Genomic DNA, 115,343 nt, shown 5'->3' with positions numbered 1-115,343 from the left:
TCACGGCTATCCCCTTTATAAATTGAAAACGCTCGCCATCTTTTTCCCGGTTCCAAGCTAACATAAGCGAAAGGAAAAAGGAGGAATGCGGCAGTATGATTCGTCAACTATTGATCATAAAATCAACGGTAAACGATTCAGCCCTCGCTGTTGCATCTATTCCTAAATGGCGTTAAATAAACGTAAAATGATTTACCCAAAGAAAAGAATGCGACACACTTAAGGCTAACTACTTAAATTTACGGTTAAAAATATGCCTGACTTTATTCGTCCCAAACTCACTCTGCCTGATAACCAGAGTAAACTTCTGCTCCATTCTTGCTGTGCGCCTTGCTCCGGCGAAGTCATGGAAGCACTAAATGCGTCAGGCATCGAGTACACCATCTTCTTTTATAATCCGAACATTCATCCCAAACGTGAATATTTGATCCGTAAAGATGAGAATATCCGCTTCGCAGAGCAGCATAATATTCCCTTTATTGACGCCGATTACGATAGCGATAACTGGTTCGAACGAGCCAAAGGGATGGAGAAGGAACCTGAGCGAGGAATTCGCTGCACCATGTGTTTCGATATGCGTTTTGAACGCACTGCGCTGTACGCCTATGAACACGGTTTTAACGTCATTTCTAGCTCGTTGGGCATTTCCCGCTGGAAAAATATGCAGCAAATAAATGACTGTGGTAAAGGCGCGGCGGATAAATATCCAGGGATTCGTTATTGGGATTATAACTGGCGAAAAATGGGCGGTTCATCGCGCATGATTGAAATCAGTAAGCGGGAAAAATTCTATCAGCAGGAATATTGTGGCTGCATTTATTCCCTACGTGATTCCAACCGACACCGCAAAACGCAGGGGCGAGATATTATTCGCATCGGCACCTTATATTACGGCGATGATAACGAAGAGTCCTAACCGATCACCGATCGTAAAGCATCGGGTTAAAGTAAGCATCCCCCAGCCAGACCGAGGGATGCTCATTATCAGAATATTTAATTTACTTGACGGTTGCCGAGTTTCACCCCCACCAAACGTCCATCCTCATCGTTATACAGAACAAAATTATTACCGCCTTTTAACTCAGCAATTAATTCAGCCTGAACCGATAAGGTGCTGGCTAATTCATGATCCTCTAAATGAGGACGATGCTGACGGCGCTCAACCCGCCAACGAACCTGGTTATATTTTGCCCATGCGATCAGTACCAAGGCGTTAAATAACGCAATCAGTAAATAAATCACAATGGTACTCAGCCCTTCCAACAGATAGATATGCACCGGAATTGGCCCCGCGTGCGGGGCATTATGGACAGTGGCAAACAATCCATTGACAAACAGATAGATAAAACCGCACCAGGCAAACGCGGTAATGATGATATCTATCAATCTCGGCAGCAAACGCTGCTCGGTTTGAATCAGAGGCGCACTCATTCTTTGATTCTCCCAATACCGCGATCCGGACTGTCCCAACGGGCACGCTTACGTTTCACTTTCAGCATCACTTTTGGGAAAGCTACCAGCGTAGTAAATAAACTCAACATCCAGTACACCATCGGATACCAAATGATCCAGAACAGCGACATGCCCAGTTTCGGCTCGTAACGGCGTTCGATCACCAGACTAACGGCGAACTGGAGCAAACAGGTCAACGCTAGCACCATGCCGGTAAACGCCGGCGGGAATATATTTTCTACATAAATACCCGGCGGCAATGGCACCACATAACCAACGAAGAACAACAGAATGCTGATGGCGTAGGTAAAGGCCCAGGTAATAGAAAGCGAATATTCGAGGAACAGTATCCACATTCGACGATTACGCCAGCGCCACAGCGTGAACATGTTCTTGAGGAAGACTTCTGCACCGCCCTGCGCCCAACGTAAACGTTGTTTCCACAATCCTCGCAAGGTTTCCGGCATCAGAATCCAGCACAGACCGCGCGGTTCAAAGAACACCGACCAATGCCGCACCTGTAGCTTCCAGCTGATATCGATATCTTCGGTAATCATGTCTGGACTCCAGTATCCCACATCGGCCAGCGCCCGGCGGCGGAAAGCCGCAACCACGCCGGAAACGGTGAAGACCTGCCCATACACCCGCTGAGTACGCTTAATCAGACCGATAATGGAAGAAAACTCCCCGACCTGAATACGTCCTATCAATGTGGAACGGGTTCGAATACGCGGGTTTCCCGTCACTGCCCCCACTCGTGGATTTTCGATCATCGGGGCGACCAGATACGGCACTGCATGTTTATCCAGCAACGCATCTCCATCGATACACACCAGATATTCACTCCGCGCGGCGGCGGTGCCCATTTGCAGAGCGATCGCTTTACCTTGGTTTTGAGCCAGATGTAGCACCCTCAGGCGGCTATCTTCCTTTTGCAGCTCATCCAATACTTCGGCAGTGTTATCGCTGGAGCCGTCGTTAATGGCGATCACTTCAATATTCTGATAGGTCTGCGCCAGCGCCGCGTGAATGGTTTCCCGTGCGTTCAATCCCTCGTTAAAGCATGGGATCAAAATGGAAACCAGCGGGTTACCTTTCAGTTCCGGCGGTTCAACATCTTCACCCCACGGCCAATGTCGCTCACGACGTAGCCAGAAGTAGACCCCACCGGTTATCCAGATTCCTGACATAAATAACGGGTAGAAAAACACGAAGTTGAGCAGAACATCCCCGGTGAACATCAGCACCATTCCCGCAGGGATACTCAGCACTAAACATAAGATAATAAAAGCAATTATTCTATCGGTCATTTCAGTGGGTACCAGGCTGATGAGATCGCAGGACGAATCGTCTCCAGCGAGGGTTCGCTGGTAATGAAGTTATCCGGGTAGTAACCAAAGTTCTGCGCGCCATTAAGCTGCAATTGGCGCATCCAATCAGCCAACACTGCGCCGCTGATTTCCTCCTGCCCCTCGGCTTTTTTCCAGTTTAAGGCTTGCAATTCGAAGACGGTTTTATCCAAAGCCCCCGGCCGTTTAGCCACGGTTTTCACCATATTCGCCAGCCATTCGTCAGATTTTGACATTGGCACGCCTTCCATCAACGGCATCGCCATCGGTGCCACCCAGTCATAATTCGCTAGGAACTCATCGAGGTTTTGGGCATACCAAGCTTCGCTTTTCGGATCGATAACCGGCATAGCGTAAATATTGCGGGCAGATTTAATCTGCGGCCCACGAATCGCTTTGGTGTGCGCCATTAACTGATTGGTAAAATCAGTTAAATACTGGCTCTTAAACCGAGTCCAGCGGTTGAAGGTTTCTGGATTCTGACGAATAACCTGAATGGAATCAGGGAAACCAGCCTTTTTGTAGGCCGCCATCGCATCCGGAGAAACATCCTCGAAATCGCTCATCAGAGCGTCATCGTGGAATAAAATGCCGGAGAACGGCGCATAACGCGCCAAATCTTCATACACTTCAATAATACGTTGACGGTTTACCGCATTAAACGGCGTCAGGCGACGATACGCTTTGGGATCGACATCAACCTTTCCGGTTTCGATATTTATCCGTTGAATACGCGGCAGTTTAGGGTCCATTTCGAAAGCCAGAACCGGCATCCAAGCATAAACCCGCACCCCAGCGCGAGAGGCCAGCTGCCATGAAACCCGGTTAAACAAATCAGCACGCATTGGTATCCAACGGTTAGGGAAATACACTTGACGAATATTGCCGTCGCCTTTTGGATCAGAGAATGCCTGTAGGAATACGGTATTTATCCGCAGGTCATAAATACGCTGAATCAGTTTATCCAGATTTTTCCCTTGCTGGACAGGATTAGGGTCGTACAGATAATCCAAATCAACGTGCGCCACGCGCATGATCTCTTTTTCCTGCACGCTATTGACGGACTGCGCAAAATCTTTGATTGAAGGATTATTACTGATCAAAATGCGCGGAATATTCATTAAATTATTCACGTTGCCAATACCTGGCTCCAACGTAAAGGCCAGTTGATAACCGTGGTTGGCGACAATTTCCAGCGCCGTGCCCCCTGCCGCACCATACGGCCAGACCCAAGCCCGTGGCGATTTTCCCGTAGCCTGTTTGACCCGCTCAGTAATCAGCGCCACGTCTTTTTCCATGCGTTGACGGTAAGCGGCTTCCGATTCATAGGTTTTGGTTTTACGGTCGAATATACGGCTCACCGCCGCCGGTTCGGTATTCCCTTGCGGGTTACCGTTGGCTCCATAGTGAGAAGCATAGGTATGCGCACCGACTTCGACTAAACCAGATCGTGACATTTCACGGATCTGTTCCCAAGTAGCGAAGCGCTTGCGGTCAGTCATTAATCCGCCAAAGTCCACCTTTTTATCCGCCGGCGTATCCAGCCAGGTGCCAACCGGCGCTAATAATGCTGGCCAGTTATAGGCGATCAGCAGCGGATAAACCCTTTCGTAAAAGCTGCTGTAACCGTCATCAAACGTCAGTAAAACTGCCCTTTTCGGCAAAGGTTTCCCGCCATTACGCGCGGTCAAAATCTGCTCAATGGAGACCGGAACATAGTTATTGTTCCGCAACCAAGCAAATTGATCGTTCAATGCGCTGCTACGCACACTGAGGTAACGCTGATCGGCAGCTAGGTCTTCCACATCGTGGTAAGCGATAACCACAAAATCATTAGTTTTCCAGGGTTTTTCACTTTGCGGCAACGTCCGCATCGCCGGTGGGGTAAACTCCGGTATTTCTGACTCTGCGTAAGAGGCAGGCACCAGCGTTACTATCCCAACCACGAGCAGCCGGATTAAGAATGAGAATATCGGCATGGAGAGGATTCCTTAAAAGCGATAGTTCAGGTCAAAAGATAGCTGGACGTCACGTTCCCGTTTCCCATCGTACGGGCGCTTATCCCAGGTTACAGAAACACCGGTATCCACTACGTCATTCCACTGAATGCGCTGACCATAACCCACGGAGGTTACGGCTCCGGTTCCGTAATTCTTTTCCCAAGACGTCCCAGCGCCGAGCTGAAGCTGTTGGCTCCAAACGGTTTTATAGCGACGGTATAAAATGTGGTCGAAAGTCAGCGACGGCACGGCAGAGAAGTCCCTTTTCGGGTTGTAATACAAGGTGTCTTCTTTGGTATTTTGGCTACTGGACAAATCCAGATTCAGATCGACGGACCAGTACGGCGCGGTGTACACCCGCTGGCGACCATTAAATGCGTATTCCCAGCGATGGTTACCATCAGAGAAATGTGACGGTGTCACACTTAGCTGTGCATCCTGACGATCGCTGCCATGCCAACGGACAAACAGGTTTGCGCTATCCGAATTAACATTATTTTTCAAAGCACGAAGCGGCGTGTTTTTTGCCAGCTTCTCCGCAGAACCTCCGATGCGCCAATGGTCATTGAAGTCATGCCAAGCGGATAAGCGTCCGCCGGCTTTATTGCCATAGCCATAATTATGGTTGGCGACCTCAGCTTCTATCCAGTTATTGCGAGCAGTAAATTCAGCCCCTAAACGTAGCACCCGGTTGATGCCACGGCCTTCTTCAAAATGGCTATTATCAAAAGAACCGCCGGTAAATACGCGCCAGTTTTCATCAATGGGCGGGCTATATAATAGCGCCTCAATGCCCTGATCATTTTTACCGCTAAGTGGGCTATCCGATGCCAAGGTGCGTCCGCCGGAAATACGCAGCTCCGACATATGACGAATTTGACGTTGACGAGCCAGCTCCTGAGTGGTGACGTTTTCCGGCACGCGGGCAACCAGATCGTCAATCAATAATTCAAACTGCCGCCATTCTTGCAACGCCAAAGCGGTTTCAGCCTGCGCCGCCTCAAGAGTGATACTGCTCGGCTCTAGGCCTTCAATCTGCTTCAGCTCTCTCTCTGCCCGGCGCGGCCAGCCACGCGTGGCATACACTTTGGCTAATGCAATTCGCAGATCCATATTGACCGGAGCGGTACTGGTCAGTTTGGTTAAACGACGTTCAGCCGCCGGTAATTCATCAGAATTAACTTCCGATTGAGCCAGTAAAAACTGCCCCTCCAACCATTCATCATTTGGTGTTCTGACCGGCAGGTTATACATAAACAGCTGATAAGGTGCCTGATTGCTCACCGCACTGGCAAAGGCCTGCGCTTTATCCAACTGCTCGCTCTCCAGCAATGCGTAATAGGTAGCATCAATATCTTCCAGTCCCATATTCTTCGCTACGGTTTTACCGTCTTTGAAGTACATGTCGCTGAGAATGGCCGCTGCTTTTTCCGGCTGACGGCGATCAATATAGGCACTTGCCGCCCAGCGCTGCGCGTAGCCTGGCAGGGTATAACCTTCACGCTGCATCGCTTCATAATCGTTAATCAGACGGGTCATTTGCGCGCGCGCCAGCATTGCCCCCAGTCGGTCAATACGCGCCTGCTGATAGTCCGCCTGGGTTTCGGGGTTGTTCTGCCACGCGATCAACAGCGCCAGATATTGTTCCAACGCTTGATCGGCCAGATCAAAACGCTCTTGTTCGCTGCGTGTCGGCAGGCTAGCCTGGCGTACTTTTTCCGCCAGTGCGTCTCTTTCAAGCTGCCGCATCTGCGCCGGAGTGAATAATTTGCTATTTTCCTGCGCAACTTTTAATGCGGGAGCCGCCACACGGTTCTTTTGCAGCATGGCAACATAGTTCTTTATCACTTCGGGGGAGACCGGCGTAAAATCCATTGCCTTGGTCGCCGCCTCCAGCGCAGCGTAGTTACGATTGGCCGCGCTGTGCAAATAGGAAAGCGCCAGATAGCTTTGGGCAGAAGGCGACTTATTCACCAGCTCGATGGCTTTTTGTAATGCCTCGTTATCACGACCGGCGTCAGCCTGTGTCATGATCATCGCACTGATCAATTCGGTGTTATTAGGCTCAGCTTTCAAACTGGCCTGCCAGAGTGCTAACGCCTGATCCCAACGTTTTTGATTACGATAGGCGCGCGCTACCGCAGCCAATCCTCTGGCGGGTATTTGCATGCTGGATTGATAACGTTGATAAACGGCAATAACGTCATTATCGTGCCCTGCCCAACCGGCAATTTGTAGCCAGTCAGCAACCTTCCCGCTATTAAGCATTCTTGCAGAAGACTCTTTTTGTAGGAAATCTAGAATAGGCGCAGTATTACCACCCCTTGCTTGAATAATTAATGAATCATAGTGTGTATCTGCGACAACTGGATTAACTGCTAGCCCTGAAACAAACAATGCCAATATAGACATTCTGGGTCTTTGAAATGGACGCAGCAGCGTTGATATCGCTTTACTCATTTTATAACCCTTCAGCGAACGTTTTGTTTAATCATAAAACAGTACTATCGAGCAACATCCTTATCCCAATAAAAAGTGAGACTCAATTGAGATGAAAAGATTGCAATATGTTAATTAGAGTATCTTAAAGAAAAGACTTCTATCGATTTCTTACAAAGATAATTTATTCAAAAAGCAAGGTCAATAGCCTGACTTAACCGATATTTTAAGCGCATTCACACCACTCCCCACCACTAAAAGCACAATAAGCAGCCAAATAGTCTAACCCAACCCAACACCCTGGGGTAAAGGGTCGCGCCAAACCGACGGAATAAATATTTGAAAACACAACAAAAAATCATTAAAATTCAACAAATTACATTGATTAGTTTTAAGAGGAAGAAGATCGCGTGTAGAAATGAGTAGTTTATTAACCTAGATATAATTACGAACGAAAATATCTGTAGAAAAAGAAAAGAAAATTCATTTAGCCCAATAGGTTTATTGTTTTTTTAAAGACAGCTTACCGAATATCGACTTATATCATCCACAGTCCACCCCTGTACTTGGCTAATTTACAGAATTTGTTAGCGTTCTGTTTTTTATATTAATAAACAGTATCATCCCTTTGATTGTCGCTAATGGGGATGGTATTCAATGAGGGGTCATACAATAGCCGTATAGCATTGGGTTTCGTTGAGTTAATAAAAACCGCCAGCTCACCAATCACCCACCGCGTCAGAATAAGAATTATCTTAAATTCAATTAAAGGCAGAGTGGGTTATGTAGAGCAAGCGGCAGATATCATTCCAACCTTATTCTTCTTCACTCCCAACCGGAATTATCTGTTTATATCCTCGCCCTCTTTGCATTAAATCATACACATTCAGCAAGCAAATAGTTTCTCAATACGATAGCGTGATTATGCTGCGCGTCTTTGCTGCCGTAGAGAAGAGTTAATGGTCGTTTCTTTGCTATTTCAAGCAACGGACGCCATACAGCAGCATTGCTATTTAATTGCATCGTGTAATCTTTTACAAAAGCCTGCCAGTCCCCTTGTTGATGAAACTGTTTTCGCAGTTCATTCGTTGGGGCGATATCTTTAAGCCAAATAACACCGTTCAGACGAACTTTAGCTATTCCACGTGGCCACAGACGATCTATCAGAAAAATATCTGGCTCATAAGGAGGATGAACATCGTAGACTCGTTTAAGAAAAATATTAAGATAAAGCATTTTCCTCTCCTGCCTGTGCCTAACCTGATGCCGTAAAGGCTGGCAGCCATCATCGCTAGCCAGCTTCATACCACATATTTTCATGCTGAAATCTTACTCAGATTTTCATGGCCATCAGAGTGGAATGGAAACCAGTTCTCGTGGCAATTTGCTCAAGAACTCAATGCCTGTCTCAGTGACCAATATCATATCCTCGATCATGATAGCGCCCACTCCGTGACCGTAGTAAGGCGTCTCCAAGCTCATAACCATACCGGGCTTGAAAACTTCCGTCGCCTGCGAGCTGACAAACGGCGCCTCTTCCAAACCGAGGAAAACTCCGTCACCATGACCTAAATGACCACGGTTATACTGCTTCAAACCTGATTTCCGGATGACATTCATCGTAGAATCAAATACATCTTTTAACGCGATGCCAGGCGCGACCATACTCAGCATGTGTTCATGCCCAAGACGAAGGCTGTCGTAAATGCGCTGAGCCAACGGCGTAGCTTGCCCAAGCACCATGGTCCGGGCGATATCAGCGCCATACCCGGCGACGTCCACGCCACAATCTAATTTAATCAGATCGCTATACTGCGCACCGGTGGTTTCTGCAATTAGCTTAGGGGCAAAATTCTCGCCGATACTGATCAGATGAAAGCGTGAAAGGTTGGTTTCCGGATGCTGCATAATGGCAGCTTTATAGGCTGCGGTTAACTCAGATGATGTGCAACCATGCCGAATTAGCTTACTGGATTCCGTCATGCCATATTCGGTGATCTCAGCGCTTTTGCGTAGATAGGCTATTTCCCACGGGCTTTTAATCACCCGCGTTTCATTGAAAATCGGCGTAGAATCCACCAGCTGCAACTCAGGCGCAACGCTATCCAATACAGTTTTGCCGCCGTGAGACATCGCATTTAATTCGATGGCAATTTTTTTATCCAAGACGCCAGCGTCACACAATGCCGCTTTTAACAAATTGAAGACGGCCTTTACCGGCGGGTCAATCGGGCGCTCCCGCCGTTTATTAGATTGTTCTGGGTTAAAGGGATCATCGACGTCTACCCATACTGGAAAAGTTTTTAGCTCTACATTAGGCATATCAAAAGTTACGCCTGCGGCTTCAAATTCATTCATGATAATCAGTGACGGCGTGTTGGGATCGCGAAATAATACCGCCACCGCCGCACCGGTATGGCGGAAGGTATACATAAAGAAACTGGCAAAACCGGTGAGGTAATAAAAGTTATCGCACTGGGTGACGACCAGAGCATCGATATTCTCACGCTCCATCACCGCTCTGACTTTCTCACTGACGCCTTGCAAATGTTTGATTTTTTCGTTGTCCACTGACTTTCCTTCCCGCCTATTAATCATCATTATGGTGCCCAGTGTATCCGCTCTTTAGATAGAAAATCTGCACTACCCGCGATCTTCTTCATCAAAATCCGCCCTCGTCGATATCCAATCCATGATAAAGAAAACTCTGGGCATAAAAGACTTTGCTTTTTAATCTGTCAGTTAATAATTTTCTTGTACATCATAGTATTATGACCTAGAAGCTATGACTTGAGGGGAATGAGATAACCTTCCATTTTCACTAACCGCCTACTATTTCGCCCTTTTGTTCTGACGGATGCGTCTGAAATTCTGCGCCTGGCGGATAATCCTTCCATCGCCGAAATGACTGCCCTATTCCGCATCCCTACGCTGTCGGACTGGCCGAATAATGGATTGCCTACCATTCGCTGACGTGGGAATAAATGAAAACCGTGGCTTTGCTATTATTGGCATTGAAAATGGCCGCCTATTAGGTGTTATCTCCTCTCATGGATATCCATCAGAATCAAGGCGAAATAGGGTATTAGATCGGTACGTAATATTGGGAACAAGGAATATGTAGCGAAACATGCAAGGCGCTGTGTCAATTTGCCTTCGAACGCTTAGGATTATCTGTTATATACAGCCGCCACTTCAGCCGTACTCCGGCCTCGGAAAAGGTCATGCAACAATGGGTTTCCACCATAGCCATAGTAAAGCTGCAATGAATAAGCTGAAGACAAGAGAAGGACACTTTGAGGTTTATCAATTGATTTCAGACCGGCTTATTTTTTAACGCAAACGCCCGAAGTGGGCAATACGCGTGCTCTGAATATTTTGACGGCCGAAACTCGTTCGCCAAGAAAACTTATCGTGGCTTAAGCTTAACTGCATTTAAATACTCTCAGCGCGATTCTTGCCGGAGCGCCGAGGCGGTATAACCAAAGGCGCTTTTAAAACGGTGGCTAAAATGACTGGCCGAGCTGAAACCGCAAGCTAAAGCTATTTCTGTCAGCGGCAAAGCGCCGTGACGCAGTAATGAAGCCGCCCTTTCCAATCTCACTTTCATGACATATTGATGAGGGGCTAATCCGGTGCTTTGCTTAAACATTCGGGCAAAATGAAACTCACTTAGTTCCGCCAGTCTGGCCAGATCCGCCAGCAATAATGGCTGAGACAATTGGCTCTCAATATATTCTTGAACCCGTTTTAAAACGCTGGGAGCCAAGCCGCCTTTCACCTGTGGTAACGCCCACTGCAATTGTGTGTAATGGCGCAGCATATGGGTCAACAATAAAGTACTGGCGCTGCTCAAGGTCAACTGATTGGCTCGATCCTGCCAATCACAGTTGAGCAAAAATTGCCTATATAACAACGTGATTTGCATATCATCTGCAAATACTCGCTCGTCAACCTGTAGCTGCGCCGGACTACGGTCCCAAATCTGCTCTGCCAAAGAGCGCAAATGATCGTCTGTGCAATATAAATGGACGAAAGACAGATTAGTACGCACATCCCAACTGGAATAACTGTCTTTCGGCATAATACAAAACCGATCCGGACCACCGCCGTTTTTCCAGCCACCGGCGGTTTTGTGATAACACTCATAGCCATCGGCCACGTATAAACTCAGAGTATGGTGATCCGGATTATCAAGGGTGACGCAATCCTGACTGTTGGTCCAGGCCGCCAGTTGAATGCCAGAGCCGAGCCGCACAGAATTTTGCAGCTGCGCCTTATGGCCCCTCAGGGTATCGAAAGCCTGATAATTCTCGGATTTCACTGCAACAACTCCTTATATGACAGAATTCACAGTTTACTGAGTTGCCGTGATGCAAACCAGATATTCACTACGTCGTTATTAAGAAATGCGCAAGATTATGCAAATGCTGGCAAAGGACTGAAAGCGCAGATTGGGTGAAAGAATCATAATCTATCTCATGATTTTCTGAATGAGATATTCAATGAATGCTTTATTGTACAGCGCCGTAGTTCTGATTTGGGGTACTACCTGGATTGCCATTACTATGCAACAGGGCAGCGTGCCTGTGACCCAATCGATTTTTTATCGCTTTGTCATCGCGACTCTGACCATGCTGATTATCCTATTGGTTAGCCGACGATTGAGACGTATCGCCTTACGGGATCACCTATTTTGTGTCATTCAGGGAATATGCGTTTTCGGCTTTAATTTTTATTGTTTTTATCAAGCGGCGGCTTATATTAGCAGCGGACTGGAGTCGGTTATTTTCTCTATGGCGGTGCTGTTCAACGCAGTTAATGGACTCATATTTTTCCGGCAACGTTTAAATCCTAACTTTATTCCAGCCAGTATATTAGGGCTGACAGGAATTGTAGCGCTTTTCTGGCACGATCTGATGGCGACGCAATTGCAGCCTGAATTACTCAAAGGAATTGGCCTGAGTCTGCTGGGTACCTACGGCTTCTCTTTAGGAAATATGATTAGCAGTCGTCATCAGCGACGCGGTTTGGACGTCCTGTCGACCAATACCTATGCGATGAGCTACGGGGCAATATTGATGGGGGTTCTGGCTTGGGCGCAGCACGGTAGTTTTACTCTGGAACTCTCCACTCGCTATCTAGGTGCCTTGTTTTATCTGGCTATTTTTGGATCCGCTATCGCTTTCGCACTTTACTTCAGCCTAGTTGGGCGTATTGGAGCCAACGCTGCCGCTTACAGTACTCTGTTATTTCCACTTGTAGCGCTCACTCTTTCCACCTTCTATGAAGGTTATCAATGGCATACCAATGCCGTATTTGGTCTGCTCCTGATTTTACTGGGAAATCTGGTGATGTTCTCCCGCCCCGGCTTTTGGCTGAGTCACTTACGCCTCAAGCGGTCTTGAAAAGGTAGGTTTCAGGGCTGATTACCTGAGTAAAAAGCCCCGTAACTCACGATTCTTCACGGATGCGAATACCGGCCGCATTTTCTCTGGCCGGTTCATCATCAATAAGAGCTACCTTCTTTCTTCATTTCACCTTCAGGCATTGGTTTTTTCATACCATCTTTCTTCATCATTTCTTGCTTATGCATATCGTCTTTTTTCATCATTTCCTTCTTATGCATATCATCCTTTTTCATCATTTCCTTCTTATGCATATCATCCTTTTTCATCATTTCCTTCTTATGCATATCGTCCTTTTTCATCATTTCCTGCTTCTGCATATCGTCCTTTTTCATCATCTCCTGCTTATGCATATCATCCTTTTTCATACTCATTTCTTTACTTGCCGTGTTGCTCATAGTGTCCTCGGCATGAGCAACTCCCATTCCCAGCGCAATACAGCTACAGAGCATTAGAATAATAGGCTTTTTCATCGCATATTCCTTTTTTGGTTTAGGTAGAGTATTAGAGGCTGGGGTGAGAGCAGACTAGCTACCACCAAACCAGTTATAGCCCTGATCTTCCCAAAAGCCTCCGGGGTAAGTATTAGTAACGAAAATGGACTGAATATATTTTGGGTTTTTGTAGCCTAATTTGGTGGGCATACGTAGCTTCATCGGAAACCCATATTCGGCAGGCAGGATTTTTCCATCATAAGTTAATGTCAGTTGAGTTTGCGGGTGTAATGCCGTAGGCATATCTATGCTGGTGTAATAATCATCTGCACACTTAAAACCAACGTATTTAGCCTTTAAATCAGCCCCGATCAGACGCAAAAAATGGGCAAAAGGAATGCCGCCCCATTTACCAATAGCACTCCAACCTTCAACGCAAATATGTCGGGTAACCTGTGTGACTTGCGCCATTGCATATAACTCAGGTAATGACCAAGAGTGTTTATTATCAACTAGACCACTTATTTCTAGCCTGTAACTTTCTCCATTGACCTGACGGATTTGATCCTGAGAGTAATAGGCGTTAAAAGGAAACGGGCGAGTAATCATAGATTCCGGATAGACCGGAGCCAGATTTTTAGGATTAAACAGCCAGCCTTGTACCCGATCGTTGAAACGAGAAATACGCATTAACTGTGAATCGATCAGCGCGTCGCTATTAAAATCACAGCCGGTCAGTAGCATCGCGCCGCCCAAGGTCAACCCTTGATTGAGAAAACGCCTACGGCTGGCTGAATCCACCCCTTTGGCCAGAATTCGTGTGACTTCTTTTACCACTTCATCGCTATCCACTGCGGGGTTAACTCTGATTTTTTGTTTCATATTTACCGCCCTTAGCGCCCACGAATCATGGCTAATAATGTTCGGGGAACCAATATCACCATGATAAGGTGAATCAGCGTGAAGAAAACGATGTAGGCCATAGCAAAGAAGTGAATATAACGGGCGGTAGGATAGCCACCGAGTAATTCCCGCAATAACGGAAACTGAACGGACTTCCATAATACTAAACCAGATAGAACCAGAATAATTAAAGCCAGCACGGTCACCAGATAAAGGAATCGCTGCACCATATTATAGTGACGCAAATCAGCATGACTGAGTTTACCGGTTAACGCTGCTCGCATATCTTGCCAAAGTGCAGGCAGGCTTAACGGCCAGAATTTACCTTTAAATCTTCCGGTTATCGTATTCATAAATAAATAAAACAAACCGTTAAGGAAAATAAGCCACATTGCCGCAAAATGCCATTGCAATGCACCAGCTAACCATCCTCCCAGCGTCATCCAATCCGGATAAGAGAAATTAAACAACGGAGAAGCGTTATAAATCCGCCAGCCGCTAGTGACCATGATAATAATAGCCAACGCATTAACCCAATGGGTTAGCCGCAGCCACCAAGGGTGAATAGTGGTATTTTTGCTCGTCGTTGCCGCTGTTACGTTGCCCATCAGCTTACAAGACCAGTTTGATTAGAATAAATTAACTATAGACCAGTCCCTTTCATTACCACTTCTGTGGATAAACCGTTTTATCAGTAGAAATGCATTATTTAGGCGAATTCAATCTATAGCATTTTTACAACAATACGCTAACGATAATTCACCCAACCTAAAAGTAATCATGTAAAACGGGGATTTAATTACAGGGAAATGGAGAAGCATTATGATTTTTAAATATAATTTGATGAGATAGAGATAATAGAGAACGGCAGAAGTGTACTGGTAAAGTAAAAAGCCCCACGCAGATCGGGTGGGGCGAGAAATAGGAATAATTATTACTTTTGCTTTGGTGCGCCAAACAAACCGTACAGGCAAAAACCAAAAATAAGCACAATTAAACCTAAGGTTATATAATCGGCCGCTGAGTGCATCTCGCCTCTCCTCTAACAATCGACATATTAACTGACTACGTTAAGCCCGATGGAGAACCCTACCTATCGGGATGTCAGAATAATACACCATAATAGACGCTGATTATGTTGATACAGGTTAAAAAATCAGTTTTATCCACCAAGAAGATATCTAATGCCATTGATCTAGCTTACATCATTTTTAATAAACCTACGGTTAAACCACGGAGATGAAACCGAGGGCAAGAATATGACGAATAAGTTGCGCGCTTTCAAAGCGCCTCAGTGAAGGTATTTCTGTATAGGAAAATACGGACGTAAAAAAGGGAAGCCGCGCTTCCCTATTGTACAGGCTGTCCGTTCAGTTAGCGTTTTTCCGGCTCAAACCAGGCTGCCAGTTGCAAAATGTCGTTCTCTTGCAAAGTACCGGCGTTATAACGTAGCTCTAGCCATGATTGCAACCAACCGTATTTGGCTTCGGCCAGATCCCGTTTGGAATTGAATAACTGCTGCTCCGCCAGCAGCACGTCTAAATTAATTCGTTCCCCCCCCAGCACACTGCGACGCGTTGCTATCAAAACTTTCTGCGCCGAATCCACCGTCATTTGCCAGGCTCGGATTTTCGCTGCTCCGCTATTGCTCAAATTGAACTGACGCTTTAACTCCGCCAATACCTGTCGGGTTTCCTGATCTAATTCAGCCTGAGATTGTTGGTATTGCGCGGTTGCCTGCCGGGTAGCGCTAGATACGCTGCCACCTGCATAAATAGGCACATTTAACTGCAGCCCGACGCTTTGCGTATCATATTTCTGATTGTAGTTATATTCCGATTCAGAGCGGGAATTTCGGGATGAGGCAACCAATTGCAACGTCGGTAAATGTCCACTCCGGCTACTTTCTATTTCATAGTGTTTGGCATCCAGATTATTCCGCTGCCCGGCCAAGCGTGCATTATGCCGCATGGCTAAATCTCGCCATTGGGCCAATGTCCGCCCATCGCTGATATTTTGCGGCAAAGTTTCCAGCGTAAGTGGCCGCAACTCCGCCAGATTCACCGAACGACCAATCATATTTTCCAACTCGGTTAACTGACTATCCAGCGCATCCTGCTGCTCGATCAGCTGCACCTGAGTCAGAGTCAAACGCGCGGCGGTTTCATCAATATCGGTTTGAGTGCCTTCCCCGGCAACCAGCAACCGCCGATTCAGCTGAATTTGCTCCTGATATGCGCGTAGCTGCGCCTCCAACAGAGATTTCTTTTCCTGCGCTAATAGCGCACTGCTATAAGCGCGATACAAACGCACAATCAATTCCTGACTTTTATCGCGAAAACGTTGATCGGCAAAGAGTTTACGCGCGATCCCCTGTCGATAGCGTGCATAGGCACCGTAATCAATCAGCGGCTGACGTAAAGATAACATTGAGACATAGCTATCATAATCGCGCTTCACTTTGCTGCTGCTTCGGTTATCCGTCTGGCTTACCGTGGAATAGTTATTGTTAGCGCCATAACTGTATTGCACCGTGGGTAATAGCCCTGACAGTCCCAACGCCTCTTCTTCCTGACCGGCGTCTCTTTCATAACCCGCGGCCTGATATTGCGGATCGTGGCGCACCGCCAGTTCCCACGCGTCCAGCAGCCCCAATGCGTTTCCCCTCCCCGGTAATACTAATAAGGTGAGGAAAATGATTCGTAACGTTAATGGCATCCTGCGCTCCCTACTCTTCCGTTAATGCCATATGCAGGCGATCCATCAGCGGTTTAAACAAATAGTTAATCAACGAACGTTCACCGGTGCGAACAAAACCTTGAACCGGCATTCCGGGCTTGATCTGTAAACCATCCAGTTTTTGCCGCCCCGCGTCACTGACCTCCACCCGCAGACTGTAATAAGGTTCCTGAGTGCGTTCATCCAATACTCTGTCGGCAGATAATAGCTTCACCGAACCTTCTACTTTTGGTGTAGTGCTCTGATTAAATGCGGTAAATTGCAGCTCCACCGGCAGCCCTGGGTGAATTTTATCCACCATCTCCACCGGTACTCGCGCATCGACAAATAGCGGTTGGTTATCTGGCACGATCTCCATTAGCGATTGACCGGCAGCAATAACGCCACCTTCGGTGAAGACTTTCATCTCCACTACGGTGCCGGCCACCGGCGAACGCATCTGGACATTCGCTAAATCAAAATCAGCCTTTTCCAACTGGCTGGCCACTTCCGTTAATGTAGATTGCACCTCCGCTAACTGAGTATTTACTTCTTTTTGATACTCTTGCTGGCGCTGCTTAATTCTCAAACCCTGTTCCTGTATTTCACGCTCTCCACGGGCGATTTCGCCGCCGATCTGCGCAATTTCTCCATTAAGTTGTGAATAAAGCTGTTTGGTTTCCAGCATTTTATTTCGCGGCACATAGTTTTCATCCGCCAGAGATTTCAAACCGTCCAACTGCTGGGATAATGCCTGCCTCTGGCTGTTTTTATTACTCCTCACCTGCTTCTGTGCACCCATCGCAGCCTGTAATCCGGCAATATTGGCGTTCAGCGCATCCGTTTCCATTTGCAACGCCTGCTGCCGACTGTTCAGCAATTGCTGCTGCAAAGCCAGAATTTCCACCATACCTTTTTGCTGACTGTTCTGCTGTAAACGTGGCGTCATAACTAACTGTGACTCGCCTTTTTGCTCGGCTAAAAGACGCGCTTCATTGGCTAATAACTGATGATATTGAGACATCAGCCCATCGCTGGCAGAACGCGCCCGCACAGCATTTAGCGTGATTAAGACCTCTCCTGCCTCAACCCGATCGCCATCGTGAACCATAATACGATCGACGATACCGCCTTCAGGATGCTGAATGGCCTTACGATTGCCGGAAACGACCACGGTGCCCGTCACCGGAACGCCTTTATCCAATGGTGCTAAAAGCGCCCATAGCATAAAGCCGCCAAATCCGGCCAATACCAGCCCCCATCCCCAGTACAACGCCCGATTCTCGCTGTGTTGTACTTCCTGTAAAAATGCCTGTTCCGTTTTTTTATTGTCTTCGGACATATGCCTGATTTCTCTTTTATTGTCACTCAACCCGGAATTCCCGCCGTTTGCGGCTCGCGTTTCAATGCAGGTTGATTTGCCGCGTTCAGCTGCTGCAATTCCGCCATCACTTCCCCTGCGGGACCGAACCGCTGCTGCTGCCCTTGATTCAGAATCAACAGCTTATGAGCCCGCGCCGTTAACGCCGGTCGGTGAGTGATCAAAATCAGCGTACAACCGCGCTTTTGTAGCGCATCCAGCGCCATTAGCAGAGCGCGATCCCCTTCCATATCCAAGCTGGCATTGGGTTCGTCCAGCACCAGCAGACAAGGATCGCCGTAAACCGCACGAGCCAGCGCAATACGCTGACGCTGCCCACCCGACAGACCCGCGCCACCTTCCCCAAGTACCGTGTCATAGCCCTGCGGCAGAGAAAGTATCAGTTCGTGAACGCCAGCCAGCTTAGCGGCAGCAACCACTTTTTCTGCATCTGGCTCGCCGAATCGGGCGATGTTCTCCGCCAAAGTGCCACTGAACAGTTGAATGTCTTGGGGAAGATAGCCGATATAAGCGCCAGAAATTTCTTTATCCAACTGATTCATATCTGCCGAATCCAGTCTGACCGTGCCTTGCGTCGGCGACTGTACCGCCACCAACAGGCGAGCTAACGTAGATTTTCCTGAGCCAGAAGCACCAAGAATTCCCAGTGTTTCTCCAGCCTGTAAAGAGAAATGGATATTATGCAAACGCGGCGCTTGATTATGATCCGGGCGGAAGCTGATATGCTCGACGCTTAAATTACCGGTCGGTGCGGGCAGCGCCATTGCGTCTTCACGATGCGGGTGATTATCGAGCAACGAATGCAGCCTGTGCCATGCCTGACGAGCAGCAACCCATTGTTTCCATACGCCAATCAGTTGATCAATTGGACTCAGCACTCGCCCCACCAAAATGGAACCGGCGATCATCATTCCGGCAGTTATATCGCCTTTCACCGCCAACAGAGCACCCAGCCCCAACATCAGCGATTGCAAGATGATGCGGGAACTTTTCGACAAAGCATTGACGCCAGCTGAACGTTCACTGGCAAGATTCTGCTGGCGAATAAATCCATAGTGCTGGGACAACCAACGATTGCGCATATTTCCCAACATTCCCATAGCTTCAATCACTTCCGCATTGCGTAAATGGGTATTAGCCTGGTGAGTTGCTTGCATCGAAAGTTTATTCGCTTCTGCCAGAGGGCGGCGAGTTACGCGTTGGTTGAGCCAAGTGAGGAAAATCAGAAAGACAGCGCCGCCTAAAGCCAACATGCCGAGCCACGGATGCAGCAAAAATACGACCGCCAGAAACAGAGGGAACCAAGGTGCATCAAAAAAAGCAAACAGGGCATTACCGGTAACAAACTGGCGTAATTGAGTAAGATCCGTCAGTGCCTGCCCAGCTTTAGAATCTCCATCCCGCAAATTACGTTCAAAAGCGGCGTTAAATACCTGTTTATTCAACCGCAAATCTAATCGGGTACCGAGCCGAATTACCACCAAACTCCGTATCCACTCTAGCGCGCCCATAAAAAAACATAAGCCAACCATCAGGATAGTTAACATCAACAATGTCATTTCATTGCCGGAGGCCAGAACCCGGTCATAAACCTGCAACATATACAGAGAGGGCGCCAACATCAGTATATTAATAATAGCGCTGAAAATACCGACGCCGTAAAAACTCCGGCGACATGCGCCCAGCGCCTCTCGTAGCCGGTCATAATTGCGAATTGGATGAGAAACCATATCCTTCCCTTAATGGCTTTCTGGCGGGCGATAATTATTTTCTGACTTCACTCTTAGGTCAAAGTGAAGCCATCAGATTATCCGTAACGAAAATTAATCCTGTATGCGGCGTAATATCATTACACCCGCATCATCCGGTAGAGTCATTTCATAACCATCTTGGGTTCGCTCAAAAAATGCCACGGCCCCACCGGTTTTATCCGTCAGGGTGATACCGTCCGGCGTTGGTCGCCAACCCTGTGGCGCACTGCCCAGCAATTGCTCTAAGCAGGCAACGTCACCGCTGGCATGCCAGGTGAGATTGGGTTTTATTGCTGTGGACTGCAATTCAATACTGCAGGCTTTTTCTGCTGATTTATTTAACTGTACTTGCCATTGACCGCTTAAATCGCTGGCTTTAGGTAATACCTGGCTGCTTGCCATAATCTCTCCAGAACTGATTGAGGTTAATAACACCAAAGTGGCACCCAAAAATGTTTGATAAGGTTGAAGTAATAACCGCTTCACCATAACTGCTCCTGTATTAATAGCACCTAGGAATATCAGTACACTGCACCATTCCCGATGTTAATCGACTTAGAAAGTAAAATCCGTATCCAAGTCAAGCTTACCAATAACGGATGCTGCAAAATAATCCGCCATAACGCCATTATTAACATTCGCTATGTGGAAATGGGTTATATCGCTAGCTGAACCCTACTCCAGCATGGCATCATCCGTCGTTGATAAACAATTAAACTCGTCCGCAATATTTAACCGAGCCCCATTGGGCAATGTCATACCTGAAAAATCTAACTCACTGACGACAGTAAATAATTTATTTTATAATCATATAGATAAAAAGTCGTAGTGTTTGTGTCTTTGTCGACATAAAGACCTTTGTGCTGCTTAGAAGAATTAACTATTTCCCACTATATAATCCACTTGTGTGATTATTGACATTCCGACTATCTATACAATCGGGACTGCATTTATTAAAGGTACAAATTTCGTGGACAACTCCGCAAGACACTTCACTCATTTCATTCTTTATGTTTTTCATAATTAAATCCCCTACAATTGAGAAAAAATCATGTTAACTCGCGCGCTATAACCCGATAAATTAATGAGTAAACATAAAATAGCCTTTCTATTTTTTATCGCCGACGTCTAATTTAGTCAATCAGACGCCGACTATATTCTATTATCAACTATCAAACGAGAAAATCAGCCGCCTTCATCGGTTGGCCAATAATTTTCAACGTGAAATCAGCCGAAAGCCCGCCGCCGGAATGATTCAACGCAAACTCGTTCATTCCCGTTGTTTCATCAAAATTCAGTATCGCTTCTCCTGCTTTACCGCTGAACTCATTCACCAACCGTGCGCTATTTTCAGCAATATTCAAACCTCTCAGGTCAATTTTTTCTATGCCGCTGACAAAATCATAAATAGTATCCGGGTTCTCTGGCGTTGAATCCTGGATATTGCCATAAAAGAAGGTATCGCGACCTGCCCCACCGAACAGATGATCTCCCCCACCAGCACCATAAATAACATCATTACCGGCGTTGCCTTTTAAGAGGTTACTGACATGATTACCAATCAAAATATCATTCCCTGAACCACCAATCGCGTTTTCGATTACCGCGCCAGCCGCAATTGACACATTTTTTTCCAAACCGCCGACATCGGAAAATGACTGTTCATTCAGGTTAATACGCTGATTGTTAGCATAAGCAGAGAAGTCAAACGTATCATTACCATCCGCGTCCCAAACTGCGAACACCTTCTTATCACTGTTATGGTTCAAGCTCAGAGAGTCTCGATTCGTATTTGAGTTAAAGCCATAGACAGTATCTTCAGTTCGCGTATTCATATTCGCGCCATAAAGGCGCTGAACTGCCGCGATATCGTCTATTTGAGGGCCAACTGGATAGAAACCTTTAAAATCTGCGCCAGTATTCCACTCACTCCAGTAGCTCATTGTGCTGTATTGCTTACTGTCTTCCGCATAAGCTGTATTACGATAACTTGGCGTACCTTTGAGAGAATCATAGCGCCCCGGGTGGCTTAACCCAAGCGCATGACCTATTTCATGGCTTAAGGTCTGATGACCTGATTGATACAGATCCGGGCGTTGATTCCCCTGATGATTACTATTAATCCATACTCCTACCTGACTCGATGGTGCCCAAGGGAAATATGCATATCCGGTTGTGAAGCTAGGGTTAGAGCTTTGTCCGGAGTAAATTTCATAATTACCAAAACGAATATTCGCGTCACCAACCGTGCTGGCTTCATTAAACGTCACATTGGCTACATCAGCCCAACTTTGCATTGCCTGTTTTGCCGCGGTTATCTGCGCTGAGTTAAATTTCGTCAACCCAGAGTCACCCGCAGGGGTTTTAGCGCCATACCTAGGGTTCAAAAATAAATAATTTACCTCTGCCGATTGATCAATTTGTTTCATGCCATTCCAACTGTGACCTGTTCGCGTAATGGCATCGACAGCTTCTTCCGAAGTAAAGGACACTTTATTATACTTTAACGATGTGCCTATTCGATCAGTTGCCCCCGCCATTACACCCTGCGCAGAGAAACTTTCCAACTGATTTTCATTGTGTTGTCCCTGTCCTGTTAATTTATTTTTACTTTGCTTCATCACGTATGTTCCGGATAGTTTGGTTAGATAAAACCAATGCTTTTTTGTCATTACCATCAATTCAAAAGCATTACCGTTCGCAGATACTTCGCACTGCTCGGCAGCAAGCACCTTTAACACAAACTGTTTTAGCGATCTGGATATCCATTAATGAATAATTAAAATCACTATGCCTCTGCCGTGAAACCACCCTACGTGATAAATCTTTTAATCATAAAGCTCAGTAAGGAAAATGTTTTCTTTATAACAAATAAAAATATTCCAAAAAATCATTAGTAAATAACTTGTAGATTTATCTTATTCTCATAAAACAACACAGATAAACTCAGCCATTAATTTTTTATTCATAGCCAACGCCTAATTTTATCAATCAGACATTGGCTATATTTCACTTTTTCTATCAGACGATAAAGTCAGTCGCCTGCATTGGCTGACCCACAATTTTTACCAGGAAATCTGGAATGGCTTCCGCACCACCAATATTCACGGCCAAATCGCTGATATTAGTGTCAGGATCGTAAGTTAATAATGCTTCACCCGCATAACCGGAGAAGTGATCGACAAAATGAATGCCACCTGTTTCTGCATGGAATACCGACAGATCGATTTTATCGATGCCGCCTTCAAAATCCATAATCCAGTCAGGGTTGGCCGGAGTCGAATTCGTGGCGCGACCGTAAACAAAGATATCGCTGCCGCTGCCGCCCCACAGTTTATCTGCCCCTTCGCCGCCAAACAGAACGTCATTACCCGCTCCGCCGCGCAACTCATTATTTGCTTCATTACCAATGATGACGTCATTACCGGAACCGCCAATCGCATTTTCGATAGTGACACCCGCCGCAATGGAAACGTTAGCTTTTAGACCGCCTACGTCAGAGAATGAAGTCGCTTCCAGATTAATGCGTTGATCAACGCTATAGCCTGAGAAATCAAAGGTATCGTTGCCGCCCGCATCCCAAACGGAGAACACTTTCTGATCGCTGCTATCAGCCAAAGTGAAGGAATCACGATCAGTATTGGAGTTAAAACCGTAAGTATTATCTTCAGTACGAGTGCTCATATTGGCCCCGTACAAACGTTGAATTGCTGCAATATCGTCCACCAATGGCGTTAATCCGTAGTGCCCTTGATGATCCGCTCCAGATTGGGTTTCATCCCAATAACTCATAATACTGAACTGACGAGTATCTTCGCCGTAAACCGCATCAGCCTTAAAGGTGTTGCCTCGACCCGCGTTATAATCCGCTGGATGGCTCAGCCCCAGAGCATGGCCTAATTCATGTGCCAATGTTAAGCGACCATATTCCATCGTGCCTGGCTCGCGAATATTATCCACGTTGTAATTATACCAGGTACCCGCGTTTGCAATTTTACCATCACTGTAATAACTGGTGCTGGTATATGCCTGGCCGCCCGCTTCCTGGCCAGTAGAGGTTAACGAATAGTTACCCAATGTAATATTGGCTTTTTCCGTTGGGCCGACTTCAGTGAAATGAACATTAGCAACATCAGACCAAGATTGGAGTGCAAGTTTAGTTTGAATTACCTGTTCCGGATTAAATTTAATAAATCCGTGAATTCCAGTAGGAATTTGGGAGTTGTGGTCTAAAAATGAATATTTTAGATCGGCATCCTGCCCTAGATTCATTTTACCATTCCAACTTAATCCACCGCGATTTAACTGCAATACGGCTTTATCCAAATCATAACTTGCTTTACCACTAGCAGTGGTAACGCCATCGCCACGAACGGAATCTAATAATAAATTGATTACATCACCATAACCTTCCATATGATTATTTGAGGTAAGTTGAGCGTCAGATATCTTCTTGATTGTTTTCAACGTTAAGTTCCTTGTAATTAAATACATTCACCACCACGGCGACTATCTACATTCATTAACGGATAAGATTTATCCGTGTAAAAAATGCAAATCCATGTCATCTCCTTTGTCGTGGCATTACATAAAAACATACTTCAGATACACAATGATTTTCCGACTAATTAATACATAAAGATAATTTATCGAATCATCAAGATGCGTTTTGATTATATGTTCTACATTATTAAAAACAAGGAATAATAATCAGTGTGAATTTAAAAAAGATAAATCCTAATTACAAACATTAAATTTACGCGTTATTTTCCCAGAAAAATCCTATTAGCTTATTCCGGAGCTTCTGATTTAAGTCATTAACAACGTCTAATAAAAATCATTAGACGTTGTTTTTATTTCAAGAATCTAAGCTATCAAACAATAAAATCTGTCGCCTGAGCCGGTTGCCCAACAATCTTCACTAGGAAATCTGCGAATGACTGGTCGCCAGCAATATTTAATGCTAAATCGCTTACGTTGCTTCCAGCGTCATAAGTCAGCATGGCTTCACCTGCTTTACCGCTGAAGCTATCGACAAAATGCAAGCCACCACTTTTACCCAGATTAAAGGCTGAAAGATCGATCTTATCGATGCCACTTTCGAAATCCATGATCCAGTCGGCCGCTTCCGGCCTAGAGTCGCTCACTTCCGCAAAGACGAAAATGTCTTTACCCGCGCCACCCCATAGCACGTCCGCCCCGCCGCCACCGAATAACACATCGTCACCATCGCCACCCATCAAGGTATTGCGCGCATCATTACCAACAATGACATCATTACCAGAGCCGCCAATGGCATTTTCGATGGTTACACCTGCGGCAATAGATACGTTGCCTTTCAGTCCGCCCACGTCAGAGAAAGATTTTTCGTTCAAATTAATACGCTGATTATTGCTATAGCCGGAGAAGTCGAAAGTATCGTTACCGTCGGCATCCCATACAGAGAATATCAGCGCCTTGCTGCTATCGGTCGCGGTGTAATAATCACGATCGGTATTAGAGTTGAAACCGTAAATAGTATCGCCGGTGCGAGTGGTCATATTTGCACCGTACAAGTGTTGGATCGCGGAAATATCATCCAACAGAGGCGCAGCGGCGTAATGACCTTTGTTATCGCCACCGGTATTTTTCTCGCCCCAATAACTCATAATACTGAACTGACGAGTGTCTTCCGCGTAGGTGACATCCTTATAAGACGGATAACCTTGGCCCGCATTATAATTACCCGGATGGCTAAGCCCCAGCGCATGTCCTATCTCATGAGTTAAAGTCTGGCGGCCGTATTCCATGGTATCTGGGCTACGAATATTATCGACATTGTAGTTATACCAGGTTGAACCGGACGGACTACCGCTACCCGGTAAATATGCATAAGCCTGGGAATCTGCCGGAGAACCGTCGCGGGAAAGCGTATAATTACCAAAGGTAATATTGGCTTTCTGGCTGGAAGCGATTTCTGTGAAAGCAATATTGGCGGCATCCGCCCACGACTGTAATGACAACTTAGCCGTTTCGATTTGCGCAGGATTGAATTTAACAAACCCCTTATCGCCACTCGGAATTCTGCTAACACTGTCTAAAAATGAATAGGTCAGCTTTGCTGGCTGATCAAAAACATTTTTGCCATTCCAGGTTTGCCCTGTACGAGTAATCTGTAACCCCGCGTCTTCAGTGGAGTAAGACGGTTTGCCGTTTATTGTCAGGCCATCACCACGCGCGTGATACTGTAATAACTCATTTACCGCATTATAGCCATTACGCGCTACAGCAGCATCAAACTGATCGACAGTTTTATTACTACTTGCTTTCATAGATAATGTTCCAAGTAATTTGGCTTAAGTGCCATTTAACCGAATGTAGCCAATGAATTAATCTAATTATAAATTAAAGACAGAGGCATCCAGCTGCCGCGACCATGCAGCAGTATTACTGAAAAAAATAAAGAAGGATGATGAATAACTGCCTAAGTAGTTATACAAAATTAATTATAGCCGGTTATTATAAAACGCAAGAATATTGGAATTTATTTTTATTTTTTTAGGAAGATAATTTTAAACACCAATTAAAACATATAGTTATAGCGTGATAATTATTGAATTATTTTTATTTAAATAGATGTATATACAATCATTTCATGAATAAATATTATCATTGTTAATTAATATTTGTGGCATGCGCCCCATTCATTATCGACCTAGGATTAAAATTAAACCATTATAGTTACGACCCAGACTCACCTGTCATGCGATACAGTTATAATAAATAAAAAATAGACATATAAATAAAATACACCGTAATAGAAATGGATAACAGAACCAAAGCCACATGAATAACAAATCCATATTCAATCAATTAAATTGAAATTTTTAGGTCTCCCTCCATCGATAAATCTTATTATTTTAGAGGAGAAAAAAAGACTGATATCATGACATTTTAAATGGATATATTTCTGGAAAACGGCGGGTCAGATTTCACTGAAAACATGCAAAAACAGTCCTCAAGTCAGTTTTGCACGCAGCAGAGAAATAAATAAAACACTTAATATTCAATAATATGTAAAACACAAACCCACAAAGTCCATTATCGATATCGAAATGATAATTGTTTGCATCAAAAAATTTATAATGCTATATATATCCCGCCTTGGACGGAATAATAATCGTTTTTCTTTTAACGTTAGCCAAATGACAAATAGGAACACCTTGAGTATGGATATTAATCCCTCAGGTATGTCTGGGCTTATTATTCGCTGAAATTCTACTCTTCAATAGGGACACTATAGAGATGGCTTCAACGCGGAAATTCAATGATAACTATATCCAGCATCTTAATGGCGAGAACTGGTCTCGTGCGAATACCCATTTAGTAGGGAAAATACTGCGTGAACTCAGCCATGAGAAATTGATTACGCCAACCCGTCTGGAAACACAGGCTAACGGCCTTTGTCGCTATAGTTTTTGTCCCGGCAGCTTTAGTTCTAATCACAAGAAATCTAATCACAATAAAATAGAATATCACTTCAGTGCCTACCCTTATCAGTTAGATCATCTGGATATTGAAACAGATACGTTAATCAAAACCGTAAAGGGTAAACAGCAACCGCTGGATGCGATACAACTTATTATTGAATTAAATAGCCTGCTTTGTATTTCCGAAAAGATGCTGCCAGTATATTTAGATGAGATCTCCAGCACTCTTTATGGTCATGCATTTAAATATCACCAGAATAATCTTAGTTCGACGCAGTTAACTCAGGCAGACTACCAAAGCGTAGAAACAGCGATGAGCGAAGGGCATCCGGTTTTTATTGCTAATAATGGTCGCATTGGATTTGATATTGCAGATTATGCTCATTTTGCGCCGGAAAGTGCTCATTCGATCAAGCTTATCTGGATTGCGGTACACAAAAATAAAACCGTTTTTGCCAGTTTAACCGGCCTCAGTTATCAGCAGTTAATGCAGGAGGAACTGGGGAATTACCAGACAGAAGATTTCCTCCGTCAGTTAACTTCTCGCGGCCTGAACGCTAACAACTATTTCTTTATGCCATTACATCCGTGGCAATGGTACGAAAGAATTGCCACTAGTTTTGCCGCCGATATAGCCCGAAATGACATTGTCTATCTGGGGCAAGGGCAAGATAGCTACCTAGCTCAACAGTCAATTCGCACATTTTTTAATATCTCTAATCCGCAAAAGAATTACGTTAAAACGGCGCTGTCGATTTTGAATATGGGCTTTATGCGCGGGCTTTCCCCGCACAGTATGGCCACTACGCCGCTAGTAAATGAATGGCTGGCTACGCTGGTTTCCCAAGACCCATTCTTTCAACAGAAAAAATTCACCATCCTGCGGGAACGCGCGGCAATGGGCTATTTCAATGATTATTTTGAAACCGCGCTGATTAAAGACAATCCGCATAAGAAAATGCTTTCAGCGCTATGGCGAGAAAGCCCAATCCCCTTGCTAGCCAACCATCAGCGTTTAATGACCATGGCTTCTCTGTTGCACCGGGATAATACCGGTCACTCAGTCGTAGCCGCATTAGTTCATTCTTCTGGTTTAGCCACAGACAAATGGATTGCACAATACCTTGATGCCTATCTTTCTCCGTTATTGCACGCCTTCTTCACCTACGATCTGGTTTTCATGCCTCACGGGGAAAATTTGATGTTAGTACTGGAAAATAACGTTCCAGTACATGTGTTAATGAAAGATATCGGAGAAGAAATCGCTATTCTTAACGGCGATATAACACTGCCCGAGGAGATTAACGATCTGCATGTCACTATCGAGGACGATATGAAGATTAATTATATTTTCCTGGATATTTTCGATTGTTTCTTCCGTTATCTCGCGCCAATTCTACAAAAAGATCTGGGACTGCCCGAACACCAATTCTGGAAATTGGTCGCGGACTGCATTTATGCCTATCAGACCCAGCATCCGGCACTGACCGATAAATATAACCAGTTCGATCTGTTTAAAGCCGACTTTGTTCGCACCTGTCTGAATCGCCTGCAAATGGCCAATAACCAGCAAATGATCGATCTCGACGATCGGGAGAAGAATCTCAAATTTGCCGGCACCTTAGCAAACCCGATTCATGTCTTTAAAACGGCGGGTTAATTCATTACGGCAGCGGCGCGGGTCGCTGCCCCCCCCAGTGGCACAACCTTATATTTGGTGAAAATAATAATGAAAAGAAGGGACGGCAAGAACCAGATTCGCCTGCAATCTTCGCACACAGTTAAACCAGTGGCATGGGTTCTTGCCGCTCATTTATCGCTGTTGGGTAGCGCGTATGCCGCCAGCGATAATTATAATGGCAACGAGAATACATCGCCGAAAAACAGCGCTGAAGAAACGACCATGACCGTGATTGCCTCACCGCTAAACGACGCTGGCGTAACGGAAGACAGCGGCAGTTATAATACCTCTTCAATGTCTACGGCCACCGGCCTGAATATTTCTGCTCGCGAAACGCCACAGTCGGTCAGTATTCTGACTAAACAGCGTATGCGCGATCAAAACCTGACCAGCGTAGAAAGCGCAGTCAATAATATTACCGGCCTGAACGTGCGTCAGTTTGATAGCGATCGCTTCGGTTTTACCTCACGCGGTATGAGCGTGAATAATATTATGCGCGACGGCGTCGCCACTTTTTACGATACCCGATTTAATTACGGCGATAACACGCTGGATACCGATATGTTCGATCGGATTGAAGTAGTACGTGGCGCGGCGGGTTTAATGACCGGGCCGGGAAACCCATCGGCTGTGATTAATCTGGTACGTAAACGCCCAACTCAGGATTTTCGCGGCAGCGTTTCTGCCGGCGTTGGCTCATGGGATAAATGGCGTACTACGCTGGATCTTTCTGGTTCGTTGAATAGCGATGGCAGCGTCCGCGGGCGTTTTGTTACGGCGTATCAGGATACCCATTCTTTCGTTGATCGATACAGTCAAAGCAGCAATCCGTTTTACGGTATTTTGGACGTGGATCTGACGCCAGACACCCTACTGACCTTGGGTGCCGATACTCAACGCAATATGACCCAAGGAGGCATGTTTGGCGGGTTGCCGCTGTTTTACAGCGACGGTGGCCGAACTCATTATGGTCGTTCGGCCAGCACCGCGCCGGACTGGACCTCTTCCGAAACGCGAACCCAGTCGCTGTTTACCCGCCTACAACACCAGTTCGACAACGACTGGAACATCAAGGGCACCTTTACTTTTGATAATGACAAACTGCTGCAAAATGTGATGTGGGCCGATGGTTATCCGGATCGTACAACCAATATCGGCATGCGCCCAGGAAGTATGTCGCTGATTGACGGAACTCGCCGTCAGCAAAACTATGATATTCAGGTCAACGGTCACTACAGTCTGTTTGGGCGCCAGCATCAGCTTGGCTTTGGCTGGAACCACCAGCGCCAGAATTTTGATAACGACTATTACAATCCGGCCAATTGCAGCACCCGCAGTACTTGCCCCGGTCTGGGGGATTTTACTCAGCCGGGCTGGCAGTATCCTAAACCGATTTGGAGCAATACGCGCGCCTACGGTTCTAAAGGACGCAATGATCAAACCGCGCAATATGTGGTGACTCAGCTTTCTCTGACCGATCCGTTAACATTGATTCTCGGCGGCCGTTTGACCACCTGGGAAACCCGAGGCGATAACTTCGGCACGCCGCAAAATGCCAAATATAAAAATCAGTTCGTACCATACAGCGGCCTGATTTACGACATCAACAGCGATTTGTCGGTTTATACCAGCTACACCGAAATATTTAATCCGGAAAATCGCCGTAATCGCGATAACCAATTATTGGATCCGATCAGCGGGCAAAACTATGAAGTGGGACTGAAAGGCGTCGCCTTCGATAACAGCATCGATTACGCGTTAGCGGTGTTTGAAATTCGCCAGGACAACATGCCTGTAGTGGATACCACTGCGCCGCGCCTGCCGGATAACAGCAGCCCTTACTATGCCGTGGACGGGACTAAAACCCGTGGTTTTGAAGCGGAGATCAGCGGAAAAGTCACTGAAAATTGGAACCTGTTCGCCGGTTACACCCAATATCATGTGCAACTGCCAAACGGGCAAACTTTCACTCCCGTCACTCCGCAAAAAGTCCTAAAAGTGTTCACCACTTATACCCTGCCAGGGTCGATGAAAGACTTGACTATCGGCGGCGGTGTTAACTGGCAAGGCAAGACCTACAGCGATGTAACCAGCCCGACCGGCGTGCAGCGCGTGGGTCAGGAGAGTTTTGCGGTTTACAGCCTGATGAGCCGCTATCAGTTCACTCAGCAGCTGTCGCTGACGGTGAATCTGGATAATCTATTCAATCAGCATTATTACTCGCAAATTGGTCAGTACAGCCAATACCTGATGGGCAAGCCGCGTAATGTGAATGCCACCGTGCGTTACACCTTCTGATTATTGTTAATACTGGCAACGCCACGGAGCGAGATTTTTTGGCTCCGTGGCTGCTTGTAATAACGCTAAGGAAAAACTTCGACCCAAATGTTATTGATAAATAGCCCCCGAAGTCCCTACGGATTCGCCCGTCATCGCACGGGGAGAAGAGTTGCTGTATTAACCGGCTTGTTTGCGCTGGCTTTTTTGCTTTCCGGCTGCGATAACACTTCTGCGCCAGACGGCGTAACAGCAGCCCGTGAAAAAGGCTTCCCACGGCAGGTCGCGACCGCTCTCGGTACTGCGGTGATCGAGCGTCCACCGGTACGCATTGTGACCCTGGGAGCCGGTTCGGAGGATATTGTGCTGGCGTTGGGGCAGGTTCCGATTGGCATTGAATCCCATCGCTGGGGCGGCGATGAGCAAGGTTATCTGCCCTGGTTTCGTCAGGCGCTGGAACAGCAAGGACAAACTCTACCGGCAATTCTGCACATGTATCCCGAACTGGATATCGAACAGTTAATCAACCTGAAGCCCGATGTGATTATTGCCGCTCAGTCAGGTATTAGCCAAAGTCTATACGATCAGCTGTCGCGCTTCGCGCCGGTGGTTGCTTATCCCGGCTTGCCCTGGCTAACGTCGACTCGCCAGCAGATTGAATTGATTGGCCAAACTTTGGGTAAAGAAGCGCAGGCTCAGGTTTTGCTACAGCAATTAGAAAGCACTTTGGTCGATGCAGGTAAAACGGTGCCGGGCATAACGAAACTGCACTTCGCTTACATTAAAGCTTCAGCTAATAATGCCAATCTATCGGTATATATCGCGGGCGATCCTCGCGTGGATACGCTCTCTGCAACCGGCCTGCAATTGGCTCCCTCCATTAAAAACCTAACCGCGTCCCAAGGCAGTTTCGCCGCAAATCTTGGGCTGGAAAATGCGGATCGACTCAATGATGTGGATATTCTGGTCACCTGGTACAACAGCGAGCAGGAGCGTCAGCGAGTAGAACAGCAGCCATTATTTAATGCCATTGCGGCGGTGCGCCACGGCGGCTACATCCCGATGACCGATCAGGCAATCGTGATGGCCATGTCCTACGGCACGCCTTTAAGCGTCGACTGGGGATTGCAACGCTTTATGCCGCTGGTCGCGGAGAAAGCGCGCCATTTGGCTGCCGTTTCGGAGACTCCGCCATGACTCATCAAATTCATCGACGGCAGCGAGCATGCCGTATTGGGGGCTGGATCGGACTCTTGCTGCTCACCTTGCTCTGCATTTTTGCCAGCCTGACGTTAGGGGCCAAACCCTTACCGCTAAGCGCAGTCTGGCACTATTTCAGCGCCGATGACCGTAACTATAACGATTTGGTGATAGATGCCAGATTGCCCCGAACCTTCATTGGCCTGATGGCCGGTGCAGCGCTGGCGTTGTCCGGATCCGTTACACAAGGACTACTACGTAATCCACTCGGCGATCCCGGTTTATTGGGCGTCAACGCGGGCGCATCAGCTATCATCGTCAGTTTCGCCTTTTTTCCTACGCTAGCCGCTATTCCTCGCTTTTGGCCTGCATTAATCGGCGCTGCGCTGGCAACCCTACTGTTTTATCTGTTAGGCGGCGGCAAACGTAATAGCAATCCAACCCGCCTGGTACTGATTGGCGCGGCGATCAATGCCTGCCTGTTCGCCTATGTGCAAGGCGTGGTGCTACTCCATCCCGCCGTGTTAGAGAACTATCGCTTCTGGGTGCTTGGCTCACTGTCCGGCATGTCGATGACGGCCGCGCTGTCGGTGTTGCCCTACTTTATCGGCGGATTAGCCCTCGTTCTCGCTATTGCACCGTCTCTTAACATCATGGTTTTCGGTGAGAATATCGCCACCGCGCTGGGTGCCAATACGGCCCAAATCCGGCTATTGGCCTTAATGGGCGCGACCATCTTGGCCGCCGCAGCAACGGCACTGGCAGGCCCAATCGCCTTTATCGGCCTGGCCGCACCTCATTTGGTTCGTGCCATGATAGGCAGTGATTTCCGCTGGCTGCAGCCCTACAGCCTATTGGTCGGGCCAATTCTACTGTTAACTGCGGATATCATAGCCAGAGTGATTATTGCTCCAGGCGAAGTGATGGTCGGCGTGATTACCGCCGCCGTGGGTGGCCCACTGCTTTATGCGGTCGCCAATCGCAAAAAAGGATTTACCGATGCCTCCCACTAATTCCTGCAAAACGCTAACGTTGGGATCTTGGGTATTTTTGGCTCCGGCCCCCACTACGCAGCGTTATCTGCTACTGATGTTACCTACTCTATTATTATGCCTGCTTGTCGCCATGGTATTGAGCCCTAACGGATTTGAATGGGGGAAAACGCTCAATATCCTCGCTGGGCAAGGCAGTCAATTTGAACATTTTATCTTGCTGCAATTGCGGCTTCCCCGCGCTTTAGTCGCATTAGGTGCAGGAGCCGCACTGGCAATTTCTGGCGCTATTTTCCAGACCACTACCCGTAACGCATTAGGCAGCCCGGATATTATTGGCATTACAGCCGGCGCCTCCGCTGGCGTGGTGGCAACCCTGTTGCTATGGCCGGGCGTCATTCCTGTCCCCGTAGGTGCCTTCCTCGGTGCCTGTTGCGCAGTCGCATTGGTCTACGCTGGCAGTATTAACAACCTATCCCATTCGGGAAAAATTGTTATTTCAGGTATTGCCGTCGGTGCGCTTTCCATGGCTTTCGTCAACTTCGCTATTTCACAAGTACGGCTGGAACAGGCAAACCAGATGGCCGCATTGCTCAGCGGCAGCCTTGCGGAGAAAAACTGGCGCGACGTATGCATTATCAGCCTAGCGTTAAGCGTAGTAACGCCGGGATTGGTGTATCTCAGTCGTCAGCTCAACTTTCTGAGTCTGGGGAGCGGGGTTGCCCAATCATTGGGCGTCAACATAGGTCTGACACATCTGTTGAGTTTGTTACTGGCCATAGTTTTGGCAACCGCAGCGGTATTGGTGGTTGGCCCGGTGGCATTCATCGCTTTATCTGCGCCGCAAATTACCCGCCATCTGCTCCGCGCCAAAGGAATCGCGCTGCTGAACACTGCGTTGATGGGTGCGCTACTGCTATTGGCGTCAGATATTATCACTCTGCTTCTGCCCACGCCTTCCCGGCTTCCGGTCGGCGTAATCACCGCAGCCGTTGGCGGTATCTATTTGATGTATTTGCTGTACGCTGAAGTCAGGAGAATAAAATGACGTCCCCACACGAGTTAGACTTCCCTTCTACGTCGTTATCTTCGGAGTCATTGTCCACAACGCAGTCCCACACCGATGAGCCACGCTTAACGACTCAATTATTGTCCTTAAGCTACGGCCAGCGGACGATCGTCGATAAACTCAGCGTTAACATTAAGAACGGGGCTTTTAGCGTAATTATTGGGCCAAATGGTTGTGGGAAATCGACGCTATTGCGCGCTTTAAGTCGCGGTTTATCGCCGCAAAGTGGCTGTATCAAACTGGATCGGCAAAATATTCAGCATTTCAAAGCTAAAGCCTTAGCCCGACAGCTATCGCTACTTTCCCAAGGTGCTGGCGTCTGCGAATCCCTGACGGTCTTCGATTTGGTTTCACGGGGCCGCTATGCCCACCAATCCTTTTTCCGTCAATGGTCTGCCGCAGACGATAATATCGTTCGTGCAGCTATCAAGGCAGTCAACCTGGAGCCATTAGCGCAACAGATGGTCAGTGAATTATCCGGTGGGCAGCGCCAGCGTGCGTGGTTTGCCATGACTTTGGCGCAGCATACTCCAATAGTGTTACTGGATGAGCCAACTACCTATCTGGATATCGCCCATCAGATCGAAATGCTGGATTTATGCCAGCAATTGCATCAGCAGGGCAAAACGCTGGTGCTGGTCTTGCACGACATTAATCAGGCGCTACGCTATGCCACTCACCTTATCATGCTAAAAGAAGGGAAAATTTTTGCCGAAGGATTGCCTGAAGCCATAGTGACTGAAGAAAGTATTGAGACCGTATTCGGCCTAAGTTGCCGAATTATTACCGATCCTGAATCAGGAAAACCCTTAGTTATTCCTCGCTATCGCCCACGCTAGTCCTGCCCTCAGCAAAGAGTTAACGCCCCGGGAAATTGCCTCCGGGGCACTGTCATATTGATGTCCCTGATAACTAAACGGCAGGTATGCCAAAGGTAACTAATGGGTTGATCAAATCATCGGCAAATTTCAGACTCTGTGCCGGATCGGCTAAATCCAGCATTTGGCGATTATTGGCTAACTGTAACCGATTGAGGCAACAACGCTTAATTTGGGGGGTAAACAGTTCATAGCGTACAAATTGCCCAGCCAGCTCAGGATGCTGCCGTTGATACTCCCAAATACAGTTCGCCACCGCTGACCAAAAACGCCCTTCCGAATAATTCCCCTGCTGATCGAGGATCGCCGCCAGATAGCGAAATACGCCGTCAAACACATCGGAAAGAATTGTCAGGGTTTTCATATCCTCCGGCATATCCACTTTGACCCGCTGCGCCTTTTCCGGTAAATCCGCGGCCGGATTCATCACCAAAATTTCCTCTGCCAGATCTTTCATAAAGATATGCTGAGGCGCGGCGTTTTCCAGCACCAGAATGATATTTTCTCCATGGGGCATAAACATCAGGTCGTAGGCATACAAACAGTGCAATAACGGTGATAAATAACATTGTAAATAACGAGCTATCCATTGCTCTGTAGACAATCCGGAAGCAATGATTAGCTCAGGTAAAAACGCCTTGCCCTGCTGATCCAGATGCAGCAATGCCGCCATGGTCATCACCTGCTGACCCGGCTGAATCAATTGCAGCGGATTTTCTCGCCATAACGCTGCGGCCATTTTTTTGTACGGCGTATCCCCGCTTACCGCCTGTTCGTAATAACTGTTGCGGAAACCCACGTTGGCGACTTCACGTAAAATTTTAAAACCGTAACTGCGCAGCGTCTCATCCTTTTCCACCAGCTCAAACAGCCATTCATTAATGCCGGGCGTGGTAGCCATATAATAAGGCGACAATCCGCGCATAAAACCCATGTTCAGGATAGATAGCGCCATTTTTACGTAATATCGTAGCGGTTCGCTTCGATTGAAAAAAGTCCGAATCGATTGCTGAGCCTGATAGACATCTTTCCCCGTCCCTAAGAACACCAGCATTTGGTTGGCAATATCCGCAGCAAATACCAAAGACACTTTGCTCAGCCACTGCCACGGGTGCACCGGCATCAGCAGATAATCCTGCGGATTGAGATTTTTGGCGATCAGCCGTTGCTCAAATTCCGCCAGCGCTTCCTCGCCCAACTCTTGCAGCATCAGTTGCCGATAATCTAGCTGTTCGATACAAGCAAAATGCGCTTTGCTTTTATGCGCGGCCAGCCAGACCAAATGAACGTCCGAAGCCGCCTCCGGACTGAACTGCCGGAAATCCTGCCCATTAAAACCAATACGTCCATTATTGGCGACAAAGGAAGGATGACCTTCCATCATTTCCTGTTCTAATAACTGGAAGCTGGCATTTACCAGTTCAGGCGCGCTAATACCCACCCGACTGTGCTTATACGCACTGCTGTATAAGGTACTGGTAATCTCCTCCAGATAAGTCGGTAATACCGCATCGCTAATACCGAGTTCATCTTTGAATTCAATGATAAATAGCAGCGAATCCAAATCGACCCGTCGCCCATCAACGGTTTTCTGCAAAGACGAAGGATCCAGTAGCCAGTGATCCAGCGACAACCGACGGGCGCGGAAAACGTAACGAATCCGGTTATCTGGCGTAGCCAGTTGGTAAGGGAGGGACTCCTCGCAGTCCTGTCGACTCATCAATGTCTGAGGCGTTAATAAGCGCTCGTGGGAAAACTCGGAAATAGCTTTACACAAGTGCAAACGATTCACTTTTTGCCACAGTGAAGGCTGCAAATGCGCCACGGCTAACCCAAGGAGCTGAACGGCAGCGACGGACTGGGTTATCATCATTGACGCTCCAGTTGACGCGCAGACTGAAGCGCAAGTTGATGTTGTTCTCTGGTGCAAAAAGCCAGCCATGCCGTCTTGTGAGGCATTTCTAACCGTTGCTGATAAACAAAACCGGCAAGCTTATTCAGGCGATGAATTTTCTCATTTCGCACATCCGGTTCCACCACAATACGCGCCACCATTGGATCACTGAAAATAAACGCCATAATGCTTTGAAATACACGCCAAGTGAAACCTGCCACTTTATTTACCGGCGGAGCGACCAAAATATGCATTCCAACATCGTTCGGCAGCGCCGGATAATATTCAGCAATCACATCGTCTTTAGCGAGATAACGTTCCAGCAAAAAGGCGGGCTGTTGCTGTTTCATCCCAACGAATACACTGTCCGGCTGCCGGTCGAGTAATTCCTGATAAAACGCCAGTACCTGTGACTCGCGATAATGTTGCATTCCCCAGTAATGGGCATATTCGCGACTGACCCAATTGGTCAACCAGCTAATATCCTGCATCAGATCTAAAGGTCGCAGTGTGAATCCGCCGCTTTCCACTGGCGTCAGTGGGTTAATTTTCGCTGTCGCCTGCATCATTGTGTGCCCCCCTGTTCTGGAACGCTGAAACGCTGGAAAGCAATGCTTTCTTCAATAGGATAATGTTCAACCCCGGTTATTTCGCGAATTAAACAAGAATTACGGTAGCAGGCCATTCCCAAATCTGGCGTCACAAAACCGTGGGTATGCAGTTCAACGTTTTGCACAAAAATACTGTTGTGGCGATCAATACTGTAATTGCGCTGAACGTCGTAGCGGCCTTTATTATCCCAACGGATTAACGGGCGAATGCCTTCGATAAACGACGGCGGCAAATATTGATACCCGGTCGCCAATACCACCCCTTCGGACACCAAAGTGAACGGCTGATTCTGCTCATGCTGTAATAGAGACAGACTCAGTCCTTTGCCATTAGAATTTTCCTCCACCTGCTGTAATTCGCTGTTGGTATACAAATTCACATTTAGGACACCGTCCAAACGCTTGGTGTATAGCAGATCGAAAATGTCGTTGATCAGCGCGCTATTAATGCCTTTGTACAATTGTTTGTGAGTCAGATTTAGCTCATCGCGCTTTTCTGCCGGGAGGTTATAAAAGTAATCGACGTATTCCGGTGATGTCATTTCCAACGTTAGTTTGGTGTATTCCAGTGGGAAGAAACGGGGGGAACGCGTGAGCCAGTTGAGTTGATAGCCAAAGCGATCTATATCACTGAGTAGATCGTAAAAAATCTCCGCCGCACTCTGTCCGCTGCCTAACAAGGTAATAGAGGCCTTATTTTGCAAGGCCGCTTTGTTATCCAGATAATTCCCAGAAGTCACCATTTCCGCGGTGAAAGGTCGGCAGCATTCCGGAATACACGGCGATGGTCCAGTCCCTAACACCAATTTTTTACACTGATATTCGTGATAATCACCGGTGCACGAGTCCAGACAACGCAGCTTATAAAGCGCGTTTTCCTCATCATACTCCAGGGTTTCAACCCGAGTATTAAAGCGAAGGTTAGACAATTGCGCGGCGGCCCATTGGCAATATTGGTTATATTCCTTACGCATCAGAAAGAAATTTTCCCTAATATAGAAGGAATAAATTCTGCCCTGCTGTTTGATGTAATTTAAAAAGCTCAACGGGTGCGTTGGCGATGCTAAAGTCACCAAGTCCGACATAAAGGGCGTTTGCAGAGTAGCGCTTTCCAGCATCATCCCTGGATGCCAGTCAAAACCCGGATTTTGATCGATGAATAAACTATGAACATCCTTCAGCGGTTGGGTTAAACATGCTAATCCAAGATTAAAAGGACCAATGCCGATAGCAATAAAATCGTAAGGTCGCATAGACATAATCATTCCTTGTTTAGCGCGGCGACGTGATTCTTATCCGCATAGTTCTGCCCGTGGGTCATGATGGCATTGATAATTTCATTTAAATGCTCAATCCCAGTAGTCGGGTTCAGAAAGGTAAATTTTAAATACTGACGTCCATTGACTTTGGTTCCTGCAATGACCGAATTTCCCTCTCGGAATAATGCCTTACGAATATAAGCATTGGTGAGATCGGTTTCCCCATCACTACGGGAATCCGGCGGTATAAAGCGGAATACCAGCGTGCTCAACGTCGGTCGATGCAACAGTTCAAAATACGGGTTCGGCAGCATTAGTTGATAAGCGACCTGCGCGGTCTCCATTAATCGCTCAAAAGCCAAACCCAATTGCTTTGCGCCCATAATACGCAACGTCAGCCACATCTTTAGGGCATCAAATCGCCGCGTGGTCTGGATACTTTTATTCACCAAGTTGGGCGTTCCTTCCTGCAATGCGCTTAACGGATTGAGATACTCGGCGTGATAGGTCAAATAGGAAAAATGCTGTTTATCTTTGACAAAAAAGGCGCTACAGCTCACCGGCTGGAAAAAGGATTTATGGTAATCCACGGTCACCGAGTTCGCCATCTCAATACCGGCGAGCAGTTGCCGATGCTGGGAAGAAACCAACAAGCCACAACCGTAGGCCGCATCAACATGCAACCAAAGGCCATATTGCTGAGCTAATGCTGCAATAGGAGGTAAAGGATCGATGCTGCCAAAATCAGTGGTTCCCGTGGTCGCCACCACCGCTAAAGGGATATTTCCCTGCGCCAGACAGCGTTCGATACTTAACTCTAGGGCATGAGTATCCATTCTGAATTCACTGTCATAGGGAATAGGAACCACTGCGTTGTAACCCAAGCCTAATAATGCGGCCGCTTTTTGCGTACTGAAGTGGCTAACCGCCGATGTGAAAATCCGGAATTTGTGAAAATCAGCAGGGAGTCCCTGCAATTGGTTTTTATGGGCGGGGTCTCGCTGATGACAAAAATGATCGCGAGCCAGCAGCATAGCCATTAAATTCGATTGAGTTCCACCACTGGTAAAAATTCCATCCCCCTCTTCACCTAACCCTATTTTATCTCGGGTCCAATCCAGCACTTTCTGTTCAATCAGTGTGCCACCGGCACTCTGATCCCAAGTATCTAAAGATGAGTTAATCGCACCAATAATACTTTCCCCCAGCACCGCCGGTAGCACCACAGGGCAATTCAAATGCGCTACATATTTAGGATGATGAAAATAAACAGCATCTTTAATATACAGCTGTTGTAATTCATCCAGCGCAGAATCCAGCGAGGTCAGTGGACTATCCAGGTTTATTCCTGAAATATGCGGTGATAACTCATTCGGTAATATACCGCTAAAGGGTTTATCAACAACCTTTAATATATCCTTAATTCTTTCAGTGACATTAATGAGTTCTTCCTGGTAATTATCGGCACTTTGCTTATTTAGGAAGTTCCCTAAATAAAGCACCTCACTTATATCACCACTTCCCGATAAAAAAGGGGTTTCAGTATGGGCTACTCTGTACATGATATATCCTTATAATATATATAGATGCGCTCAGATTACTGTTCCACGATGTTTTTATTATAAGCAATGGTAATTGGTTATATAGGCGACAACTCTAAGAGAGAGTTAAATAGTCACTACAAAAAACCCTCCGGCCAGAAGCAAGAGGTTATTTCAAAATAAACAATTTTTTACAACGTTATTTCGAGCGGGCAATCATGACAATTACCCACGCCAGGTAGCTTATTACGCTGGCAACAGCTACGGCGCTGCAGGGTGTCATTACGTAATATCACCGTGCGATAAAGCGGATTTTCGCGGCCATCAGGCAAGGTCATTGTCATAAAAAGACCTTGAATAACAGTCTGATAAACATCTTCTTTCATGCGTTTTTTAAACTCACCAAGATACCAGAACATCAGGTATCCGATGTTATTCCACAGTAGTCGCCCGTTTATACCCTGATAGGACTCAATTTTATTAGCTATTGGAATAACATGGCTATTAATCAGTGCATAATAGCGTTCTAGTAAATTTTCCGCGCTCTGAGCTCTCCATTGTAGCTGATAGTAAATAATATCTGGTCTGCCGCTATCATGAAATGCCACTTTAAAGTTTCGGCAGTCGGAGTCAATTTCCTGCGGATACTCCATTAATAACAACATCATTGGAGGAATCACCAGACCGAAATACCATTGTGCCCATAGTGAATAAAGTGCCTTCTGATTCGGTTTTATATTATTACTGCCATAATACTCATTTTGATAAATTTCAATTAGTGACAGAAAATTATCGTCATTTGACCAATGATCGAAACTCATACTTTCGGAAGGGATATCATCGGAATTCACTTTAAACGTTACAGAAAAATGAGCGAAGGTTTGCTCAAAGAGCTGCGCTATATCCGCTATTACCCCTACAGGTGAAGGTGTAATTAAATTTTCTGTATTTGACACCTTCTACCTCCAACCGAATAGATGTTGAAGGCATTATTATACATAACGGTAATGATTATCAATACAATTCTCATTCAGCATGAGATGCCGCTTATATACATTTATTTCAGGGGTATTTTTTCCCCCAAAACTAAAGATGAAATCGCTGGATACACTCTGAAATAACATCAGTTAATCGATAATACAGTGCGAAAAACCGAATTGTTAACCCGTAGAAAAGAACGTTTACCAGAGGATGATGTCGCACGTCGGTGACGTTCTGGTAAATTTTATGTCCCAACTGAGAAAGGAGACATCATTAGGAACGCGCAACATTCCATTCCATTATGATTCCTTATTAGGGTTTGAAGGTGGATAAATGATGCTCTATGATTATTATTGAGAACGGTTATCATTACAGTACGTAACTAACCTATCATTCACCGAGATAATCATGAGGATAACAAGAATGAAAAGGCTCTATCAAATGTTGGCCGCATTTCTGGCCCGTTTCTCCCCACCGGCTATGGCGAGCGAATCACCTTCCGCGCCAACATCTCACTGCCTCCCCTGCGAATACTCCCTTAACCTTGATGCCACCCGTTTCAGTAATGAAGGAAACCTGAATTATCTGAAGATTGGCGATCGTGCCCCAAACCACATAACCGAGTAGCCGATACCCTGAGCGCCGTATTTCCCCTGGTTGAGGGCCTTTATTGAACAATATCGGCCCTGAACGTAACAAACCTATCGGATTACCAGTAGCCGATGGTTTTCCACCATAAACTGCCAATAATCAACCAAATAGGAATAATGACCAGACTGAGCAAGAATCCAATCTTCCACCAAGTACTCAATGGCACATAATTACAGCCAAAGAGGATGGGTGCAGGCCCACCGGAATAATGCGTTGTGGCCATATATAAATTACTAAAAATGCCAAAGACCAATACGCTCAGCATGGGTGGAGCGCCCGCAGAGATCGCAATAGAAACAAACACGGCGTACATCGCGCTGATATGGGCAATCGCACTCGCCATAAAATAGTGGATGTAGTAGTAAACCAGCAATAAGACTCCCAGCATGGGAACCCAATTCATGCCATCCACCCAGGTGGCTGCGATTCCACCAAACCATTTAATTAATCCCATCTTATTTAGTTGGCTGGCCAAGGTTAATAATACCGAGAACCAGATCATGGCATGCCAGGCTTCTTTTTCTGCCACCACATCATCCCAGGTTAAAGTTCCGGTCAGCAGTAATGCTGTTAATCCAATAAATGCCGTTAAAGTGGCATCGATATTCAGCTCGGCGCCGCTAACCCACAAAGCAACCAAACAAATAAACACGCACAAAACAATCCATTCGTGGCGGCTCATCGCCCCCATTTCTTTTAATTTCTCACAAGCAATTGCCCTCATTTCCGGCGTCTTTTTTAATACCGGCGGGTAAAAACGGTAAAGTAACCATGGGATAATCACCAAAGAAATTAGCCCTGGCACACTGGCAGCCAATGCCCATCCTCCCCACGTGATTGTGACTCCCATTTCGCTAGCTAATTTGGCAATCATCGGATTCCCAGCCATCGACGTCAAAAACATCGCGCAAGTTATCGCGTTGCATTGGAAGACGCATTGAATGAGAAAAGCGCCAATTTGCCGTTCGGTGCCTTTTTCTGGCGTCGAGCCATATGCTTCAGAAATTGAGCGAAATATCGGCGTGACAATGCCGCCACTTCTTGCCGAAGTTGACGGCATGGCTGGAGCGAATATCAGATCGGTCAGCACCAGTCCGTATGCCAGTCCGAGTGAACTGTGACCAAATTTACTGATAAAGAAATAGCCCACTCGTCGGCCAAAACCGGTTTTAATAAACCCTCGTGAAATAAAGAAGGCGCAGGCAATCATCCAGATAATCGGCTCACCAAAACCGGCTAGAATATCTTTAATTCCAACTAGCCCAGTCGCAACCGATAGTGTCAAACTGAATATCGCCATCGCACCTAAAGGATAAGGAGAAATAATCAATCCAATGACGGTGCTGGTAAATATAGCCATTAATCCCCAGGCTTTAGGGTCTACCGTTTCGGGCGTGGGGTAAAACCAAATAGATAATCCAATAAGTAAAATTAAATTTATTTTCCCTAAGCGTCCTTTCATAAAAGTCATTATTGCTCCAAAAATTTCATGTGATTTATCTTACGGGCAGGTTACAGATATTAAGTAGAAAAGGGTTCCTTATAGATTTTCATTATGATGAAACGTAAAGACCCAATTGATTTTTATGAATTGGATTTTTATAAATCATGTTTACATGAATGGTTTCTCAGCCAGAGTCATTCCATGAGATGTTTCAGACGGCGGTACTGTTTTGCCAATGGTCAGGGGTAAACAGGAGCGGGAGGATAAAACAAAACGCCAACAACCATCCGCCGTACCGCAGGTTCAGGTTGGCTACTACTCTTTTCAGTCGATCTTTGACACTCAGAAAACCAGATTAAGAATAATCCAGCATCACTACAATTAATGAGGAATACCATATCAACATCCATCTAGTCTCTGTTGTTCAAAAAGATCTCGCGGCGCATCATAGCTAAATACCATTTGTATATAATAATTATCACACCTAATTTATTTAATATATTATTATCACCATAAAACTAATGAAATATAATAAATTTAAGTCTGACGAATATGGGTAAGTAATAGTAATTAAACGCTGAGTGTATTCAACGCCCCTGACTTTTTAGTCCCAAATTGGCAAGTCGCTGTTTTTATAATGCAAATGACGGTATCTAAGCAATCAGTTGGTTAAGTAAGTAAATTAATTCATCATCACATATTTCATGTGATATAATCTTAAAAAATCATTAATCTTATTACAGCAGTGGATTCAGAGCGTCACGGAAGATGGCTAGTAATGGTCAGATCGCGGTTTATATCCTTCACTTTTTTTCTCATCCCCGCTTTATCTCGTGTTGCATCACAGCTTATTTTCCTCGCGGGTATTAACCTAATAGTTTGAACTAATTCATAAAATATCAATCAACTCTAGAAGAGTTTTTCTGATGGATATCTCTGGAGCATGGCATGGACGTTGTAAAACCGGCGCGCAGGCAAAAAAAACCGCTGCGGCTTGGCACCTCAGTAACACTTATGGTTTCTGTGGTTATAATTTCGGTTCTGTTGGCAGTACATACGCTGTTTTTTATCCAAATCAGCCATATTGCACAGAACAATCTCAAAGAAAAATCCTTTGCGGTCGCTCGTACTCTTGCATTATCCCCTATTGTTATCAATGGATTAAGTCACTCAGAGGATAAGGATAAAATTCAATCCTTTGCTGACAGCGTCAGTAAGAGCAACGAACTATTGTTTATCGTCGTCACCGATATGGACGGCATTCGTTACTCGCACCCTAATACTAAAATGATCGGGCGACATTTTATTGGAGACGATCTGCAACCCGCATTGCATGGAGAAGAAAACAGCGCGATTAATCGCGGAACCTTAGTGCCAGCCCTACGTATTTTTACCCCGGTTTATGATGCAGATAATCGACAAATTGGCGTAGTCGCCGTCGGCATTTCGCTGCTCAACATCCAATCAGTTATTCATGAAAATCTTTGGAGCGTTCCTTGGACGATTCTATTCGGAATATTTGTTGGTAGCCTCGGCACCTGGTTTTTAGTCAAGGCATTAAAAAGAATTATGTTTGGCTTTGAACCCTACGAAATATCCAATTTGTTTGAACAGCGTGACGCCATGCTGCAATCGATCAAAGAAGGAGTTATCGCCGTTGATACTCATTGCCGCATCACTCTGGTCAATCACGAAGCCAAACGCTTGTTTAAGCAAAATGGTCCGTTGGAAAACCTTCTGTTGGATAATGCCAGCAAATACTGGCCAGACCGTCTCAATCTCCAACAGGTGCTTACCACAGGTATTGCACGCCGCGATGAGGAAATAGATTTCAACGGCAGTATGTTGCTGGCCAATACCGTCCCAGTCGTGGTGAATGGCGATATAATTGGCGCTATTGCAACTTTTCGCGATAAAACTGAAATCAGCCATTTGATGCAACGTTTAACCGGCATGGTCAATTATGCCGATGCGTTAAGGGCACAAACCCATGAATTTATGAATAAACTTCATGTTATTCTTGGCCTACTGCATATGAAACACTATCCGCAATTAGAAGATTATATTCTGAAAACGGCCGATAATTATCAGGAAGAGATCGGCTCTTTGCTATTTAAAATAAAATCCCCGGTGATCGCAGGCTTTCTGCTGGCGAAGATCAATCGAGCGCGGGATAGGAATATTACATTGCTGGTTAGCGAAGATAGCCGTCTGCCGGATACTGCAGATGAGCAAACCACCGCCACACTCATTACTGTTCTTGGCAATTTGATTGAAAATGCGTTAGATGCCATGTCGGATATGCCGCAGAAAGAAATCAACGTTAGCTTTCATCTGGTCGACGATATCTTGCATTGTGAGGTGAGTGATAATGGGCCGGGCATTACGGTTGATTGCCAATCCCAGATCCTGCAAGAAGGTTTCTCGACAAAAGGAAATGGACGCGGTATTGGATTAACGCTGGTACAGCGAAGCCTAGAAGCCGTAGATGGTACACTTGAATTCGAGTCTGAGGTAGGAAGTCACACTCAGTTCTTTATTAAAATCCCTTATAAAATCAGTGCGGTAAATCATGATTAATGTGTTGATAGTGGACGACGACGCCATGGTGGCCGAGCTGAATAAATGCTATTTAAGTCAGGTCAATGGATTTACCTGTTGCGGTGTAGTGTCATCGCTACAGGCTGCGCGAGAAAGGTTAATGCAGTCCGAAACGCCGATTCATTTGGTACTTTTAGACGTTTTCATGCGACAAGATAATGGGTTAGATTTGCTACCCACACTGCGGGAATTTAGCGAACACACCGACGTTATCGTTATTTCTTCAGCCAGTGACGTCAATACCATAAAGAAAGCCTTGCAGTACGGCGTGGTCGATTACCTGATAAAACCTTTCCAGTTTGCCCGATTTGAAGAGGCGCTGTCGGTTTATCGCCGTCAGCATCGCCTGCTGGAACAGCGCGATAACTATGCCCAATCAGATATAGATAAACTATTGCGCCGAGACAGTCGTAATAATGGTGAGCGGAAAAAACTGCCTAAGGGATTGACTAGTCAGACTTTACGTACCGTTTGCGAATGGATTGTGGCTAACCAGACCAGCGAATTTTCTACTGAACAACTCGCCAATGCTATTGGTGTATCCCGGGTATCCTGTCGTAAATATCTCATCTTCCTGTCAGAAACAGCAGTGTTGAGTATTCACGTTCTCTATGGTGCCACAGGGCGCCCCGTATACCTTTACCGATTAATGCCTGACCAACTTCCGGCGTTACAACAATACTGCGAATAACCCCTATGTAGCAAAAGCCACCGGATACCGTCAGTACCGGTGGCTTTTTCACTCCTGCAATCAGACAATCCATCCTAATAATAACGTCGCACCAATCACCGTTGACGCCCCGCCAATCCGGGTCGCTATTTGGGCAAAAGGCATCAATGACATACGGTTAGAGGCAGAAAGAATGGCCACATCGCCGGTGCCGCCCAGTCCACTATGGCAGCTCGTTACAATGGATGCTTCTACAGGATACATATTGAGATACGGAGCAATAAAGAAGCTAATGGTTGCCATGGAAAGCACCACCGCGCCACACACCACGATATAACCAAACGAGAATACCGCAACAACGCTTTCCAGCGGAACAAACAGCATACCCAAGCCAATCATTAACGGCCAAACCAATGCGGTTGAAACAAACTTGTAGCAGCTGTGAGCACCCAGCTCCATTTTAGCCGGAATGACCTGACAGTATTTGCATAGAACGGCAATCAGGATCATCAAAACTGGGCCTGGAATATGCACCAGCTTTTCAAATAATCCGCCAACGATAAAGAAGGCGCAAATCATTAATAGCCCGCCACCCATCAATTGGAAGTCGGCCTGTTGCGGCCCTTCTTGTGATGTAAATACCGCATTGTCTTCTGCATTGCGAATCAGCATACCCTCACCATTCAGATCTTTACGACGAGAGCCTATTCTGGCCAATACTCCGGCGCAAATAATGGCAAAAATATTACCCACAACTGCCGCTGGAGCCAATTGCGCCACATACACATCTGGAGATTCACCCAAAATCGCCGAGTAAGCTAATGACAGCGGTAATATACCTTCACCGATACCACCACCGATAATTGGTACGATAATAAAGAAGAATGTGTGATAGAAACTATAGCCGAACAGTTTTCCCACCAGTAGACCGGAAGCCACCGCAGCGATAGTTCCCACGACCAATGGAATAAACATCCGCATCATGCCCTGAATCAGTACTACGCGATTCATTCCCAGAATGCTTCCCACGACCAAACAGGCAATAACGAAGTACAGTAAATTGGCCTCTTTCATCAGCAGATGGACAGTATCTAGGGTATTGGTCTGAAATACGCCAAAATAGACTAGAACCGAAGGTACCATCAGACACAGAATAGCTGGCCCACCAATATCTTTCAGTACTGGAATCCGGCGACCAATGTGAGACAGAATAAAGCCAAGCGTCATAATAATGGCCAGGCCGCCAATCATGTTTTTTGGCAAAAGATTAGAATAAGATGACGTAACGACAATGGCAGCAATAGCGATGAATAAAGCCAAAGGTACTGCATTGATATCCCTGTTTGAAATACCACCGAATAACTTCATGGAAAGTGTTTTGGTCCCATTGCTTTCAGCCGCTTCACTATTAGAACAAATTACATCCTGATTTATTCTTTTCATTTTAACCTGCTATTTTTAGAATTCCTGGATAAGATAGAAAAAGGTTACGAGACTTTATTTCATCCCATCGTATATTGTCAGACGATAAAACATCTCACCGACAGCCACTCAATAAAACCCCATTTCGCCCTAGTGTTAACTTGCAGGTAAACTAACACTTTAAAAAAACGAAAAGAACAGTGTTCAATTAACCGTGTAACGTAATTGTGAAACAATCGACAAGTTTAGTTTAAATAAGTTATTTAGCCGTTATGTAATTAAAGTTACTGGCAGGAATTAAAATAGCATGATAGGGGAAGATAAATAATGCGCTAACAATATACCAAATATGAAATAATAAATAAACAATATGTTATCAATCATTATTAGACTTTATATTGCCGTTTATCAATTAGAAAATACAGATTAATTTCACAAAAATATCGGCATCCTACTGTTGGCGCATTAAAACAGCCCCTTTGAACAGCACGACTATTTCAATGATCATGACCGCCATAAGACGGTCAGATTTATCGGCAATAAAACTAATAGCTGAGGTTATTCCTGCGCTTTAGTTAAGGTAAAAACCTGCATCGAAGCGTCTAAAGTATCTGCCTGTTCAGCGAGCGATAGCGTTGCAGCGGAGGCTTCTTCAACCAATGCTGCATTTTGCTGGGCGACTTCTTCTAGTTGCACAATCGCAATATTGACCTGCTCAATCCCACGACTCTGTTCGTCTGACGCAAAAGCAATACTGTCGACCAGATTCTTAACCTGATCAACCTCATTCAGCAGGGTTTTCATATCGTCACCTGACTGTGAGGCCATATCAGAGCCCTCTTTGATTTTGTTCACTGAGTCTTCAATTAACTCTTTTATTTCTTTTGCGGATACTGCACTCCGCTGCGCCAGGTTACGAACCTCGGAGGCTACAACGGCGAAACCTTTGCCTGCCTCACCCGCTCTTGCGGCCTCAACGGCGGCATTTAGCGCCAGAATATTGGTTTGGAAAGAGATGGAGTCAATCACACCAATAATATTGGAGATTTTCTCAGAGCTTTCGTTAATCGCTGAGATTTTCGCCGTTATATCGGTAATATTATTTCCATTTTTGCGCGCCAGCACTGCCATATTATCCGCCATCGCGGTGACGAGTCTGGTGTTGTCGGTGTTCTGTTTAACCGAAGAAGTCAGTTGCTCCATGCTGGCGGCGGTTTGTTCAATCGAAGCCGCCTGCTCTTCCGTTCTGGATGAGAAATCCTGATTACCGGCGGATATCTGCCGCGTCCCAATAGTAATAACGGCGGATGACTCTCTCACTCCTGAAACAATACCTTTCAGCGATTGTTGCATATCGTCCAACGCGGTAAGCAACCCTCCCATTTCGGTAGCCGGCTGTAACGGAATATCACTTGATAAATCACCTCGTGATATTTTTCCAAACAGCTGGCGAGCTTCATTAATCGGGGAAAAAATAATCTGTTTGGCGAATCTGATAGCCATAAAGATTAAGCCTAACGTCAACAATAATGTCCCGCCGATCACCCACATATTTTGCCGATAAGAAGCGGTTACGCCATTGATTTCTTTTTCGCCTAGGTTTTTAGCAAAAGTTTCGAACTCTAACAAACTATTGCGAAAAGCTTCGCCTTTAGGAACAACATTCGGTCCTAGATTGTAATAAGCAGCCACATTGCCATCACGCAATGTTTGCATCATTGGCTTGATGCCATTGTTAATGTAATCGGCATACGTCGTATCAATATTTTTACGTAACCGCCGCCCTTCTGCGGTCAATGACACAATTTTTCCTAAAGCAGCCATGTTTTTTTCAGATGATTTAAGATAATCCTGCGCCTTTAATAAATCGGCCCCTGCTTCTGTCTTCGCTTCCAACAGTAATGCGGCATTTTGCGCGTAAATACGGGTATTTAATAACTCAGAATAGATTAAATATAAAGGCGCCAATTGATCGCCTTGAATACGGTCAATTCTAAACGTTGCACCTTTACTGTTGGTTAAAGCCTGCATGCTAAAACCACTCACCCCAAGCAGCGCAAGGCTAAATACACAAATAATTAAAGATAAACCAACACTTATTCTCATTTTTTTAAACATTAAAAACAAACCCCTGGAGTAATAATATGGGGTACTTATCGGAGGTAAATTGTATTCCTTTAGTTAATTTTCCCGATTTACCGCCATGCGCTTCGAATAAGCATAAATGCAGGCAAATGTATTAACCCAAGTGGAATTTATAAAATAATATAGTAAGGAAAAAGTAGCATCCACAAACACACTATTAGCATGAGAGTAGTTTTGGTGGCAACTAATATGAGAGGATAAATCGAAAACGTGTATACCTTAAGGTAATGAGGTTATTCATTCAATAGACGGATTCGACCGATGAGATCCACGTCTCATTGTCCAACGCAACGGCTGAAATATGCGGTTTAATTGTACTCACAGATAGAACGGGGCAATCTGATACAAACTGCCCCGCAGTAGGAACATAACTCACTGGCTATAAAGGGGATTGTTTATCCCTAAATTAGCTATTTAAAATATTGGCTTATTCAGTCGGCTCCTTCAAACCACGATTGATTAGCATTGGTTCAATACTTGGCGCTTGACCACGCCAGTCAATATACAGTTTTTCCAGATCCTGACTGTTACCCCGAGATAGGATCTTATCACGCAAGCGCTGACCATTTTCCGGCGTTAGTCCACCGCTTTCCAATAAACCAACAAAAGCATCATCGGCTAGCATTTCAGTCCATAAATATGCGTAATAACCTGCAGCATAACCATTACCCCAGATATGTTGGAAATAGCTAGAACGGTAACGTGGAGGGACATAACTCAGATCGATGTTATCTCGCTGTAACGATTTTTTTTCAAACTGATCAACGTCCTGCTCCGGCTGGCTGGCGTTTAACATATGCCAGTTCATATCCAGTAAGGCCGCCGAAAGCAGCTCGGTCATACTGTAGCCTTTATTGAATTTATCGGCTTTCTGAATCTTATCGACTAACTCCTGCGGCATTGGCTCGCCGGTTTTATAATGTTTGGCATAGTTGGCAAACACTTGGGGATCTCTGGCCCAATGTTCGTTTAACTGTGATGGAAACTCGACAAAATCTCGCGCCGTCGCGGTGCCGGACAAGCTTGGGTATCGCTGATCGGCAAAGATGCCATGCAGGGCATGCCCAAACTCATGGAACAGTGTGATGACATCATCATATGACAGCAATGCTGGTTGCCCAGGAGCCGGTTTTGTAAAGTTAGCAACATTATAAATAACCGGTTTGGAACCCAACAATTTCGACTGATCGACAAAATTGCTCATCCAGGCACCACCACCTTTATTATCACGCTTGAAATAATCGGTGTAGAACAACGCCAAAGGCTGACCGTCTTTATCAATAACCTCATAAACCCGAACGTCTGGATGATAAACCGGCAAATCCTTCCTTTCTTTAAAACTAATACCAAACAGTTGATTCGCGGCGTAAAACACACCGTTATTCAACACGTTGCCTAATTCAAAGTAGGGTTTTATTTGTGATTCATCCAGATCATATTTTTCTTTTCTCACCTGTTCCGCATAGAACTTCCAATCTTCTGGCCCCAGCTTAAATCCACCGTTCTGACGATCGATCACCGCTTGAATATCTTTCGCTTCCCGCTCGGCACGCGCGGTCGCAGCCGGTACGATATCACGCATGAAAGTCAGTGCCGTATCAGGAGTTTTTGCCATCTGGTTCTGTAATTTCCAGGCAGCATAATTCGGGAAACCAAGGAGTTGAGCCTGTTCTGCCCGTATTTTCGCCAAACGAGAGACTATCTGGCGAGTGTCATTGGCATCCCCCTGCTCGGCTCGATTCCACGATGCATCAAACAGCGATTTTCGGGTATTTCGGTCGCTAAGGTTTTTTAGCGCCGGCTGCTGGGTGGTATTTTGCAATACCAATAGCCATTGTTTATCCAATTGACGATCGCTGGCAGCCTGCGCCGCTGCAGCTAATTCGCCCTTTGATAGCCCCACTAAAACGGACTTGTCTTTAACTGCCACCGCACCGTTTTTGGTTGCAGCCAAAAGTTTATTGGTAAACTGGGTGCTCAGACCAGCCGCTTCCTGATTTAAAGCTTTAAGTTTGGTTTTATCCTTATCAGATAAATTAGCGCCGGCCAGAACGAAATTATTGTAAGTCACTTCCACCAAACGCTGTGATTCGTCATCCAGACCGAGTTTATCTCGCTGGTTATATACAGTTTTAATTCGATTAAACAGTGCGCTATTCAGCTTGATGGCATCTTCCATAGCTGCCAGCTTTGGCGAGGTTTCTTCATCTATTTTTTGCAGGGCATCACTCGAATTGGCCGATGTCATCGCGCCAAATACGTTCATCACTCGAGTTAAGGTTCTCCCCGACTTCTCCAACGCTACAAAGGTATTTTCAAAGGTAGGCGGTGTGGGATTATTTGCAATAGCATTGACCTCGGCCAAACGTTCGGCAATGCCAAACTCAATCGCCGGCGCATAGTCACTTTCCTTAATAAGATTAAACGGTGGTGCCTGGAAAGGCAGTTTACTCGAGGTAAAGAACGGATTTTGACCGATCCGATTAACTTCATCTTCCAACTGAGGTTTATTTAACTGCCCTTTTGCCGCTATTTCTGTAGCCTGAACCTGCCCGGCGAGTGCCATACTCATCGCTAAAACCAACGTAGATAAACGCATCAAACGTAACTCCTCCATGTTTATGTTTAAGACACTGTTGAACCTTTCTAGCTTAGGCGTCAGAGTGAATACTGGCAAAAAACAAACTATTAATCACACTGTTAGTATTAGTAATACCTTACAAATCGTCAGTCAGTCCAAAGGTTTCCCTTTGCTTATCTCACTTTAGGAATCACTGATACAAAAAAAACGCCCCGCATTATGCGAGGCGCCAGAGTTCCTGATTAAAACTATGCTAACAGGTTAATGAAAGTCTCTTTCTTTCAATGGCTGAATCTTACTATCTAATAAACAGCTAACCGCTTCAATAACCGATTGAGCTTGAATATCCTCAACCTGCCGCCCTTCCCGCAATAAAATATGTGGCACACCCAATGGGTACCAACGTAAATATTTTTCAGGTCGGTTCTCAAATAATGCTACAACCGGAATTTGTAACGCTGCACTTAAATGAATAGGGGCGCTATCTGCCGAAACCACCAAATCCAATTGACTCATGGCGGCTATCATATCGGGTACCGAAGGGGTAGAAAGGCAACGAGCGGGTAAATGAGCCAATTCTTCATCCGTCGGTTTTTCTGCCGGATCGTGGAAAATAAAGAGCTCGGTTTTGGGCTCAAGGCCAATGATTACATCGTGCCATTTCTGCCAACTCCAGCGACGATCGACAGACTTATTTGAAATAAATAATCCAATCCTGGGTTTGTTTTTATCACCAAACCAACTACGCCATTGAGTTTGTAACTGCGGCTTCGGATAGATATAAAGCCGAAGCGTATCGATATCAGTGGATGCCAGCTCAGGTAACAACGTAAATCCAGATAATGACTCATGCTTCATTTGTCGGCTAGCGGCGTGGGACGCGACACGATCGTCAAATTCGCTTTCAGCTGTGTGCCAACGACAATCGGCAACATTTAACTGTCGGACAAACTGGATACTATTTTTACTCACGCCGCCATTGGGGATAATCGCCAAATTAAAACGCAACCGACGTAAACGCCAGATTAGTGCTAAGCGATCTATTAAAGCGTTTAATTTCCCTGGGCGCAGATTTCGCTCACATTGTTTACTGTACACATAGGTATGTACCGCAGCGACGTCCGGATTACGATCCAGTACCGGGGCATTATATTTGTTGGCCAGCACATGAATTTCAGCTTCTGGCCAATGCTGTTTAAGCGCGTGAATCAATGCTGTGGTGCAGACCATATCCCCGAGGAAATCAATTCGGGTCACTAAAATGCGTAACATTTACACGTATCTCATCAGGGAAGATTATCTGGCACATTATTCACCAAATTGTTATTCCCAACAACACTATCGTTTGTCTTTTCGCGTATAAACTGATGAATGTAAAGGAAAGCGCATCTCTCCCGCACAATCTATGCAGTTAATCGCCATACAGAGGACAATTGCCAAACCCAATCCACTCATTGCAAAAAAACTTTTTCCCCAAACGATCGGATTATCTTTCTCGTGGTGACAACCATTGCGACTTATTATTGGCTATACCATGACCTCCAATAACATTCGATTTGAGTCATTACAGCAATATGCTGGTAGCTGGAAAAACAAACTCACCTGCGCAATAGGTTACAAAACATCCAGATTCTGACTTATGGGCGTCGCGCTTATAACAGTGGGACGAGTACAGTGGGATATGGGATTATCTGTCTGGTTGGTATTGTGTGGATTTTTATCTTTTATCAACACATTTAGATTAAGAAACAGTATACAGCTGGCACATTTCAATGGAATGTTAGTCGTTAAACCCGCGCCATTAAGCCAAACCTATTTGATCCCTAAAATGCGGTCACTTTGACTAGAAAAAATCATTGAGCAATAAAATTTTTGCTTCAGATAGGGAAGAGAAGATTATGATGCCACTTAATTTGATGCGTTTCCAAGATTTATTGTATCCACGGAATCGGTTATTTTTAATCGAATGGTCTGGTTTCTCATTACTTCCAATGTCTACATTGCTCATAATACATTCATCCTTAAATTTCTGGCTCAACAGACAAACTGTCTATTCGGCTTTTACCAAACACTCTCTATATCAACTTGAACCGAATTTACCTTAGCGCTATTTATGTTTTAGTGTTCCACTCTAGCGGATAATGATATTTTGATAGAAAATTGCCTACTTATCCCGAAGTAGCACTTCAATCCCCACATTACTCGCCTACTTCCGATAGAATTAACAAATCTGAATCTAAGAATGACGAGGTGCCATACCATGCTAGGACCCTGGATTAATAGTGCGGCAATAATCTTAGGTGGCTTACTGGGCGTCGCTTTAGCACGACATGTTCCATCGCGTTTGCGAGAAGGGTTACCCGCAATTTTTGCTCTCTCTTCTATTTCCATCGGCGTTGTGATGATAATAAAGGTGCAATTCATGCCAGCGGTTATTCTGGCATTGATTCTGGGCACAACTTTTGGCGAACTGTTTAATCTGGAACGTGGAGTAAAACAGGGCGCAGAATTTTTACAGCGCATGCTTTCCAAAGTGATCAAAACGCGCAGTCCCTTACCCGCAGAGGAATTTGCGCAAAGTTTTACCGCGATGATCGTGCTGTTTTGTGCCAGCGGGCTCGGAATTGTCGGTGCATTGACCGAGGGATTAAGCGGGAATTACCAATTACTCTTGGTAAAATCGATGATGGATTTCTTTACAGCAATGATTTTTTCCATCTCTTTGGGAATGGCGCTGATATTTATTGCAGTTCCGCAATTATTGCTTCAGAGCTTACTTTTTGGCCTCGCCGTCTGGATCATGCCCTATATGGATGAAATCGCCTTCGCTGATTTCTCAGCCTGTGGCGGTATTATTATGATCGCAGTTGGATTACGTATTGCCCAGATCAAGATATTCTCCGTAGTTAATTTCTTACCCGCATTACTGTTCGTCGTGCCTTTATCCTATGCATGACGTGCGCTAATGCTATAGTTTCGGTTGATATGAGGTGAGAGATACTCTCACTATCGTCTGAGTGGAATAGCGATAATACCGACCAATATTTTATTACCTGCGGTGCTGTTCCCTATCGCAGGACGAATTTTGATACATTGTATCAACAAATTTCAGTAACAAATTTATTCGCAGCTAGCCTTGTAAAATACGTTTAGCTCATCGCAGACCAATGTTATTGTATTTGCGATGGACGTGAGACAAACCAATCGTATCTAATATTTCAGATAAGCCTTAATGGTACTGCCCGTAAAGCTTTGCCATAGCCTCTGAAATATGTTGATATCAATCTTGGTCTATTTGTCTATGCCAAACTTAACCATATGGGTAACCATCATGCCGTTGGGCAATGAAATAAACATCAGATTTAATGCACGTATGGCGGCAGATCAACGGTGAAACAGGTAAACTCGCGGGCTTTCGGCATCGCATTGATGGTTCATCAACTGCGGCTTCGCCAATAAAAAATATTATTATATTGACCTTATTGGACCGATAAGCAAGAAATAGATAAAGCGCTATTCCTGATCGCGACAACCGGCTTTTCTGATGATAAAATTTATTACCCTATATAGAAATCCAGCTGTATTAAATAATAGGAAATTAAATGTTAGAAATTTTCGATGTCAGCTATGAAGAGCTGATGAATATGCGGTCTGAGGATCTTTACAGACTGAGAAAAAAAACCTTTAAAGATCGCCTACAGTGGGCTGTAAAATGCAGTAACGACATGGAGTTTGACGAATATGATAACCCAAACACTCGTTATCTACTCGGCATATACGGAAGCCAGCTAATTTGCAGCGTGCGTTTTATTGAATTGAACCGGCCGAATATGATAACTCATACTTTTAACGCTCTATTCGACGATATTACTTTACCTGACAATAACTATATCGAATCAAGTCGATTTTTTGTTGATAAAACCCGTGCAAAGTTGCTTTTAGGTAACCGCTATCCTATAAGCTATGTACTCTTCCTCGCCATGATTAATTATACTCGACACCACGGCCATACGGGTATTTACACTATCGTTAGCCGCGCCATGCTGACCATACTTAAGCGCTCTGGCTGGCAGGTCGAGGTTATTAAAGAAGCATTCGTCAGCGAGAAAGAGCGTATTTATCTACTCAATCTCCCAACGGACTTACACAATCAGGCATTGATGGCATCGCAGATAAACGCATTTTTACAGGGGCCAGACTCAGCGCTACGAGCATGGCCAATTTCGCTGCCCGTTATTTCAGAACTGGCTTAATCAATTCCAGTTCAACTCCCAGCCTGATGGCCTGGCGGGCGTTAATCACCCCTAACTTTTTCACCACATTGCCCATGTGATGTTTAACTGTTCGGGGCGTAATGCCCGCAATCAGCGCAATTTCCTGATAGGTTTTACCCATGCTAGCCCAGTGAAGCACCTCATTTTCTCTCGGAGAGAAAATGGCTTTACTCGTGATATCCGCAGGTTTCCCATTCGTAGTACGCACCGTACTTTGTCCAAGCATCAGCATCTGTTCGTGAATATTAATCAGACACATTTGCAACCGCTCTGAATCGTTGATTATCTGAGTTTCTAACTCTTTACCATCACTATGGTCCATAATTAGCGACAACATGGCCAAGTTATTCATGTGATCGTGTAGCACGAAAGTGAATCCATTGACTATGTTATATTTTTTCGACAAAGCGAAAATCTTGGATGATTTCAGATCGGAGAGGATGGTAATATTTTCATCCCACGAAAACGGTGAAGTGCGTTTAAATGCTGTCAGAACAACGGGATCTATATGCTGGTAGTTTTGGCTTCGGTAGATATCAACCCACTCATTTGGATAACTTGACACCATGAATATATCAATGGGATTCTTTTTATCAATCACCATGTAGGTATATCTGGGCGAATTGTAGCTCACTAGCTTTCTGTCGATATAATCCCGTAGAGTCTCAATTATCTTTTCATCATTTTTTACACCAAAAAACATTCTCCTTCTCCCAAAATTTAACTGCATCCCTTTAAATTTCATGTGGTCTTTCTGTCCAAAAGTACAGTATCGGATCACACTTTAGTACAGCTATCGCATCGCGTCTGCATCTGTATAATTTGAAACTTAGTGATTGGGTGATAAAAAAAACCTGACTACACGTAGTCAGGGGGCAATATTAGCCAACACCAGGGAAAAAAATATCTATAACAAAGAAAAATGTTACAGAAGTACATTCGTTTGTGCAAGTTCGGCTTCTGTAGCATTTAATAATACATGTAAATAAACTGTTAAACATTTCATCTTAATCGTTGCAATAACGAACCATCTTATCGATATCAATTCATTTTAGCCGAAAAAAAACGCATATTTCGCTCGGTTTTTATCCTCTATTCATCAATAAGAAATTTTCAGGTAGGGCTAATATAATTTTATCCCAATCCGTATAGCTGTAACTTTTTTGGATGACTTCACTTCACCCTCATGATTATCAGGTAATCTGGTATTCATTGTTGCAATAATGCACAACAAAAAATTTCCCGCACGATAATCTGATTTCCACTAAACAGGTGAATGGCATCTACGTTTGTATTTGGTTCTCAGTATGAGATACACGCGCCATTTGACACTAGCTTCAAAATAGTAAGATAAACTCAGTGATATTGTATTAGAGATCGACCATCGCCGGTTTTGTCTGCAAATGATAGTTTTACTAATCAGATAACTAAACTGAACAAATGCTTCAATCTCTTTACTTTACGTCACCATCATTGGAATGATTAAATTCTTAGTGAATCACATATTCACATTCAATAAAGAATACGTTTTAAATCGCTACCAGCCCGCGTACACCCTGCCGTTCCATTTCACTGCCTATTCCCTGTTGCACAATAGACCCCCGCGACATAACCAGATAACTATCCGCCAATTCGGCGGCAAAATCATAAAACTGCTCCACCAGTAAAATGGCCATATTGCCCTCAGATGAAAGCTGTTTAATCACCTCACCAATTTCTTTAATCACCGAAGGCTGAATACCTTCCGTCGGTTCATCCAATATTAGCAACTTCGGTTTGCAGGCCAGCGCTCGGCCAATGGCGAGTTGTTGCTGCTGGCCACCGGAAAGATCGCCTCCGCGCCGATATTGCATGGATTTCAACACCGGAAACAGCCGATATATCTCTTCGGGAACCTGCTTTGCCTCCCGGGCAGAGAATCGCGATAGCCCCATTAGCAGATTTTCCTCTACCGTTAAACGTGGGAAAATTTCCCTCCCCTGCGGCACATAAGCAATTCCTGCCTGAACCCGCTGGTGCGGTTTGCGCTGAGTGATATTGCGTTGTTGCCAGTTAATACTGCCAGATTTAACCGGCAGCAATCCCATCAGGCATTTCAATAAAGTGCTTTTACCCACGCCGTTGCGTCCCAATAGACAAGTGACTTCACCGATTTGCGCCTCAAAAGAAACGCCGCGCAAAATATGACTGCCGCCGTAATACTGATTCAGTTCGTTAACCTGCAACATATTTTCTCCTTAGCGCCCCAGATAAACATCTATAACCTGCTCGTTGGCCTGAACTTCCCGTAGGGAACCTTCGGCCAGAACCTGCCCTTGATGTAGCACGGTGACGCGATCGGCGATGGTTTCCACAAATCCCATGTCGTGTTCCACTACCATCAACGAGTGCTTCCCGGCAAGGGAGCGAAACAGCTCTGCGGTATATTCGGTTTCTGCATCCGTCATTCCGGCGGCCGGCTCATCCAATAGCAATAAATGTGGTTCTTGCACCAACAGCATGCCGATTTCCAGAAACTGCTTTTGACCATGAGATAACAACCCAGCCAGTCGCATCCGCTCCCTAGACAGCCGCAGCGTGATTAACATTTCGTCGATCCGATCCCGCTGTTCGCTACTGAGTTTTGCCTGCAAGCAGGCCCACACCGACTTATCGGTTTTCTGTGCAATTTCCAGATTTTCAAACACCGTCAGTGCCTCAAACACCGTGGGTTTCTGAAATTTGCGGCCGATACCTTTTTGCGCAATATCTATCGGCTCAAGGTTCGTCAAATCGGTAGACTGATCGTAAAAAGCACGCCCGCTTTGAGGCTTGGTTTTACCGCTAATCACATCCATAAGCGTGGTTTTCCCGGCGCCGTTCGGACCAATGACACAGCGCAACTCCCCCACGCCAATGTTGAGTGTCAAATTGGTTAAGGCCTTAAAACCATCAAAACTGACGTTAATATTTTCTAGCTGTAGAATCGGGTCCGTCAGCTCACGATAACGATCGGCCAAATGCTGGCGGGTAAACAGGGGTTCGCCGGGTTGCATTATTTGTCTCCTTTACGGAATAAACCCATCACGCCGCGCGGTAAAAACAACGTGACGGCGATAAAGATAAAACCGAGGAATAGCTGCCAATATTCAGGTACCGCCATGGTAAAATAGCTTTTAGCTCCATTGACCAGCCCTGCGCCGATAACCGGGCCAATCAGCGTGCCGCGCCCACCCAAGGCAACCCAAATCGCTGCTTCAATGGAATGAGTGGGTGACATTTCACTGGGATTAATGATTCCCACCTGTGGCACGTAAAGTGCACCGGCCAGACCACATAGCACTGCCGAAAGCGTCCACACCAGCAGCTTGAAACCTCGGGGATCGTAACCACAAAATATCAGGCGATTCTCTGCATCACGTACCGCCGTTAATACCCGACCATACTTACTGTGAGCCAACATGAAACCGATGCCCAAACTGCCGACCAACAGAAATACCGTGGCAATAAACAGCCCAATTCGGGTGCCCGTTGCGGTGATTGGCATTCCGAGTAAGGTGGTAAACCCGGTGAAACCGTTATTCCCACCCAAGCCTGTCTCATTGCGGAAAAACAGCAGCATGCCCGCGTAGGTCAGTGCCTGAGTCATGATAGAGAAATAAACGCCTTTGATTTTCGAGCGAAAGGCAAAGAATCCGAAAACCCATGCCAGTGATCCCGGCACCAAAACAATCAGCACCATCGTCCAGGCAAAATGCTGAGTTCCCCACCAAAACCACGGTAAGTGATCCCAAGAAAGAAAGGACATAAACGCCGGTAATCCCTCACCCGCAGCCTGTCGCATCAGATACATTCCCATGGCATACCCCCCCAGAGCGAAGAAAATGCCGTGGCCAAGGGACAGTAATCCCGCATAACCCCAAACCAGATCTAGCGCAATGGCCACTATTGCGTAGCAAAGAATTTTCCCCACCAGCATCAGGGTATAAGTAGAGATATTCAGTGGGTGAGTATTCGGTAACAGTGCGAGAAACGGCAGTGTCACCATGAGTAAAACCATCAGACTGCCCAGTAACCGGGTACTGCGCGGCGCTTTACGGGCAATGGCGGACATGATTGGCTGTCTCATTAGTCGATAACCCTCCCTTTCACGGCAAACAGTCCCTGTGGACGCTTCTGAATAAACAGAATGATTAGCACCAGAATCAGTATTTTCCCTAACACCGCGCCCATCTGCGGCTCCAGAATTTTATTGAAGATCCCGAGTCCGAATGCGGCTGCCACGCTACCAGCCAGCTGCCCCACGCCACCGAGCACCACCACCAGAAACGAGTCAATGATATAACCCTGTCCCAGCTCCGGCCCGACGTTACCCAACTGCGAAAGCGCTACGCCACCCAAGCCCGCGATGCCTGAACCTAGCCCAAAAGCGAGCATATCTATTCGTCCAGTGGGAACGCCACAGCAGGCCGCCATCGCGCGATTTTGTGTCACCGCTCGCACATTCATGCCCAATCGGGTTTTGTTCAGCAACAGCCAGGTGAACAGTAAAACCAGCATGACAAAAACCAATACTGCCAGCCGGTTCAGCGGCAGAACCAAATTCGGCAATACCTGAATACCACCGGACAGCCAGGTCGGATTGGCCACTTCGAGGTTCTGAGCACCGAACAGCATCCGTACAGCCTGAATCAATATCAGGCTAATACCCCAAGTCGCTAACAAAGTTTCCAGTGGACGACCGTATAAATGACGAATAATGGTGCGCTCCAGCACCATGCCAATGCTGCCGGTAATCGCAAAGGCCACGGGTAGCGCCACTACCGGATAATAAGCCAGCCAGTTGGGCGCAAATTGTTGAAATCCCCCCTGCACCAGCCAGGCCGAGTAGGCTCCCAGCATGAGCATTTCGCCGTGGGCCATATTAATCACGCCCAACAAACCGTAGGTAATGGCCAACCCCAACGCAGCCAGCAGTAGAATGGAGCCAAGCGAAAGCCCCATAAAAACCTGTCCGAGAATGTCTCCTAGCATCAACCGATAGTGTATTTTCATCAGGCTGTCGGCGGCAGCGGCACGCACTTCGGGATCGCTTTCCCGCTGATTATCGGCCAAAGGTGTCAGCCACGCCTGTGCGGAAGGATCGCCGGAATATCCCAGTAAAGTTACCGCATGACGTCGCGTTGCGGCATCCGGACTGGCTAGTTGCAACCGAGCCAACGCCACCTCCAGCGCATCACGCACACCGCTGTCGCTTTCCAGACGCAAACGCTGTTGCAATAGCGGTAATAATTCAGGATCGGCGTGGCTTTGTAAGGCTAGCGCCGCGTTTAACCTGTCATTGACGCGGTCATTGACCAATTGATGACTTGCTAGCGCGCTCCCCGCCAATACCCGTAGGCGGTTAGTCAGACGGATTTTTTGGGTTTCCCCTACCGGCGTTTTTGCTTCACCAAGCGGAACCAAAACCGTACCCGTTTCGCTAAAGGGCTGCTGATGCCGATCGACCACCAGTTTTTCCTGCACTAGCGCCTTCAGCAACGGAATGCGAACCTTCTGCGGTGCCACGGCCCAACTTTGCAGTAATTTAACCTGTTGAGTGCGATTCGCCGCCGCAAAATCCTCGCTGTCTCCCGCTTTAGCGAAACAGGGCAGTAGCCAGACGACCAAAAACAGACATCGGAATACGTGAGCAGGTGTCATGGTTATTTTCTCCCTGAAAGGATATCCCCCTCCCGCAGTGGGAGGAGCGACCTTGACGGTGACAAAATCAGTTGGCGCTGGTTTTTACCGGCGTATCTGGTTTTTTATCGTTACTGGCCATAAACGGGCTCCACGGCTGAGCTCGCACGGGTTTATTCGTCTGCCACACCACGTTGAACTGACCGTTACTTTCGATTTCACCGATCATGACCGGTTTGTGCAGATGATGGTTGCTGGCATCCATGGTGAGCGTAAAGCCCGACGGCGCATTGAACGTTTGCCCAGCCATTGCCGCACGGACTTTATCCACATCGGTGCTGCCCGCTTTGTCTACCGCCTGCGCCCACATATGGAGACCCACATAGGTCGCCTCCATCGGATCGTTAGTCACGGCGGTGTCCGCATTAGGCAATTTGTGCGCCTTGGCATAGGCTTTCCATTGAGTCACAAAGGCTTTATTGGCTGGATTGTCCACCGACTCAAAATAGTTCCACACCGCCAGATTCCCCACCAGAGACCGGGTATCAATCCCCCGCAGTTCCTCTTCGCCAACCGAGAAGGCCATCACCGGTACCGCCGTGGCTTTCAACCCTTGATTAGCCAGTTCTTTATAAAAAGGTACGTTGGAGTCGCCGTTAATGGTGGAAATAACCGCAGTTTTGCCACCGGCTGAGAATTTTTTGATATCTGAAACGATGGTCTGATAGTCGCTGTAGCCAAACGGGGTATACACCTCGGCAATATCTTTGTCCTGAATGCCTTTAGAATGTAGGAAGGCGCGTAGAATTTTGTTGGTCGTGCGCGGATAAACGTAGTCGGTTCCCAATAGGAAGAAACGTTTTGCCGCACCGCCGTCTTCGCTCATCATGTATTCCACTCCGGGAATAGCCTGTTGGTTAGGCGCTGCGCCGGTATAGAATATGTTTGGCGACATTTCCTCCCCCTCATATTGCACCGGATAGAACAGCAGTCCGTTCAGTTCTTCAAATACCGGCAGCACTGACTTTCGTGACACCGACGTCCAGGCACCAAAGACTACGGCCACTTTGTCTTGAGTCAGCAACTGACGGGCTTTTTCCGCGAACAGCGGCCAGTTGGAGGCGGGATCAACCACGACGGGCTCCAGTTTCTTGCCCAATACGCCGCCTTTGGCATTGATCTCGTCAATGGTCATTAAAGCCACGTCTTTCAGTGGCGTCTCGGAAATGGCCATGGTGCCGGATAGGGAATGCATAATTCCCACTTTGATGGTGTCGACGGCCTGAGCGCTAAAAGCCAGCCCGACGCTGATAACCGATGCGGATAACGCCAACGCTTTAATAAAGATACGATGTTGCATAATATTCACCCCTGAAAAGTCTGCTAAGAACATTAATTAACCCAATTTCTCCTGCCGCGCTTGATGCAGCATATGGAGCGTAATTTGACGCACTTCTTTCTGACTGACGTAAATGTGACGGTGTAACAGATCCTGAGCCTCTTGCCGTTGGCGGTTTAAAATAGCGAGCAGAATCTGACCGTGCTCGGCGTAAGTCGCACTGATGCGCGAGCGCTGAGTAAAATCCAGACGTCGCACAATACGAATCTTGTCGGTAATATCCCGATGAACCCGCGCCATCTCAGGGTTTCCCGCACCATCCAATAACGCCATATGGAAAGCCTCATCCTGAGATGCCACCTCTTTGGCTTTCAGCGTCTGTGGATCATCAATCCAGAATTGAGCCAAACGCTGTAACTGCGGCGGGCAAACTGCCGACGGTAAAGCGCACAACCGTTTCACCGCCTCTAGCTCCAGCACAATTCGCAGGTCGTACAGCGCCTCCAGATAATCAAAATCCACCGCTTTGATTTGCCATCCACTGCGCGGTTGAACGTCCACGTAGCCCTCTTGTTCCAATGCATACAGCGCCTGACGTACCGGTGTCCGGCTGGCATTCATTCGCACCGCTACCTCGTTCTCGCTAAAACGATCGCCGGGTAATAGCTGAAAATCGAAGATTTCTTGCTTCAGTAAGCGGTAAACCCGTTCGGCTATTCCTTCCGGCTCTGGCTGATTTTTGGCGATCGACATCATTCGGAGTCTCCGATTTTGGCAATAATGCTCACCTTCAACTGGCGATATCCAGCCACAGCAACGCATCCCCCGGCCCGACGGCCCGCCCTTGCTGACAGTGAATTCTTATCACCATGCCGTCGTAGGGCGCGGCGACCATCAGCTCCATCTTCATGGCTTCCACGACAATCAACGGCTCTCCTTGCTTCACCCATTGCCCCGGTTCCACCAGAATTTTCCAGATATTGCCGTTCAGGTCGGCGCTGACCAAATGGCCATCCGGGTCTTCGGCTACCTCTTCCTCTGCCAGCATCGCGTTTTCGACCGCGGCGCTTTCCTGTGCCTGCCAATGGGCCACTTCCCCATTGAATGCCTGCTGCTGGCGCCGACGAAATGCCGCAATATCGTCGGCGTTCTCCATTAAAAATCGGCGATAAGTGGCAAAATCAAATTCAACCTCTTCAATTCGTACTTGCGCTCTCCCCTCGCGAAACTCGCGACGAAACTCAGTGAGTTCTTCTTCCGTTACCGGATAAAATCGCACCTGATCGAAGAATTTCAGCAGCCAAGGTTCATCACCAAATTGCTCGTTTTTTAGGAATTTGTTCCAAATTGGCAGCGTACGACCAACTAATTGATAGCCACCGGGGGAATCTATACCGTAGATGCACATATACATCCCGCCAATCCCTACGGTGCCTTCTGCCGTCCAGGTACGTGCGGGGTTATATTTGGAACTGAGTAAACGATGGCGAGGATCAAGAGGAACGGCGCAGGGGGCACCGAGATACACATCTCCCAATCCCAGAATCAGATAGCTGGCGGCGAACAGAATTTGCTTCACCTTTTCCCGACTGGATAACCCATTGGCACGCTGAATGAAATCAACGTTATTTGGCAACCACGGCGCTTCGGCACGCACGGTTTGCTGATAACGCTCGGTCGCCGCCAGAGTGGCACTATCTTCAAACGCCATGGGCAGATGCACGATGCGGGACGGTATTTTTAGCGAATTTACGTCTCCCAACGTTTGTTCCACGCTCAGCAACTGCGCCATCAGTTGGCTTTGCGTCAAGCGCTGACTGTCGTAACGCACCTGGAGCGAGCGAACCCCCGGAGACAACTCTTCAATACCCGTTATTTCACTTTGGGTAATTGCCTGCATCAGCAGATAAACCCTCAAACGCAACGCTAAGTCCAGCAGGTTATCGCCGTATTCAATCAAAATGTAGTTATCGCCGGCCTGACGATAAATCACCGCAGGACATTGATTCTGTTCCGGTAATTCCGCCAGTATCGCGGTACTTCGCAGATGTATTGGTTCAATAATCGGTGATACTTTTCCCGTTACGCCTGGCGCCGAAATGGCCTGTAAATTAGCCAACGCCACGTCCTGTGCTAACGCCAGAGACTGCGCCTGCTCAAACGTCATCGCGTGAAAACGGATTCGGTCGCCCGGTTTAACCTGCCCTACTTTCCACAGCTCGGCTTTAGCAATGGTCACCGGACACACAAAACCACCGAGGCTGGGCCCATCCTGAGTCAAAATCACCGGAAAATCGCCGGTGAAATTCACTGAGCCGATGGCATATTCGCAATCATGGACATTTGACGGATGTAACCCGGCCTCGCCACCGTTAGCTCTTGCCCATTCGGGCTTAGGCCCCACCAGCCGCACCCCTAAACGATTTGAGTTGTAGTGCACCTGCCATTCACTGGCGAAGAAGGTTTCCATCGATGCGGCAGTGAATAAATCAGGCGCACCGTGAGGCCCGTTCAGCACGCCAATCTCCCACAGGTCACCGTACTGCGGGATCAGGGCTGGCTCCGGTATTTGCGGCAGTGCAATAGGCGCGGGAGTGGTACAGGCCGCCAGATCGAGCCGAGATATCGGCAGTACATCCGCCACGCGCAGGGTACGCCCGGCGTGACCACCAAACTGCCCCAAAGCAAACGTCGAGCGGCTACCAAGATAAACCGGTACATCTAGGCCGTAACGTACCGCGAGATAGGTACGACAGCCGCGAGTGGCTCGCCCCAGCGTCAGGATTTGCCCTGCTTTAACGATCAGCGGCTGCCAATAGGGAACGGCACGACCATCAAGCGCCGCTGGACAGTCGGCTCCGGTCAAAGCGATGGTGGCATCACAATGAAAACGCAGGGTTGGGCCTTGCAGAGTAAACTCCATTCCTGCCGCTGATGGATGATTCCCGACGATACGATTTGCCAAACGAAAAGCGAAATCATCCATCGGACCAGAAGGAGGAACGCCGATATCCCAATACCCCACTCGCCCCGGACTGTCCTGCACGCTGCTCCAGGTACCCGGTTCCAACACTTCGATGCTGTGAGCCTGATACACCACGCTATCCAGCAGACGCGTCCACATCACGCCAGCCTTAAATTCGGGGAGTTCGATAATCTGCCGCAGGTAATCGAGATTGGTCGGAATACCATGCAAGCGTGTCGCATTTAGTGCAATTGCTAGCCACTCCAGCGCTTGCTGGCGATCCTTACCGTGGACAATAATTTTGGCGATCATGGGATCGTAAAACGCGCTGACTTCGCTTCCGCTGCTAACCCAGCTATCAACACGTACATTTTCTGGGAAACAGACTTCGGTCAGTATTCCGGGCGCTGGCTGGAAATTTTTCAGCGCGTCTTCGGCATACAAACGGACTTCAATGGATGCGCCGCACGGTGGCTGAACCATGCGTTCCCAATCCAGCGCGTCACCCGCCGCGATTTTCAACATGCATTCAATCAAATCCAGCCCTGTGACGCTTTCTGTCACCGGATGTTCTACCTGCAACCGGGTATTTACTTCCAGAAAATAAAACGCATCGCTGGCCGCATCGTAAATAAACTCCACGGTTCCGGCACTGCGATAATTAACGGACTCCCCCAAGGCAATGGCAGAGGCATACAACGCTTCTCGCGTGGCCTGCGGTAAATTCGGTGCCGGAGTTTCCTCAACAACTTTCTGATTGCGCCGCTGAAGCGAGCAATCCCGTTCTCCCAATGCCACCACCCTGCCTTTTCCATCGCCTAAAATTTGCACTTCCAGATGACGAGCTCGGTCGATAAAACGCTCGATAAATACGCCATCGTCGCTGAAAAACTGCTGCCCCATACGCTTAACGCTATCCCACGCGGCTATCAGAGCCACTTCGTTATCGCAGCGCATCAGCCCGATGCCTCCGCCACCTGCGGTGGTTTTTAGCATCACCGGATATCCGATTTCCTCCGCCGCCCCTTGTGCTTCCCGCAGGGTTCTCAGCAATGACGTTCCGGGCGTCATCGGCATGGCTACCGCAGCGGCCAAGTCGCGAGCTCGATGTTTCAAGCCAAAGCTGGCCATTTGTTCCGCCGTGGGGCCGATAAAGACAATGCCAGCGTCTTCGCAGGCCTGAGCAAATTCGGCACGTTCAGACAAAAAACCATATCCGGGGAAAATCGCTTCAGCGCCACTTTGTCTGGCCGCCGCAAGGATTTTGTCGATATCCAGATAGCTGTCACTGGCTTTGTCCCCACCCAGTGCCACGGCAATATCCGCATCAATAACGTGCTGGGCATTAGCATCCACATCGGAATACACCGCCACGCTGGCTATCCCCATTTTTTTTAGCGTTCGAATCGCACGAACGGCTATTTCGCCACGGTTGGCAATTAAAACCGAATTAAACATATAGCCTCCTCAGGCACGGTGATGGCGGGCTAACCAGGCTTTCCAGCCGCCCCAAGCAGTGATATCTGTCGCATCGTTCAGAGCCGTGGGTTCGCAAATAAATCCTTTCACCGTGGAACCATCTTCCAGCGTGAGGGTTCCTATCCCTAGAGGCGGTAGAACCTCCGCCACAAATTCGCCGAAATGGGCCAGCGGAATATCCCAAAGTTCCACCACAATCCGCTGGCCATGGCGGGATCGCACCAACCCCGGCTTGGCAGGCTGAGTATTGGCTAAGGCGTAAAGGCGATAATCTGCAGCGGTATGAGTTTCTGCGACAAAAGTGGCCGCGCGACGGGTTAATTGTGAATTCAGCGGCTGACCGCGCAGATGCGCCCCCACGACCGCCAGGCGAACATGGCGACAGCTGGCCACAAGCGGCGTTGCCGCGGCCAGTACTTTCCCTATCGCCCCCACTTTTTGCGAAAGAGTTGATTGCCACAGAATCCCAAACTGACTCAGCGCCCGATCTTGCCAGGCTGGGGCAATCAAGGTGATTCCGGCAGGAAGACCATCAGCTCGAAAATATCCCGGCAACGCTAGTGCGCTTAAATCCGCCAGATTGGTGAAATTGGTGTAAGTGCCAAACTGCGAGTTGTAGCGCACCGGCTGTTCGGCTATTTCAGAGAGCGTGCGAATGGTGGGAGACGTCGGCACGACCAACGCATCAAAGTGACTCAATTGCTGATTGATGCGTAACGCCAGCTCCGCACGGGTATATTCCGCCTGCCAAGCATCACAGGCGCTGTAGTTAAGGCCATGGGCGACAATAGCGCGCACCTGAGGGTCCATGGCTTCCGGTTGCTCATGAAAAATCGCCCCAATGGCCAGAGTGCGCTCTGCTACCCAGGCCCCTTGATAGAGCTGTTCGGCCAACTCCCGGAACGCAGTGAAATCAATAGCGACGAGCTCGGCTCCCATTTCGGTTAAACGTGTCAACGAACGTTCAAATGCGACTGCCGCCTGAAAATCGCCAAAAAACTCCAGTCGATCTGGCACGGCAAAACGCGGAATCTGGTTGAAACAAGCGGGTGTAGTTTTCGGATGGCTGCGCGAATAAGCGTCTAACGGATCGTAACCTCCCGCCAGTTCGGCAACGCAATAGGCATCTTCGACGCTTAACGCAAAAATAGACACGCAATCATTCAGACGACAGGCCGGTACGACACCACGCGTAGACAGCCAGCCTTTGGTGGGTTTCAACCCGACGATATTGTTGAAACCAGCCGGAATACGCCCAGAGCCTGCAGTATCGGTACCTAACGAAAAACAGACCAGACCGCGAGCCACCACCGAGGCAGAACCTGAACTGGAACCACCGCTCACATAGTCGGCGTTAAAAGCGTTAGCAACCGCACCGAAGGGGGAACGCGTTCCCACCAATCCCGTCGCAAACTGATCGAGGTTCGTTTTTCCAATCGCTATCGCACCCGCTGCTTTCAGGCGGGTAACTACGGTAGCGTCTTCCTCGGGGAAATAAGTAAAAGCGGGACAAGCGGCACTGGTAGGCATTCCTGCAACGTCGATATTATCTTTTATTGCAAAGGGAACGCCAAATAAGGGAAAATCACTAGCCTTTTTTCCGCCGGAATTGATTTCCTGTAACAGACGATTGACCTGCGAATCAATTTCCTGCTCATTAGCCAGATAAATCCATGCATTATCATCGCTGTGCCATTCTTTACCCATTTGCTGAAGTGCTGCGCTCAGTCGTTCAGGCTGTTTATGATAAAAACTGACCCATTCCGCTACAGTTAATACAGGCATTGATTGGTATCCCATCTGGTATACAAGATGAAATAGTTTTAGCAATTACAATGCCAATTATAATTTTACTTAAAAATCAAAAACATGAGCATGAAAAAAGATTAACCACGTTCCTGAACGCACTTTATTTGTGCATAAAACTCATTTAATAATCTGTTTTTCCTTTAATCAGTGCATTCATATTAAAAATGGCGAAACCGGCCATCAAACCAGTATTAAAAATACATAGGTGAATATCTTAATTACGGTCTGACAAATCCGCTGGCTCAGGCCGGATATTATGAAACAGAGACGTACAAACAACTGACGAAAGACATTAGGGCGGCGATTATTGAGGGGCGGCTGATCGCCCTGTGCGGTGTTGTGGGTTGCGGAAAAACCGTGACTTTGCGTCGGCCCCAGCAACTCTTGCGGGAAGAAAACCGGGTCACCGTCGCCAGATCACTGTCAGTGGAGAAAAGCAGTATCAAGCTGGCAACGCTGATTTCTGCACTTTTCTACGTCCGGGTCCAAGACAAAACCCTCCAGATTCCCAAGCAGGGGGAACGGCGCGAGCGTGAACTACAGGAGCGGATAAAAAGGGGAAAGCGGTCAGTCGCGTTGTTTGCTGATGAAGCGCATGATCTTAACGGACACACCCTTATCAGACTGAAGCGTCTGATGGAAGTGGTGGAAGACGGCGGTGGCCGATTGTCGGTTATCCTTGCCGATCACCCAAAGCTGCGTAACAACCTACGCAGACCGAAGATGGAGGAAATCGGCTACCGGACCGAGATTTTCACCCTCGACGGGATCGTTGGCAGCCAGCGAGAGTATATTCAGTGGCTACTGACCGCTTGCACAAAACAACAGAGCGATGCACCGCCGATCCTGACCGAGGACGCTATCTAACTTCTTGCGACGAAATTACGTACGCCACGTTAGCCAGTACATAGCACACGACACAGGAATGTTTTCTTGCCAACGGCATCCTGACCCAGTCAGCTTTCCAGACTGATTATCGATCCTCTGGATAAATGCCCTTGCACACTGAACCAACAACCGCCGAAGATTTTTATCTCCCCGTTTACTTATCCCCAGAAGCGTATTTTTTCCGCCAGTACTGTACTGTCGCGGTACCAGGCCAGGTTGGGCTTCAGTTCGTGGTTGCACAAAATTCATGTTGAGATCGATTAACGCTGAGAACGGCGATCGTCATGGCATTGGCGAAGCCAGAAATATTTGGTCCGAAACTCATAACATTCGAGATGAATAACGAATAGTCAAGATGCCCCCCGTTTACATCAATAGCCTGAGTGGTGAGCTGTAAAGCCAGACCTCTGGGACTTATGTTGAGTAAACTCGCCACTTATTTATCTGGAACGACTGGCATAAAGGTTCCTAACATCCAGCGATGGTTATTCCGCATTTTAATTCAATATAGGAAAACTAGAATTAACCCTATCTCGTAAAGACAAATCGGGGAATAGAGCCACTGGCATCCAGGTATCCTCCAATTGCACCGGCTCATCATCAATAAACCGCAGCCGCCGGACATAATAAACCTGAACACCCATTTTTACTCTCAGTTGGGAAGTAATATGCGCATTGGCCTTTAGCACCATAAACTGGAGCACTTTATTGGAACAATTTGAAGTGGTATTTAAAACTGGAGCGGTCAGCGGGAATCGAACCCGCATCATCAGCTTGGAAGGCTGAGGTAATAGCCATTATACGATGACCGCATGAATACTCGAAGCAAGGTTTCAGCAGCCTTGGAATAATCCATCAATAGGCCGTGAATCAATCTGAGTAAGCAAACTGGACATCTCAGGGGAACCCGTCATCGACTTAAACCCAGTTTGCTTATTTATTTGGTCCGCCATCGAGGTCTCGAACCCCGAACCTACAACTGAAATGGTCGTACGCTCTTCCATAATGAGCTAATGGCGGTTAGCGACAGGCAGTATATGTGGAAAAACATATACGTAGAATAAACAAGGGTTACTTTAAGACTTATCGTAGGCTATCAACGTCATGAGCAACCCTCTGTAAATAGAATCCACAGCTAAAAACTTAGCGAACGGTTGCCAAAACACGGTAACCTAAAAAAACCTATAATTTATAGTGAGATAAGATAAAAGCTACCGTAAAATTTCGCCAATCTCATCTCAATAAATTTATTCAAATACTATTCCTTGTTTTTCCTCTGCCACTGATCCTGCTACCCGATCGATTTTTTGTTCGGAATAGGTTTGATATCGCTCTATAAGCTCCCACTTCGGCACTTTTCTATTCTTTTGATAATCCATAGCTTCATCTAGCGGCGATCGCTCTTTGCTAAAGGAGAAGCTGTCCCCTCACACGTAACCTAATAATAATCAAAGTCTTATCTGATAAAATCGCTTCCGCCACCATCATCGCTCTCCCTTGTAGTGGTTAAGCCACGGTTTTAGAATGTTTCCAGAACAATCTTTCTTGATTGCCTCCGCCGTTGTTGGTGTAGATGACACATCGCCTGAATAATTTACATACGTATCCTGACCCAATGTACAGAATGAAAACAACGTCAAAGCAGATTACATAGTTACCTAAACTATAGTAAATAAATGTAACTATATTAAAACCATATTGTTTAGTTATATTATTACTGTTACTTCTGACAGGAGGAAAAACTCACTGAAGAAAGGAATAAATATGAAAAAGTTACTTGGCGTATTCGGCTCATTGATGCTGATTTCTGGTTCCGCTTTGGCTACAACAGCTCCCACTTGCACTAAGGTTGAATCGGCGCAAATTGAACGGTTATTTGATAAATGGAATGACTCTTTGCAGACTGGCGATGCTAAGAAAGTGACAGATAATTACTTAAGCGATGCGGTATTACTGCCCACGGTTTCGAATAAGGTACGCCTGACAGAAGCAGAGCGTATCGATTATTTTGAGCATTTTCTGGAGAAAAAACCCGTTGGAAAAATTGATAGCCGAACCATACGTATTGGCTGCAATAAAGCCGTAGATACTGGCACCTATACCTTTACCTTTTCCGATAAATCAACAGTTTCAGCACGTTATACCTTTACTTATGCTTGGGACGGCAATGAGTGGAAAATATCAACGCATCACTCTTCGGCCATGCCTGAAGCCTAACCATTAAATATATGACTATTTTGTCTTATCTAAACAGTTAACATCGTGCTGCCGTATTTTCGGCAGCCAATTAATAAAACTTCGCCATAGCCAATAATCCTTCTATTTCTAATTCTTTGTTTTGTCTTCTGGTACTGGAACTATTCTCGTTTCAGTCTTCACAACGAAAACCCAAACGTTCGGGGTTAAGCACTCCGAAAATTCAAATTTCCAATGTTATCGATCTATACAAATATTTATATTATTGAATATCGACAATGCACCTTCACTATCTGCCATATAAATACTGTCATCTTTTAGATCATTAGCTGTGGGTTTCGCCGAATAAACAAGAAAGTATGTCGTATTATCCGGCGAGAAGTCACTACAGCATTATAACCTTAACTATTCGGATAAACTCTATAGTGGTCGATAGAGGTGATAGCGCCCTGAATTTCTTTCTATGGCTAACAGAAGACCAGACGGCGGCTGATAAATCGACTCTATCGCGCGACGACTGCGGCTGACTGGCACGCTTTCTTCTACACGCTGCTGGAAGTCATTGGAGTTTTTCGCTGCCGTTAGCAGAGACTGATAATCCTGATTAAAAGCATCGGGATTTCGTTCTGCTTTACTCAAAAAGGAAACATACTGTGCGATGGAATCAGCATTCTTCAACCCCTTTGAACCCGAAGTATTAATGCTATTGAAATCTTTGAGATCGCTTCCGGCATACACACTTTCCGGTGCCTGACCCGCACCTGGGCTATTGAGATTGTTATTTCCGAGATTAATCAGTTCGAACACATCAACGTTACCAACTTTCGTCTGCTGCTGGGTACCTATATACACAAAATCAAGTGAGTTTGGCGCGCCGTGAGACAACTCATGAATTAATACATCAGCCACCGCCTGTTTGCTTTTTCCCATCATTTTGTAATAGGTGTGAAAACCGTCGCGACCTACATTGATTATTTTGCTATTGGGATTTCTACCCAGCTGACGGTATTGATCTTTTGACAACTCAGCCACCGTATTTTTCGATCCGACCCGACTGTCGAAACTAAAATTACGATCGCTAATATGCTCTAAATCACTTTTGATATGGTTCAACGTCTTCCGTAGTATAATTTCATGCTGTGGTTTAAGCGGAAACTCTCTGCCAAAATACGCTTTTTGCGCTAACTTCACTTGTTCTCTGAGTTCGGGCTTATCCATTGCTTCAAGCGTTAGTTGAATTTTGGCTTTAGCCATGGGTAAGGATTTGGTAATAACCTTACGAGCCATTTTAACCTTCAAGGGTTTACCAATTATTGGCAGGTCTACCAGATTAAATGCCTTATTGCCTGCCGTTCCTGTATTCGCCAATCCCAGTTTTACTTTATGCCCTCCCTCTGATGCCAGCTCTATAGGAATATTATTTCTATGCCCCAGCACTAACTGCTTGCCTTGCTGAGAAATTGAATAATGCTTTCCATCAATCTTAAGCACCTGCTTTCCGTTACTGGTACGCTGAATACCAAAATGATTTGGTGCAGAAAGCTTCGCTTCATTCAACCTCAGCGGTTGAATGTCATATTTCCCTATGGCCGTCGACAGTTCAGGTACCACATCCAAAGAGACCGGCGCTTTAATGTGCCATTCTTTATTCGCATATTCTACTTTATGCCCCACGGATTCTGGCTGCCTAGCATCGTAAACAAATTGCTCATGACTGGCCGCATCGTAGCGATAAGGTACTAATCGACCATAAAGCTCAATGGCCTGCAATCGCTGAGGCGGCGATGGAAAAGGATTATGCACGCTATAAACGTTGGTGTTGCCATCGGCAGCTTTATGGCGATGATGAGAATTAAGGGAGAGTTCATGTGCCACACGCTGGTCTAATTTACTAAAGCGAATGAATTTACCATCGCCAGTCGTTTTCCACTCCTGCGAAAGGTGGCTAAAATACACTTGCTGGCGGCGTTCTCCGCCATTTTTGCCTTTAGGCAATACAGCGAAACTTTTCCCTTTATGCTCAAGGAGAGGAACATCATGACGTTTGCCATTGATCGCCAGTTTAATATGGTTAACCCCATCCTTCAGATGGAATTTTGGCAGATCGACCTGTGGCAGTTTCGGTTCAGATATTGGCTTGGTACATAAGCGTTGCTGTTCGCTATGCGTGCTGGCACCTATGCTGAATTTGGCCTGCTGAGTCACTTGCTGTAATAAATTTAGCTCCTCTTCTGGCGAAGTAGGCTTTCCTTCAAGATCATTAGCCGCGTGTTCCAGCAAAGGCCCAACAATATATTGAGCAATGGCCAAAGGCTGGCTACCGGGCAAGAAAGTTAAAAGCTGAGAAGTAATAGAGTCAACCTTCGCGGTAATATTGGTCGCTTCCTCTATTTGCTGATCCGTGGGGCATCCTTGGCCTTTATTCCAGCTATCTATATTCTTACTTTCAACCGTCATCATGGTAATTGGCTGCCTCAAAGTTTTACCGATTTGACGTAGTATTTGTGCAAAAGTCAGGTTTTCTCCGTTATTCATGCAGGAAAAATCAAACATTTTGACAATCTTAACGTCATCCAGAACCGGCGGTTTAGGCGTTGTTTTAGGTGAAAATACCGCATAGCGTGGCATACGCGGCTTTATTTCTTTGGTTAAAAGAATGGGAGCGGTTGCAATTTCCGGCTGTAAATTTCGAACCTGCCCCAGCGTTTGGGCTATAGGATTAGCTCCGTGTTCTGCGATCAGCCCAGGCGCAGCCCGCCCGGATGTTAACGACATGCCCCCTTGTGCTAATAGCCCCTGCAAGAAGATATTTTTTATATTTGGTCGGCCTGTTGGCACCACCACCTGCGATTCTGGAACATTGTGCAGCATCTTTATCTGAGCAAATAGATTTTTAACCTCGGCGCGCTCTTCCGGGGTAGTGGCATTTGCAATTAACTGTGATTCAATTGAAGCCTGACGATTATTGGGCGCTAAAGGGTATAAAGGCATAATATGTTCCTGAATAAAAGCTGGGGGAATTATCAGATGAATAGACAGATATTTATAACGGAGCTCTTGCCAAAATAAGGTTTTGGGTTCAAAAAGAATCAACTACACCAGAGTGTCCAGATTTAGTCAGCAAAAAAATTGGACCAAGATATAAACCCAAACCCCGCAATAAGCTTAAACAATCTTAAATAAGCTTATTTAAGCTAACGGTTTCAAACAAAAGATACTTTCAAAAATCGATAATATAGGTCGCTAATACTAATTTCACGACCATCTAAGAATATCCAGCTTTTTCATCCTGAAAATCTGCATGCCAATACAGGCAGGAGGTATAGAATTGTTTATTTTTCGAAAATGTTGTAACAGCAGGTTACGGGAATGTGATGGAAATAGAGTTGACTTTTCAGTGGGGTAAAAGCTCAATTGTAGTAGTGATTCTGAATATAAATAAAACATGAATGAATTTCAGGAGCATTATATTGGTATAATTTATTCACATTGGCCGTGGTAACGCCACGCCATCAAAATCACGGCCATAAAACTATAAGAATTTAATATCGTAAAATGACTTGAATCTGACTAAAATAAAATCCATTTATTTAACCGATAACAGCTTCAACTATAGAAACATAACAGCCGGTGTCGATAACACGATTTAATTTTAAATCTGCGCTGGCTAATAATTCTCGCAGTTGTTCCTCACTTCGTGACTGGCCACCATCAAAACTAGCCAATAGCAACATATCCAGTTCTTTACCACCATGCCAACTATTATCTTCTGGAATAACCGCTTCCATGATAAGAATTTTAGAGTCTGGTCGCATTGCCTTACGGCAACATTTTAATATTTTTCTTGCCTGTTCGTCAGGCCAATCCATCACGATGTATTTCAACAAATAAATATCAGCGGTAGGACAGGATTCAAAAAAACTCCCAGGCTGTAACTTCCAACGAGAATCATCACCTAACTCCCCAAGCCTATTCGTTTCCAATACTTCTGGTCGATCAAATAAAATACCATGTAACGTTGGGTTACTTCGCAACACGTTTAATAATAACCCCCCCATGCCGCCAGCAATATCAACTACCGTTACATTTTCAGGGAAATCATAGCTACGAATTAAAAATCTATTCTCCACCGTAGACATCGAAGACATCCCTGTATGGAAACTATACCCAACCTCATTAGCATGATCCTGTGACCAATACTCATAGAATGATGTGCCAAATATATTTTTAAAGGCAGACTTACCACGTAAATTTTCAACCATATTACCTGAAGGCCCCCACAATGTTTCATCGGTCAACATCAATACAGCATGTCTAAGGGAGTCAGGTCCATCTGAGCATAAAAACCTCGCTGCCGGTGTTAGGGCGAACTTACCATCCTTCATTTCTTCAAAAATATCTCGCGATGCTAGCATGCGCAAAACTCGATATAATTCCTGACTGTCCACATTAATATCGTTACTGAGTTCTTCTGTCGTCTTCGCTCCTTTGATCAAATGATCGGCCACGCCTAAAATAGCTGCCGCTCTAAGTGCACCTTGATAAGTAAATCCCATTGCTTGCTCTAACAAATGTATCCCAGCAGCATCTTTTTCACAAATAGAAACATTACTATTCAAAATAGTCACCTCAGTTAATATCAATGTGGATTAATGATAGCCAACTCTCAACGTGATGTAGAACTCATCGGAGTATAGAATAGCAAAAGAAAAATTTAGCGTTATATGAAAAACTAATCAATTAACTCGTTTACAAGAGCCGGATCTATAGATTCAATCTACATTAATTACTCTTATGAACATGTCATATTGACAAGGCAATAGAATTATTTACCCTGCTATTCATTTAAAATAAAATCACTGGTAATTACTTAGCCTTTAATATAGTCGCCACAGTAAATCATTTAACCCGAAAGATCTGTTGGAGTTCACTCAGATAAAAGCTTTAACTAAGGCATTTACATTAATTAAATAACATTAAGACAAAATTATGATGTACGTAGAAAGTCATTTGACTGAGTCAGACATTCGCAGGATCTGAGAGCGGGATTATTATTAAACATCTTATAATCTAGAATTCATCCGACTAGCCGTTATTAATCCAGTATATAAATATCATGATACCAAAAGGTTGACCGCCCCCAATATTGGGAACGGTCTAACTTACGCATTCATATCTAAACAAAAAATGATTTTTATCACATCACGTTCTATTTCAGCGATGCGCGCTGGCCTAAAATGAGTTTCGACGCTTTAGTCTCACATCATTATTGACTCGTCCGGTCATGACGTTTTCCAAACCTGATATAATTCCGGAGCAGTTATAGCAGGCGGGGAAATCTTCATTCACATTCCCAACCAGCCGTTGAGTAAAGATATAACTACCGTTAAGTCTCTCGGCGTTTCCGCCTTCAATATCTGGATTGGAAACAATATAGTTCAGCGCCTGAACTTCTGCATGTAAACCGGCAATCCCGGCCATTTTAGGTAAAACATTATTATTTGCTAAAAGATGATCCCGAATTCGCCCTTCAACCACCGCATGAAGATCTGTTCCCGATGATTCATATTGGCCACGGATGCCAGAGATAAATGCTTCCGTATCTGCAACACGGTAATACCCTAGGCTCGCTTCTGGCCTCCATTTTCGGCTTTTCCCTAGATTATCAGGATGATACTGACTCAATGCCGGATTCACTTTATCCTCAATCAGTTCCACACCAGGGAAGGTATTTTTATTACCCAAACTTCCGGGAAGATTAAGGAAACCATCTTTATAAACTGCATCCGGTTGCAGCGTATTTAAAACACCCGCATGAGCGGCGTAGTTTTTTAATTTTGAATGGGTAAATTTCATTCCTCTTGATTTTTTTTCTTTGTCTTTCTGTTTAATACCTTTTAGCACTGCCTCATTATTTAATGTCTCCTGTAAAATCATCCCGGTACTTTCAGTCATACGTTGATAAATATCTCTAACGCCTCTATGAGGCCCGTCTCTCTGATTTTGTTGGTAAATGGCCTTAACGATATCCCCAGATGCATTAGTCGTATCCAAATCCAGCCAATCTAATGGAGCCATTCCATCTGGATCGGTAAGCCGCAGTGGATTATTTCTCACCATTCTATACAGATTCAATCCATCAACCGTACCCGCAGGATCGGCGGAAAGCCAACGGGCCGCCCAAGGTTGATAGTATCGATAACCGTAATAATACAGCCCGGTTGCATCTCGTTCTTTTCCTGAGTATCGGACGGTTTTATAAGCCGTTTCTATATGACTCCGTGCCGCCCACACGGCAGTTCCGCCATAGGGATAATATTCTTCCATACTGATGACGAGACCATTGGCATCCACTTCCAGGCCACTGCTGCAAGTGAGGTTATCGTAGCTCCAGCGTATCTGGTCGTTGATTATTCCATCCGGTTTTCCGCTCTCCCAATGTAGTACACGCACCTGAGCACGCCCCGCCTCACCGACGCAGACAACCTGTAAGTTTTCCGCTTCCGCAACGCCACCAGTAATAGTTCGCCATTCCAATCCAGGCAAATACAGCGCCCGTTGCACCTGTGCACTGTGACTCGTTTGCTGCGAACTGATTTTCAAAATACGTTGGCTGCTGCCGTCATAACGGTAACTTTCACTGTCATCCGCCGTTCCGTCGCGTGCCACTAAAAGCGCGGTTTGCAACTCGCCACGCGGTGTCCAAATAAGGCTCTGCCCGTGTTGTAGCCACTTAGGGTTTCCACTTGCACTAAAGAGCGCATCCACATCAGCAGGGTTTTCAGTTAGCGAACTAATTACGCCACGGTTACTGCGCTCACTCAGGGTGATGTTTAGGGTGTAATTATTATTAGTCGCGGGCGCACTGTGTCTGATACGTATCAGATTACCCGCAGAATCATAGGTATAAGTGCGGGTATAGTTCGTATATACCGAATCATCAGAGGGAAGAGGCACGAGGGTGGAAGGTAAAGCACTGCCTTGCTGGCCAGCCCCCGCGACTTCGCGCCCGCTGGCGCTGACCAATTGATAGAAGCTGTCATAACAGTAGGCATTTTTAGGCACCACTTTTTGATTACGCCAAAAACGCGTTTCCTCTGCGTCATTAGTGATGCTGAGAACATTCCCGACCGGATCGTATTCATAACGTAAATCCTGTAGCACTTTCGCGCCAGCGGCATGACCGTTCGGGCGCTCGGTTTTAATACCTATCAAACGCTGAGTTTCCGCCTCATAAGTATAAGTGGTTACCACACCGTTACCGCCTTCCTCACGTAGCTTCTGTCCAGCGGCAGAATACGTCAGCGCCTTTACGATAACCTGCTCCTCCCCTCCTTTTAGCGTCAGCCAGCTCGCTGACAGTTGGCCCGCAATATCGAATGCTACACGTTGCAGATTGCCCACGGCGTCAGTGGTTGCCAGCACCGCACCCGTCGCATCCGTGGAGGTCGCAGTTGTATAGGTTTCTGCTGCCAGCAGGTTATTCCAGGCGGAAACATCGCTCCCCTGCCAGTCGGCCATGATGCTCGTATCGTCCGAATCTCTCAGTAGTTTACGGCTAACAGATAACGGTTTACCCGTTAATGATACGCTGTCCGTCTGTACCAGACCGGCCGTATCGTAATAACTGACGCACTGCCCGGCGAGGTTCTGACTTTTCTCCTGTGGCGTATTGCCAGCATACACAAAACGCTCTGTAATCCGCGCGTTTTCGCCGTTCACCCGCTCGGTTACACTCAGTGGGCGGCCTGGCAATGGAGCATTTTCATACTGAAAGGTTCGGGTGACGGCCAGACTGAGGTCCTCCTTACCGCGCTCTCCTCTGCTGATATTGGTCATCGCTATAACAGATCTTCCAGCAATATCGTTCAGATCTAGCGTGCCACCCGCATCAACGCTTTGTGTATATATAATATGACCTTTTAAATCAGTTAGATAAGAAAAGTTGGCAACTTCTTTCTGATTTAGTCGTGGATCTACACTCTGCGTTAGAAAACCACGAAAATCGAATTGATGACGGGTTATACATTCTTCCGTCGCGTTGGGTGTATCAGGATGGCGGCGATACGCGATATCGCGAACGCTCAGTCCACGATTATCAAACACCGTGACCAACGGGGTTTGACTAAACAGCTGTGTGTTCATAAATATCTCCTGGTTAAACATGAAAAAACCGAGCACATGAAGGCGAATACGCTCAATAAATGTGAACTATACGATTGTGGACTAAAAGTAATGTTGCTCGGCAATCCATATTATTTATGGCTATTTTTGATAGCGCAGTTTGAAAATATAAAGACAGCATAGTGAGAATGAAAATAGCCTGCCCGATTAAATAAATGACTAAATCAGGCAGGCTAGTGCTTCAGCGTAATTTAACGGCGGTATTTTTTCTGGCCTCGTATTTCAGTTCAGTCATACCAAACTCGCCTCTTGTTCTATGTTTTTTATGTGGTTTTAGCTCACCAAGTTCTAATAACGTTGATGCCGAAACCTCACCATTTTTATCTTTTGTTAATAGGCTGAAAGATACACCCACGGTATTTGCATAACCTTCGGTTCGGTAATTTAGAATATTATCTGCGTCTCTATGTATTTCACTGCCTTTCTTACCGTTGTAGGCGATAGTTCCCTTATCGAAATAATCCAATATCGTTAATAAGCTGTCATTAGCAGCTTCTGGATTCAGTGCAATACCGGCATCCGGAATTAACTTATTCAACAGTCTGAAATTATCTGTCACTCCGTGTTCACCCGTTAGCCAATTTTCGGATGGTGTTCCAGTTCCGGCATGCAAAGCATAAAAATTATTCCCCTTAACGCCGGTAATCATCGTACATCCGGTTAATGTCCCAGCCGTCACGAGCACAGAGCGACCTGGTTTTATATCATTCAAATTGATATTAATCCCTGCGGCACCCTGTACACCGTTGTGAAGAACCACCAGATCAGTATTATTTTTTAATGGTTTAGTTTCCCAATGTATTCCCGCATACCATTTAGCAGACTTATTTGCGGAGGTGATATTCTCACCTGAGGAAACTTCTAGCACCTCTCGACGATCTTCAGCAGAAAGTCCCTTGTGGTTTTGAGGCGGAAAGTCTTTATCCCTATCCTGTCTGGAAAACAGGAAATCAATGTCAATCTCACTTTCTGCGCGGGTATAAAATGGCCCGGTTCCTTTGAGGGATGAAATAGTTAATGTGTCTTTCTTTCGAAATGAACTGATGCGCTCAAACAAACTCGGTGCCAAACCATCAGGATCATGAAGTACAATCGGGTTATTCCTGACCATTCTAAATAGATTCAGCCCATCTATCGTCCCCGCGGGATCGGCACTCAGCCAGCGGCCAACCCACGGCTGATAGTAACGAAAACCGTAGTAATACAGCCCCGTGGCATCCCGTTCCTTACCTGAATATCCATAGGCTTTATCACTCGCTTCTCGTTGGCTGCGCGCCATCCACACCGCGGTACCACCATAGGGATAATATTCCTCCTGACTGATCAATTGCCCGGTTCCATCTACTTCTAACCCACTGCTGCCAATCAAATTATCGTAGCTGTAACGCAGCTCGTCGTTAGCCACTTCAGTGGGTTTCCCAAGCTCCCAGTGCATGACCTGCACCTGCGCCCGGCCTGCTTCGCCCATTTTTACCACCAGCAACGTTTCAAACAACGTATTACCCTGATGAATTGTTCTTCGTTCCAGACCCGCCAGATAGAGCACTCGCCGAGTTTGTGTATTGTTATTGGACTGCTGAATAGCCATTTTGCTAACGCGCTGGCTATTAGCATCATAACGGTATGTTTCACTATCAGATTCCTGCCCATCGCGCGCAACCGGCGTGACCTTCGCCAGTTCACCACGCGCATTCCAGCTTAACGTTTGGCCTGGCAATAATTGATTCTGACGTCCGGCTGCATCAAAGAATCCTTCCACTTTATCCGCGTCGTCGGTTAGCGAGCTTAATACTGCACGATTGCTATATTTTGAAACGGTTATATTAGTGGTGTAACTGTTATTGGTTGCGGCTGATGTATGGCGGATTTGCATCAAATTACCCGCAGAATCATAGCGATAATTGCGGATGTAATTGGTATATGCGTTGTCATCAATCGGAGACAATGTGGGAAGCTGACTGCCCTGTTGCGGAATGTTTGCCATTTCGCGCCCGCAGGCACCGACTAATTGGTACAAACTGTCGTAGATGTAGGTATTTTCTGGCACGACTTTCTGATTACGCCAGAAACGAGTCGCTTCCGCGTCATTGGTAATACGCAGCACGTTACCGACGGGATCGTAGGTATAACGCAAATCCTGAAACACCTTGGCCCCCGATAAATGCCCCGCTGGACGCTCGGTCCTGATACCGATTAAACGCTGAGTTTCCGCCTCATAGCTATAAGTGGTGAGCACACCATTACCGTGCTCTTCTTGCAGCTTTTGTCCGGCGGCCGAATAGGTCAGCGATTTGACTATGATCCGCTCTTGCCCGCCCTTTAAACTCAGCCAGCTGCTTTTAAGAAAACCGGCCACATCGTAGGCCAACCGCTGGGTATTCCCCATGGCGTCAGTGTGTACCAAGGTTTCGCCATTGGCGTCGGCTCGGTTGTAAGTGGTAAAAATTTCCGAAGTCAATAAGTCGAGCCACGCCGACTCATTCGTCCCCTGCCAGTCTGGCTCTGCACTCTCCAGCATTGGCTGATAGCTCGCGGATAAAGGCGTTCCTGTGAGCGCAATGCTCAGAGTTTGATTCAGCCCAGCACTGTTATAATGGCGTAAGCATTGCCCCGCGAGATTGTTCGCTTTTTGCGATACATCACTGCCAGCCCAGTAAAAGCGCTCAATAATTCGTTCTTCTCGATCTTTCTCCCTTTCACTGCGGCTGAGTACCCGCCCCGACCGATTTGCACCTTCATATTGCCAGGTATGTGACACGCCGGTGGCGGAAATGCTGATGGCAGGGCGAGCGGCAATATCATTCAGGGAAAAGATTGTGCCTGCATCAACGCCATCTGTGCGCAAAACTTCGCCGCTAAGGGTCGTAAAGTAAGATAAATTCGGCTTAACCGAACTATCCATCTTTCGTCTTTCCGCCAGACGCGGATCGAGACTTTGAGAAATAAACCCATAACGATCAAATTGATGAAAAGCTATACGCTCAGCAATTTCCTGCGGGGTATCTGGATGGCGATAATATCGTAACTCTCGTATAACGTGGCCACGGTTATCCAGCACGCTGACCCCCGGCGTGCCCTGATGGAGAGCAGAATCAGACTGGTTCATCTCGGTTATCCTTTTGATAGGGAATGGTTTTCAACACCATATTTTCTTCTTTTTATCCGCCCTACTACGATGTCGGGCGGATTTTCTTATGGGAACTAAATCGCCAGACTTGCTGCCGTATCGTTCTCATCCTGATTCACTACAAACCACGGGGTATACAAGCGTTCACGGCGATAACCTTTCGCGGTAATGACCTGATATTCTCGCCCTAACGGATCGTAAATATGCGTGTCGGCAAACAGGTCAGTACGTGCGCTGTCATCGCTGAGATAACGCCAATCATCAAGAAAATAGGGTTGGTAAACCCGAATTCCCTGCCCTTTTCCGTCGTATTCCGTGCGTCCGGAAACCACCCAACGGTTATCCGTCACCACTAAGGCTGGTGTGCCGGAAACATTTACCACCAGCGAGGAGTCTTCGCTACGTTGCCAGCTCTCCCCGGCTTCGACACGTTGAGCGCTTTGTAGAAGGCGGCCAAAACCATCACTGAATAGAATACGTTGCCGTAATTGTTGTTGGTCATCGCTATCGTAGCGATCGGTAGTAATAGTGAGGGAATGCGGTGGCGTGCGCGGAATCTCGGCCAATAGCGTCAACATCAGCACCGATAACCCTTGGCGCGCCATCCAGCGCCGCCGCCCCAGCGCGCAGACATAACCCTCTTCGGTGACAAAACGCGCCTGCCGCAATGCATTCCAAAGAGTGCCGTTATCCGCCATTCGGTCGGAAACATCGTGCTGCGTCAGTTTTTGCATCCAGCTTTCAGGCTCAAAAATGGCGCAGTGAGCCACCGGAATTCCGGGGCTTAACGCAAGAGCTTCCTCAATGGTGGCAGGTACCACAAAAGGCTTAGCTTGGGGAGTGCTGTATCCTACGTCTTTACCCGCTTCCGTTCCCCAAAACCGGCTGGCAATCACCTCCCCAAACGGATTCAAAGCCACGTAGTGCTGGTTATCATTGGCATCAGTCAGGCTATATGGGGTAAGGAATCGGTAATCGTAGCGCGCCTGTGTCACTAATTGAGCCGCATCCTGGGTTTCTATCACTACGCAATAATGCTTATCCCACTTCAACGTAGTTTTCCCTGTTAGCAACGTACTACGCTGGCTGAGAGGACGCCAAAATTGCGAAGAGTCACCGAATTCGCTATAACCTTGACGGGCAACCCAAACATCAGGCTCTGATGCAACCCCAAACAAGCGTGGAGCCAACTGATAACCGGCGGAGAACAGCAATTCATCGCGCGTTTTGCTGTCCAGCACACCGACAAAGGCCAGTAGGGTTTTCTCGTCCAGAATAGCGGTTTCACCGTAGGCCACCAGCGCCTGCAACGAAGGCTGTTCATCCACGCCGCCCTGATAAACCACCCGACTTTGGCCCAAATAAGTAAACGGCTGGTTCGAGCCGATCAGACTATTGGACCCGATGAGAGTTTCTAGCGTAAATCCGTTAGCCGGAGCACGTTCCTGATCATATTGATAGCCATCGTTTCGTTGCCCATTTGGCAGCCCTAACAGCCAGTTATCGTCATGGGTCAGATGAAAATAATTTTGCTGCTGTTTGGTCAGATACAGTTGCTGCTGCTGAGTGTCGTAGCTGCTATCAAACAGCGTTTCTGGTAAATCATCAGGATAGGGCGAATTTTCCGGTTTTTTACGTCGCGGGTAATTGATTGCCACACTTAATAATGGCGAACCATAGCGATCCGCTTTTATAACTACTTGCTGGCTACATTGGGGATCAGCGGCCACGCGTTGGTATTGATAACTTCGGGTTTCAATGGTGGAACACCATGCCGAAGGTACTGTGGTGTCGGTTGTGGGCAACGCCCGCACCTGATTACGCATTTCTGTGACAGAATAAGGAATCTCGGCTTCAGCTGTGCCATCGTCGCCATACAGTTCGCTGCGCAAGAGTTGGCCTTTCATCGCGCGATTCAGCCAAAAGGCATCATGCTCTGAAGGTATAAAAGCAACATCGGAACCCGCCTCTGAATCGTTTTCCCAACGAGTAAACCGAGGTGAGAAAGGGCTGAAAGCCTGATCGTCTCCGCCCCAAAACTCTGCGGATAACGTGGTGTCAATCTCAGGAATCCCCGTAGCATACCAGCTAACCGTTCGGGACGGATGAGTAGGAATGTCAACCGTTCCCTGCGCAAAACCATCGGTATCACGCTGAATCAACCGGCCAAAACCACGAAACTCTCGCTCTTGACCATCCCAAGAGCCATGGGCATATTCTTGCTCTTGAGTGAGACGGTTACCTGTAATCTCATCAAAAATCTCGCTACGCCAGTGTAAATGCATAGGAAATGGCAAACGACATTCGGGTTGCTGCCCCGCCGACTCGGCCAACTGTTTTTCATCCAGCCAGAACTGAGCCGAACTGCGGTAAAACAAGCAGGTTTCCGCCCCCCGATTATTGTTCATCACATTCAATAACCAAGGTTTATTCAACGCCAGATCGCAGCGCCAATGTGTGGGTGACATATGCGGCACCGTCATCACTAAACTGGCTATACCTAATCCTTGAATATCAGCCGCTTGAAGTTGGCATGTATTATCAAAATTCACACCGTCTGGCAGCAATAAAGAGATTGGTTTACTAAAGCGATTGCCGCTTTCGTTCAGGTAGATCTCTAGACATTCCGAATGAGCATAAATAATGTCGTTAGTGCCAGAACCATCAATATCAGCCAGAAACACCCGATCGGGGTTGAAACTGGTTTGTGGCTGACTAAATCCTTCCAACGTCAAAGGTTGGCCAAAGCGACCGTGTCCCATATTTGGCCAGCATTTCACACTATCTGCCGTGATTTCGACCAGATGCTGCTGACCCGACCCTAACATATCGGCAAAAGCGACTAATTGACGGGAGTCGACGCCAATGACCGGTAAGCTGACGTTTTCCGCCTGCGTGACATCCTGTGCCGGAGCCCAGTTCCCCTGCTGATTGGCATATAACCGCACGCTTTTAGGCCCGATAAGCACCAAATCAGATAATCCCGCGCCAACCAGATCTGCTAATTGTGCCTTCGGGTGAAAATACTCGGTGGGTAAGGTGTTCAATGGCGTGAAATGTGTCCATTCACCTGTCGAATGAATGCTATGAAAACCTCGTACTCCCGCGGAAGTGATGACCCAATCCAAACGACCGTCACCGTTGATATCCATCAGCGTCGCCCCCTCTTGCAAACGAGGGATTTTAGGCAACGCTTTCATTGCCCCATAGGTCACGGCATTAGAATCGCCCCCAATTTGGCGCTGCGGCGATTTGTACCACCAAGCACCCGGCGTTTCCTGATACAGAATGCCGGGAGTACCTTCACCATAGAGATCAATCATTTGGTATGGCTGATAGCCGTTAAAAGCCTCAAGCTGCGGCATTTCCTGCCAGCCAGGAATACTCCCTGTGTCAAAACGCTGATAGTCAAACTCCAACGGTGGCTGAGTGATTGGGTTGCCGTCAGTTTCATGCGCCACCTGACGGGCAGCGACCAACGTGCTGACACTGTTATTCAGGTCGTAATCCAACGTGAGTCGATGCACCAAAACGGGAATTTCGTCAGTCACATCTCGATCATTCAAGGCCTCCAGCCGATGGAACATCAATACTTGCTGGCATAAGCGACGAGTTCGAATTTCAAATCCATATTCGTAGCGGCTAAACATATCTGGCCGTGCTAACCAACCGACGGTTCCTTCCTCGAAAGCAGGAACTTTATTAATAGAGATATCTCGCTCACCGTAATCAAATACTAAATGGAATAACCACTGGGTGAGATTAGGCAGTTCGTCATCCAAAACAAATAAACTGGCTTGAGGGGAAATATTACCGTAGTCAATCCGCGATAAATAACGCTGGGCACTGTCCTGTGGGTGAAGCGCTTTTTCCACATCAGTACAATTGACTTGATTCTCACCGCTATATTGATAATAAATATGCTCGCCGGTAGGCGTAACCGTTTCTTCCAACAACCAGCTAGCAATCTGCGATGGATTTTCAGCATTAGCCACCCGACTATGGGGGTTTTTCCCCAGAATATGCGTTTGTCCATCGGGAGAATAGATTACCCAGAATGGCGTTCCCTCCGTTTGTTTGACGGGTTGCCAATATTCTATTTTGATAAAGTCTTGAATAAGGCGCGGCTGGTAGCGAGTGACCTTATAGCTGAAAGGCAATGGGATACCTTGTAAACGGCTAGCGGTTCTGACATCTTCAAAACCGCTATCATTTAAAGCAATGGCCATCACTTCCCCGGAAGGGCTAAGAAACTCGTCATCTTCGTTATATTGGGGAACCCCTTTTTGAGTACGACGGCTAATACTCATCGCACTACATTGCCATCCCATACCAAAAGGGCTATTCCCTGCACCGCTGCTATAACTCAACGAAAGCGCTGGGGCTACGCCACGACCTGCTGATAAGGGTAATGGCATGGAAAAGGTCACCATTCCATCAGGCCCTGCGTGACCAAATGATTCGCCCATCCCATTAATTGCCCCTCCGCCCTTCGGCAATGAAAGGGTCGTAATAGCCATTTCCTGTGAATTTTGCATAAAGACTCCTGTCAGCTATTAATCAATAGCCGAATATTGCCAGACCGTGACAGGTTATAAATAACGCCATTTTAAATAAGCAATAAAACAACCCGCCACGTTCCGCTATCTTATTTTTCAATTAATTTAAATTAATAGGCTAGATAATTAATAGAAATCAATCGCGATTAAATAACAGTTGGCGCTGTAAAACGCTTATTTGCTCTTAATTTCAGAAATTGATTTTAAGTAAATCTCTTTGCCTGGATTATACAGCGGCCCCATATCAATAGTTTCCTGATTTGACTGGGTAACGTAACCCAGTCCCTCTCTGGCCGCATTGGCTAATAACCCGCAATCCTGATCGCCAGACCAGGAAAATACGCCGCCTAATTTATTTTTCGCGGCATATTCACCTTTTTGTTTTACCGTTCTAGGCGTATCTAATGAAATAAAGTGGCCTTTAGCCTCGCTAAACAGAAAATCAGCATCGGCATTAGTGTCAGTCATCAACACAAAACCATTTTTACCCGTACTTAAGCTGTGCTCGACATCCATATAGTTTCTAACGATATCGAAGAATTCCGGAGCACCATTTTCCATCGTGCCTAACGCTGGGCCATCTTTGGTATACTGACGCGTTGTCAGATCCCCACCTACCGCTGAGCGCCCATAGTTAGCGTACCCCAAATGAATTTTTTCCATCGGAATAGCGAGTTCATTATGCAAATAATCAATCGCTGCTTCGGCCGATAAATCAAATAACTCTTGTTCGCCAGGGTCTTTGGGTGAATACAGGTTTGTATGATGACCAATATAATCGGCCCAGATGGTGCCAAAGAAGTCGTAGCTCATCAGATAAATATTATCCAGACCATTAGCAACCAACTGATCAATATTGGATTTCTTTAATTTGGCTTTGACGCCGCTACAGGCGATTGAGATCTCTTTTCTGTTACTGTACCCAAAACGGCTATCCAATGCGCTACGAAGCTCTTTAATCAGCAATACATAGTTTTCACCATCTTTATCACTGCTAATATTTCCCGCCTCGCCACCGCCACCGGGATACTCCCAGTCGATATCAACGCAACTGAACATTGGGAAACGTTCAAAGAAATCAACCACGCTGGCAACAAAAACGCGGCGCTCATCCGGGTTCTCCGCTAAAGCAGAGAAATAGCTGGATAAACTCCACCCCCCAATACTGAAGGCCAGATCGAGTTTATGGCCCATCGCATGAGCTTTCTTTTGTAGTTCACGCAATCCGCCCAATAAGCCCGCAGCACGGTTTTGCTGGTAATAAGGTAAAAATGTGCCAGATTCAATACTGGTATCGGCGCTTTCCAGCGGTAACCCGACGTTACGAGCGGTGCCTAAATCGCCATAGGGGTCCAACGGAACAATATGCCCCTTACTGATCTGAGGTAAACCTAAACTCGACGCCTGAGCATTCCATCCGTCCCAGACTTCCTGCACTTTTTTACTTTTATCCCCGATATCACCGCAAATACCGAGGAAACTGAAAATCAGTCGATCATAGGTCGCGGGATTTTGCATCAGCGTCGCTAAATCAAAACCACGTCCACGTTCTTCTTCTTTACTACCACCGCCGTCTAGACGAGCATCATATTGGCACCAGTCGGTAATATAAGCCGACAGCTTCGGTTTTGTTTTATCACCAACATAATGATTGTACATCGGGGCGCAAACTCGGGTTGCAGTGTAAGAAAGATTCCCTTGCGAGCCGTCTTCTTTATAATTTACGTCAGGGCGAGAATAAGTTTCCTCGGTATATTTATCTTCGACCAATATCGGTGAAGGAATATTTTCCGTCGGTTTAACATCTGCTGTGGTTGGGTTCCCTATTTTATTTATTTCGTCTACCGTTGCCGCCCGTACAAATTTCCAGGCATTGTGAGGGTTACCATCAGAACTACCAATGCCAGGAACCTGCCAGCGTTCAACCCAATAGGTATTGGTATAAACCTTACTATCAAATATAACATTAAATACCCGCCCACCGACCTGACTATTCCATGCAGCTAAAGGTTCACCAATAACATCACTAATATCAGACATTGCTTTAGATGAGGTGTAAGTATATTTATTGACCATAACCGAACTCCACTATTTTTGTTGGCTCCTTTGATTAAAAAGGAGCCAAGTGAGATAAATATGATTGAAAAAATAAATAGCTGATCAAAAACAGCAATTATTCATCGTTGTTTATATTGGCCAATATTTTCCTTACGCCCTGACTGAAAGTTGATGAGCCAATCGCGGCTGTATACTTCACATGTAGGATGACATCGTTGAGGCTATCCAAATTCTGTTTCAAATTGGTGAATTGCAAACGCCAGCTTGAATCAACGCCAGAACCTTCAAATGGCAGGAAACGCTCATCATCAAAATTAAGCATAAACAGCCCGCTATCATTCACCCCAGTCGATAAAGAGATCTGCTGATTGGGTTGAATACTACGAACCAAGTGCGGCGTATCGGCAAACGTTCTTTTAGTCAGCATATTTTCTACCGTCTTGAGGTCTGCCTGGGTGCTATAACTACTGGAGGTCTGAGTCAACTGCGCACACACGTCTTCATAAGGCCCAACTAACATCGGCAAACTTACCGAAACCGATTTAATTCTGCGCTGATACAGCTCTTGATAGTCCTCAACAAAAATCTGTTCTTCCAGATTAAAGTTAATTGGCGTTTTTTGTTTTAGCTTATTCAGCTCCGCAGGCCAGCTTTCACCGAGCAGTGCTTTCAACGAGATCGTTTTGGTAATTTCCTGACGACGAGAATTTTGCTCAACATAAACCCGCTCCATTCTCATTAACGCCAATTTCAGTGTTTCACCGGCCATCAATCCTTGATACAGATCGTTCCAACCGCCACCACCGACGAAACTCTGCTCGCCCAAATTCAGCTCATATAGCAAAGAAGCTTCTGCAGATAAACAAAGTGAAAGCACCGCATCGTAAGCTTGTAAATATAAACTGGAGAGTTGACTAATCAGCCAGGTATATAAACTTTCGTTTGTAAAGCGTTCGGAGAAATAAGCCAGTAGAGCCATTGCCTGCTGTTGTTGAGCTTCAACCTGTTCCAGACGTTTATTAGCTGCTTTAATTTGCATATTCTGCAAATTGATCTGCTGCTCAACAGAATTAACTTCCCATTCAGCCTGTTTATACTGCAACTCCCATTCCTGACGACGACGACGATAGGATTCAGAAACACTCAAGCTTTCAGATTTACTGCTGTCCGCCTGATACTTAATCATAATAATTTCAGCCGCAGCATTCAGCGGTGCGCCCCAGTGAGAGCCGCCAACGGCCAAACCATAGATATTCGGAATCACATCTAAAGCGGCGGCAGCCGTTCTCATTCCCTGAGCCATCAACAACGCATTGGCAGCCTGTGACTGTAACTCAATAACTTTTTGTTCCGTCGAAGAGATATTCTCGTCATACAGTTCTTTAAAGTGATCATAACGATCCTGAGCAGACTGTTTGCTAACCTGTAGTGCTTCCAGACTGGCTTTATTAATATCAATATCCTGCTGCTGCAAATCAATCGAGAAGCGATAAAGGTCGCCGCTCTGAATCATTTGGTAAGCGTCAAAACTCAAACTATCTTTGCGTTCTAACAGGCTCAATAAAGTACTGCCGAATTGAATAAGAGTCTCAACGCCCGATTTTGACCGGTTTAACATCGGCTCAAAACGATAGTTAGGGACCTTGAAGTTCATCTTACTGGCGTTTCTAGCGGTAACGACCCGCTGATAACGTTGCTTCATCAAACCGCGTGGAGAAATACTTGAATCATAAAGATCCATATTGATTTCTTTTCCATCCAACGTCAGGTTATGGCGCAAATTGTAAATACGGTTTTCAATCCGATCCCACAAACCCCTCAATTCGTTATTCATTGGATACATAAAGATATCATTATCCACGGCACTCATGGTTTGGTCATGCACGACAGGCTCAAACGTTAATGGCTGACTTTGCATTTCAATAGCACGAATTTCACTGTCCGTTTTATAGGACGCATCCTCAAGAGTGAGCGGTTGCCAGAAACTAGTCAGCTGCACGTCAGGGCGACGCCCTAATAATGAACTGGCCGTTGAATAACTCAGACGCGCCAGCGTTCTGGCCGACGGCTGCAATTTGCGATATTCCATGTCCCCTTGATCAATAATATTTTTGGTCAGGAAATTAAAGACTGCTTTACGGTAATGAATAGGATCGCTGGCAGCAATAGCATCGGGATCGCTAGGTTGCGTTAAGCTATAACCTGTAAATGGTTCATCCACTAACGGACGACTATTCCAATACGCCGGTTTGCCTAGCAATAATGCCGGTTCATCGTCGCATTCAAACGGATTAAACAAATATTTAATCCAACGGTTCGCATCTTCATAACGCTGTTCCACATTAAAGCGCCAGGACACCATAAATGGCATATGGAAAAATAGCTCCCAGAAATAAATGCCGTTTGCACCATCTAAATCGATAAGTTCAGCCGCGCCACCTAAAATAGCTTCTTCTAAACGACTATTCTGCGTTTCCCAACTTAAAACCAAATCCAGACTTCGGCTGGCCTTACCTATAAGTTCTTTAGCAAACAGCGTATTTAACCTAATCTGCTTTCCGATATACCAAACGTCAGCACTGGACGCCTCGGGGAACTGCAAATACTGAGTTTGGCTAAATTGTTTAATCTGGAATTTATCCCGGAGTTTTTTACCAACCCGGAGAGTAACTTTTATTTTTCCGCCTGCATCAACACCACCATTAGGCAAACTGAATCCAGTAATGATATTGACGTCACCTTTGTCACACATTACCAACGTAGTATTAATTTGCGGATCGTAATCTTCTGGCGTTAAAAGTTTATAGTTAAGCCAGCAACGATTATTATTTGCATCTTCCTTCCAAATGCCATAAATAATATTTTTACTTTTAGAAAAGTCATATTTATAGGTGGATGAAGATTGCAAATACAGGCTTAATTCATCGCCAGTATAATTAGAATTCAGCGTAAAATCATCGACAGTGCCAAAGCCTTCCTGATGAGTTTTATCCAATTCAATTGGCCAATCCCGGTTAATAATAACCGGATAGAGAATTAACTGCTTGTACTCCGCTTTGCCTCCATTGGCTGTCTCATGTAAATAGAACCAAACCAGATTAGCACCGTAATCATCCAGATCAGACAATCCTTTATCACCGTCTTCTGGTTTTGGCGGATGAGTGGTAGTCGGTAAATTACTGGATTCAATCAGCATACTATCGCAGATATAGCTAAATACGACGTCCCAATTTTCACTCATTTCTTTAAATGCAACCAGTGCTAGACGAGGCTCATCTTCCATGCGATCTACCACAGCGATCATTTCTTCCATCTGGTAAGCCAGCACTTCTTCTCTTAACGTTGTGCCCGAACTCCAAATACCGTCAAACCCTAAGTGAGCCAGTCGAATTTTAGTCCGATAACGTCCCGATACAATAATATTGCCGTTTTCATCCGTATCCTTTTCTTCCGCCACCTCAAACCAACTAATATAAAGGCGGTTGTCCATCATAATGGGCCGAACAATCCCGTTAGCAACATTTTCCAATGGTACGGATATCGCCTTCCATTCACTCCATGCCGTTGGATACAATTCTTGGGAATTGCTATTACGCTGACTGGCATCTAGAGAACGCCAGAAATAACGGTAGGGCTGCATTCGAGTTCGGGCAACGAAATAGGTTTTATCGTTCTCAATATCGATGCCGTCCTGATAACCGGCAATAATTTCCAGATTACTGACTTCCTCAAAATTATTCAGATAACCTAATACGGCTTTTTGCGCGACATCATCGGTTAATTTACCTTGATTCAAGGCACTTTCTAATTGAAAGAAGAACTCTGTCTTAGTCAGACGTAAAGTAGGATCAACATAAATTTCCGGGAACATTCTCAGTTGCTGGTTAGCGGCCCAATATCCATAACGATTGGCAAACTCTTCCCAGTCGGTGGCTTCCTGTTGGTTAATCGACAAACCAGGTTCAAGATTAAGTGCAATTCGATTGATATATTGCTGTACTGACTGCGTCACCAGAGACAAGCGTGAAGTAATGACCTTAGCCGACACTTGCGTATCCAGTAACAAATGATCATATAAATCATCAACGTTCTTAATGGTGCTCCTCAGATTGATAAAATCTTTGCTATTGGGAACAATTTGTCCCAGATAATAATCAACCAAGGCATCGCGTAGATCTTCTTGTAGTTTTGCTTCAATAGAATTAGACATTATCGCTATCTCCTTGTGCCTTTAACGCGGCCATGACTGCTTCACCAATTCCTTCCTTCAGAGAAAACTCAGAATTCTCCCTTAAATCGCCCATTTGCCATAAATAGTCGGTTGAAATCATCGTTTTCTCTGATAATTTCTGTAATCGTCTAATCCAATCGATTTCGAAAACATTCTTCACCTGAGGTGGATTTAACCCAAGTAAGGAGGCCGCTTTCAATATTTCACCGGAATCCCAAGCTAATATTTCCGCCAACAGCTCTGAACATTTCTCACTATTATCAACGGAAGGGTTTTCATCTTCCATTTCCTTTATATTTGCGAATGTAAGATATTCGTGAATACTATCTTCATTTTTATCTGCATTAGCCACCCACTCCTGATAACAGGTAATTAGATATATTTCACTTAGGGATAGCTGAGTTGATAATCTTGATTGTGTTAAACCAAGCCAGTCTGGTTGCGTCAGACGCAGGAATATAAATTCTTTATTGAGCTTTAACGAATTTATCAACTGGGTATAAATTAATAGGCTATATGTCAATTCACTTAACGCCGGATCTATACTGGCTATATCTGTAGGCGTGTTATTTAATACCTGATTCAAAACGCTATAAACATTACTACCTAACCAACGTAATTGAAGCGGCACCAAACTGCGCTCTACTCCATACTCAGCGGAAATAGTTTGTGATAACAGATTCTCTTGAGCGTTTTTGGCTTGAATCAAAATTTGCACGATAATACTCATGATATTGTTGTCGTTACTTACATCAATACTTTTTATTTTTTCCATGAGCATTTCTTCATCCGACTTGCCCCAGACTGGATGAATATCAAGCACGAGTCCATTCTTATCAATGACTTGATTCGTTAATAGAATGGCCCACCAGTCAGTTCCTTCTAACTCTTGGCGCTGAAAATCATCCGTTGTCAGACACACATTATCTGATAAACCGTTCGCAATACCTTTAAAGAACGTCACCATATTATTGGTCGGCACCACCGCTAATCGGGTAACACCTAAAAGTAATGCCAAGCTAGCCGGCGTTAATTTATTCTTAGTTAGCCAAACGCTTAGGTCTTCCAGTTTTAAAATAATACTAAGGAAATTTTTATCCTGTGTTTGTTTATCGTCAAGTGTAGGTTGTTTCGCTAAATATCCCATATCATCGGTCAGGATATTCATTAAAATCAATCCATCTTCCGTTGATAAACCGAAAGTTTGCGGAATACTAACCAGACGATAAAGGCTAGACACAACCTCAAAACTACGAACCAGCTTCCCAGCCTCCAATCCTAATGCACTTTCTACCAAAGGGGCAATAAACTGGAAAGTGACCGCCGATATATTCAAACCGGCACACAATTGTTTCACTGATTTAGCATCAGAGCCTTTAGCATCCAGATAGGTAAAGCTGCCACCATCTAAAACAAAGGGTTGGTCAAATAGTTTTTCACGATTAAATATGCGATCAAAGAACGAAATTTCACCGCTAATGGCGAAAGGCGTTAATTGATATAACCAAGAAGAAAATATTTCCGGCGTGATTTTATACTGTAAATTTAAGTGTCTGAATAAACCGAGGGACTTCAGCACCCGCTCAGTAATTTCCTGTTGTGAATTATCAACATCTGCCTGCATTGCCGATGTTAATAGCAGGTCCAGTTGATGAGAGGGCAAATCCAGCCAGCGTTGTAAGCGAATGAAACGATTTAACCGCTCCAATCGAAAGTTGGAGAGTGACTGAATTTCTCTGCCGTCCTCCGCCCTAATGATCGCCATTGCATTTCGTTGATGGGCATTAATATAAACGCCACCAAAATGGTAAGGGGCTGGGAATGGCTCATTATTGAAATAACTGCTAAAAATAGGATTAGCAAAGATGACATTAGGTGAAACAGTAGGTAAATTTTCCCCACAGCTCAATAAATTTTCAATCTCTTCAGCTTTTGAACCGGTTTGATTGCCAAAAGCAACGAGTTTGACTAACTGGCTGCTGTCTTCTGCACTCAAGCCAAAATTATTGATGAAGAACGCATCAGCTTCAGGCAGTAATTCCTCCCTTGAAGCCCCTTCTTTAGCAATGGCGATGCGGTAAGTCATGGTTAGGAAAGGTCGACTTTCCATTGCTTCGCCACTGATATTTTTTTTCACCCATTCGGCGGCATAAATATCCATATTGGCGAAATACGGGCCTTTGTCTAGGTTGCCTACGGTAGGATTATCTTCAGCAACAAAAGTCAGTTTCAATTGGCGACTAAAAGGAGAAGAATTATCAAAAGGCACCATACGAGCTTTGGTACGCTGATAAGTAATAATATTCTCACCACGTAATTTAATGGTAATCGTTTCTTTAGCCTGATTGCTACATGTCACCTCAATTACGTCATAAGGAGCGTCACTGTGCTCAACTAACTGAGTAGGCCCTGTTATATTGTCCGCACCTTCAACAATATATCCGTGGCGAGAAAGATCTGTTTCCGCCAAAATTTCCGTGGTACTGCCGCTCAAATAGCCAACGGAGAGTTCAGCCTGGGTAACAAAATTTTGGGTAAATACGTCAGGCGAACTTAGCAAAGCAATTTGCTCACTGCTTAATTGGGTGTATGCCAATAAAACCTGATTGTATTTTTCTTGAGTCGCATCCCAAGAAAACTGAGGATCAACACGTTGAATGACCGTTCCTAGCTCAATATTACTAGCACCGAGTCCTTTATTTATCTGTTGAGTAGGCAAGCTATAAGGCAGTGTAAAAGGGAAATGCGTATCCCCTAGGATTTGATTAACCTCTTTATCTGCATGGCCAGACTGGTCAATATATTCCCTAGCGCTACCTGACAGGACATCATTGATAATCGATAACGCCGTTACTTCTTTATTCAGTGCATCATTATCCAAAGATAATTTAGGAATATCGGCTCGACGTGTTTCTAATTTTCTTGCCTGATTTGAACCATCTAACTCCACGCTTTGAATAAACTTATACAGGTCCAACAAATAACTCGCTGGACTATCCAGTGCCTCTATAGCGCCGGGGCGACAGAAGTCATCCCAAGGCTCAGGGAATAGTTGATTGTACTCAGGTAGCTTATTCGTCTGTGATTCGTTAGATGCATTGGCCGATGAAAACGTTCCTGGTACTAATGGGCTATTATTCTTTTCATGTCGATTCTGGCGATATTTTTGTAAGACCTGATTAGCCATGCTAACGGCCTTATCAAAAATAACCGCCCCATTCCCTAATAAAGACTCATCGTGCCGTTTAATAAAACGCTGTCTGGAAACCTTAGCAATATCAAAAATAGAGCTATAACCTAACCCTAGTAAAGTCTCTGCCAAAGACTGGCTATATTGAGAACGATTACTTTTAGCTGTACTTGATAGTACTGTTACTTCTGGTTCAATTCTTGCTGCAGCAGCAAGTAAAGGAGAGATGCTCGATTTACTTTTTATCGCATTAGAATAATTATTATATTTATCCATTTCATTATTCCATCTTATTTTGAATGTAACAGGCTATTACGAATCACTTATAATTCGTTAATAGTATTAATTATCAGAGAGTATTTATTTGATATTACATGCTTCGCACTGTGGCTCAGCCGGTTCTGTATAGATAGGTAGTTCTTCATCGGAATCAAGATAAAATGGCGTCATGTCAATAACGTTATTTTTGATTCGTCGCCCCAACCCTTCATGCGCAGCATTGGTCAACATCCCGTTATCCTGATCGCCTGACCATATGAATAATCCCCCCAGGCCTCTATCTTTTACATATCTTCCTTTATCTCTAACCGAGCGCGGCGTATCCAGAGAAATAAACACTTTAGTCGCTTCACTGTACAGATAATCTGCTTTCGCAACTTTATCGTGTACAAGTTTATAGCCATTGCGTCCTTCCCCTTTTTCAAAGTCCATATAGTGGCAAATAATATCTGTCCACTCGAGGACGGAATGCTCAAAGCTGCCTAGCGTTTGGTTGGCATCAGTATAGGTGCCCTCTAAGGCCTCTTCTGACGGTGTACTTGTTGTTATCGTGGCATTCTTTGCATTTCGCGTATAGCCCGCATAGCCAATAAAAATGGCTTTAGGATTAACGTTATTCTTATCAATTAAATGAGTTACTGCATCATCAATCGAATACTTTGAATAGGTGTCGTTGGAATCTCGGTGAAGATTTGTATGATGAGACAATTTACCATCACCCAGGCTGAAAAAATCATAGGTCATTAGGTTAATACCGGTAACCCCCGCAGCCATTAGGTCCGGAATATTTGCTGCATCAATTTTTGCCGGGTCCGCAGAGGATGCGATGCTGATCCCTTTCAGATTCGAGATTTTTGCATTAGTAATTTCTTGAATCAAAGTGGCAAAATTAACGCCGTCAGTGGGGTCAAAGGGATTACCCGCTCCAGCAGACCCTGGATACTCCCAGTCAATATCGAGATGACTGAACATCGGGAATCGTTGAAAGAAATCCTTGATACCCTCAACGAAATTGGCCCGCAATGTCGTACTCTTGGCAATCTCGCTAAATAAACCGCTCATTGACCAACCGCCAATACTGAGGGAGAATTCTAGATCCTTATCAGCTTCATGAAGCTGTCTGAACCCACCCAAGAGCCCCTTGGCCTCCGCCTCATGATAACGTTCGTGAGCTTCCCCCGCCGCCCACTGCGTAAATCCGCAGTTTATGCTCGCGAGCACTGCGCCATCGGGATCGACGGGAATCGCCTTTCCTTTGTGGTTGGCGATAGCATCATTAGTATCGTTAGCAACCCCCAACCTAACTGCAACACCGGCATTTCCATCAGCTGAGTATTGTGTGTCACCGATTAATCCACCAAAGCTATAGATCAGTCGCTTAAAGGGCTTACCATTAGGTGTTTTAAGCCGTAATATATCCGCGCTTCTTCCGCCGGTATCACGAATATCCTTATTGAGTATTCTTGCGTCATATTGCGCCCAATCGGTGAAATAACAGAGCACGTCAAAATCGTCATTATCCTCATAAGTATTAAATACGGTTTTCGCCAATCGGGTCGGGGTCCAGGTGAGTTTATCTACCGACTTAGAAGGATCATAACTAAGCTTATTATAGGTCTCTTCTGCTGCGCCGAAGCATTCATTTTTATTGTCCCATACATATCCAGGATCTTGATCGAAGATGAGTATGCTATTTTCTTCTTTTTCCATTTCAGACTCCATTTTAAAATTAAGGTGTTATCGTTAAAAGTTTATTTCCTTTAGTTCTGATTATAATTCTTAGCGCTAGAGCTTATCCTGCAATAGAAAAGCAGAAATATTTATTTTATATAGCTCAACTGAGAAGCCTTAATGTTTTAGTAAGAAATCAAGAAAATTGACACAACAAATAGTATTACTGCGCCAACTAAATTTATCGATTTACTTCTTATTATCATCTTATTCCCGTGGCAACGCCGCTGTACATGCATGGATTAATCAATGGGTGCTATTTTAAAATCAAACCGTTCACCACTGATACTTAATAGTGGTTTTATATTTAATGTAAGTGATTTAGCCAACAAGCTAATCATTTAAATAAATATGTAAGTCATTTATAAATATACAAAAGAAAAATAACTTGTTTTCCTACAATTAGAATCAGATATAAGTTGAGCTTGGAAATAGCTCAGGTAAGTCACATGATGATAACCTTGCTCTATTTGTATTTATTCAAATCTAATAAATATAAATATCCACCTTGAACATTTATTAATTGAACTGCAGTTGATAACAGTCAGATTTAATACAAAATAAGCCAATATCACTAACTATGTAAGCAAATAAAAATCATAAATAGAAATTATAACAATCAGAGATTTGATTATTTTTAATAAAAACATGAGCCTAGTCAATATAATTAGTTTGAAATCAAAAGTAACCTTACAAAACTATTCTTACTGCGATATATTTGCATATGGCTGACTTTTATTATGGAGCGACGATGATATATTTTGTGGAAATTGACGACAAAGTGGTTTACAGCTGGAAAGGTAGCGTAGAATTGACAAATAAAGAATTTTATTTATTTATGGCTTTGATTAACAATGCAATCAACGGTGAAAAAATAGATCGAGATAACTTACTTTCATCAATCTGGCCAGAAAAAGAAACAACCATCAGTAATAATAATATCCACCAGCTATTTAGTCGATTGAAGAAGAAAACTGTGATAATAAGCGACGACTTAGAATTACAATCTTCACGAGGTAAATTTTATCGAATTAATAATAAAAAGAAAATCTCTGTTCACTATATTAGTCACAACAGCACTACTTACAAAATTCTTAGAATAACTTCCGCTCTCCTCCAGCGCTTATTTAAGCGAAGTAATTTAAGTAAAAACATCAGCACATCGTAAACCCCTTCGCCGCCCTTAGTTTAACGAGTAATGACTCACAGTTTAAGAGCATGGCTACCTATAAGGTATCATTGGTAGCCATGCATACACTAATGAAATCAAATCATTAATGTATGCATGATTTAACAGTAATTAACTAAGATTAGTTAATGGTAAGTGGGATGCCAAGCCCACTTTCTTCATATTATTTAATATCAAATTGCATGGAACATTTTAATAAAATTCTCATACGATTCGACTACAGGAACACTAACTCCTTGCTCTGTAAAATATACTATTGCAGCACCGCTACTGCTTCTCTCTATATATGAAATATTCCAGTCGTGTAATGCGACTTTTGGCGTTCCATTATCACTGCGTTTTGTTTCGACAAATTTAGGTAGTTTCTTACGGGCTTCAGAGTATGTTTCGCTAACGACATGAGTGATACTACCAACACAATGCAAGTTGGTGATATTAGCCTCGCGTGTGTTTTCCTCGACATATAAAATAGCCGTTTTACTAATTGTAACTGGTGCTCCTGAGTGAGCCAGTTTGAAATCCACAAATCCAGACATAACAATCTCCTTATCAAATTGGCTGGATAAACATATCAAATTCAAAAATCATATTTTATAAACAAATTTTAAATAAAGTGATTTTTATAATTACTTTTATCTGAGAGTCCAGTTAAACCTTAGTGATATAGACATTAAAATAATTCGTTATATTTATTTACCCCACATAGAACATCATCGTATATCGATAAATATTCTATTTTATTTCAATGCGTTAGCAGTGATTTATTCATGAAAGGAAGATATACGTAAAGATGAAATTCAATATGAGCGTTCTACGGGCAAAACTCCATGGGAATGCTCGCTGCCTTCATCGATAGTGGTTAAAAATACCGCCACCGAAGTGAACCTTAAGATTTAGAGTGTTAATGCACCAATAGGAATACAAGATTCCCGCTATCTATTCTGGCCAAACAACAATTCAGTTGTCTGTTCGTCAATGGCACCACTATGTTTTCCGTCGACACCGTAATAACGATCTTTACGGCATAATCTTTCTTTCACGTCACAGAATATACCGTTTACAAAGGTAAATTGCGTGCGATCGAAATCCCCCTGAGAGACTAACCGCTGACTTTTCTTTTTACCTAAATACCGCTCTGTCAGCGGAACTGATATGCCATTTTTGGCATCGGCACAAACGTATTTGTCGCATACAACGCCTGGAGTCGGCGATTGCAGCCGATTTTTAGTTGTTGCCGCGTCAGCATAAGCGGCAACAAAACCCAATGATAAAACCAACATAGCCAGTGATTTATTCATCGTTTCCTCAGTTGTAGCTAAAATTTGGAGCGGTCAGCGGGAATCGAACCCGCATCATCAGCTTGGAAGGCTGAGGTAATAGCCATTATACGATGACCGCACTGGTGCCTCTTACTGAACAGAAAATCGCAACCAACGTTTGGTTGCCAACCCACATACCTGACTGTCCAGATATTCTCCATCATACAAATCCGACCATTACTCGCAATAAGATTAGTCAATAATACAACTTTTTTATCATAACATCAGACTACCCGCTTTTGAGGTGGTAGTTACAGAACACCTTTCCATCAAATCCGATCAACACGGGATAAACGTTTTTATCTCCATACTGAGCATAGATGTCGATGCAATGTTCAAAGACTCCGCTGATAGCAACGCCCGTTAAAACTAAGCGTGTTATTATCCGCTCACACAATCTATCCGAGTCTCCTGATGTCTAAGATTATCGATACCTTTATTGCCCCGCCGTGCCATGACAAGATCGAGTATCTCTATCAGGACGATCACCTAGCGCTGATTAATAAACCCTCCGGGCTGCTCAGCCTCTCGGGAAAAAATCCGCAAAATCTCGACTCGGTACATCATCGGTTGGTACAAATATTCCCCGGTTGTACCCTGGTTCATCGCCTTGATTTTGGGACTTCCGGGCTGATGGTTATTGCCCGCAATAAGGCTATCAATGCCGACCTCTGCCAGCAGTTTAGCCAGCGCACAGTGACCAAAGTTTACAGCGCGCTGCTTTGCGGACATCTGGACGACGACGACGGGGTGATAGACGCGGCGATTGCCAAAGATCCGGCGCTGTTTCCGCTGATGTCGATTTGCTCAACCCACGGTAAACCTGCTCGTTCCCATTATCGGGTCGTTGAGCGTTTTTATCGCAAGCTGGAAGATGGGACGTTGCTGCCATTGACGCGGGTTCAGCTAATGCCGGAAACCGGGCGAACTCATCAGCTCCGCATTCACTGTCAGCTGTTGGGCCACCCTATTTTGGGCTGTGACCTGTATGGCGGCCTTCTGTTACCCGGCGCCGAACAGACAGCGCGACTGATGCTGCACGCGAGTGAGTTGCATTTCGTCCATCCCATCAGCCAAAAGTTGATCAAAGCTCGTCATACTAGCCCGTTCTGATAGCGAAAATATCTATAATGATGCCACCGCGAAGGCACTGAGTATGGCGCTAAAGTACAGATGATCGGATTGAACATGAAACCTTAATGAAAAGCCCTTTAGGACTTTTCATATGTCGGGATCGTCAAAGCATCTATTACCACATCAGATCGTCTGGGACTTTAAAATCAGCATAGGGATCTTCTTCGTCCTGCTCTTCCTGACTCAGCGCGCTATTTAATACAATACTGCTCGCATCTCGCTGCGCAATTTTATCGGCTACGCTCGCAGGAATAATCGCATATTCCCTCTCATCACTGTTATCAGCAACCAAACGAGCAATAGCCAAACGACCACTGATCAACTGAGATTGAGTCAGCTTATCCACAGCTATCTTTTTAATTAAGTTATTATCTGTGAAGTTAAAATCAATATTGCCTTTTGATATATTGATTCTATTCATTTCAATGAGCTGTTTCACCTGAGCTTTATGCTCTTTAGATAAAGCCGCTTGTTTCTGTTGTTCGCTTAGCTGCTTATCGCGCTCAAGCTGTGCTTTTTTATTTTCTTCCACAGCCTCTCTTGCCTCACGGGCTTGTACCCGCGATTTTTTAGCCATTTTTTGGACTTTGGCCATTTTTTTGCTGGTGACTAATCCAGCTTTGAGCATCTGCTCTTGTAAGGTGAGTTTTGTCATCTTCGTTTCTAAACCAGTTGAATAATTTCTAGGATTATACCTGTAATTCTTGAGGCTGTAACAGATTGCAGGATTTGAACACTGTTTGGCTTAAGTTTGGTGAGGTTTGTTAGTGGGGGGACATTAGGAAAATCTTTTACTTATATTCCCAGTATCCATATAGAAAAAATCAAGCCTTAACCTTCACTCACGCCCGCGACATCGTTGATAGCAGCGCATGTCTCGTTTCATCTGCCTTACGCGCTATATAAAACCCGAACCAGGTATAGGCAGAGTTGAATCAGCCTTAATGAATCCAGCAAATAAACCCGAGTCACTTACCTACTCTAATCAAACAAATCACTCTGCGTTATGCTTCTCCTACACAACAACTGAAGGATAGCGTCTGCAAACAGTAAAACTGAACGACGGTATTGAAATTCTCCTGTTAGGTTTTTGGTATATTCTAGATATCTGATGCCATCGAAACGGGATATCGCCTGATTGATACTGCAGCATCTTATTATAATGAAACTCAGGTCAGTAATGCGCTGAAACAGAGCGGCATTGCACGTAACAAACTCTTTGTCACCACGAAACTGTGGACAGGAAAAATTCTCGTCATTGAGGTAAGCAGCATCCATCCCGATAGACTTGCCGACCTTATCGCTTTTAACCAGGTCCTCCTTGCTGTAAACCAGATTGAAGTCCCCCCTTTTAATCAGTAGCTACAGGCCGTGCCGTGGATGCAAAAACGTTATCTCGGTCAATCCAGACTCGAAGTGTCGGCACTGGATCTGGGGTGTATGGGCCTCAATTATAGTTATGGCCCGGCTACTGATACTCGTCAGGCAATTTAACTGGTTGGGCGGCGTTGAACGTGGTGTACCTTCTTCGATACAACCAACGTGTATGGCCCATATCTGAATGAAGAAGTTGTTGGCGCAGCGTTAAAACCATCTCATAGGGTAGTACTCGACGTCTTGGATACTTCAACTCCTCTAATCTCTCTGAATAAATTAGGTGTAACGTTGCAACATCATCAGTAGTCATGATTGAACTGTATTTATCATCTGTAATAAATCAATCTTCATCGCCTATATTCCTATGAAGAGTCATTTATTATTCTCCCGTCATGTGACGATTTTATCCCCTAGAAACTGGATGAAATTTTTTACAAAAAATGAACACCACCAGTTCTAGGGCGCTAACCGACAGCGATATCGAGTGGATTGGGGATCTCAATTTTGGGCATATTACGATATCGTTATTAATCTGGCCTTTGCGGGAATAAATACAATATAAAATGGTAACTCGTAAAAATACCCAAGCAAGCTAATATGGCGATATACCAATGTTCAAAATAGAAAAATGATGCAACCATCAATACTATTGCGATCAGAGCAACGGCATTTGCCGCCATATAAGAAAGATAATATAGAAAATCGACTAAGATTTTTTTAATTGTTGAGTTGGCTGATGACATTATCTATTACCCTCTTGGAATTATCATCTCATGCCTGTGCTTGCATACTGCTGACATCCACATGTAATGGTCAAGCAAAATTGGCCACGGCTTTGCTTTATTTGATATCTCCACAGAAACTGTCTGAAATTCGTGCTGGTATAGTGGCTACTATAGTGCCCGTGGGCTTCGGTATTCTACCTGAGTTTTTCCCTACACTTCTCATTCGTCTCCAGACTCTGTCCACACCGTACTGTTGCCCGGTATCACGCAAGTCGAGATGGATCTTGCGATAACCATAAAATCCACGCGGGTGAACATCCAAAATCCGGTAAGGCAAACGAACAGACCAGCCATTTAATCTAGGCATAAAAGGCTGTGGGGGTTGATATCAAGCCGTACAGCCACGCTGGAAAGAGAATGACCGCGATCAACAACCTGTTTTACCACTGCAATGTTAGACTCTTCGGGATAATGCTTACCGCTCTTTAAGCCATCTTAAATAACTCTGAGGTGTCGGTTGAACCCGTGGCGATTCATACATCACGATTGATGTATGAATCGCTCAATGACTGAGCGTAATTCTAAAATATCAAGAGGCTGAGGTTTTTTGATAAAAATAGGCATAGTTCTCTAAAATCAAAACTTGAATACTGTTTGAGTCTTGCTAAATAGAAAGATAAGGGCGAATCTTAGTATTGCATGATAATAGTAATATCCGTTTCTGCCACAATATTGACTGGCAACTTAAATTTCGTTTAGTTCTGTAAAAGAGCTAGCTAAAGTCAACGCTAGCCCTTAGTAAGAGCTACAGCTATTTTTTACTTGATCGGCATTTCCGGCACCAGCTTTGATTCGTTGCGCCTGCGGGGATTGTTCTAAACCCGAAGAGACTTTGCAACTCACTAGCCGTATTTGCAGTAGTCTGTTTGCAATTAGGGCATGTATGAGAAAGGTTTATTGTACCTGCCATTTTAATCTCCTTTATATATCACCACGTTCTCTTAGAATCTTCATAGCCATGCTTTTTTCACAATCGCTCGCTGAACTGAAGAATCCCTCTGATTTGATCATGCGTTTCAATTCCGCACTGTCCTTGCTTTCCAAGCGCATTTTAATGGCCTGTAGCTTATTTGCTTGGGCATCTAATGCAGTAGCAACTCCTTTAACAATTTTTCCTGTTACACTCCAAAATCCCACTTTACGACTCCGCAAAATTTTTCATAAGGTTTTTAGGTTAGATCATTCTGGTTTGTAGGGTACTTCGTATAAATAAGAAGTTATCGGCACATACTGGTTAAACTTGAGTAAGCAAGCTGCAAAAGGGGGAATCAACAATAGGGAGGGCTCTGTCGCATTAAACCATCGCCGGGTAACATGCTATTTTTTTACGACGTTACCTGAGCATGTCTCTGACCTGAAATGCCTTCAAACGACTTCATTATCCTTGTTGATATTATCGCCCAATGTGTTCACTGGTATCATGCATATTCGCTCAGTTTGCGTGACCTAGAAGCAATGATGGCGGAATGCGGTATTATCGTTGACCACTCCACACGCCATAACTGTGGCTGGCCTTGGACTAATTGAAATTGGTCCAACTGGCGGGTTGATGCGAGCTCATGGTTTTAATAACACTATTGAGAATGGTTATTCTCTTCAGTATCATGAGGATTATGTCGGCCCGGTGAGATTTGTGTATCGTGGCCTAGCAAAACAACTGCTCAATATAGATGAATCCGATGCAGACGTACTTTACTCCACTGTAGATATATCAGTTTCATTAAATACCCTATTCGGATATAGACTTGAACCAGACCTACAGAGATTCTTTATATATGGATGCAGACTTTATCACTGGTTTAACTAAGAAAGGAATAAGACTAATGACTGCTAGCGAATTTTTTTAGAGATAGTGGACGATTACAATACTGCATACGGTCAGAATCTATCATACAAGGGTTAAATAAATGGATTTTTATTTGATTCGATGATTTAGGTGAGAGAAATAGCCTGGCTTTGGCAGCAAGATTTTAACCATGAACGGACTCACGAAAATCTGGGGAATTTACCACCGACAGAATATCGAAAACAGCTGGAAAACTCTAATTACTTATTGTCCTAATAATAGGGAAATGGACATTAAGAATGGATGTTAGGAGGCCGCGTTCAGACTCAAAAAAACCGCCTCTCGGCGGTTAACGACATACTCATACTGCTTTGTTTTACTTATATAATTTTCCATAGTGTCCGGTGCGAGACTTGAACCCGCACAGCCATAAGCCGAGGGATTTTAAAAACTCTCACAGCATTATGGAAATCAATCACTTACGTAAAATCAGTAAGTTACCAAACACGATGGCTGGTTAGTTTGGGTTGTTGTGGGAGTGGTAGTCACAGTAATCAAACTAAATTTAATACTCAGAAAGAATCAGATGTACTAACTCGTTCTTAATCTGACGCCCTTGCTGTTCAAGATGTAATCAAATCTGACGTTCGGCTCCGCGCCAGAAGCAGACGTTGCTAATACAGGTATATTATTTAAAGGAGAGTATTCATTTCGCTTGCTCGTTCGGATACTTAGAATAGAACCTGACCTAGTCGATGGATTTTCTCATGGATGCGCTCGTAAGAGGAAGGCTTCAAAACGGCATATCCTGATCGAATCTGGGCTGCTTAATCTCAGACTTGAGTACAGTCGGTACTGGGGCTGATGCCTCTACTACATCGGCATCATCAAGTACACCGTCCCCCTCTTCGTCAACATCTGTCATTGCCGGCAGCTCTGAGGTCCCCTCAGGATCTAGATCAACATATGAATCGCCCATCATCATTCTGTAATGTGCATCATGTTGTGCCGCTTTGAATATCTTGAAGAAAATTTTCAGATAGCTTGCTGCCATATTGTCACTAATGGCCACATAGAGCTCATCCGGAGCGTAATGCGATCCATCATTCACCCAACTCATCAAAGACTGGCATTGTATCTTTTCAATACCTTCAAACTTGTCTACCAGATGGTACGTATCGACACCACCCAAAATCTTGAAATAGTTCTCCAAAATCCGTCGCATGGTGTTCTGCAACGTAAGGACTGGCACCGGTGTTTTTTTCAGCTCCGCCCAGAGTAGTTGATAAGAATTCCTGATTGGATTACTTGAATGGAACTCAATTACCGAATACTCATCAGGTTTTCGGACAATCCAAAATGTCTCGTCTGCAAGAGATGTATTGGTCTTCCGGCGCTGATCGTACGAGACCTCTTTATGGAAATGCACATTATGGGTAAGCACCACAACTTGTTTAAGATGGCTACCACTCTTTCTAACCTCAGCGAAGAGCTCTTTGATCAAGCTACTAACGATAAACAACACATCACTATCAAGACTAGAAACAGGGTCATCGATGACCACGATCCGATCGGTGGTGATACCGGACGTCGTAATACTTCCTCTCAGCAGGTGGTAGAAATAAAGGAACGTTACGAAGGTCTTCTCGCCCTCGCTCAATGTTTTCTTGGCATCCCTCCCATCCGCTCGGATAATTCTATAGGAGTTATCTACACATGCAGGATCTAGAGAAAAGCTGAGAAAGCCAAAATTCTTCAAAATTTTATTTATAGCAATTACTGTAGGTTTTACACTAGTAAGTTCCACCTCAATCTTATCGATATCGACGTCAGTAGCATTAATACTTTCCGTGGCCTTATCCCGGCTCAATGTGATACCCGAAATGGATTTTTGTAACTTATCCTTCTCAGAAGTGTAATCAATCAAGGTATTCTTTAGCTCGACATCGACAATATATTTCCACACTTCACCGGTGAGCCTGCGCTGCTCAGCAGTGAAGCTTGCTACTAGGCTATTTTGTGCGTTTATTTTTACGTTCGCCGCATTAACAATATCAGTAATATCTGCCTGAATATCCTCCAGACCCTCAAGAAATACCTCAGTGCTTGGAGTGGTAACTTTATTGTCCATCCGCCCTTTATTGACAAGAACAACAGCATCCAGCGCTTGAATCTTAGGATTGAGTTTTTCCTTGTCCAGTTCAGTGCAATCCAAAGCTAACAAAACATGTGCCTGAGCCAAAAGATCCTCAGCAATTTGGAAGTAATTATTACGCAGTGTGGAGACCGCCTTCGAATCTGCCTCAAAAGTCTCATCGAAGTAGTCAGAAAGTTCCTTATCGAAGTCGTGGGGCAGAGCCTGCTGACAGAACGGACATTGTTCATCCGTATGCTCCAGAAATTTCATACCCTGCCGAACCCAGTCGCTATTACCTAACCGCTGAATAATCGCGGATATATTGACATCGTCTTTACCTACCACCTTTTTAACCAGAATCGAACTTTTCTCGAATGCTATCAGCCGTGATAAATCCAAGGTTGGAACAGGATCTATTCTCGAGGGTTGGTCGCCATATAAAACCGCCGCTCTAGCCTTGAGATCAACCAAATCAACTGAGGTGAATTTGTTATTCTCATGTTCTTGAAGGACCCTTGCTTTGAATGCTTCCTTATTATTCCTTAACCCAGTAAATGCACCCTTGAAATACTCGTCATGCTTTACTTTCTGTTCCCAGCATCGGCCAACTAACTTTGCTTCTAAAGAAACCAACTCAGCTTGCTTTCCTGGTTTTCCATCCTCACCATCAAGAGAGATGATTAACTTGGCCCTCAACTGTTCATGGCGCTTTCTTTCATCTTTAAGGTCTTTGAGGCGGTCGAGCTGAATTTTCTCAGCCTTGCCGAGTGTAAATACTCCCTGAAATTCTTTGGATTCTGAGAAGTTGGCAGTGATGAAGTCGTTGTTATAGACCATTGCTGGCACTGGCATATTTCTGAGCCAAGTAATACTAGAGTCTACTGAGAGGCTAGGTTTTTCAATAAGCCGACTGATTGTGGTCTTCCCCGCTCCATTTGCTCCATAAATGAAGTTGATCTTTTTTAGATTAATAATTTCTGATTTGTCAGGGCGGTAGGTGGCGATGTTGGAGAGACTAATTGATTCGATCATAGCGGGTCATCCCTGCACGCAACGGCGCTAAGTTGGCCGCTGCTCGGTAAAATTCTGAAGGTCTAGGAAATTGAACTACTACCTAAACATTTTACGATCATATGAAGGCTATTGGCTTGATAAACATATACGGCATGGTGATTTATGTAAAGACCAGCGGTATAAGAAGGACTAAGACCGGTACAGTTTTGCCTACGCTACAGATTAGGGATGCTATAAGTATTCCTGCAAATTGTGTCACTCAATTTTAGGGCTTCCCCCAGCTAAGGCAATGTTCGCTCTTAGCTGACTGTCAGATTTATCGTATCTTGCTAGAGAACACAGTCAGCATTACCTACGAGGACTAGATATTCTAACGACATAATGATTCTCTCTTTGGACGCAGTTATTACAAAAATCGCCAACTAATTTATTCATCATTACATTCTCACATTATTAATTTTTTAAAATACGATCATATGGATTCAAACTCACTGCCGCCTCTAAATGATCCGGTGCAAAGTGGCTGTAGCGCATGGTCATTTGGATAGTGGAGTGCCCGAGGATTTGTTGCAGTACCAATATATTGCCGCCGTTCATCATAAAATGACTGGCGAATGTATGGCGTAGAACGTGGGTTAACTGGCCGGTAGGTAGCACCAGTTTAGCCCGGTCGATAGCTTGACCAAATGCATCGTAGGCATTAGCGAATAAGCGCCCTTTCATCTTGGGAATCAGTTTATGCAGTTCCGCAGAAATAGGGACTGTACGGTTCTTTTTACTCTTGGTGTTGATATAAGTAATTTTATTTGGCATCACCTGAGCTTGTCTTAGTTGCTCCGCTTCACTCCAACGCGCACCAGTAGCCAGACAGATACGAACAATGATACCGAGATCTTTATTACTAGAATTGTCACACTCATGCAGCAGACGCTTAATATCGTCTTCATAAAGGAAAGTTAACTCGTTTTCGCTTTCACGAAATAGCCTAACGCCATCCAATGGATTCGCATGATTCCAATGCCCTAGCCTTTTTAACTCATTAAATACCGCTCGTAGGTAGGCATGTTCGCGGTTTACCGTTGCCTCTTTTGGCGGCTTCACAATTCCGTGCTTTGGTTTAGGGCTAAATTCACCGGCTAAGCGCTGCTTGCGGTATTTGGCGAACACTTCCCGGTCAAAATCAGCAACAGCAGGATCTCCCAAATTATCACACAGGATATTGAGTTTATTTAATCTTGCTTCGCCGTCACTCAAAGAGCGCCCGTGGAGTTCATACCACTGACCGACCAATGTTTTTAACCTCTGCGCGGCAGTCTCTGCCGGTGTGTAGTCAATATCCAGATCACCACGTTGCGCTAATTGCTCACGCTCAAAGCGCAACGCCTCGCCGCGAGTAACAAAGGTTTTCCTAACCCGCTTACTGTCACGGCCATCTGAGTAAAAATCACAGACCCACTTCCCGTTGGGTAACTTTCGCACTGCCATAAATAAGCCCTCAAGAATAATCCCTTGGGCCTATTTACTGTATATAAAAACAGTAGTCAATGTTTGATATGTAGCACAACAAACATCTGATTAAAAACTAACGCTTACAGATTTTCTTTGATTTACTGATAGAGCCATCTTTACAGACAAATTTCCCATTTTCACAATGGGATACCCCGCCTTTTTTACCGGAACAGGGGTAGTTTTTTGCAATAGAAATCGTAGGCAGAGATAAAAATACAATACCAATTATTGTATTAACTAATAGTTTCATTTAATTACCACTCCATTATTCCGCGAACAATATTAATTCCAGCAGTCAATGATCCGTAATTTCGCCAACAACTTTGGCTAGAATACTCACTTCCGAAATAAGCCAATCAACTTCATTGATACGCCATATCTCACCCGGTAAACGAGTAATATCACTAATAGAGGTCACACCAGCCTTTTCAATCAACCAAAGACCGTCAGCAACATTTTTAAATTAGCGTTCGATAAGAAAATAGCTTTTCTCATTCGGGAAGGATACTAGTTCAGGCTCAACAATCTGTACAGGCAACAACGCTAAATCTAGCAATATTGGGGATACATCTATTAGTAAACCATCTTCAAGGTTTTTATGAGCAATAGATTTTACAGTTTCACATGCGGTAGATTTAACCGGTTCCCGAGGTTCACCCTCACCAGTTGTAAGCCAGTGCAACGAAACACCGGTTTCTAAAGCACAGAGCACAATCTCTTTGCCTGGAAAATAATCACGTTTGATCCAAGTGCTGATTGTTCCCGTTCCGGCCCCCAGATAAGCCGCTAATTCTCTTTGTACTTTAAAACCATAGGCTTGCATCATTCTTTCTACTGCTGAAATCTCGCCACTTAGTTTTTTATCATGCACGCTCGCAAAAAAACCTTAGATACTCGCATATGCATAGTTTAATTCGTGAATTGATGGCAAATACCCACCAACACCTATATTAACCACCATCAAACAGGATGCCTATGAATCAAAACCTTGCAATCAAAGTAACCTCGCCTTATTTATCCCTGCCCGAGTTCTCAAAATTGAGCGGAATCCCTTATAAAACCTGCGGTGGCATGGTGAAAGACGGCCGTCTACCTATCCGCCAGAAAGTTCGCAAAATGGAAAAGGTGCTCGTAAATATGATCGCTCTCACTAAAGAAGCGGCAAACCAATAATGTTCGATATTCAAATTTGCCAACTAATTGTCGGCATATGTGAGGAAGTAAGCCATGTTTGATTTTTCAGTGTCCAAACATCCGCACTTTGATAACGCTTGCCGCCAGTTTGCTTTAAAGCACAACTTAGTCGAGCTGGCAGCAAACGCGGCAACATCCCAACTTATGCGCTACATGCTACCGCTGCAGTTGGCTTGATTGCCGCCGCTGCTGTTCAAGGCGATCATAAGACTGCTTCCCGTAAATCGTCACTGCTGGATACGGTCAATACTGCGATTCGCCATCAATCTCTTATCGGCCTGACAGTACAGTCACGCATTCACTCCCCCCCGCGCTCGCTTCAACCGTTGATGTTATTAGCGGATTGAGTGCTATCGCCGGATTGAGTTGAGGTGTCTTTATGATTATTTCTATTGCCCCATTGTTAAAACAGCAAAGCCCAGTAAGCCTGCGCCATTTCGGCCACGGTATGCTGGAGTTGAAGAACGGCCAGCGCTGGAAGCCGGAAAGTAATCAAAAGGCGCTTTTACAAGAATTGTCCTCTGCAAAGAAGACACCAAGATTACGCCGTCTATTCGGGTATTGATTGGGGAATATGCTGCAATTAACAGAAGCTGAAAAATTAAGAATGACGGGCATTGCCCGAATTACTGAATTTAAAGAGAAGTATTTACGCCATAGAAAAAATGTTACTCAAGAAGCTTTTGATAAAGCGCCTGTGCATTTGCGTAAAACAATCTGTTTTCATG

75 protein-coding genes, 3 tRNA genes and 11 pseudogenes (2 of these 89 cut by a window edge) are annotated in these 115,343 nt (G+C 45.4%); 27 read left to right on the top strand and 62 right to left on the bottom strand.

From position 1 onward, the window contains the following. Positions 1-4, bottom strand: the start of a protein-coding gene (locus AD970_RS07180) for a GNAT family N-acetyltransferase (protein ID WP_049597621.1). It extends 704 nt beyond the left edge of the window; 4 of the gene's 708 nt are visible here — the first part of the coding sequence; it begins with the start codon at positions 2-4; its stop codon lies beyond the left edge, outside the window. Between the two features lie 249 nt (positions 5-253). Here AD970_RS07180 and AD970_RS07175 point away from each other — a divergent pair, with 249 nt between their 5' ends. After that, positions 254-916 carry an epoxyqueuosine reductase QueH gene (locus AD970_RS07175; protein WP_049597620.1) on the top strand — a complete coding sequence of 221 codons (663 nt, stop codon included), beginning with the start codon at positions 254-256 and terminating at the stop codon, positions 914-916. A gap of 77 nt (positions 917-993) precedes the next feature. On the opposite strand, the gene pgaD is transcribed toward AD970_RS07175, so the two are convergent. The 6 genes from pgaD to AD970_RS07145 form a co-directional block, all read right to left on the bottom strand. Further along, the gene (gene pgaD, locus AD970_RS07170) at positions 994-1,431 is read right to left on the bottom strand and encodes a poly-beta-1,6-N-acetyl-D-glucosamine biosynthesis protein PgaD (protein WP_049597619.1); all 438 of its coding nucleotides are present in this window, start codon (positions 1,429-1,431) and stop codon (positions 994-996) included. After that, on the bottom strand, positions 1,428-2,762 hold the full coding sequence (gene pgaC / locus AD970_RS07165) for a poly-beta-1,6-N-acetyl-D-glucosamine synthase (RefSeq protein WP_049597618.1): 1,335 nt from the start codon (positions 2,760-2,762) through the stop codon (positions 1,428-1,430). Before pgaC ends, pgaD begins: the two co-directional genes overlap by 4 nt. Further along, entirely contained in the window at positions 2,759-4,780 is a 2,022-nt protein-coding gene (gene pgaB / locus AD970_RS07160; RefSeq protein WP_049597617.1) for a poly-beta-1,6-N-acetyl-D-glucosamine N-deacetylase PgaB, read from the bottom strand. Before pgaB ends, pgaC begins: the two co-directional genes overlap by 4 nt. A gap of 12 nt (positions 4,781-4,792) precedes the next feature. Then, entirely contained in the window at positions 4,793-7,261 is a 2,469-nt protein-coding gene (pgaA, locus tag AD970_RS07155; RefSeq protein ID WP_049597616.1) for a poly-beta-1,6 N-acetyl-D-glucosamine export porin PgaA, read from the bottom strand. 855 nt (positions 7,262-8,116) lie between these two features. After that, positions 8,117-8,476, bottom strand: coding sequence for a DUF488 domain-containing protein (locus AD970_RS07150; RefSeq protein WP_049597615.1), 360 nt, complete (start codon positions 8,474-8,476; stop codon positions 8,117-8,119). A gap of 114 nt (positions 8,477-8,590) precedes the next feature. Further along, positions 8,591-9,811: a M24 family metallopeptidase gene (locus AD970_RS07145; protein WP_049597614.1), complete on the bottom strand. Its 1,221-nt coding sequence runs from the start codon at positions 9,809-9,811 to the stop codon at positions 8,591-8,593. A 542-nt stretch (positions 9,812-10,353) separates the two neighbouring features. Between AD970_RS07145 and AD970_RS20535 the strand changes: the two are divergent. Further along, a pseudogene (locus AD970_RS20535) lies at positions 10,354-10,509 on the top strand (GNAT family N-acetyltransferase); the annotation flags it as partial. A gap of 176 nt (positions 10,510-10,685) precedes the next feature. Here AD970_RS20535 and AD970_RS07140 read toward each other — a convergent pair. Then, positions 10,686-11,564 (bottom strand): helix-turn-helix domain-containing protein, encoded by an 879-nt coding sequence (locus tag AD970_RS07140; protein WP_049597613.1) that lies wholly within the window; start codon positions 11,562-11,564, stop codon positions 10,686-10,688. Between the two features lie 181 nt (positions 11,565-11,745). Between AD970_RS07140 and AD970_RS07135 the strand changes: the two genes are divergently transcribed. Then, positions 11,746-12,648, top strand: a complete 903-nt coding sequence (locus AD970_RS07135; RefSeq protein ID WP_049597612.1) for a DMT family transporter — start codon at positions 11,746-11,748, stop codon at positions 12,646-12,648. Positions 12,649-12,749: 101 nt separating this feature from the next. Here the strand turns inward: AD970_RS07135 and AD970_RS07130 are convergent, their stop codons facing one another. The 10 genes from AD970_RS07130 to AD970_RS07085 all read right to left on the bottom strand — a co-directional run bounded on the left by AD970_RS07130 (position 12,750) and on the right by AD970_RS07085 (position 26,146). Next, the gene (locus AD970_RS07130) at positions 12,750-13,121 is read right to left on the bottom strand and encodes a hypothetical protein (RefSeq protein WP_072080608.1); all 372 of its coding nucleotides are present in this window, start codon (positions 13,119-13,121) and stop codon (positions 12,750-12,752) included. Positions 13,122-13,175: 54 nt separating this feature from the next. Beyond that, on the bottom strand, positions 13,176-13,964 hold the full coding sequence (locus AD970_RS07125; protein ID WP_049597611.1) for a molybdopterin-dependent oxidoreductase: 789 nt from the start codon (positions 13,962-13,964) through the stop codon (positions 13,176-13,178). A gap of 11 nt (positions 13,965-13,975) precedes the next feature. Beyond that, on the bottom strand, positions 13,976-14,593 hold the full coding sequence (locus tag AD970_RS07120) for a cytochrome b/b6 domain-containing protein (protein ID WP_049597610.1): 618 nt from the start codon (positions 14,591-14,593) through the stop codon (positions 13,976-13,978). Positions 14,594-15,359: 766 nt separating this feature from the next. After that, on the bottom strand, positions 15,360-16,703 hold the full coding sequence (locus AD970_RS07115) for a TolC family outer membrane protein (protein WP_049597609.1): 1,344 nt from the start codon (positions 16,701-16,703) through the stop codon (positions 15,360-15,362). 10 nt (positions 16,704-16,713) lie between these two features. Further along, the gene (locus tag AD970_RS07110; RefSeq protein ID WP_049597608.1) at positions 16,714-18,045 is read right to left on the bottom strand and encodes an HlyD family type I secretion periplasmic adaptor subunit; all 1,332 of its coding nucleotides are present in this window, start codon (positions 18,043-18,045) and stop codon (positions 16,714-16,716) included. 26 nt (positions 18,046-18,071) lie between these two features. Next, the gene (locus AD970_RS07105; protein ID WP_049597607.1) at positions 18,072-19,814 is read right to left on the bottom strand and encodes a type I secretion system permease/ATPase; all 1,743 of its coding nucleotides are present in this window, start codon (positions 19,812-19,814) and stop codon (positions 18,072-18,074) included. Between the two features lie 93 nt (positions 19,815-19,907). Then, positions 19,908-20,324, bottom strand: a complete 417-nt coding sequence (locus tag AD970_RS07100) for a protease inhibitor Inh/omp19 family protein (protein WP_235786915.1) — start codon at positions 20,322-20,324, stop codon at positions 19,908-19,910. Between the two features lie 683 nt (positions 20,325-21,007). Continuing rightward, complete coding sequence (locus AD970_RS07095) at positions 21,008-22,576, bottom strand: serralysin family metalloprotease (RefSeq protein WP_053215265.1); 1,569 nt, start codon at positions 22,574-22,576, stop codon at positions 21,008-21,010. Between the two features lie 280 nt (positions 22,577-22,856). Continuing rightward, on the bottom strand, positions 22,857-24,302 hold the full coding sequence (locus AD970_RS07090; RefSeq protein ID WP_049597606.1) for a serralysin family metalloprotease: 1,446 nt from the start codon (positions 24,300-24,302) through the stop codon (positions 22,857-22,859). A gap of 407 nt (positions 24,303-24,709) precedes the next feature. Then, positions 24,710-26,146, bottom strand: a complete 1,437-nt coding sequence (locus AD970_RS07085) for a serralysin family metalloprotease (RefSeq protein WP_049597605.1) — start codon at positions 26,144-26,146, stop codon at positions 24,710-24,712. Positions 26,147-27,119: 973 nt separating this feature from the next. Between AD970_RS07085 and AD970_RS07080 the strand changes: the two genes are divergently transcribed. The 6 genes from AD970_RS07080 to AD970_RS07055 all read left to right on the top strand — a co-directional run bounded on the left by AD970_RS07080 (position 27,120) and on the right by AD970_RS07055 (position 35,362). Beyond that, positions 27,120-28,964 carry an IucA/IucC family protein gene (locus AD970_RS07080; protein ID WP_049597604.1) on the top strand — a complete coding sequence of 615 codons (1,845 nt, stop codon included), beginning with the start codon at positions 27,120-27,122 and terminating at the stop codon, positions 28,962-28,964. Between the two features lie 69 nt (positions 28,965-29,033). After that, positions 29,034-31,283, top strand: coding sequence for a TonB-dependent siderophore receptor (locus AD970_RS07075; RefSeq protein ID WP_049597603.1), 2,250 nt, complete (start codon positions 29,034-29,036; stop codon positions 31,281-31,283). Positions 31,284-31,370: 87 nt separating this feature from the next. Beyond that, positions 31,371-32,459: an iron-siderophore ABC transporter substrate-binding protein gene (locus AD970_RS07070; RefSeq protein ID WP_049597602.1), complete on the top strand. Its 1,089-nt coding sequence runs from the start codon at positions 31,371-31,373 to the stop codon at positions 32,457-32,459. Beyond that, a complete protein-coding gene (locus AD970_RS07065; RefSeq protein ID WP_049597601.1) occupies positions 32,456-33,475 on the top strand; it encodes a FecCD family ABC transporter permease in 1,020 nt (339 codons plus the stop codon). Before AD970_RS07070 ends, AD970_RS07065 begins: the two co-directional genes overlap by 4 nt. Then, positions 33,462-34,502 (top strand): FecCD family ABC transporter permease, encoded by a 1,041-nt coding sequence (locus AD970_RS07060; protein ID WP_049597600.1) that lies wholly within the window; start codon positions 33,462-33,464, stop codon positions 34,500-34,502. The genes AD970_RS07065 and AD970_RS07060 overlap by 14 nt, the downstream gene beginning before the upstream one ends. Beyond that, positions 34,499-35,362: an ABC transporter ATP-binding protein gene (locus tag AD970_RS07055; protein WP_049597599.1), complete on the top strand. Its 864-nt coding sequence runs from the start codon at positions 34,499-34,501 to the stop codon at positions 35,360-35,362. The genes AD970_RS07060 and AD970_RS07055 overlap by 4 nt, the downstream gene beginning before the upstream one ends. Positions 35,363-35,435: 73 nt before the next feature. Here AD970_RS07055 and AD970_RS07050 read toward each other — a convergent pair whose 3' ends face one another. The 5 genes from AD970_RS07050 to fhuF form a co-directional block, all read right to left on the bottom strand. Continuing rightward, a complete protein-coding gene (locus AD970_RS07050; RefSeq protein WP_049597598.1) occupies positions 35,436-37,274 on the bottom strand; it encodes an IucA/IucC family protein in 1,839 nt (612 codons plus the stop codon). Further along, entirely contained in the window at positions 37,271-37,861 is a 591-nt protein-coding gene (locus AD970_RS07045) for a GNAT family N-acetyltransferase (RefSeq protein WP_049597726.1), read from the bottom strand. Before AD970_RS07045 ends, AD970_RS07050 begins: the two co-directional genes overlap by 4 nt. Next, positions 37,861-39,159 carry a lysine N(6)-hydroxylase/L-ornithine N(5)-oxygenase family protein gene (locus AD970_RS07040; RefSeq protein WP_049597725.1) on the bottom strand — a complete coding sequence of 433 codons (1,299 nt, stop codon included), beginning with the start codon at positions 39,157-39,159 and terminating at the stop codon, positions 37,861-37,863. Before AD970_RS07040 ends, AD970_RS07045 begins: the two co-directional genes overlap by 1 nt. Before the next feature lie 8 nt (positions 39,160-39,167). Beyond that, complete coding sequence (locus AD970_RS07035; RefSeq protein WP_049597597.1) at positions 39,168-40,727, bottom strand: pyridoxal phosphate-dependent decarboxylase family protein; 1,560 nt, start codon at positions 40,725-40,727, stop codon at positions 39,168-39,170. Positions 40,728-40,897: 170 nt separating this feature from the next. Continuing rightward, complete coding sequence (gene fhuF, locus AD970_RS07030; RefSeq protein ID WP_049597596.1) at positions 40,898-41,662, bottom strand: siderophore-iron reductase FhuF; 765 nt, start codon at positions 41,660-41,662, stop codon at positions 40,898-40,900. A 448-nt stretch (positions 41,663-42,110) separates the two neighbouring features. Between fhuF and AD970_RS19585 the strand changes: the two genes are divergently transcribed. Next, complete coding sequence (locus AD970_RS19585; RefSeq protein WP_157045473.1) at positions 42,111-42,314, top strand: hypothetical protein; 204 nt, start codon at positions 42,111-42,113, stop codon at positions 42,312-42,314. 82 nt (positions 42,315-42,396) lie between these two features. On the opposite strand, the gene AD970_RS07025 is transcribed toward AD970_RS19585, so the two are convergent. Further along, complete coding sequence (locus AD970_RS07025; protein ID WP_049597595.1) at positions 42,397-43,809, bottom strand: anion permease; 1,413 nt, start codon at positions 43,807-43,809, stop codon at positions 42,397-42,399. A gap of 921 nt (positions 43,810-44,730) precedes the next feature. Here AD970_RS07025 and AD970_RS07020 point away from each other — a divergent pair. Together AD970_RS07020 and dcuR are read left to right on the top strand one after the other, a co-directional pair. Further along, on the top strand, positions 44,731-46,362 hold the full coding sequence (locus AD970_RS07020; RefSeq protein WP_049597594.1) for a sensor histidine kinase: 1,632 nt from the start codon (positions 44,731-44,733) through the stop codon (positions 46,360-46,362). Continuing rightward, entirely contained in the window at positions 46,355-47,074 is a 720-nt protein-coding gene (dcuR, locus tag AD970_RS07015; RefSeq protein WP_049597593.1) for a two-component system response regulator DcuR, read from the top strand. Before AD970_RS07020 ends, dcuR begins: the two co-directional genes overlap by 8 nt. A 60-nt stretch (positions 47,075-47,134) precedes the next feature. Here dcuR and AD970_RS07010 read toward each other — a convergent pair whose 3' ends face one another. From AD970_RS07010 to AD970_RS06995, 4 genes are all read right to left on the bottom strand, one after another. Then, the gene (locus AD970_RS07010) at positions 47,135-48,496 is read right to left on the bottom strand and encodes a 2-hydroxycarboxylate transporter family protein (protein ID WP_049597592.1); all 1,362 of its coding nucleotides are present in this window, start codon (positions 48,494-48,496) and stop codon (positions 47,135-47,137) included. 537 nt (positions 48,497-49,033) lie between these two features. Next, on the bottom strand, positions 49,034-50,593 hold the full coding sequence (locus AD970_RS07005) for a methyl-accepting chemotaxis protein (protein WP_049597591.1): 1,560 nt from the start codon (positions 50,591-50,593) through the stop codon (positions 49,034-49,036). 454 nt (positions 50,594-51,047) lie between these two features. After that, entirely contained in the window at positions 51,048-53,219 is a 2,172-nt protein-coding gene (gene dcp, locus AD970_RS07000) for a peptidyl-dipeptidase Dcp (RefSeq protein WP_049597590.1), read from the bottom strand. A gap of 243 nt (positions 53,220-53,462) precedes the next feature. Further along, positions 53,463-54,473 carry a glycosyltransferase family 9 protein gene (locus AD970_RS06995; RefSeq protein WP_049597589.1) on the bottom strand — a complete coding sequence of 337 codons (1,011 nt, stop codon included), beginning with the start codon at positions 54,471-54,473 and terminating at the stop codon, positions 53,463-53,465. Between the two features lie 988 nt (positions 54,474-55,461). Here AD970_RS06995 and AD970_RS06990 point away from each other — a divergent pair. Together AD970_RS06990 and AD970_RS06985 are read left to right on the top strand one after the other, a co-directional pair. Further along, on the top strand, positions 55,462-56,157 hold the full coding sequence (locus AD970_RS06990; RefSeq protein WP_049597588.1) for a DUF554 domain-containing protein: 696 nt from the start codon (positions 55,462-55,464) through the stop codon (positions 56,155-56,157). Between the two features lie 646 nt (positions 56,158-56,803). Then, on the top strand, positions 56,804-57,454 hold the full coding sequence (locus tag AD970_RS06985; RefSeq protein WP_049597587.1) for an acyl-homoserine-lactone synthase: 651 nt from the start codon (positions 56,804-56,806) through the stop codon (positions 57,452-57,454). On the opposite strand, the gene AD970_RS06980 is transcribed toward AD970_RS06985, so the two are convergent. The 9 genes from AD970_RS06980 to atzF form a co-directional block, all read right to left on the bottom strand. Beyond that, a complete protein-coding gene (locus AD970_RS06980) occupies positions 57,435-58,178 on the bottom strand; it encodes a LuxR family transcriptional regulator (protein WP_049597724.1) in 744 nt (247 codons plus the stop codon). The two genes, AD970_RS06985 and AD970_RS06980, sit on opposite strands and share 20 nt — an antisense overlap. Before the next feature lie 826 nt (positions 58,179-59,004). Further along, positions 59,005-59,703, bottom strand: a complete 699-nt coding sequence (gene urtE / locus AD970_RS06975) for an urea ABC transporter ATP-binding subunit UrtE (protein WP_049597586.1) — start codon at positions 59,701-59,703, stop codon at positions 59,005-59,007. 9 nt (positions 59,704-59,712) lie between these two features. Then, a complete protein-coding gene (gene urtD, locus AD970_RS06970) occupies positions 59,713-60,510 on the bottom strand; it encodes an urea ABC transporter ATP-binding protein UrtD (protein WP_049597585.1) in 798 nt (265 codons plus the stop codon). Continuing rightward, positions 60,510-61,583, bottom strand: coding sequence for an urea ABC transporter permease subunit UrtC (gene urtC / locus AD970_RS06965; protein WP_049597584.1), 1,074 nt, complete (start codon positions 61,581-61,583; stop codon positions 60,510-60,512). The genes urtD and urtC overlap by 1 nt, the downstream gene beginning before the upstream one ends. Continuing rightward, positions 61,583-63,157, bottom strand: a complete 1,575-nt coding sequence (urtB, locus tag AD970_RS06960) for an urea ABC transporter permease subunit UrtB (protein WP_049597583.1) — start codon at positions 63,155-63,157, stop codon at positions 61,583-61,585. Before urtB ends, urtC begins: the two co-directional genes overlap by 1 nt. 67 nt (positions 63,158-63,224) lie before the next feature. Next, complete coding sequence (gene urtA, locus AD970_RS06955; RefSeq protein WP_049597723.1) at positions 63,225-64,496, bottom strand: urea ABC transporter substrate-binding protein; 1,272 nt, start codon at positions 64,494-64,496, stop codon at positions 63,225-63,227. 36 nt (positions 64,497-64,532) lie between these two features. Beyond that, positions 64,533-65,228 carry a GntR family transcriptional regulator gene (locus tag AD970_RS06950; RefSeq protein WP_049597722.1) on the bottom strand — a complete coding sequence of 232 codons (696 nt, stop codon included), beginning with the start codon at positions 65,226-65,228 and terminating at the stop codon, positions 64,533-64,535. 37 nt (positions 65,229-65,265) lie between these two features. Then, entirely contained in the window at positions 65,266-68,898 is a 3,633-nt protein-coding gene (gene uca / locus AD970_RS06945) for an urea carboxylase (RefSeq protein WP_049597582.1), read from the bottom strand. A gap of 9 nt (positions 68,899-68,907) precedes the next feature. After that, positions 68,908-70,704 (bottom strand): allophanate hydrolase, encoded by a 1,797-nt coding sequence (atzF, locus tag AD970_RS06940; protein WP_157045472.1) that lies wholly within the window; start codon positions 70,702-70,704, stop codon positions 68,908-68,910. Positions 70,705-70,929: 225 nt separating this feature from the next. Between atzF and AD970_RS06935 the strand changes: the two are divergent. Continuing rightward, positions 70,930-71,592, top strand: a pseudogene (locus tag AD970_RS06935) (AAA family ATPase); the annotation flags it as partial. Here the strand turns inward: AD970_RS06935 and AD970_RS18755 are convergent. From AD970_RS18755 to AD970_RS20335, 5 genes and pseudogenes are all read right to left on the bottom strand, one after another. Continuing rightward, positions 71,588-71,838 (bottom strand): annotated as a pseudogene (locus tag AD970_RS18755) (transposase); the annotation flags it as partial. The pseudogenes AD970_RS06935 and AD970_RS18755 overlap by 5 nt on opposite strands. A 275-nt stretch (positions 71,839-72,113) precedes the next feature. Continuing rightward, positions 72,114-72,383 (bottom strand): UTRA domain-containing protein, encoded by a 270-nt coding sequence (locus tag AD970_RS20080; protein WP_268872251.1) that lies wholly within the window; start codon positions 72,381-72,383, stop codon positions 72,114-72,116. Beyond that, positions 72,354-72,428, bottom strand: a tRNA-Gly gene (locus tag AD970_RS06925). Before AD970_RS06925 ends, AD970_RS20080 begins: the two co-directional genes overlap by 30 nt. Positions 72,429-72,558: 130 nt before the next feature. Further along, positions 72,559-72,636: transfer RNA gene (locus tag AD970_RS06920), tRNA-OTHER, on the bottom strand. 227 nt (positions 72,637-72,863) lie between these two features. Beyond that, positions 72,864-72,995 carry a hypothetical protein gene (locus AD970_RS20335; RefSeq protein WP_268872243.1) on the bottom strand — a complete coding sequence of 44 codons (132 nt, stop codon included), beginning with the start codon at positions 72,993-72,995 and terminating at the stop codon, positions 72,864-72,866. Between the two features lie 385 nt (positions 72,996-73,380). Here AD970_RS20335 and AD970_RS06915 point away from each other — a divergent pair, with 385 nt between their 5' ends. Then, positions 73,381-73,833, top strand: coding sequence for an SgcJ/EcaC family oxidoreductase (locus AD970_RS06915; RefSeq protein ID WP_049597580.1), 453 nt, complete (start codon positions 73,381-73,383; stop codon positions 73,831-73,833). A gap of 399 nt (positions 73,834-74,232) precedes the next feature. On the opposite strand, the gene AD970_RS06910 is transcribed toward AD970_RS06915, so the two are convergent. The 10 genes and pseudogenes from AD970_RS06910 to chi1 form a co-directional block, all read right to left on the bottom strand. Further along, positions 74,233-76,803: a hypothetical protein gene (locus AD970_RS06910; RefSeq protein ID WP_049597579.1), complete on the bottom strand. Its 2,571-nt coding sequence runs from the start codon at positions 76,801-76,803 to the stop codon at positions 74,233-74,235. A gap of 599 nt (positions 76,804-77,402) precedes the next feature. Continuing rightward, positions 77,403-78,431 (bottom strand): methyltransferase, encoded by a 1,029-nt coding sequence (locus AD970_RS06905; RefSeq protein WP_408068305.1) that lies wholly within the window; start codon positions 78,429-78,431, stop codon positions 77,403-77,405. A 613-nt stretch (positions 78,432-79,044) separates the two neighbouring features. Further along, a pseudogene (locus AD970_RS20530) lies at positions 79,045-79,446 on the bottom strand (YwqJ-related putative deaminase); the annotation flags it as partial. A 441-nt stretch (positions 79,447-79,887) separates the two neighbouring features. Further along, positions 79,888-81,957 (bottom strand): annotated as a pseudogene (locus AD970_RS06900) (RHS repeat-associated core domain-containing protein); the annotation flags it as partial. A 220-nt stretch (positions 81,958-82,177) separates the two neighbouring features. Continuing rightward, positions 82,178-85,102 carry an insecticidal toxin complex toxin subunit YenC1 gene (yenC1, locus tag AD970_RS06895; RefSeq protein WP_053215264.1) on the bottom strand — a complete coding sequence of 975 codons (2,925 nt, stop codon included), beginning with the start codon at positions 85,100-85,102 and terminating at the stop codon, positions 82,178-82,180. A 95-nt stretch (positions 85,103-85,197) separates the two neighbouring features. Continuing rightward, positions 85,198-89,661 (bottom strand): insecticidal toxin complex toxin subunit YenB, encoded by a 4,464-nt coding sequence (gene yenB, locus AD970_RS06890; RefSeq protein WP_049597578.1) that lies wholly within the window; start codon positions 89,659-89,661, stop codon positions 85,198-85,200. 195 nt (positions 89,662-89,856) lie between these two features. Beyond that, positions 89,857-91,758: an insecticidal toxin complex chitinase Chi2 gene (gene chi2 / locus AD970_RS06885; protein ID WP_049597577.1), complete on the bottom strand. Its 1,902-nt coding sequence runs from the start codon at positions 91,756-91,758 to the stop codon at positions 89,857-89,859. 97 nt (positions 91,759-91,855) lie between these two features. After that, complete coding sequence (gene yenA2, locus AD970_RS06880) at positions 91,856-95,950, bottom strand: insecticidal toxin complex toxin subunit YenA2 (protein WP_049597576.1); 4,095 nt, start codon at positions 95,948-95,950, stop codon at positions 91,856-91,858. Then, the gene (gene yenA1, locus AD970_RS06875) at positions 95,943-99,437 is read right to left on the bottom strand and encodes an insecticidal toxin complex toxin subunit YenA1 (protein WP_049597575.1); all 3,495 of its coding nucleotides are present in this window, start codon (positions 99,435-99,437) and stop codon (positions 95,943-95,945) included. Before yenA1 ends, yenA2 begins: the two co-directional genes overlap by 8 nt. A gap of 84 nt (positions 99,438-99,521) precedes the next feature. Beyond that, positions 99,522-101,150, bottom strand: coding sequence for an insecticidal toxin complex chitinase Chi1 (gene chi1, locus AD970_RS06870; RefSeq protein WP_235786913.1), 1,629 nt, complete (start codon positions 101,148-101,150; stop codon positions 99,522-99,524). A 784-nt stretch (positions 101,151-101,934) separates the two neighbouring features. On the opposite strand from chi1, the gene AD970_RS06865 reads away from it, so the two are divergent. Further along, on the top strand, positions 101,935-102,339 hold the full coding sequence (locus tag AD970_RS06865; protein ID WP_162199317.1) for a helix-turn-helix domain-containing protein: 405 nt from the start codon (positions 101,935-101,937) through the stop codon (positions 102,337-102,339). Positions 102,340-102,533: 194 nt separating this feature from the next. On the opposite strand, the gene AD970_RS06860 is transcribed toward AD970_RS06865, so the two are convergent. From AD970_RS06860 to AD970_RS06850, 3 genes are all read right to left on the bottom strand, one after another. Then, entirely contained in the window at positions 102,534-102,896 is a 363-nt protein-coding gene (locus AD970_RS06860) for a hypothetical protein (protein WP_049597572.1), read from the bottom strand. Positions 102,897-103,292: 396 nt separating this feature from the next. Continuing rightward, the gene (locus AD970_RS06855; RefSeq protein ID WP_049597571.1) at positions 103,293-103,658 is read right to left on the bottom strand and encodes a YcgJ family protein; all 366 of its coding nucleotides are present in this window, start codon (positions 103,656-103,658) and stop codon (positions 103,293-103,295) included. A gap of 25 nt (positions 103,659-103,683) precedes the next feature. Next, a tRNA-Gly gene (locus AD970_RS06850) sits at positions 103,684-103,758 on the bottom strand. Between the two features lie 335 nt (positions 103,759-104,093). Between AD970_RS06850 and AD970_RS06845 the strand changes: the two genes are divergently transcribed. Further along, positions 104,094-104,792 (top strand): RluA family pseudouridine synthase, encoded by a 699-nt coding sequence (locus AD970_RS06845; protein WP_049597570.1) that lies wholly within the window; start codon positions 104,094-104,096, stop codon positions 104,790-104,792. A 136-nt stretch (positions 104,793-104,928) separates the two neighbouring features. On the opposite strand, the gene AD970_RS06840 is transcribed toward AD970_RS06845, so the two are convergent. Continuing rightward, positions 104,929-105,468: a DUF2058 domain-containing protein gene (locus AD970_RS06840; RefSeq protein WP_049597569.1), complete on the bottom strand. Its 540-nt coding sequence runs from the start codon at positions 105,466-105,468 to the stop codon at positions 104,929-104,931. A gap of 385 nt (positions 105,469-105,853) precedes the next feature. On the opposite strand from AD970_RS06840, the pseudogene AD970_RS19335 reads away from it, so the two are divergent. Both AD970_RS19335 and AD970_RS19820 read left to right on the top strand, forming a co-directional pair. Then, a pseudogene (locus AD970_RS19335) lies at positions 105,854-106,172 on the top strand (aldo/keto reductase); the annotation flags it as partial. A 21-nt stretch (positions 106,173-106,193) separates the two neighbouring features. Then, a pseudogene (locus AD970_RS19820) lies at positions 106,194-106,424 on the top strand (aldo/keto reductase); the annotation flags it as partial. A 665-nt stretch (positions 106,425-107,089) separates the two neighbouring features. Here AD970_RS19820 and AD970_RS19580 read toward each other — a convergent pair. Together AD970_RS19580 and AD970_RS06835 are read right to left on the bottom strand one after the other, a co-directional pair. Beyond that, positions 107,090-107,398, bottom strand: a pseudogene (locus AD970_RS19580) (IS3 family transposase); the annotation flags it as partial. 498 nt (positions 107,399-107,896) lie between these two features. Then, positions 107,897-108,112 (bottom strand): hypothetical protein, encoded by a 216-nt coding sequence (locus AD970_RS06835; protein ID WP_049597568.1) that lies wholly within the window; start codon positions 108,110-108,112, stop codon positions 107,897-107,899. Between the two features lie 224 nt (positions 108,113-108,336). Here AD970_RS06835 and AD970_RS18725 point away from each other — a divergent pair. The 3 genes and pseudogenes from AD970_RS18725 to AD970_RS20075 all read left to right on the top strand — a co-directional run. After that, positions 108,337-108,475: pseudogene (locus AD970_RS18725) on the top strand (IS6 family transposase); the annotation flags it as partial. Positions 108,476-108,479: 4 nt separating this feature from the next. Further along, on the top strand, positions 108,480-108,782 hold the full coding sequence (locus AD970_RS20520) for a DUF4225 domain-containing protein (RefSeq protein WP_072080604.1): 303 nt from the start codon (positions 108,480-108,482) through the stop codon (positions 108,780-108,782). 96 nt (positions 108,783-108,878) lie between these two features. Then, positions 108,879-109,037 (top strand): annotated as a pseudogene (locus tag AD970_RS20075) (IS3 family transposase); the annotation flags it as partial. 517 nt (positions 109,038-109,554) lie between these two features. On the opposite strand, the gene AD970_RS06830 reads toward AD970_RS20075, so the two are convergent. The 4 genes from AD970_RS06830 to AD970_RS06820 form a co-directional block, all read right to left on the bottom strand. After that, positions 109,555-111,930, bottom strand: a complete 2,376-nt coding sequence (locus AD970_RS06830) for an AAA family ATPase (protein WP_072080603.1) — start codon at positions 111,928-111,930, stop codon at positions 109,555-109,557. A gap of 435 nt (positions 111,931-112,365) precedes the next feature. Beyond that, a complete protein-coding gene (locus AD970_RS06825; protein ID WP_049597567.1) occupies positions 112,366-113,397 on the bottom strand; it encodes a phage integrase in 1,032 nt (343 codons plus the stop codon). A gap of 319 nt (positions 113,398-113,716) precedes the next feature. After that, positions 113,717-113,839 (bottom strand): hypothetical protein, encoded by a 123-nt coding sequence (locus AD970_RS20070; protein ID WP_235786912.1) that lies wholly within the window; start codon positions 113,837-113,839, stop codon positions 113,717-113,719. A gap of 45 nt (positions 113,840-113,884) precedes the next feature. Continuing rightward, entirely contained in the window at positions 113,885-114,292 is a 408-nt protein-coding gene (locus AD970_RS06820; protein WP_235786911.1) for a helix-turn-helix transcriptional regulator, read from the bottom strand. 104 nt (positions 114,293-114,396) lie between these two features. On the opposite strand from AD970_RS06820, the gene AD970_RS06815 reads away from it, so the two are divergent. From AD970_RS06815 to AD970_RS06800, 4 genes and pseudogenes are all read left to right on the top strand, one after another. Beyond that, positions 114,397-114,594: a hypothetical protein gene (locus AD970_RS06815; RefSeq protein ID WP_049597566.1), complete on the top strand. Its 198-nt coding sequence runs from the start codon at positions 114,397-114,399 to the stop codon at positions 114,592-114,594. Positions 114,595-114,648: 54 nt separating this feature from the next. Continuing rightward, positions 114,649-114,985, top strand: a pseudogene (locus tag AD970_RS06810) (hypothetical protein). Between the two features lie 9 nt (positions 114,986-114,994). After that, positions 114,995-115,180, top strand: coding sequence for a phage filamentation protein Fil family protein (locus tag AD970_RS06805; protein WP_049597565.1), 186 nt, complete (start codon positions 114,995-114,997; stop codon positions 115,178-115,180). Between the two features lie 9 nt (positions 115,181-115,189). Further along, a protein-coding gene (locus AD970_RS06800) for a hypothetical protein (RefSeq protein ID WP_049597564.1) crosses the window boundary here: on the top strand, positions 115,190-115,343 show its start. 158 nt of this gene lie beyond the right edge of the window; 154 of the gene's 312 nt are visible here — the first part of the coding sequence; the start codon lies at positions 115,190-115,192; its stop codon lies beyond the right edge, outside the window.

Source organism: Yersinia nurmii (genome assembly GCF_001112925.1).
GTDB lineage: Bacteria > Pseudomonadota > Gammaproteobacteria > Enterobacterales > Enterobacteriaceae > Yersinia > Yersinia nurmii.
Note: the sequence above shows the minus strand (reverse complement) of the source record. Positions and strands in the feature narration are given on the sequence as shown.

Coding starts and splice junctions, on each gene's coding strand:
- AD970_RS07175 (WP_049597620.1), top strand. CDS start 254: ATGCCTGACTTTATTCGTCCCAAACTCACTCTGCCTGATAACCAGAGT.
- pgaD (WP_049597619.1), bottom strand. CDS start 1,431: ATGAGTGCGCCTCTGATTCAAACCGAGCAGCGTTTGCTGCCGAGATTG.
- pgaC (WP_049597618.1), bottom strand. CDS start 2,762: ATGACCGATAGAATAATTGCTTTTATTATCTTATGTTTAGTGCTGAGT.
- pgaB (WP_049597617.1), bottom strand. CDS start 4,780: ATGCCGATATTCTCATTCTTAATCCGGCTGCTCGTGGTTGGGATAGTA.
- pgaA (WP_049597616.1), bottom strand. CDS start 7,261: ATGAGTAAAGCGATATCAACGCTGCTGCGTCCATTTCAAAGACCCAGA.
- AD970_RS07150 (WP_049597615.1), bottom strand. CDS start 8,476: ATGCTTTATCTTAATATTTTTCTTAAACGAGTCTACGATGTTCATCCT.
- AD970_RS07135 (WP_049597612.1), top strand. CDS start 11,746: ATGAATGCTTTATTGTACAGCGCCGTAGTTCTGATTTGGGGTACTACC.
- AD970_RS07130 (WP_072080608.1), bottom strand. CDS start 13,121: ATGAAAAAGCCTATTATTCTAATGCTCTGTAGCTGTATTGCGCTGGGA.
- AD970_RS07125 (WP_049597611.1), bottom strand. CDS start 13,964: ATGAAACAAAAAATCAGAGTTAACCCCGCAGTGGATAGCGATGAAGTG.
- AD970_RS07120 (WP_049597610.1), bottom strand. CDS start 14,593: ATGGGCAACGTAACAGCGGCAACGACGAGCAAAAATACCACTATTCAC.
- AD970_RS07115 (WP_049597609.1), bottom strand. CDS start 16,703: ATGCCATTAACGTTACGAATCATTTTCCTCACCTTATTAGTATTACCG.
- AD970_RS07110 (WP_049597608.1), bottom strand. CDS start 18,045: ATGTCCGAAGACAATAAAAAAACGGAACAGGCATTTTTACAGGAAGTA.
- AD970_RS07105 (WP_049597607.1), bottom strand. CDS start 19,814: ATGGTTTCTCATCCAATTCGCAATTATGACCGGCTACGAGAGGCGCTG.
- AD970_RS07100 (WP_235786915.1), bottom strand. CDS start 20,324: ATGGTGAAGCGGTTATTACTTCAACCTTATCAAACATTTTTGGGTGCC.
- AD970_RS07085 (WP_049597605.1), bottom strand. CDS start 26,146: ATGAAAGCAAGTAGTAATAAAACTGTCGATCAGTTTGATGCTGCTGTA.
- AD970_RS07080 (WP_049597604.1), top strand. CDS start 27,120: ATGGCTTCAACGCGGAAATTCAATGATAACTATATCCAGCATCTTAAT.
- AD970_RS07075 (WP_049597603.1), top strand. CDS start 29,034: ATGAAAAGAAGGGACGGCAAGAACCAGATTCGCCTGCAATCTTCGCAC.
- AD970_RS07070 (WP_049597602.1), top strand. CDS start 31,371: ATGTTATTGATAAATAGCCCCCGAAGTCCCTACGGATTCGCCCGTCAT.
- AD970_RS07065 (WP_049597601.1), top strand. CDS start 32,456: ATGACTCATCAAATTCATCGACGGCAGCGAGCATGCCGTATTGGGGGC.
- AD970_RS07060 (WP_049597600.1), top strand. CDS start 33,462: ATGCCTCCCACTAATTCCTGCAAAACGCTAACGTTGGGATCTTGGGTA.
- AD970_RS07055 (WP_049597599.1), top strand. CDS start 34,499: ATGACGTCCCCACACGAGTTAGACTTCCCTTCTACGTCGTTATCTTCG.
- AD970_RS07050 (WP_049597598.1), bottom strand. CDS start 37,274: ATGATGATAACCCAGTCCGTCGCTGCCGTTCAGCTCCTTGGGTTAGCC.
- AD970_RS07045 (WP_049597726.1), bottom strand. CDS start 37,861: ATGCAGGCGACAGCGAAAATTAACCCACTGACGCCAGTGGAAAGCGGC.
- AD970_RS07040 (WP_049597725.1), bottom strand. CDS start 39,159: ATGCGACCTTACGATTTTATTGCTATCGGCATTGGTCCTTTTAATCTT.
- AD970_RS07035 (WP_049597597.1), bottom strand. CDS start 40,727: ATGTACAGAGTAGCCCATACTGAAACCCCTTTTTTATCGGGAAGTGGT.
- AD970_RS19585 (WP_157045473.1), top strand. CDS start 42,111: ATGAAAAGGCTCTATCAAATGTTGGCCGCATTTCTGGCCCGTTTCTCC.
- AD970_RS07025 (WP_049597595.1), bottom strand. CDS start 43,809: ATGACTTTTATGAAAGGACGCTTAGGGAAAATAAATTTAATTTTACTT.
- AD970_RS07020 (WP_049597594.1), top strand. CDS start 44,731: ATGGACGTTGTAAAACCGGCGCGCAGGCAAAAAAAACCGCTGCGGCTT.
- dcuR (WP_049597593.1), top strand. CDS start 46,355: ATGATTAATGTGTTGATAGTGGACGACGACGCCATGGTGGCCGAGCTG.
- AD970_RS07010 (WP_049597592.1), bottom strand. CDS start 48,496: ATGAAAAGAATAAATCAGGATGTAATTTGTTCTAATAGTGAAGCGGCT.
- AD970_RS07005 (WP_049597591.1), bottom strand. CDS start 50,593: ATGTTTAAAAAAATGAGAATAAGTGTTGGTTTATCTTTAATTATTTGT.
- dcp (WP_049597590.1), bottom strand. CDS start 53,219: ATGCGTTTATCTACGTTGGTTTTAGCGATGAGTATGGCACTCGCCGGG.
- AD970_RS06995 (WP_049597589.1), bottom strand. CDS start 54,473: ATGTTACGCATTTTAGTGACCCGAATTGATTTCCTCGGGGATATGGTC.
- AD970_RS06990 (WP_049597588.1), top strand. CDS start 55,462: ATGCTAGGACCCTGGATTAATAGTGCGGCAATAATCTTAGGTGGCTTA.
- AD970_RS06985 (WP_049597587.1), top strand. CDS start 56,804: ATGTTAGAAATTTTCGATGTCAGCTATGAAGAGCTGATGAATATGCGG.
- AD970_RS06980 (WP_049597724.1), bottom strand. CDS start 58,178: ATGTTTTTTGGTGTAAAAAATGATGAAAAGATAATTGAGACTCTACGG.
- urtE (WP_049597586.1), bottom strand. CDS start 59,703: ATGTTGCAGGTTAACGAACTGAATCAGTATTACGGCGGCAGTCATATT.
- urtD (WP_049597585.1), bottom strand. CDS start 60,510: ATGCAACCCGGCGAACCCCTGTTTACCCGCCAGCATTTGGCCGATCGT.
- urtC (WP_049597584.1), bottom strand. CDS start 61,583: ATGAGACAGCCAATCATGTCCGCCATTGCCCGTAAAGCGCCGCGCAGT.
- urtB (WP_049597583.1), bottom strand. CDS start 63,157: ATGACACCTGCTCACGTATTCCGATGTCTGTTTTTGGTCGTCTGGCTA.
- urtA (WP_049597723.1), bottom strand. CDS start 64,496: ATGCAACATCGTATCTTTATTAAAGCGTTGGCGTTATCCGCATCGGTT.
- AD970_RS06950 (WP_049597722.1), bottom strand. CDS start 65,228: ATGTCGATCGCCAAAAATCAGCCAGAGCCGGAAGGAATAGCCGAACGG.
- uca (WP_049597582.1), bottom strand. CDS start 68,898: ATGTTTAATTCGGTTTTAATTGCCAACCGTGGCGAAATAGCCGTTCGT.
- atzF (WP_157045472.1), bottom strand. CDS start 70,704: ATGCCTGTATTAACTGTAGCGGAATGGGTCAGTTTTTATCATAAACAG.
- AD970_RS20080 (WP_268872251.1), bottom strand. CDS start 72,383: ATGCGGGTTCGATTCCCGCTGACCGCTCCAGTTTTAAATACCACTTCA.
- AD970_RS20335 (WP_268872243.1), bottom strand. CDS start 72,995: ATGGATTATCAAAAGAATAGAAAAGTGCCGAAGTGGGAGCTTATAGAG.
- AD970_RS06915 (WP_049597580.1), top strand. CDS start 73,381: ATGAAAAAGTTACTTGGCGTATTCGGCTCATTGATGCTGATTTCTGGT.
- AD970_RS06910 (WP_049597579.1), bottom strand. CDS start 76,803: ATGCCTTTATACCCTTTAGCGCCCAATAATCGTCAGGCTTCAATTGAA.
- yenC1 (WP_053215264.1), bottom strand. CDS start 85,102: ATGAACCAGTCTGATTCTGCTCTCCATCAGGGCACGCCGGGGGTCAGC.
- yenB (WP_049597578.1), bottom strand. CDS start 89,661: ATGCAAAATTCACAGGAAATGGCTATTACGACCCTTTCATTGCCGAAG.
- chi2 (WP_049597577.1), bottom strand. CDS start 91,758: ATGGTCAATAAATATACTTACACCTCATCTAAAGCAATGTCTGATATT.
- yenA2 (WP_049597576.1), bottom strand. CDS start 95,950: ATGTCTAATTCTATTGAAGCAAAACTACAAGAAGATCTACGCGATGCC.
- yenA1 (WP_049597575.1), bottom strand. CDS start 99,437: ATGGATAAATATAATAATTATTCTAATGCGATAAAAAGTAAATCGAGC.
- chi1 (WP_235786913.1), bottom strand. CDS start 101,150: ATGGAAAAAGAAGAAAATAGCATACTCATCTTCGATCAAGATCCTGGA.
- AD970_RS06860 (WP_049597572.1), bottom strand. CDS start 102,896: ATGTCTGGATTTGTGGATTTCAAACTGGCTCACTCAGGAGCACCAGTT.
- AD970_RS06855 (WP_049597571.1), bottom strand. CDS start 103,658: ATGAATAAATCACTGGCTATGTTGGTTTTATCATTGGGTTTTGTTGCC.
- AD970_RS06845 (WP_049597570.1), top strand. CDS start 104,094: ATGTCTAAGATTATCGATACCTTTATTGCCCCGCCGTGCCATGACAAG.
- AD970_RS06840 (WP_049597569.1), bottom strand. CDS start 105,468: ATGACAAAACTCACCTTACAAGAGCAGATGCTCAAAGCTGGATTAGTC.
- AD970_RS06830 (WP_072080603.1), bottom strand. CDS start 111,930: ATGATCGAATCAATTAGTCTCTCCAACATCGCCACCTACCGCCCTGAC.
- AD970_RS06825 (WP_049597567.1), bottom strand. CDS start 113,397: ATGGCAGTGCGAAAGTTACCCAACGGGAAGTGGGTCTGTGATTTTTAC.
- AD970_RS06815 (WP_049597566.1), top strand. CDS start 114,397: ATGAATCAAAACCTTGCAATCAAAGTAACCTCGCCTTATTTATCCCTG.
- AD970_RS06805 (WP_049597565.1), top strand. CDS start 114,995: ATGATTATTTCTATTGCCCCATTGTTAAAACAGCAAAGCCCAGTAAGC.